This window comes from Sphingobium limneticum (assembly GCF_008710165.1).
GTDB classification, from domain to species: domain Bacteria; phylum Pseudomonadota; class Alphaproteobacteria; order Sphingomonadales; family Sphingomonadaceae; genus Sphingobium; species Sphingobium limneticum.
The window spans coordinates 115,344-226,841 of sequence record NZ_VYQA01000004.1; the positions used below are offsets into that span (position 1 = coordinate 115,344).

A 111,498-nucleotide genomic window follows, 5' to 3' on the forward strand; every position below is an offset into this window, starting at 1 on the left:
TGGGCGCATCACGCGCTGATCCATGGCGACCGCGACGGCCTGAAAAAGGGTCTGTGGTGCACGATCCTGCTCGGCCTGCTCTTCTCGTCGATCCAGGCCTATGAATATGCCCATGCGCCGTTCCCGTTCGGCGGATCGCCCTACAGCTCGGGCTTCTACATGGCGACCGGCTTCCACGGCTTCCACGTCATCGTCGGCACCATCTTCCTGATCGTGAACCTGGTCCGCGTGTACAAGGGCCACTTCACCCCGCGCCAGCATTTCGGCTTCGAAGCGGCTGCCTGGTACTGGCATTTCGTCGACGTGGTGTGGCTGTTCCTGTTCGTCGCCATCTATGTCTGGGGCGGCTGGGGCGCACCGGTCCACGGCGGCTGAGGCAACGAACCGCGCCTATCAGATCAAGCGGCCGGGGCATCTGCTCCGGCCGTTTTCTTTTGTGTTGATCGGCGATATCCAAAATAGATCCGTTCGCTTCGAGCGAAGTCGAGAAGCGTGCAGCGCCATATCTGCGTTTGGCTTCGCTGAACTCGGCGTTGCCTCGTTTCTCGACTAGGCTCGAAACGAACGGAGAAAATATGCACGTTCTGCGCCATTCCGCGATAAAGATGAAAGTATGACCGATCAGCCCACGCTCGCCCCAGCGCCCGCCCGCATCCCGCTGATCCCGACGATCCTCGTCGCGCTGGCGGTGCTGGTGATGATCGGCCTGGGCGTCTGGCAGGTCCAGCGTCGCGGCGAAAAGGCGGCCGCCCTTGCGCTGGCTGCCGCCAACCCCGGCCGACCGGCAGTTGCCTTCCCGAAACTGCCGCCGGTCGATGCCGACATCCTCTTCCGCCCCTCCTCGCTCCATTGCCTGCGCGTCGTCGGCTGGCGGGTGGAGGCGGGGCGCGCCGCCGACGGATCGACCGGCTATCGCCATATCGCCGAATGTTCGACCGGGGCGGAAGGGCCGGGCGCGCTCGTCGCGATCGGCGTGGGGCAAAAGCCCGACGACAAGCCTGCCTGGACCGGCGGCCAGGTCAGCGGCTGGATTTCGCAGGAGCCCGACCATCGCGCCCTGATAGAACGCATCGGGGGCAAGGCGCCGCCGCTGCGCCCGATGCTGATCGCGCGCACCGCGCCTGCCGGCCTCAAGCCCGCCGCCCCGCCCAGCGCGGCCGATGTGCCCAACAACCATCTCGCCTACGCGGTGCAATGGTTCATCTTCGCCGCCGTCGCGGTGATCATCTACATCCTCGCCCTGCGCCGCCGGAACAAAAGCGCCTAATCGCTTGCTCCCGCGCGCGCGGGTCGCTACCGCGCATTCCCATTATGCAATATCAGAGCACCAGGGGGAGCGCGCCCGCGCTCGGTTTTGAGGATGTGACGCTGGCGGGGCTGGCGTCCGATGGCGGCCTGTATCTGCCGACCAGCTGGCCGGCCTTTACCGCCGACCAGATCAGCGCCCTTGCCGGCCTCTCTTATGTCGAAACCGCCGTCCGGGTGATGAGCCCCTTCGTCGCGGGATCGCTGACCGAAGACGAGTTGCGGGAGCTTTGCACCGCCGCCTATGGCCGCTTCAGCCATCAGGCCGTGACCCCGCTGGTCCAGCTCGATCATCAGCACTGGCTGCTCGAACTGTTCCACGGCCCGACCCTGGCGTTCAAGGATGTCGCGCTCCAGCTGCTCGGCCAATTGTTCGAGCGTTTTCTTTCGCGCCGCGACGATCATCTGACCATCGTCGGTGCGACCTCGGGCGACACCGGTTCGGCCGCGATCGACGCGGTCGCGGGGCGTGAGAAGATCGACATCTTCATGCTCCATCCCGAAGGCCGGGTGTCGGACGTGCAGCGTCGCCAGATGACCACGGTGCTGGCCCCCAACGTCTATAATATCGCGATCGACGGCAGCTTCGACGATGCGCAGGCGCTGGTGAAGGCGATGTTCAACGACGCCGACTTCAAGAGCCGCTTCAACCTGTCCGCTGTGAACAGCATCAACTGGGCGCGGCTGATGGCGCAGGTCGTCTATTATTTCTACGCCGCCGTGCGTCTGGGCGCGCCGGGCCGCGAAGTGGCCTTCTCCGTCCCCACCGGCAATTTCGGCGACGTGTTCGCCGGCTATGTCGCGGCGCAGATGGGCCTGCCGGTCGCCAAGCTGATCGTCGCCACCAACGTCAACGACATCCTGCACCGCGCTCTGTCCGAAGGCGACTATAGCCAGGGCCAGGTGGTCGCCACCGCCACGCCCAGCATGGACATTCAGGTCAGCTCGAACTTCGAACGCCTTCTGTTCGACGCGGGCGGCCGTGACGGGATTGCGCTCGCCGACCAGATGCGCGGCTTCGAAACCAGCAAGGCGATGCGCCTCACCAACGCCCAGCGCGAAGGCGCAGCGCATCTCTTCTCCTCCGCGCGCGTGGATGCCGATGGCATGACCATGGCGATGCGCTGGGCCTATGACGGCGCCGGCCAGATCGTCGATCCGCACAGCGCCATCGGCCTAGCTGCCGCGCGCGAAGCGGGCATCGACGCCTCCATTCCGGTGGTGACGCTGGCGACCGCGCATCCGGCCAAGTTCCGCGACGCCGTCGAGCGCGCGACCGGCACCCGCCCGCCGCTCCCGGCGCGTGTAGGCGACCTGTTCGCGCGTGAGGAAAGCTATGCCAAGCTGCCCGGCACGTTCGAGGCGGTCACTGCCTACGTCGCCGAACGCGCGACCCCGCGGACATAACCAGCCTCCGTTCGGTTCGAGCTTGTCGAGAACCGGATGCGTGATGGTTCTCGACAGGCTCGAACCGAACGGGACATTGCTATGGAACTCAAGACCCTCATCGGCGAACCCTGGTCGGATTACGGCCTGCTCGACTCGGGCGATGGCCGGAAGCTGGAGCGCTATGGCCGTTTCCGCTTCATCCGCCCCGAGCCGCAGGCGATGTGGAAGCCGGCAACGACCGACTGGCGCGCCGACGGCGAATTCATCCCCGGTTCGGACGAGGATGGCGGCGGCCGCTGGTATTATGAAAAGCCGGTCCCGGCCGAAGGCTGGCCGCTGCACTGGCGCGAAGTCACCTTCCAGTCCAGCTGCACCCCCTTCCGGCACCTCGGCTTCTTTCCCGACATGGCGCCGATCTGGGATGATCTGCGCGCCACCTATGCCGACAAGCCCGATGCGGAGGTGATGAACCTGTTCGGCTATACCGGTGTCGGCACGCTGGCCCTGTCGGCCGGCGGTGCGCGCATGGTCCATGTCGACGCGTCCAAGAAATCGGTGGCGCAGGCCCGCGCCAACGCCGCTTTGTCGGGCATGGACGACAAGCCCGTCCGCTGGATCGTGGAGGACGCCGCCAAGTTCGTCGCCCGCGAAGTGCGCCGCAATCGCCGCTATGACGGCATCCTGCTCGACCCGCCCAAATATGGCCGTGGCCCCGATGGCGAAGTCTGGCGGCTGGAGGAGGATCTTCCCGGCCTGATCGCCAATTGCCGGGCGTTGCTCGACGCCGACAGCCGTTTCCTGTTCCTGACCGTCTATGCCGTGCGCATGTCCGCGCTGGCGATCGGCGAGTTGCTGCGCCAGGCCTTTGCCGACCTGCCCGGCACGGTGGAAGCGGGCGAGCTGGCCGTAAGGGAAGAAGCGCGCGGCATCGCTCTGCCGACCGCCATCTGGGCACGCTGGAAACGCTGACCGTTAAAATTTGTTAACGGCTCCCTGCTAGAGTCGCGGCCCAATAATAAGGTCGCGCATGTTCAATTCTCTCTCCGCCCGGATCGCTGCCTTTGGTGCGCTGGTCTTCGTCGCGCTGCTGGCGCTCATCTGGATGCTGGTCGATGCGTCGATCCAGACCCGCGACAGCTTTCGTTGGGTCACCCATTCGGCCGAAGTGATCGAGACGATGGACGATGCCCTGTCCGCCCTGCGAGAGGCGGAATCGGGCCAGCGCGGCTTCGTATTGACTCGCAACGCCAGCTTTGCCGATCCGGCCGATGCACGGCTTGCCGTTTCGCGACAGACGATGGGGCATCTGGTCGAGCTGACCGCCGACAATCCGATGCAGAATATGCGCGCGCGCGAATTGCGCAGCCTGATGGAGCGGCGCATCGAGATGTTGCGCAGCACGTTGGTGGACGCGCGCAGCGGCAATTTCGACAAGGCGCGTACCATCATCGCCAGCGGCACGGGCCGCGATCTGATGGCCATGGTATCGCTACGCGTCGACAGCTTTTTGGCCGAAGAGCGCGCGCTGCGCCTCACCCGCATCGACGCGGCCGATCGCCGGCTCAGCTGGGTGCGGCAACTGGCGCTGGTCGGCGGCCCGATCATCGCGATCGCCATCCTGTCCGTCTCTCTGCTGCTGATCTGGGGCATTCGTCGTCCCGCCGGCGTCATCCGCCGGGCGATGACGGCGCTGGGCGATGGCGACCGTGCCATGCGCGTCACCACCGCCATGGGATCGCATGAATTCGCGCAGTTGGCGTCGGGCTATAATGAAATGGCCGGCCAGTTGCAGGCGGCGATCGTCGATCAGGGCCGCAGCGAGCAGGAATTGAAGATCGCCCATGGCGAATTGATGCGCAACAGCAGCATATTGCGCGAACGGGGTGAGGTGATCGAACTGCTGGGCGGCATGGCGCACCGCATGCAGGCCGCCCGCACGGACGAGGAACTGGCGCAGGTCATCCGCGTCTTCGTGCCGCGCGTGCTGCCGGGTATCGCCGGCGCGCTCTACGCCCATAATAATAGCCGCAACCTGCTGGTGCCCATTACCGGCTGGGGCGGTTTCGTACCCAGTCAGGATGGCTTCGCGCCCGACCAGTGCTGGGCGCTGCGGCGCGGCCAGAGCCATTTCGTGGCCGAGCCCGGCGGCGACATCGTCTGCGGCCATGTCGCTGCGGACGCCATCTATCATTGCGAGCCGCTGTTGGCCGGCGGCGAGGTGATCGGCACCCTCTATCTGGAGGGCGTGATCGGCGAGGAAAGCGGCTTCCGCCTGACCGTGATGGCGGAAAATATCAGCTCTGCGCTGGTCAATCATCGCCTCCAGCGCGGCCTACGCGAACAGACGATCCGCGATCCGCTGACCGGGCTGTTCAACCGCCGCTATATGGAAGAGGCGCTGACGATCGAGATCGCCCGCGCCCGCCGCTCCGGCGTGCCTTTGAGCGCCGTCATGTGCGACGTCGACCATTTCAAGCGGTTCAACGACGAATTCGGCCATGATGCCGGCGACGTCGTTTTGCAGGCGGTCGCCAATGAAATGCGCGGCCGCTTCCGCGATGGCGACATCGTCTGCCGCTATGGCGGGGAGGAATTCGCCGTCATTGCGCCGGGCACGACCGCGCAGGCGCTCGCCGGCCGGGTGGAGGATGTGCGCAAGGGCATCACCGAAATCGTCCTGCGCCATGGTGGCCGGGCGCTGGGGTCCACCAGCATGTCCTTCGGCATCGCGACCTGGGACGACAGCATGGCGGGCGACGGGGCCGCGCTGCTGCAACTGGCCGACGCAGCCCTCTACCGGGCCAAGCGCGAAGGCCGCAACCGTACCGTCATCGACATGCAGCAGGCGGCCTGATGGCATCGAATAATAGGCGATGAATGAAATTTCCCCGGCGTAGGCCGGGGTCCAGTTCAGACCGTGGATATGGGCCCCGGCCAGCGCCGGGGAACATCGGTGTCGGCTTCGTTCTTGGTGCTGGTATCAGGCCAGAGTCAGGTAGATTTCCGCCTCGATCAGCCAGTCGCCGCCGACGTTGCGCCATTTGGCACTATATTGGCCCGACGCGACGGTCGTGCCGCCGACCATGCCGGTCCAATGGCCATGTTCCATCGCGATCGGTTCGACCGGTGACGATATGATGCTGTCCGGCGTGCGGGTGTAGACCATCCGCTCCTTCGCCGCGAACTCGCGCTTCCACGCCAGCAACTGGGCCTTGCGCCCGGCGATGATGCCGCTGTCGGTCCCGGTCATCATCACGACATTCATGGTCAGGAGCGGACCGATGGCGCTCAGGTCGCCCTCCGCCAGCGCACGATTGAAGGCGGCGCGCGCCATGCGGATGGCGAGGTCAGCGGTGGCGGTCATGGCGAGAAAAATCCAAAAGCCCGTTCGTTTCGAGCGAAGTCGAGAAACGAGGCAAAGCCGAGTTCAGCGAAGCTAAACGGAGAGGGGGCGCTATCCGCTTCTCGACATGCTCGAAGCGAACGGAGGTAGAAGATTACCCACAACGCGCCGACGTGATCACCATCGCCGCATCATAGCTGACGGTCAGCCGATCGGGCCGGAAATCCATCGTCATCGCCATGCCGGGGCCGCCCCAGCGCAGCGTCTTCGCGCCCGATGCCTTGAGCAGTGCCGCACCGACTTCAGCGCTGGCCTTCTGCCCGGTGAAGCCATCCATCCCGTCATTCCTGCACGGCCCCTCGGCAGTAGCCGGCGGGGTCGCCGGCCCTTCGCCCCCCGCGCCGGCACATGCGGACAGGCCCAGCATCATCAGACCCACAATCGCCATCCGCATCACCGCTCTCCTTATTCCGTGCGCGTCATCTTCAGCCGGCCGTTGCGGACGGCAAAGGCCATGCGGCCTTCCACCAGGTCAACCGCGTCACGGCCGAATTGTTCATAGCGCCAGCCTTCCAGGATCGAGAGGCCTTCGCGCACGCCCGCCGCCAGCGCGTCGATATCGTCGGTCCGCGCGATCAGCCGCGCCGCGACATTGATGTCGCGCGACCGGATCTTGAGCAGCAGCTTGAGCAGATCGGCGACCAGCGCGCCATCCTTGCCCAGCCCCGGCCGGCGCGGTTCGCGATCGGGCATTTCGTCGCGCCCCAGCGGCTGATGCTTGGCCAGCGCGTTCATCAGCCGCGCCCCGATATCATTGGTGCGCCAGGTGGCGGACAGGCCGCGTACCTTGCCCAATTCTTCCTGATTGCGCGGCGGATGGCTGGCGATGTCGGCCAGCGTCTCATCCTTGACGATGCGGCCGCGCGGCAGATTCTTGTCCTGCGCCTCGATCTCGCGCCATGCCGCCAGCGCCTTCAAGCGGCCCAGCACGTCCGGCTTCTTGCTGGCGATGCGCACGCGCTGCCAGGCCTGCTGCGGGTCGTTTTCATAATGGGACGGATCGCTGATCCGCTCCATTTCCTGGTCCAGCCAGTCGCCACGCCCGGTCTTGCGCAGTTCTTCCAGCATCTTGGGGAAAATCTGGATCAGGTAGGTGACGTCGCCGATCGCATAGTCGATCTGGCGCTTGTCCAGCGGCCGCCGCGCCCAGTCGGTGAAGCGCGCGCCCTTGTCCAGCACCACGCCCATCCACGCATCGACCAGATTGCCGTAACCAATCTGTTCGCCAAGGCCGAGCGCCATGGCGGCAATCTGCGTGTCGAACATCGGGTGCGGCGTCTTGCCGGTCAGATTGTGGACGATCTCGATATCCTGCCCGCCGGCATGGAAGACCTTGAGCACATCCTCATTATTGACCATCAGGTCGAGCAGCGGCGTCATGTCCAGCCCCGGCGCCTTGGGGTCGATCGCGGCCGCCTCATGCGGATCGGCGACCTGCACCAGGCACAGTTCGGGCCAATAGCTGTTTTCCCGCATGAATTCGGTATCGACGGCGATGTACGGGGATTTTGCGATGCGGGCGCAGAAATCGGAAAGAGTCTTGCTGTCGGTAATCAGCGGATGAATTTGCATATGGTCTTCGATCTTATTATGGGCTGGCCCGCGTCCGCGGGCTGGTCAATGTTTGACAATGTCGGCCATAGCTGGACTGCAACAGTTTGTCATTTCCGTAAAACGAATCTGAAAGATGTAAACGCCATGCACGCCTATCGCACTCATACCTGCGGCGCCCTGACCACGGCAGAAGTCGGCAATGACGTGCGCGTGTCCGGCTGGGTGCATCGCAAGCGCGACCATGGCGGCGTGCTGTTCGTCGACCTGCGCGACCATTATGGCATCACCCAGATCGTGGCGAAGGCCGACAGCGATCCGCTCCGCACGCTGGAATCGCTCCGCCTCGAATCCGTCGTGACGATCGAGGGGAAGGTCGTCGCCCGCGCCGCTGAAGCCATCAACCCCAAAATGGCGACCGGCGAGATCGAGGTCGTGGCCGATGTCGTGACCGTCCTGTCCGCCGCTGCCGAACTGCCGCTGCCGGTCGCAGGCGAGCAGGATTATCCCGAAGATATCCGCCTGCGCTATCGCTTCCTCGACCTGCGCCGCGAAACGCTGCATGCCAACATCGTCAAGCGCACCAAGGTTATTTCCGACATGCGCCGCCGCATGGAAGGCGTGGGTTTCACCGAATATTCGACCCCGATCCTCACGGCCTCTTCGCCGGAAGGCGCCCGCGACTTCCTGGTGCCGTCGCGCATCCATCCCGGCAAATTCTACGCCCTGCCGCAGGCGCCCCAGCAATATAAGCAGCTGCTGATGGTCGCGGGTTTCGACCGCTATTTCCAGATCGCACCCTGCTTCCGCGACGAAGACCCGCGCGCCGACCGTCTGCCGGGCGAATTCTACCAGCTCGACCTCGAAATGAGCTTCGTCACGCAGGAAGACGTCTGGAACACGATGGAGCCGGTCATCGCCCAGGTGTTCGAGGAATTTGCCGAGGGCAAGCCTGTTACCCCGGCAGGCAGCTTCCCGCGCATCCCGCATGCCGAAGCGCTGCTCAAGTACGGCAGCGACAAGCCCGACCTGCGCAACCCCATCATCATCCAGGACGTGACCGACCATTTCGTCGGCTCGGGCTTCGGCATCTTCGCCAGCCTGGTCGATGGTGGCGCGCGCATCCGCGCCATCCCGGCACCGGGCGCTGGCGCTGGCAGCCGCAAATTCTTCGACGACATGAATGTCTGGGCGCGGGGCGAAGGCTATTCGGGTCTTGGCTATATCAACATCAAGGATGGCGTGCCGGGTGGTCCCATCGCCAAGAATCATGGCGAGGAAGCCACCGCCAAGCTGATCGCGGCGCTCGGCCTTGGCCCGAACGACGGCGTGTTCTTTGCCGCCGGCAAGGAAACGCAGGCCGCCAAGCTCGCCGGCCTCGCCCGTATCCGTGTCGGCGAACAGCTCGACCTGATCGACAAGGACCGGTTCGACCTGTGCTGGATCGTGGACTTCCCCTTCTACGAATATGATGAGGATACCAAGTCGGTCGACTTCGCCCACAACCCCTTCTCCATGCCGCAGGGCGGGCTCGACGCGCTGAACAATCAGGATCCGCTGACCATCAACGCCTATCAATATGACATGGTCTGCAACGGCTTCGAAATCGCCTCGGGTTCTATTCGTAACCAGTCGCCGGAGCTGATGGTCAAGGCGTTCGAACTGGTCGGCCTGTCCCAACAGGATGTGGAGGAGCGCTTCGGCGGCCTCTACCGCGCCTTCCAGTACGGCGCTCCGCCGCATGGTGGCATGGCCGCTGGCGTTGATCGCATCGTGATGCTGCTGTGCGGCGCGCAGAATCTGCGCGAAATCACGCTGTTCCCGATGAACCAGCGCGCCGAAGACCTGTTGATGGGCGCGCCCAGCGCCGCCGAATTCAAACAGCTGCGCGAACTCCACGTCCGCGTCGTGGAGCCGCAGACGAAGGCGTAACGCTTCACCCAGTGGCGGAAGACTTTTTCGCGCAGTGACGCAGAGATCGCAGAGCAAAACTCGGCGTCCTCTGCGTCACTGCGCGATTATTTTTCCGGTTCACGCGGAGGCGCGGAGCCGCAGAGACATTGCACAACGCCTCCGCGTCTCCGCGCGAATCATTCCTGTCTCCCGCCCGGCGCCCGATTTGACTTTTCCGTTTCTCCAGCGTTGCCTGCTATTCCAACAGCACAGGAGACGCGCTCATGACCATCGACCTTGCCGATTACGAACAGGGCGCGAAATATAAGGGCGACTATGAAGCCGATCTCGCTGCGCTCCAGCAACGGTTGGCGAAGATTCAGGTCGCCCACATCCTGCACGGCAAGCGCAGCGTCATCCTGCTGGAAGGGTGGGACGCAGCGGGCAAGGGTGGCATCATCAAGCGGATGAGCGCCGACTGGGATCCGCGCTATTATCAGGTCCATCCGATATCCGCGCCGACCCAGATCGAGCAGGACCATCATTTCCTCTGGCGTTTCTGGACGCGCCTGCCCGCCAGCCACAATATCGGCATCTTCGACCGCAGCTGGTACGGCCGGGTGCTGGTGGAGCGGGTGGAGGGCTTTTGCAGCAAGGCCGACTGGAAGCGCGGCTATGACGAAATCAACGCCTTCGAAAAGCAGCTGGCGCAGGCCGGTACCAATTTCGTGAAGCTGTTCGTCCACATCACGCAGGAAACGCAGGACGAACAGCTGGCCCAGCGGCTCGACACGCCATGGAAGCGGTGGAAGACCGGTGCCGACGATTATCGCAACCGGGGCAAGCGGGCGGATTATCTCGACGCGATGCAGGCGATGTTCAAGAAAACCGACACCAAGCATGCGCCCTGGCAGGTGATCGACAACAACAACCGCAAGGCTGGGCGGATCGCCGCGCTGACCTATGTCGCCGATCGGCTGGAGGCACTGGTGCCGATGGACTTTCCGGACGCCGATCCGGCGATCGTGAAACTGGCACGCGATGCCTTTGGATATAAGGTAAAAGCATAATAAAAACAGCACTTTGTCACAAATCTGTCATCAAAATCTAACGCCGCATTTACCATTTTGGGTCTAATCGGGCGATCATGTTGGTCGCCCCCATAATATCGGACGCTATGCCGTCCTTGCCAGATCCGCCCCGATCCGGTCTGCCGGCCTCTGGCCTGCCCTTGGCCGAGCGCAGCCCGGTCATTCGACTGGGCCGACCGCTCAGCGAAGCGGTGGACTGGTTCCAGCGCGATTCGGGGTTGCGCCTGCTGCCGGTGCTGGACATGGCCGATCGCCCGGTCGGCGCCATCTATGAGCGCGACATGCGCCGCATCCTGTTCAACCCGTTCGGCCATGCGCTGCTGCGCAATCCCAGTTTCGGCGGCCGCCTGGACGATCATGTCCGCCCTTGCGCCTGTGTCGATCGGGCCGAGAGTGTCGAGGGCCTGGTGGATCTGTTCGCGGCGCAGGGCACCGGCTGCGAAGGGCTGATCGTCACCGACGGCGGCCGTTATGCCGGTGTGCTGGGTGGCCAGCTATTGCTGCGGCTTGCGGCCGAGCGCGATGCGCGCGTGGCGCTGGAGCGGGCCGTGCGGGTCGAACAGATCACCCATGAAAGCGCGTCCTTCCGGCATGATATCGCGACGATGATCGCCGACATGGCGGCCATGGCGGAGCGCTTGTCGGCGCTGGCGGGGCAAGCCGCCGAGCGGGCGGCCGGCGATGGCGCGGATTCGGCCGCGATGGCGGTCGCGGCGGCGCAGACGGCCGAGCGGCTGGGGGAACTGGCGGCCGGCGGCATCGAACTGGGTCAGCTGTTCCGGGCGATGGAGGCCGAAGCGGAGGCCGCCGGCGCCGCCATTGCGGAGGCCGCGGCGCGCAGCCGATCCGGCGTCGAGCGCAGCGCCGCGCTGCGGACGGAGGCCGACGGCATCGGCGAAGTCATCGCCCTGATCGACAGCATCGCCAAAGCCACGACCATGCTGGCGCTCAATGCCGGGATAGAGGCGGCCCGCGCCGGGGAAGCGGGGCAGGGCTTTGCCGTGGTCGCGCGCGAAGTGAAGTCGCTCGCCCAACAGACGCGCGACGCTGCGGCGGGCATATCCGGGCGTATCGACCATATTCGCGCCGCGATCGGCGAAGTGGCGGCCAGCCACGCGCATATGGATGCCACCATGGCCCGTGCCGACCGGCTGTCGGCGGCAGTGTTCGAAGCGGTCGCGCGTCAGAGCGCCTTCAGCCGCACCATGGGTCAAAGCGTGGCGGAAGCCGGCGCCTCCAGCGCCCATATCCGCACCGGCGCACGCCAGATCAGCGACAATGCGCAGGCCACGGCGCAGGCGGCGCGGGGCATGCGCGACGTGGCGGACACATTGGCGCGTGAGGCGCATCGGCTGGAGCAGCGCGCCGGCGGCTTCATCGCGGCGATTCGCGCGGCCTGAGCCCCCTTGGCTAATATCGCGCTGGCATCGCCGTGATAAAGCGTTAGGCTGTCCTTCCATAAAAAGGAGAGGACGCCATGCTCGTGATGTTCGTCGGTACCGATCGCACCCAGACCGCGATCAACCCCGCGCAGGTCACCTTCGTCACCCAGGTCAGCGACGGCACCCGCATCCGCTTCGGCGAGGGGCGCAGCGTGACCGTCACCGAACCGATCGACGCCGTGCTCGACAGCCTCAATCAGGCGCTCCGCCCGCACGAATGAAGGACGGCCGTGTTCCTGTAGTCGCAGGAACACGCGCTTTCCCCGATTGTCATGGCTGGTCGATGGGGTGTGTTTCACGCCGGATAGGCGATCGCCATCACCTCATATTCCTTTTCCCCCGCCGGCAATCGCACCCGGCGCAGGTCGCCCACGGCCGCGCCGCGCAAGGCCCGTGCGATCGGCGATCCCCATCCGATCCGCCCGGCATCCACATCCGTCTCGTCATTGCCCACGATCGTCACGGTGCGGTGATTATCATCCTCGTCGGCGATGGTGATGGTCGCGCCGAAATAGACCCGGTCCTTGTCCGGCTGCTGGCGCGCATCGACGACCTTGGCGTCCTTCATCTTCTTCGACAGGCGCTTCAACTGAAAATCGATCTCCCGCATCCGCTTGCGGCCGTAGAGATAATCGCCATTCTCGCTGCGATCGCCGTTGCCCGCCGCCCAACTCACCACCTCGACGATCGCCGGCCGCTCGACGCCTAGCAGATGGTCATATTCGGCCCGCAGCTTCGCGAAACCTTCGGGGGAGATATAATTGGGATAGGGGGTGGTCATTTCGCTGCCTTAATGGCCATTCCCATCTGCGTCATCCCGGGCCTGACCCGGGATCCCGCTTTCTTTCTTCATTACGAGCAAGAGAAGCGGGATCCCGGATCAAGTCCGGGATGACGATGTACGTATGAATCAGCCCGGCGTCTGCTTGCCCAGATAGCGGCTCAGCACGGCGCTCGTCCCCCGGAACTTCGCCCGCTCCGGGTTCATCGCTTCATAGACCACCGCATTTTCCAGCACGCGCTGCACATAGTTGCGCGTTTCGAAAATCGGGATCTGCTCGATCCAGCGCAGCATGTCGGCGCCGGGCATGCGCGGGTCGCCATTGGCGCGGACCCATTTGTTCACATTGCCCGGCCCGGCATTATAGGCCGCCACCGCCAGCGGGTAGCTGCCGCCATAATAGTCCAGCATCCGCTGAAAATAGCCCGATCCCAGCATGATGTTATAGCTGGGTTCGTTGAGCGATCCGGGATTGTAGCTCATGCCGAGCTTTCCCGCCTGTTCGCGCGCGGTGCCGGGCATCAGCTGCATCAGGCCGCGGGCGCCGGCATGGGACACGATCTGCCGGTCGAACTGGCTTTCCTGCCGGGCGATGGCATGGACCATGGTCCAATTATATTGCGCCTCCGACGGGACAGGCACGCGCGGAAAAGCCGCCTCGCCATAGCCGGTCAGGCCGCTCGACACGGCGCGGCGGCCCACCATCACGCCCATGTCGGGGCGGCCGATCTTCTGCGCCAGCTCGGCGGCCAGATAATGGTCGACGTCGCTGTCGGCATTATTGGCGATCGCGCGGGCGAATTTGCTCTGGTCTTCCCAATAGCCCATCTGGCCCAGCGCCCGGACCGCGCGCACGACCGTGCGATTGTCGAAGGCGGCGCGTTCGGCCGCCGATATCGGCACCGGCCGCTCGACCGTGGCGGGGGCGGGGATCGGTCGGCCCAGCCGCTCCAGCGCCAGCTGCCCGTAAAACTGGTCGGGATAGACGCCGGCCTGACTGAAATAGCTGTTGGCGCTGGCCTGATCGCCGGCCTGCAACGCGGCGCGACCGGCCCAATAATAGCCCTTCGACCGGGTCTGGGGCGATTTGGCGGCGTCGGCATAGCGGCGGAACATGATGACCGCATCGGTCGGCCGGTTGAGATTGTAGAAGGCGGTGCTGCCCGCCAGCCAGGCCAGACTGGTATAATCGTCGCGCACACCGATCGGCTGGATGCTGACATCGGTGCCGGGCGGGATCGCATCGTCGATCTTGCTGGCGATGCCATAGGCAAAGCTCCACTGGCTGTCATTGGCGGCGGCGCGCGCCTGCCCCAGCAGAAGCTCGTAGAATTTCTCGGCATTGGACGGGCGGTAGGTCACGCTGCCCCGGTTCGCCAGATATTGCCGCGCCGCGACCCAGTTACCGGTATCGCGCAGCCATGCCGCCTTGTCGGCGATATAGCCCGCATCGCTGGCGCCGATCCCCTCGGCCGCCTGCATCAGCGACGCGGCATCGGGCGACTGGCGGCGGAAGGCGATCCGCGCCTGGAACGCGGCCCGTCGCGCCGGGCTGACATAGGCGATCATCCGCGCCGCGCCATTGCTGTCATTGGCCCATAGCAGCGCATCGGCGCGCTGGTCATGATCGGCCGGTGTCAGGCTGGACCCGAACAGCGACAATAGCCGCGCCTCGTCCGTCACGCTCAGTGATCCGCCGATCCAGGCATTCCGCGCGGCGACCCGCGCCTCGTCCATACGCCCCAGCTGCATCAGCGCCACTGCGTTGCGGGCATGGCCGGTCGCGGTGCGCGCCGGGAAGCGCGCGAAGAAGCCCGCCACCTGATTGGGATCGAAACTGTCGGGATTGATGCCCGTTTCCGCCAGCCGCCGCATCCGGTCCTCGCCCGGCCAGCCGGGATTGGCGACGATGAAGCTGGCATAGGTGGAAAAGCCCAGGCCATCGCTCTGCTGAAGCGCACGCCATGTGTTGATCGTGCCGGTGACGCTGCTGTCCTGCGCCACGCCGATTCGGCTCTGCGCCTGCTGCCAGGGGCTGGGCTGGCTGTCTTGGGCGGGCAACTGCTGCACCACGGGGCCGCTGGTCGCGGGATATTCCGGCGGAATGCGCTGAACCGTTTCGGTTTGCGCGCCGGCACCGGCGGTCATCAGCAATAAGGCGATAATAGGCATGCGGATCAGGTAACTTTCGACAATCGGGGGCGTGCGCATGCTGGACATAATCGCAATTGCATCCTTATCAGGCCCTGAATGACGCGCTATAGCGCGCGGCTCGACCGATCATGCCCCGGCTGCCCGGAGATTTGAAGGAGTTTAATCATGTTTTCGGGCTCGATTCCGGCTCTGGTGACCCCGTTTCGCGACGGACGGGTGGATGAGGCGGCGTTTCGCGCGCTGGTCGACTGGCAGATAGAGGAAGGATCGAGCGCGCTCGTCCCCTGCGGCACGACCGGCGAAAGCGCCACCATGACGGTGGAGGAGCATAACCGGGTCATCGCCATCTGCGTCGATCAGGCCGCCGGCCGCGTCCCCGTGATCGCCGGCTGCGGCTCCAACGACACGCGGATCGCGCTCGAACATATGTATGCGGCGCAGGGTGCCGGCGCGAACGCCGCGCTGGTCGTCGCGCCCTATTATAACAAGCCCAATCAGGACGGCGTGTACCAGCATTTCGCGTACCTCGCCGAACGCTGCGACCTGCCCATCGTCCTCTATAATGTGCCCGGCCGCACCATCACCGACATCGGCGTGCCGGTCATGTATCGCCTGGCGGAGGAATATCAGTCGATCGTCGGGATCAAGGATGCGACCGGCAATCTGGGCCGCGTCACGGCTCAGCGTCTGGCCTGTGGTCCCGACTTCTGCCAGCTGTCTGGCAATGACGAAACCGCGCTGGGCTTCAACGCCATGGGTGGACGCGGCTGCATCAGCGTCACCGCCAATGTCGCGCCGCGCCTGTGCGCCGAATTCCAGGCAGCCTGCGCCGCGCATGATTGGGATGGCGCATTGGCGTTGCAGGATCGTCTCTATCCCCTGCACGATGCGCTGTTCAGCGATTCGTCGCCCGGCCCGGTCAAATATGCGCTGACCCGCGTTCGCGCCGACATGCCCAGCGACGTGCGCCTGCCGATCACCTGGCCGTCCGAATCGAGCCGTTCGGCGGTCGATCGCGCACTGGAAATCGCCGGCCTCGTGTAAAGTCGGGGCCGATGGCCCATATGATGTGGCCCCATAGAGTGAAATGAGTAGTTAGACAGTCATGGCCCGCCCCCGTCCCGCAACCTTCGACAAGAAGAAGATCGTCGCCGAAAACCGGCGCGCGCGTTTCGATTATTTCATCGAAGACGTGTTCGAAGCGGGCATCGCCCTGCAAGGTACGGAGGTGAAGGCCCTGCGCGGTGGTGAGGGCAATATCGCCGAAAGCTATGCCGAGGTGAAGGGCAATCAGGTGTTTCTGGTGAACAGCAACATCCCCGAATATAGCCACGGCAACCGCGAAAATCACGAACCCAAGCGCCCCCGCAAGCTGTTGCTGCATGAGCGGGAGATCGAGAAGATGCACAGCGCCGTCTCGCGCAAGGGCATGACGCTGGTGCCGCTGATGATCTATTTCAACAGCACCGGCCGGGCCAAGATCGAGCTGGCGCTGGCCAAGGGCAAGCAGACCCACGACAAGCGCGAGACGATCAAGGATCGCGATTGGAAACGGGATCAGCAACGCATCATGCGGGACAAGGGCTGATCCATGGATAATCGGCTCACCCGCTGGTGGCATGCCAATGCCCCGACCCGCGAATCGCTGGAAAAGAGCCGTATCCTTGCCCCCGTCGCCCATCGCGTCCTCGAACCCTCGCTCTGGCGCTTCACCCGCCGTTCGGTGCCGCGCGGCGTGGCGCTGGGCCTGTTCGTCGGCATCTTCCTGCTGATCCCCGGCATCCAGATCGCCGGTGCCGCGCTGCTCGCGCTGCCCGTCCGCGCCAATATCCCGGTCGCCGCCGCGATGACCTTCCTTTCCAACCCGGCGACCACCCCGCTCATCCTGATGGCGTCGGTGTGGCTGGGCAACTGGATGCTCGGCCGCAGCGCCGATGCGTCGGGCTTCATGGCGCTGGTCGATGGCCATGCCTCGGTCAGCCAATGGACCACATGGCTGCTCTCCGAAGCCGCACCGGCCATGCTGATCGGCCTCTTCCTCATCTCGCTCGCCAGCGCCGCGATCGGCTATGTCATCGCCGACTGGTTCTGGCGCCGCCGCATGGGCCGGAAATGGCAGGCGCGCAAATTGAGGATTGGCAAGGTCCATAAAAGCGGCGCATTGGAGAAAGTGACGGGCGCCTGACGCCTGCATATTCCGGTACCAAAGCAGGACATTGGGTTTGAAAAGAGGTGAAGAGGCCTGGCTGAACCAGCCGCGCTCGCGCTTGGCGTTGCCGCTGTTGATCTTGGCCGCCCTGGCGTCTGCCGCCCTCATCCTCTACGCCGTGGGCAGCTGGCCGCTGGCCGCCGGTTTCGGCGCGACCATCCTGACCGCCGCTGCGCTGCTGACCTGGTATCAGCATCTCTATCCGCCCCAGATATCCGACCGCGAAGCCACGCCCGACTGGACCGTAGCCCGCGCCGCTGCCGATGCGTCCAGCATGGCGATCGCCGTCACCGACCGGGCCGGCCGGCTGGTCTGCGCCAGCGACCTGTTCGGCGAATGGTTTCCCGGCTATCCGACCCCGCCGGCCATCACCACGGACGAAGCACTGGCCGACACGCTGGCGAAAGCCGCCCGCGCCGCCTGGCGCGATGGGGAGGCCAGGCATGAGGGCATGGCGCAGGGTGCGCTGCGCCTAGACATCGACATCGCCCGCACCGGCCGGTCGGAAGATTATCTGCTCTGGCGCTTCACCCCAGTGCGTCAGCCCAGCGCGCTGGACGACGTCAATCGCTTCCTGACCGGGGAGGCTGGCCGTCAGCTGGGCGAAGCGGGCATCATGGCGGTGATGATCGGCGGGGAAGGGCGCATCCGCGCCGCCAATGGCGCCTTCCTGCTGCGCGCCGCTGGTCGCATCGACGCCAATATCAGTGGCCGGGATTTCGCCGCCCATATGCGGGTGGATGACAAGGGCCGCCTGTTTTTGGCGCGCGAAGAACAGGGCGGCCTGCCGCTGCGCCTGCTCCAGGTGCCGCTGAAGCGCGCCGCCCAGCCCAATGGCGCGCAGGCCTCGATGCAGGACGGCCCGATGCTCCTGTTGCTGATCGACGAGCCTTCGGGCGGCGGCGGCACATCGGCGCTTTCCTATATAGAAACCCTGCTGTCGCTGTTGCCCTTCGGCCTCGCCATGGCGGATCGCGACGGCCGCGTCCTCTTCCTCAACAACGCCTTTGCCCGCGTCGCCGGCCTGCGCGATGGCGAGAAGCCGAGCTATCCCGGCGACCTCGTCGTGCGGGAGGATCAGGCGGCGGTGGCCGACGCGGTGCGTCGCTTTGCCGTCGGCCCGCAAATGTCGGGCGACATCGCGGTGCGTATGCGCGACAATCCCGACGATCCGATCGCGCTCAGCCTGGCCGGCGTGCGCGGCCTCGGCGAAGCGGCGGTCCTGCTCAGCCTCAAGGACAATAGCGAGGAGAGCAATCTCAAGCGGCAGGTGGCGCAGGCGACCAAGATGCAGGCGATCGGCCAGCTGGCCGGCGGCGTCGCGCATGACTTCAACAATATCCTGACCGCGATCATCGGCCATTGCGACCTGATGCTGATGCGCCACACGCCCGGCGACAGCGATTATGACGATATTCAGCAGGTCAAATCGAACAGCAATCGCGCCGCCGGCCTCACCCGCCAGCTGCTCGCCTTCTCGCGGCAGCAGACGTTGCGCCCGCAAATCCTGCAACTGCCCGACATCGTCGCTGACGTCTCCACGCTCCTGAAGCGCCTGCTGGGCGAAAATGTGAAGCTGGACGTCACCCATGGCCGCAATCTGGGCGCGATCCGCGCCGATCCGGGCCAGTTGGAACAGGTGGTCGTCAATCTGGCGGTCAACGCCCGCGACGCCATGCCCGAAGGCGGCACCGTCAATATCCAGACCTATGCCGTCCCCGCCATCAAGGTGCGGGAAATGCGCCAGCAGATCCTGCCGGCCGCCGATTATACCGCGCTGCGCGTGTCCGACACCGGCCTCGGCATTCCGCCGGACATATTGGCGAAGATCTTCGAACCTTTCTTCACCACCAAGGAATTGGGCAAGGGCACCGGCCTTGGCCTCTCCACCGTCTATGGCATCGTGAAACAGTCGGGTGGCTATATCTTCGCCGAATCCGAACTGGGTCGCGGCGCCAGCTTCGTCATCTATCTGCCGGTCCATAGCGGCGCCGACCTAGAACAGGCCGTCGTGCCCAAGCCATCCGCGCCCCGCGCCGAAACCTGGGGCACCGGCACCGTGCTGCTGGTGGAGGATGAGGATATGGTCCGCGCCGTCGCCGAACGCGCGCTGACCCGACAAGGCTATAAGGTGCTGACCGCCAATGACGGCGAGCAGGGGCTGGAGGTTTTGAACGGCGCGGAGAAGATCGACCTACTGATCTCTGACGTCGTCATGCCCAATATGGATGGCCCCGCCATGGTGGCCCAGGCCCGCCGCGCCTATCCCGACCTGCCGGTGCTGTTCATGTCCGGCTATGCGGAGGAACAGCTGCGCAAGTCGATCGACATCGCCAATGTCGCCTTCCTGCCCAAGCCCTTCTCCGTCAACCAACTGGCCGAAGCCGCCCGCGACGCATTGGCGACCCGGCCGGCCGAATAGCTCTGCGCTGGATCAAGGTGAATATGCTGGGCAATGCCGCCGCGATGCGGTAGCGATTCCGCTGCATCAATGTGGGATAAGCAGCATGTCGGACGCCAAGAGCATATTGATCGTCGAGGATGAGGCGATGATCGGCATGATGCTGGAGGATTATCTCGACGCGCTGGGCTATCGCCTGCATGGCCTTGCCGCCTCTGTCGACGAAGCCTGTGCGCTGGCGCGCGAAGGCGGCTTCGACGCGGCGCTGGTCGACTGTAATTTGCAGGGCGAAAAAAGCTGGCCCGTGGCCGATATATTGGCGCAAGCGAACATCCCCTTCATCTTCGCCACTGGTGGCATGGCCGACGATCTGCCGTCCACCCATGCCGACCGGCCGACACTGGCCAAACCCTTCACCATAGGCGCCGTCGAACGCGCGCTGGGCAAGGTTCTGGGCGGCTAGAAACAGGATCACGGGAACAGGATAGGAAATTTCCGTTCCCCTCTTGTTCTTGTAGAACAAACAGGATACATCATCGTCCAGGCACACGGAACCTCTGCGTTCCGCTTGACAGAGGACTGGCCGATGACTGCACTGCTCTCACTCATCGATTCCAAGAAGACGGGAAACATGGACAGACAGAAAGCATTGGACGCGGCGCTCGCGCAGATCGACCGCGCCTTCGGCAAAGGCTCGGCGATGAAGCTTGGCAGCCGGGAGAAGCTGGAGATTGAAGCCATCTCCACCGGCTCCCTCGGCCTCGACATCGCGCTCGGCATCGGTGGCCTGCCCAAGGGGCGGATCATCGAAATCTACGGCCCGGAAAGCTCCGGCAAGACGACGCTGGCGCTGCATGCCATCGCCGAAGCGCAAAAGGGCGGCGGCACCGCTGCCTTTGTCGACGCGGAACATGCGCTTGACCCCGGCTATGCCAAGAAGCTGGGCGTGGACATCGACGAATTGATCGTGTCGCAGCCGGATACCGGCGAACAGGCGCTGGAAATCGTCGATACGCTGGTTCGCTCCAACGCCATCGACATCCTCGTGATCGATTCGGTCGCGGCGCTGGTGCCGCGCGCGGAAATCGAAGGCGAAATGGGCGACAGCCATGTCGGTCTTCAGGCCCGTCTGATGTCTCAGGCGCTGCGCAAGCTGACCGGCTCGATCTCGCGCTCCAAGTGCATGGTGATCTTCATCAACCAGGTGCGCATGAAGATCGGCGTGATGTACGGTAATCCCGAAACCACGACCGGCGGCAACGCGCTCAAATTCTATGCTTCCGTCCGCCTCGACATCCGTCGCACCGGCCAGATCAAGGATCGCGACGATATCGTCGGCAACGCGACCCGCGTGAAGGTGGTGAAGAACAAGGTCGCTCCGCCCTTCAAGCAAGTCGAATTCGACATCATGTATGGCGAAGGCATTTCCAAGATCGGCGAAATGCTCGACCTTGGCGTCAAGGCCGGGATCGTTGAAAAGTCGGGCGCCTGGTTCTCCTATGACTCGGTCCGCATCGGACAGGGTCGGGAAAATGCGAAAACGTATCTCAAGGAACATCCCGAACTGGCGGACAAGCTGGAACAGGCGATCCGCGGCAAGACCGAGGAAGTCGCCGAAGGCATGATGACCGGACCCGATGCGGAGGATGATGGCGAATAAGCCCTGAGGGTGCGCCCGGCCGGATCAGCCGGATCGCCCCACATGGCCCCCGCCCGCCTTGCGCATCACGCACCGAAAAGGCCCGCCGCGTCTCCCACGCAGCGGGCCTTTTACCGTCGGGGAAATCGCCATGACGCTGCGCCTTCGTGAAGCGTTCCCCGGCGCAGGCCGGGGTCCAGTGTTGGACATTTGTTGGTAATCCTGTGGCTTCTGCCGGATGCGCCAGGCAGGCTGGATCCATAGCTTGGCTCGCATCGGATGATCGACTTTCCGATAGGATCGATACGACGCAACAAAATGTCCCGATATGCGGGACATGTGCGAAGTTAAGCCGCATCTATCCTATTCCCGGCCACTCCAGCGGAACTGTTCGGCACCCCCGTTGTAATCTGTTCTGGCAATCCTTTTGCAGCCCCCCGATGCTGCCACTGGCGCGCTGATTCGGCCTGCCCCTCTCACATTGGAATCATCCCATGCGCGTCGCGATCGAAGCGATACTCGACTATCAATTTGCCGAACCTACCGACGTGCTTCTGGCCGTTGAGGCGGCGGCGGTGCCGGACCAACGTGTCATCACCCAATCGCACATCATCGACAATGCCGGCCCGCTGACCAACAAGGTCGGCGGCAGCGGCATCGGTCGTCGCACCTGGACCCGCACCGGCACGGGCCGCATGCTCAGCACCTACCGCGCCACGGTGGATATCGACCGTCCGCCGGTCGTCATCGCCAATCTTCCCAAAAGTTCGCTGCACAGCTTGCCGGAGGATGTCCTCCCCTTCATCTGGCCCAGCCGCTATTGCGAGGCCGACCGGTTCGGCAGCTTCGTCAGCGGCCATTTCGCCGATCTGGAGGGCGGTGCGCTGGTGCAGGCACTGGTCGACTGGGTCCATGACAATCTCGTCTATGTGCCGGGCAGCTCCAACATCACCACCACGGCCGCAGACACGTTCGTCGCGCAGCAGGGCGTGTGCCGCGATTATGCCCATCTGACCGCCGCGCTCATCCGGTCGCGCGACATCCCCGCCCGGCTGGTGTCGGTCTATGCGCTCGATCTCGATCCGCCGGACTTCCACGCCGTGGTCGAAGTCTGGCTCGACGGTGCCTGGCATCTGGTCGACGCCACTGGCCTCGCCCCGGTCGAAACCATGGTCCGCATCGCCGTCGGCCGCGACGCTACCGACATCGCCTTCATGACCATCTTCGGCGGCGCAACCATGAACGCCCAGTCGATCAGCGTCACGCGCGTCGCCGATAGCTGATCGACCGTCGGCGCAGGCATGCTTCTATCGTTCCCCGGCGCAGGCCGGGGTCCAGTTCAGAGGACAGGACTGGACCCGGGCCTGCGCCGGGGCAGGCTTCATATGAAGCAGGCGCATAGCGTTCAGCTACCGATCCTCTCCCGCCTCAATAATCCTTCGAATAGCGCAGGTTCGCCGACGACCCGGCGTTGGTGCCGGTCTTCGACAACAGGCTCAGCGTCTTGGACAGGGCGATCTCCAGCTGTGTGGCGGTAAAGCCCTTCGAGTCCGTAATCACCTCCACATAGATATTGTTGGAGATATGCTGCCCGACCGCCAGCGACGTGCCCCGCCCGGTCGTGTCATCGCCACCGACGATGCCGATCCGATCCAGGCCCGACGCGCCCTGCAACTTGCCCATCGGGTTCAAACCGCCGCTGCCACCGCGCAGGCCATTCAGCGCCGCCGCCAGCTGCACCGCCTGCATCGGCGAGAGGTTCGCGACATTGTCGCCGAACAGGATGCGCGACAGGATTTCGTCCTGCGGCAAAGTAGGCGTGGAGATGAAGGCGATATCGGGCTGCTGCGCCGATCCTGTCACCTGAATGCCCGCCGTCACAGTGTCGATCCGCGTCTGCGCCTTGATCTGCAGGATCGGGTTCAGCATCGGCCCGTTGAAGGTAATGACACCCTGCTCCAGGTCGAATTGATGGCCCGAGAAGCTGTAGCGGCCGCGCAGCGATTCGATCTTGCCGACCACGCGCGGATTGGCGGTGGTGCCGGTGACGCGCATGTTGGTCTTCCATTCGCTATCCAGGCCCATGCCGGTCACATAAATCTCGTTGTCGGCCCTAACCCTGATATCCAGCTTCCAGTCGGCGGGCTTCGCCGCGGCCTTGCGTGCCGCCAGCCGCGCGTCGAGCGCATCGCCGCCTTCGCCCTTGCGCCGCACGCCGGTCAACTGGCGGATCTCGGTACCACCCTGCCAGGCGACGCGATAGCGCGTCTCGGGCAGGTTCAGGTCGCCCTTGATCAACCCGCCATTGGCCGGATTGTTGCTGATGTTCAGCGTCCCGCTGACCACGCTGGTGATCGCCTCGCTGCGGGCCAGCCGCGCGCGATTGAGCTTCACCGCGATATCCATCGGGAAGCCGGCGTCCGCCGCCAGCCCGACATTGCCCGACGCCTGCACCGTGCCGTCGCCAGCCCGGCCGGAAAAGTCGCGTATCTCCAGATGATCGTTGGTGAAGCGTCCATCCAGCTTCATCTGGGTGACGCGCGTGCCGAACGTCTCATTCTCATAGGTCAGCGCATTGGCCCGCACCACACCGTTCAGCCGTGGATCGCTCAACCGTCCACTGAAATCGGCAGCAACCGCCAGCCCACCGGTCAATTGCTGGTCGGCCATGCCCGCAAAGGAGAAGAGCACATCAGCCGGTCCGGCATAGCGGATGCCACCGCCCAGCGGCGCATTCTGCAACTGCTCGGCCCAGCTTGCGCCCGCCCCCGGCGGTGCCAACGTCGCGGTGAAGCGGCCCAGCGTGCTGCTGCCCTCCCGGATCAGCCCGCGCAGGTCGCCACCGGCCGGGGACAGCTTGCCCTCGATGCTCATCGACACCGGATCGGACACGGCCGTCAGGCTGGACCGGCGGAAATCGTTGATCGCCAGCCGCGTCGTCGCGGTGGGGAAGGCGCTGCCCTTCTGGGCATAATCCAGCGTCCCGGTCATGCGGCCACCAATGCCCATGCCCGGCGCCATCATGTTGACGATCGCCAGATCGAAATCCTTGAACCGCGCCTGCGCGCTCGTCATGTCGCCAAAGCGGCCGGCCAGATCGACCTTGCCCTGCGGCAGCACCAGCGTCACCGGCTCCAGTCGATACCCGCCCGGTTCGGTGCGGATGATCGCCGGCTGCGCTAGTTTGAAATCGACATTGGCCGCCTTGCCCTGCAACACCACGGCGTAGAGGTCGGGGCGCAGCGCGGCATTGACCGCGAGCGAGAAGGGCACGCCGCTCGATCCATCCGCGACCAGCTGCGCGCGTCCACGTCCGCCCTGATAATCCACCCGCGCCCGCGCCTTGCGCACGACATAGGCGCCATAAGCGGCGTTGGCGAACTGGGCGTCCGCCTTGATCTGCGGCTGGTCGGTCAGCAGGATGGAAGCGGTGACGATCGCCCGACCGATCACGACATCGGCCTCGCCCGGCAATTTGGCGTTGCTGGCGGTGGCGTTGACGTCCACGCCCTGCACCTTGCCCACCGCCGCCAGCTTGACCGCGCCATTGATGCCGGAGCCATTGAGCGCCAGCTGCCCGGTGAAGGGCCCGGCGGCGCTCTGCTGGATGCGGCCGTTCATATCCACCCCGGCAAAGCGCGCCTTGGTCACATCGATGGTCAGCGGCCCTTGCGCCGTGCGAATGAGGACATTGGCGAAGAAGGGGCCATAAGGTGACCCGCCGGTCGCTTCCAGCCGATAGCCGGCCGCCTCGCCATTCAGCTTGGCAACCACATCGGTCAATTGCACGCCCACATTGGGCCGCGCCGCGCGCAACACCGCCTGCGGCCGTTCCATCGTCCCGCGCACCGTCAGGGCCAGCGGGCCATATTGTTTGGACGAGGCCGTGGCGTCGAACGCGACCTGCCCGTCCGTGTCATAGCTGCCGGACCCCGAATGGATGGTGAAATTGGGCGCGGCACCCTTCAGGCCGGCCAGCGTGAACTTGCCCTCCGGCGTCATGCCGATCCGGCCGGACATGACCGCATTGCCGCCCAGGAAATCGCGTACGGAGGCATTCTCCCAGCGCGCGGTCCGCACGCCGAACCGCCCGCCCAGCCCGAAGCCACCCTTGGGGCCGGGGATCAACTCGACATCGGTGTTCAGGTTGACGATGCCGACGCCGTCGATCTTATAATCATTGACCCGACCTTTGAGCGCCCCGCGATAGATGGCGTTGTCGAGGTCGGCCAGCACGATCGCGGTGGCGTCCACCTTGTCGCTGTCGATCTTCAGATTGTCGCTGATCAGCTTGCCCGCCGCATAAGCGAAGTCGCCCTTCACCCGAAGGTTCTGGAGCAGTCCGCCGGCGGCGGCGTTCAGGCCCGTCACACGGGTCGCAGTGGCATTGACCGGAATGCGGATGCGGTCCGCGTCGATCACCGCCCGGCCGCTCGCCTTCAGATTTTCGATACCGGTCGCATCGAAGGCCAGGCTCTTGGCCGTAATGTCATAGTCGATGAAGGGCGTCGCCATCGGCCCGTCGAGGATGATGGACGCGCGGACGTCTCGCCCCTTCACCTTGTCCATGATCGCGCCGGGCGTCAGCAGCGCGGCATTGATCTTCAATGCACTGAACTGGCTCTTGCCCAGGTCGATCAGGCCCTGCGCGTCGGCGCTCATCGCCGGGGACCGCAGCGTGCCCTTGATATTCACCCGCCGCTCGTTCAGCCCGGCGAACAGGTCGACGTCCAGCTGCGGCGCGGTCAGTCGATCGACGGTGCCCGCCAGGACCAGCCCCGGGCGCACCGGGCCTTTTGCCGTGAAATTGCCGTCGCGGGCCGCCAGCATGATATTCGCCAACTCACCCTTGGGCGATGTCGCAACGATCCTGCCGTCCCATGCCTGCCAGGTGCCCTTGCCATCCAGCGTCGCGGTCATGCCATCGGTGAGGCCCGACATGGCGGCGATCACGCCACCCTTGGGCGCGGTCAGCGTGCCGCTCATGGACAGGCGATTCTGCTCCGGCACAGCGTCCAGCTTCGCCTGCAATCGGTCGCCACTGTCGACGATGGCATCGGCGGACAGGATGGCGCGACCGTCCGAAATATGGGTGACGCCGTCGATCGCAATTTCGCGCTTCTGGCCGATGACCGGCTTGGCCAGCACGAACTTGCCGATCTTCATCCGATCGACGTCGATATCCAGATCCGGCAGGATCGGCGCGTTGGGATCGCTCGCCACGACATTGAACTGCGGGCTGCGCGCCAGAACGACCAGCGGCGTTTCCAGCAGGCTGACCGAAATATGCTTGTTGATGTAGCGGAACGGACGCCAGATCACATGCACCTTGGGGCTGACCGCGAACACGCCCTTGGGATCTCGCAGCACCAGATCATGGATCGTCATGTCGCTATAGATAGACCCGTCGATCCGGCCGACCTCGATCTTCATGCCCGATTCCATCTGGAGCGCGGCAATCTGCTGGATCAGGAATTTCTTGCCCGGTTGGGTATTGAGGCCGAGCAGCAGGCCCGCGACCAGAACCACCAGCGCCACGATCAGACCGACCGCACCGATCGCGATCTTCTGCCATAGCGGCCGCTTGGTCCGCACGATGACGGTTTCGGTCGCTTGCGCCGCCGGGGTGGGGGTGTCGTCCTGCGCCATCAGAAGGCTTGTCCGATGCCGATATAGAGGGCGAATTTGGATTCGCCGGGCTGCCGGTTGATCGGCATGGCGATGTCCGCGCGGAACGGACCGAAATTGGTGTAGAAGCGGCCGCCTATGCCGACGCCATAACGCATGTCGTTGAATTTGGGCATGGAGCTTTCATAGACCTGACCGGCATCGACAAAGGCGACGACGCCGTAATTGCCGAAGCGATAGCGGCCCTCGACCGCAAATTCATTGACGGATCGGCCGCCGACCGGATCGTTGTTCGCGTCCTTCGGCCCCAATTCCTGATAGCCGAAACCACGCACCGATCCGCCGCCGCCGGCATAGATGCGCCGCGACGGCGCGACATCGTCGCGGCTGACCCCGCTGATCGTGCCGACCTTCGCCCGGCCTGCGATGACCAGGCTGTCCGACACCGGATAATAGCCGGTCAGGTCGAAACTGGCGCGCAGATAGGGGGAGAAATTGCCCTGCAACGACCCTTCCGGTTCGGCGCGCACATTGGCGCGGAAGCCTTTGGTCGGGTTGAGCAGGTCGTTCGACCGGTCATAGCCGACCTGCACCGGCAGGCCGCCGATGAAATAGGTGCGCCGCGTCTTGTCCGCCGTCAGCAGGTTGGTCACCACCTGTTCGTTGGTCAGCAGGACTTCCGCCCCATAGCTATATGTCCAGCGCTTCTGGAAGATCGGCGTCGATTGCCGCGACCAGCCGACATTCAGGCCGGCGGTAAACGCCTCATAGGCATCGTAATTCTGGTGGTTCAATGTGATGCCGGTCTGGAACGTCTTGTCCCGCTTGCCGGCATTGGACCGGCGGAAGGTCGCCGACGCGCCCTGTTCCTGCGTCCCCGCGATCGCGCCCAGGATCAGCGCGCCTTCGGGCCGGAACATGTTGCGATGGGTCCATGTCCCCTCCGCACGGAATCCCTGGCCGGTGCCATAGCCCGCTTCGCCCGCCAGCGTGCGGGGCGGCCCGGCCTCCTGCTCGACCATCAGGTCGACATATTCGGTCCCGTCCGGTCCGGCCTCGCCGGTCTGCACCGGCTCCACCGACACGCTGGAGAAAAGCGCCGTCGCCACCAGTGCCTTGCGCAGGTCGTCGACCTTGCGGCTGTCATAGATCTGGCCTGGCTTGTAGCGCTTGATGACCTCCATATGGTCGGCGCCGAACGCCTGCTTCTCGCCGGAGGTCACGATCTTGCGGAAGGTGCCGCGCGGGCCGACTGCGACGGGCAGCGTATAGTCGCCCGTCACCGTCGCGGGGTCGAGCAAGATGTCGCGTTCGCCCACCTTGGCGAAGGGATAGCCATTTTCCGGCAGCTTCAGCGCCACATTGGCTTCCGCGCTCTCCACCAGAGTCGCGACGATGAAATCGCCGCTCTTCAATGGCAGGCTGTCGCGGACCAGCCCCGGCGGCACGGTCTGGTCGGCGGTGATGACGATCGTGCCGATCTTGTACCGCTTGCCCGGCGTCACCGAAATGACGGCTTTCAGCGTCCCGTCACCCGCCTGATCCAGGCTGGCGAGCGCGGTCGCATCATAATAGCCCTCGGAATAGAGCAGGCGCGTCGCCAGCTTCTCATCCTCCTGCGCGCGGGCCTGCACCATGGCGGCGGTGTCCGCCTTGCCCTTGCCGTCGATCAGGGCGGATGCGCCGCGAAACTCGTCTTCCAATCCCGTCTTGCCGAACCCCTCTATGCTGGTGGCGTAGCGCACGTCGGGCAGCTTGGCATTGGGGTCTTGCTCGGCCGCGACATTGGCCGGCACGGTCACGCTGTCCAGCGACGGCAGCGGCTGGGCCAGTTCCTGCTCCTCGGCCGGATCGATCGCCGCCGGCAATTCGGCGGGCGTGGTCGATGACTGCGGCATCTGCTGGTCGATCCAGCTGTCGATGGAGGGTAGGGGCGCGTTGGTATCGGTCGCCTTGGGATCAGCGGGCACCTTGGCCGGTACTTTGGGCAGTCGCGCCTCGAACTGATCGTCGGGCAGGATCGGCTCTTCGGCGTCGCTCTGCGCGGCACCGGCCGGGGCGGGGGGCGGGGGCGTCGCGCTCTGTGCCATCAACGGCAGCGGCGATGCCGTCATCAGCGCCACGGCCAATATACGCCGGACATGATAGGCCTGCCGTCTTGTCATGAAATCGCGATGCCCCTTTCGCGCCGGGCATTCCACATGCCCCGCAAAGAGGCAATACGCCCAAAGGGTTGCGACGGTTCCGTTCGCGACATGATTTGCCGTGCTTCCCTCATGACGTTGCGGGGTCTAGAGCCGATGCATGACATTTGCCCTCAATATTTCACGCTCCCTGTCCGGTCAGCCCTGGCGCTGGCGGGGCGGCAATGCCGATGCGCGCGACCCATCCTATCTGCCCGACGATCTGGTGACGCAATTGCTGCTGGCGCGCGGCTGTCCGCGCGACGCGCTGGACGCGCACCGCAACCCCACCATTCGCGCCTTCATGCCCGACCCCAGCTTGTTTCGCGACATGGATGCGGCGGCCGAGCGGATCGCCGACGCGGTCCAGGCGCAGGAGGATGTGCGCATCTTCGGCGATTATGACGTCGATGGCGCGACCAGCGCGGCGCTGCTCATCCGCCTGCTGCGCGACCTTGGCTTGCATGCCAAACCCTATATCCCCGACCGGCTGATGGAGGGCTATGGCCCCTCGGGCGAGGCGCTGGTGCGGCTGGCGGGCGAGGGCGCGAGCCTGATCGTCACCGTCGATTGCGGCGCACAGGCGTTCGAGGCGCTGTCGATGGCCAAGGCGACCGGCGTGGACGTCGTCGTGGTCGATCATCATAAATGCGCGACGCAGCTTCCCGAAGCCTTTGCGCTGGTGAACCCCAATCGTCTGGACGAGCATCCCGATGCCGCCGTCCACGGCCATCTGGCGGCGGTCGGTGTCGCCTTCCTGCTGGGCGCGCGGCTTTTGAAAGCGCTCGACGCGCGCGGCTGGTTCGCCAGCCGGGCCAAGCCCAACATATTGGACCTGCTGGACATCGTCGCCTTGGGCACGGTAGCGGACGTGGCGCAGCTGCGCGGCCTCAACCGCGCCTTCGTGGCGCAGGGGCTGAAAGTCATGGCGAAGCGGCACAATGTCGGCCTGGCCGCGCTGATCGACGCCAGCCGCCTGACCCGCGCGCCGCTCTGCCACGACCTGGGCTTCGCGCTCGGCCCGCGCATCAATGCCGGGGGGCGTGTGGGGCAGGCGGATCTGGGCGTAAGGCTGCTGACGACACAAGATCCGGACGAGGCTGCACGCATCGCTGCACAGCTCGATCATTATAACGAAGAACGCCGCGCCATCGAATCGACGGTGCAGGAACAGGCGGAGGAACTGCTCGCCGCGCAGGGCAATCGCGCCGTCGCCGTCATATCGGGGCAGGGCTGGCATCCCGGCGTCATCGGCATCGTTGCAGGGCGCATCAAGGAAAAGGCCGGCCGCCCCGCCATCGTCATCGCCGTGGACGACGACGGCGTGGGGAAGGGCTCCGGCCGATCCATATCCGGCGTGGATCTGGGCGCGGCGGTATTGGCGGCCAAGGATAGCGGCCTGCTGGTCGCGGGCGGCGGCCATGCCATGGCGGCGGGCCTGACTGTCATGGCCGACCGGATCGACGCGCTCGCCGACTATCTGGACGAGCGCCTGTCCGCCGCCGTCAGCAGGGCGCGGGACGATCGTGCGCTGCTGATCGACGCGGTGCTGGCGCCCGCTGGCGTCAACCCCGACTTCGTCGCCGCGATCGAGCAGGGCGGCCCCTATGGCGCCGGCTGGCCCGCACCGCTGATCGCCGCCGGCCCCATGCGGGTGGTGAAGGCCGACGTCGTGGGCAACGGCCATTTGCGCGCCGTCATGGCGGGGATGGATGGCCGGTCGATCAAGACCATCGCCTTTCGCAAGGCGGAAAGCGACATGGGGCAGGCGATCCTGGCCGCGCCCTACGACCGCAAATTATGGGTCGCGGGCAAGGCGAAGATCGACGATTGGGGCAGCCGTCCCGCCGCCGAACTGCATCTGGAGGATGCCGCCTGGGCCGATTGAAAAATATTGCATTTTTCTTGCGCAAAGGGGGTTGACCGTTTCGTCGTCCCCGCCTAATTGCGCCTTCGCTTCGCAGCACTGGCCACTCAGTTCTGCATGTGGTCCCATCGTCTAACGGTTAGGACACTGCCCTTTCACGGCAGCGATACGGGTTCGAATCCCGTTGGGATCACCACCCTTGCTTCGGCAAGGGGCTAGCGCCTTCACCGCCGATATTTGGTCATGCGCCTCGGTTGCGCAGCGGTTGCTCGCTCTGTAGGGCTGCGCCGATGTCGTTTCTTTTGCGTCTGCTCTGCCTGCTGGTCGGCCTTGCGCCTGCCATGGCCTTCGCCCTTCCCGCCAACCGGCCCACGCCCGGTTTCGCCCGTGTCGCGATCGAAACCTCCGTCGGCACGATCGTCGTCGCGGTGGACCAGAAGCGCGCGCCGCGCACCTCGGCCAATTTCCTCACCTATGTCGATGACGGCCGTTTCGACGGCGTCACTTTCTATCGCGCGGCGCGGCGCAAGAGCGATCCCGAATATGGCCTGATCCAGGGCGGCATCGACACCGACGCCCGCCGCTCGCTCCCGCCCATCCCGCATGAGCCGACGACGCAGACCGGCATTCTCCATCTCGACGCCACCCTGTCCATGGCGCGGCCCAATCGGCCCAATTCGGCCATGGGCAATTTCTTCATCACCATCGGCGCGACGCCCAATATGGACGCGCGCGGCGCCTATATCGGCTATGCCGCCTTCGGCCATGTGGTCGGCGGCATGGATGTGGTGCGCAAGATCCTGGCCGTGCCGACCTGTTGCGGGTCCGGGCCTATGCGCGGGCAAATGATCGTCAAGCCCATCACCATCTTGCACGCAAAGCGGCTGGACGGCACGCCCAAACCCTCGCGCGGGGTCAAGCCCTGGCTGATCGGCCTCAAGCGCCAGCCCGCAAAATAGCCTGCTACCCGCGATCGGCGTCGTGATCGATCAGCGCGCGCAGCACGGTCGCTGCGACCAGCGGGGCATCATGGCTGAGCGAATGCGCGCCCGGCAGGGCCGCCACATGAACGTTCGGCGCGTGCCACAAGGGGCAGAGGCTGTGCTTCTCCTGCACGCCATAGACGCACAGGACGGGCGCCCAGTTCAGGCCGCGGGCGAACGGCATGGCCGGCCCGTCATTACGGCCGAACGCCAGAATGCTGTCCGGGCTGGCTCGGTACAACATGGTGTCGGCGGGCACGATCATCGCGATTCCGCTCAATTGCGCGCGCAGACCCGCAGGCAAATCGCGCAGCCCGGACAGCGCCATGTTGCCGCCGAAAGAATGGCCGATCAGCATGACGCGCTTTGCGCCGCGCAATGCCAGGGCCCGTCGGATGGCGGCGACCATGAAGGCCTGCGCATCGCCTTGCGTCTGTCGCCGTGAAAAGGCGCTCAGGGAATTGACGGCCAGCACGGATATGCCCTGCGCGGCCAGTTGTCGGGCGATCCTTGGCCCCATGCCGATGTTGAAGCCCATGTCGCCCGACAGCAGCAGGGCGACCGTACCGCGCGCACGCGCGTCGGGCACGACCGTCGCCGGGACGATCGTGAAAGTCTGGCCACAGGGATAGCCCAGGCGCAGGCAATAGGCTGCGCCCGCCATCAGGCTCGCGATCAGGACGAGCGCCATATATTTTCGCCATGCGGTCGGTCGAATCAGGATCATGGGTCCGGTCACGCAGCAAAATTCCGCAGGATGCAGGAATTGCAGAGCGCGATGATTGGCCGACCCGCCCTTCCGCCAAGCTGGCCTGCGAATAACCATTTTGTAACCCGGCCCGCGCCGCGCCATAGAGGGGGAGGCTGGCGCTGTAGGGAGAGCATAAATGGCAGGACGGATCAGGGTGGGCATTGGCGGCTGGGTCTATGAGCCATGGCGCGGCATCTTCTATCCGGCGGGGCTGCGACAGAAGGATGAGCTGGCCTATGTCGGCGAACATCTGACCGCGACGGAAATCAACGCGACCTATTATAGCAGTCAGAAGCCCGCGACCTTCGCCGGCTGGGCCAGGGCGGTGCCGGATGGCTTCCAGTTCGCGGTGAAGGCGTCGCGCTACTGCACCAATCGCAAGATCCTGGCCGAAGCCGGCGATTCGATCGCGAAATTCACGCAGCAAGGTATCGCCGAACTGGGTGACCGGCTCGGCCCGATCCTGTGGCAATTCATGCCCACAAAGAGGTTCGATGCCGACGATTTCGGCGCCTTCCTGCAATTGTTGCCGGCCAGCGTCGATGGCGTGCCGCTCCGCCATGCGCTGGAGGTCCGGCATGAAAGCTTCGACGATCCCGCCTTCCTCGTCATGGCGCGCGATGCGGGCGCGGCGGTGGTTTTTGCCGATCATGACGATTATCCCGCCATCACCGGCCATGACGTCGGCTTTTCCTATATTCGGCTGATGCGTGCCCGGTCCGACGAAGCAACCGGCTATGCCCCCGCCGACATCGCCCGCTGGGCCGATCGCGCGCAACGGCTGGCGGCGCAGGGCGACATGTTCGGCTTCTTCATCGGTGGCGCGAAGGAGCGCAACCCGGCCGCGGCGCAGGCCATGATCGTGGCTTTGGGGTAACACCCCTGTTGCTCTGTTGCGTTTGATGCAATCGGCATGTCGCGCTTTGCGATTGTTACAAGAATATGACGGGCGTAGTGGCCCGCATCCCCGAAGACCGGGGATCGATTCTTACAACTATGGAGCAAAATATGCGTCAGATGTTTCAGGGCACTGTGCTGGCCGTTGCGGTCGGCGTTCAGATGCTGACCTTCTATTCGGTGCTTTATGCCTGATCGCGTATCTGTCGCGATCTTCATCCCGTGTGATCGGGATGCCAAAAGGCCGCTCCTGCGATAAGCAGGGCGGCCTTTTTACTTGATATCGACTTTTGTGGTCCCGATCGAACGGCTCGGCAGGTTCAGCCCTCCGCCAGCCAACCAGCGAGCAGATAGGCCACGACGCCGATCGGTCCCAGCGCGCAGAGCGTCAGCAGCACCAGCGCGACGCGCAGGATCGTGACGTCCAGGCCGGTGCGGTTGGCGATCCCGGCGCACACGCCCATGATCTTGCCGTTGCGACGGTCCAGGGTGAAACTGTTGTTCATGTCTCTGACTTTCCGTTGATAGGATGGACGGGGCGATCAGGCGATCGGCGCGACGGGAACGGCGGCGCTCACGAACAGGCCGGCGACGATGAAAGCGCTGGCAAGGGCGAAGGCGGCGTTCTGGATCTTGGCGATGGACATGGTGGATACTCCCTGTTGTGCGTTGGCCGACCATCCGGCCTTGATGCCAACAGACATTGCAGAGGCCGTGCCAAATCTGCATTTTCGGCAGAAATCCGCGCATTTTCCATGGTTGCAGGACAAGGAGCGACGATGAAATATCCCGTTATTGGGAAATTTCACCGCAATGTGGTGAAATGGACGCGCGATGCGCGATAGCCTGTTGTTCGTCTATGGTACGTTGCGCTTTGCCTTCGACGGGCCGATGGCGCGGCGCCTGCGGGCGGAGGCGCAGCTTGTGGGGTCGGCACGGGCGCAGGGCATGCTGTACCGCCTGGCAGGCTATCCGGGCTTCGTACCGGGCGCAGAGGGTGTGGTGACAGGCGAGCTGTTCGCGTTGACAGACGCGGAGGCCACATTGGCCTGGCTCGACGATTATGAGGAATGTGCGGGGGATAGCCCGCAGCCGCACGAATATCGGCGGCTACGGCTGATGGTCGAGGGGGAACAAGGCCGTGTCGCGGCATGGACCTATGTTTATGCGCGCGACCCATCGGGATGGCCGATCATCGCCAGTGGCGACTTTCTGGCGTCTGTTTAGCGCCCTTTGAAGTCAGCATGATCCGATTCGATCGCATCGGATCATGCTTTAGGAGGCCATGGACCGCGGCGGATTGCGCAAGGTGCTGACATCCACGGCGCCGGCGAATTCCACGCCCATCCGGTCGTCTCTCGACCATTTGCTGGTCGCGTTGACGAACTGGTTTTCGGCCATCTCGATCGCGAACAGCGTGCCCACCGGCACGTTCCACAATCCTTCGATCAATGCCCCAGTGGCGGAGATGTTGCGCACGCGGCCGGTATAGACATGGCCGTCATGATGGACCGCGATGGTACGCAGCATCGTCTTGCGTTCGGGGCGGCTGGACTGGAAGCCGTTGGCGCTGGCCGCTGTGCCGGCGCGGTTTTGGCTGGCCATCACATCGGCCATCGGCATCGGCCGGCCGTAAATATAGCCCTGGATATGGCTGCAACCCAGCTGGCGGATCAGCGCCAGCTCATCCTGCGTTTCCGCGCCCTCGGCCGTAGTGTCCATGCCCAGCGCCTCGGCCAGGCTGACGATCGCCTTGATGATCGCGCTGTTGCGATTGCCCTTGATCGCGGCGCCGCGCACGAAGCTCTGGTCGATCTTGATCTTGTCGAACGGCGCCTTCTTCAGATAGCCGAGCGAGGAATAGCCGGTGCCGAAATCGTCCAGCGCCAGGCGGACGCCGATCGCCTTCAACCGATTGAACATCGCGTCCGTGCCATCGTCGTCGTTCAGGAAGACGCTCTCGGTGATCTCCAGTTCCAACCGTTCGGGCGCCAGTTGTGCGGCGGCCAGCGCATTCATGACGGTGGAGGGGAAGCCGGGATTGGCGAACTGGGTCGGCGACACGTTCACCGCGACGCGGATCCCTTCCTGCCATTCCGCCGCATCGCGGCAGGCGGTGCGCATCACCCATTCGCCGATCTGGGCGATCAGGCCGCTATCTTCCGCAATGGGTATGAACAGCGCCGGTGAGATCGGCCCACGCACCGGATGGTTCCAGCGCAGCAGTGCTTCGTATCCGGTAATCTGCTCCGTCTTGGACGACACGACCGGCTGGTAGACTAGGTGCAGGCCGTCGTCGGTCAGCGCGCGACGCAGATCCTCCTCCAGCTGCCGGCGATTTTCCGCGTCGGCATGCATGTCCGACGAATAGAAGCGATGGACGCCGCGCCCGTCGCCCTTGGCGGCGTAGAGCGCCAGGTCGGCGTTGCGGATCAGCGCGTCGGCGGTCACGCCGTCCTGCGGGCAGACCGACAGGCCGATCGACACGCCGATGACCACGGCATTGCCTTCGACCGTATAGGGTTGCGACACCGCGCTGATGACCGCCTGCGCCAGATGGGCGAGTACGGTCTGGTCGTGGCGGCCGGGCAACAATATCTTGAATTCGTCGCCGCCTTGCCGTCCGACCAGCCCCTTTTCGCCGACCACGCGCTGCAACCGCTGGCTGACCTGCCGCAGCAGGGCGTCGCCGGCGGGGTGGCCCAGCGTGTCGTTGACGATCTTGAACCGGTCAAGGTCCAGCATCATCAGCGTGCATTCGCCCGGCTTGCCATGGCGATCGGCCACGGCCTGCTCCAGCGACCGCAGCATCTGGATGCGGTTGGCCAGGCCCGTGAGGGAATCGAACTGGGCCAGGCGCGTGACCTCCGCCTGGTTGCGGCGTGTTTCGGTCAGGTCGGTGCCCGCCCCGCGAAAGCCATGGAACTGGCCATATTCGTTGAACACTGGCTGGCCCGAAATCGACCACCAGCGCTCCTCTTCCTTCGCCATGGCGGCGCAGACGGGAATATCGGCAAAGCCGGTGCGTGCGGACAAATGAAAGCCCAGCGTGCGTTCGCCATCGCCCTGCTTCTTGTCACCGGGACGCACGATCTCGGTGATCGGCTTGCCGATCAGCGTCCCGACGGACACGGACAATGACTGGGCCAACGTGTCGCTGATATAGGTCAGGCACCCCTGACGGTCGGTTTCCCAGAACCAGCCGCGCCCGGTGCGCTCATGCTCCTGCAACAGCCGGTCGGAACGCTGGGCGCGCAGATCCTGCTGGTGCCGGGCGATCGCCTGGTCGCGGTCCGCCGTCGCCTGGCGCAATGTGGCGACCAGCATGACGATGACGCAGCTGAGCAACAGGCCGATCTGGGCCATGCCCGCCTTTTCCACCACCGACACCAGCAGCGCGCCGAGGAAATAGCTGATGCCGAGCAGGCGCCGGTCGCCGAAGATGCAGACGGCGAGCAGCGCCACCGACAGCTCGGGCACCGCCGCCAGGAACAGCGCATCGGTCGCGGCCTTGGTTTCATAACCCAGCCACAGGCTGAAGGTCAGGCCCGACAGGAACACCATGGGCAGCATCATCCAATTCTGGATATGCGGCATGCGGTGACGGAACCAGTTGCGGCGCGGGAGCAGCATCAGCGTACCGTCGATGATCAGCATGGCGACCATCAACGCGATCTGGAGCGGTTCGCCGGCATAGAAGGGCAGGTTGAGCAGGGCGACCACGCTGAACTTGGTCAGCAGGATCAAAGGCCACAGCCGCGCGATATGGAAAAAATTGCCCGAAATCCAGGACGCCGATACTTCGGTCCCGCTCTCCGAAAGGCCGAGCGCGACCATCAATGTCATGGAACGGGACGGATTATCGTCGAGGGATGCGCGCAGTAAAGACATGCTCCACCGGTAGCGCAAACTCCTTGCCAGAGGATTACCTCCGGCCCGCTTTGGTGCAGGCTGAAACCTGCACCAAAGGGCATGTGCAGGCGAGAACCTGCGCTGCAATAACCGTCAGACGCGCATCGGCATCAGCACGTACAGCGCCGGGCTGTCGTCGCTTTCGCGGATCAGCGTCGGCGCGGCCGCATCGGCCAGATGCAGCTCGACCAAATCGCTGTCGATCTGGCCCAATATGTCGAGCAGATAGCGGGCGTTGAAGCCGATGTCGAAGCCTTCGCCCTGGAAAGCGCCGGGCACTTCTTCGGCCGCGGTGCCATTTTCGGGGCTGGTGACGGACAGGGTGATCTTGTCCTTGTCCAGGCTCATCTTGACCGCGCGGGTCTTTTCCGTGGCGATGGTGGCGACGCGGTCGACGCCATCCTCGAAGCTGCGCGGATCGATCTTGAGCAGCTTGTCGTTCGCGGTCGGGATGACGCGGCTATAATCGGGGAAGGTACCGTCGATCAGCTTGCTGGTCAGGATCGCGCTGCCCAGGCCAAAGCGGATCTTGCTGGCCGACAGGGCGATGCCCACCGACCCTTCGACCTCGTCCAGCAGCTTGCGCAGCTCGCCGATGCATTTGCGCGGGATGATGATGCCGGGCATGCCTTCCGCGCCGTCCGGGCGGGTCACGGTGACGCGCGCCAGACGGTGGCCGTCGGTCGCGGCGGCCTTCAGCACCGGCTGATCGTCGTCCGTGACGTGGAAATAGATGCCGTTCAGATAATAGCGCGTCTCTTCGGTCGAAATGGCGAAGCGCGTCTTGTCGATGATCTGCTTCAACGTTTCGGCCGGCAGTTCGAACGTCGTGGGCAGGTCGCCCTCGGCGATCACCGGGAAATCGTCGCGCGGCAGGGTCGACAGGTTGAAGCGGGCGCGACCGGCCTGGATCAGCATCTTGCCCTCGGCCGCATGCAGCGACACCTGGCTGCCCTCGGGCAGCTTGCGGGCGATGTCGAACAATGTGTGGGCGGAAATGGTCGTGGCGCCGGCCTGTTCCACCTGCGCCGACACGCTTTCGACGATCTGAAGGTCAAGGTCGGTCGCCATCAGCTTGATCGCGCCGTCGGCCGATGCCTCGATCAGGACGTTGGACAGGATGGGAATGGTATTTCTGCGCTCGACCACCGATTGGACGTGGCTCAGGCTCTTGAGGAGCGTTGCGCGTTCGATGGTGGCCTTCATGTCCCTGTTCTGTCCGTTCTTTTTAAGCCAATAGCCGGGGGTTCGGTCGAATCCCGGCGACAATGATGGATGCTCCTTCATAGCCGCTCGAACGCCTCCTGCAAGCGTCGCATGCACGCTTTCGACCGGTCGGGGTTGCAAAAGGGGACGGCTTGGGCTTTGCCAATGCCATGCGCCCCACAACCCCTAGCGCCTTGGCGTTGCTGCCCCTCCTGCTGCTTGTGGCATCGCCGGCCATGGCCCGCGATTCATTGGGCATTTTCGAAAACTGGGGCGCCTTTCGCGATTCCGGCGCCAGTCAAAGCGGGCCGCGCTGCTACGCCATCGCCCAGCCGGTCGCGCGCCGTGGCCAGCCGCCCAGGGGCTTCGCCTCGGTCGGCAGCTGGCCACGCAACCATGTGCGCGGGCAACTGCATATCCGGCTCGGCCGGGCGCGGGCGAGCGCGGCGCCGGTCGTCCTCACCGTAGGGGAGCGCCGCTTCACGCTGGTCGGCGGACAGATGGACGCCTGGGCCGCCGATGCGCGCGGTGACGCGCAGATCGTCGCCGCCATGCGCTCAGCCAGCAGCATGAGCGTGGCCAGCGTCGGCGCGGACGGGCGCGGCTTTGCCGACAGCTACGCCCTGCGCGGCGCGGCGACGGCGATCGACGCGGCGGCGCTGGGCTGCGCCAAATTGCGTTAAGCTTGAAAATGCGCGGCAGAGCGCATTTTTACCGCACCGGCCCGCACCCCCACCCGGCCACCCAATCAGGGTACGCTGTGGGAGGCCGGGTGGGGGTGCGGGCCGGTGCAGTTCATCAACATGCAACACATCTTTAAAAATCCGCGAAAATCGACTATGTGCGCGACCATGCAATCAGCCGCCAGCCCGCTCATGCCGATTCCCGGCCCCCTTGACCCTGTGCCCGTGCCGCGCGCGGTGACCCCGCGAGAGGATGGCCGCATCGACCTCATGGGCCTGTCCCGCCCTCAGATAAAGAGTGCGCTGGAGGAGGTCGGCCTCGACGTGAAGGCCGCCAAGCTGCGCTCCAAGCAGCTGTTCCACTGGCTCTATCATCGCGGCGAAACCGATTTCGAGGCGATGACCGACCTTGCCAAGCCGATGCGCGGCTGGATGGCCGAACGCTTCGTGGTCGGCCGCCCGGAAGTGGTCGAGGCACAGGTATCGACCGACGGCACCCGCAAATGGCTGCTTCGCTCGGACGACGGGCAGGATTATGAAATGGTCTTCATCCCCGATGCGGACCGCGGCACGCTCTGCGTCTCCAGCCAGGTGGGCTGCACCTTGAACTGCAGCTTCTGCCACACCGGCACGATGCGTCTGGTACGCAACCTGACGCCGGGCGAAATCGTGGGGCAGGTCATGCTGGCGCGCGATGCGCTGGGCGAATGGCCCAAGGGCAATATGGGTGCGGCCAATGATGCGGACGAGGATGAGGACGCCTCGCAATATTCGCCCGACGGGCGGATGCTGACCAACATCGTCATGATGGGCATGGGCGAACCGCTCTATAATTTCGAGCATGTGCGCGACGCGCTCAAGGTCGTGATGGACGGCGATGGCCTGGCCCTGTCGCGCCGCCGCATCACCCTGTCCACCTCCGGCGTCATTCCGATGATGGCCCGCGCGAGCGAGGAAATCGGCGTCAACCTGGCCGTGTCGCTCCATGCCGTGACCAAGGAGGTGCGCGACGAGCTGGTCCCGCTCAACCGCAAATATGGCATCGAGGAATTGCTTCAGGCCTGCGCCGACTATCCCAAAGCCAGCAATGCGCGCCGCATCACCTTCGAATATGTGATGATCCGCGACAAGAATGACAGCGATGAGGATGCGCGCGAACTGGTCCGCCTGATCCGCAAATACAAGCTGCCGGCCAAGGTGAATCTGATCCCGTTCAACCCCTGGCCCGGCACCGACTATGAATGTTCGACGCCAGAACGCGTCCGCGCGTTCAGCAGCATCGTGTTCGAAGGTGGCATCAGCGCGCCGGTCCGCACGCCCCGTGGCCGCGATATCATGGCCGCCTGCGGCCAGTTGAAGTCCGCGAGCGAAAAGAAGAGCAAGGCCGAAATCAAGCGCCTGGCCGAAGAGAAGCAAGCCGCACTCGGATAATCCGGGGACTCAGTCTTTTCCACAAGGCACGACATAAAGCCCCGCCCGCAACGGCGGGGCTTTTCTTTTCGCGCTGCCCCGCCCCATCCTGCACAATGACATCAAGCGATGATGTGGATTTATGGCGTTTCGTTCCCCGGCGCAGGCTGGGGGGCGGCTCAGACCGTGAAACTGGAGCCCGGCCTGCGCCGGGGAACGATTCCTACGACCAGGCCCATAAGAAAAGGGCGGCCCCTTGCGGGACCGCCCTTCCTTGAAATCTGATCGTCTTGAGAGGGATCAGAAACGGAAGCCGACGCCAACCAGGCCAACGTCGCGACCGCCGATATTGGATTCATATTCGCTGCGCTGATATTCAGCCGAGATGTAGGTGGTCGGGGTCACCGAATATTCCAGACCGCCGCCGTAACGCACGCCTTCGAACGACGCGCCGCCATTGCCCAGGTCGATGCGGGTGTTGGCATAGCCGACCTTGCCGAACGCCAGAACCTGCGGGGTCAGCGTGTAGCCGAGGCGCACCGAAGCGGCCAGATCGCGGCTGACTTCCGCACCGGCGCCGGCGCTGGTGGTGGTGTCGCTGAACGACACTTCAGGACCGAAGGTCACGCCCGGGGTGACGGCCAGGTCGTAGCCTGCGGTCACGCCATAGGTGAAGCCGTCACGGCCATCGAACTTGTCGTAGCCCGCGGTGATGCCCGCGCGCGGCCCGGTGAAGGGCGCAGCGTCCTGAGCAAAGGCAGGGGCCGAAACAGCGGTGGCAGCAGCAATGGCTGCGAAAATCACAGTCTTCATAAAGTCCTCGATATTTATCTTGTCGCCGCGACTTAGACATTCATCCGGCGTTCAGGTTCGATGCAAAGATATTACGAACTTATTCTCATAATAACTCCTGCGACTCTTCTCTCCATTATCGGGAGATCAAGAGCGCGATCTGCATCACGACCGCGCAACTGCCATCTAGGATCGCAAGTTTGAGTTGCAAAGGGGTTCAACCTTTATTTCAATCAATTTCAGGGCTTGTGTTGCAAAACTGTTACATCGGCCGATCCGGCCTGTGCGCACCCCGCGCGACCCATCCCGCCAGGCCCCGTCGGCCGCGCGTCGCCAAATGATCGGATCATAAACAAGCCAGATATCTCATGGGGATAGAGGCGGTGGACAGGCCGCGTCCAATCGGCGAGGGTAGGGGTGATTTTGGGAAGACCATGCCGATCGCGACTGATATGCCGGCATTTGACGCCCGCGTAACGACATGACAGGGTAGCGACATGAAACTGTTTGAACTGGTTCTCAAGCGGCTCGTCACGCGCGGCCGCGTGACCGTCCATTACGCCAACGGCAAGACGATCACGGTCGGTCAGGCCGATCCCGAATTTCCCGATCTGGCGCTGCGGTTCAAGGATGGCCGGGTGCCCTTCGACATCGTGAAAGACCCGCGTCTGGGCATGGCCGAAGCGTGGATCGACGGCCGTGTCGGCATAGAGGGCGGCGGCATCATGGAATTCATCTCCATGATTCGCGCCAACAATCCCTGGGAGCAGGGCAAGTCGATCGAATCGAAGAGCCTGCTAAAGCGCGGCATCGGCGAAGTGCGTCAGAAACTATGGCGCGCCAACCACCGCGCCCGGTCGAAGGCGAATGTCGCCCATCATTACGACCTGTCCGGCGCGCTCTACGCCCTCTTCCTGGACCGCGACCGCCAATATAGCTGCGCTTATTATCCCGATGTGGATAATGAGGCCGGCATCGGTCTGGAGCAGGCGCAGGAGGACAAGAAGGCGCATATCGCCGCCAAGCTGCACCTGAAGCCGGGCATGAAGGTGCTGGACATCGGCTGCGGCTGGGGCGGGATGGCGTTGTACCTGCACCGCACCTGCGGCGTGGACGTGACCGGCATCACCCTGTCGGAGGAACAGTTGAAGGTCGCACGGCAACGCGCGATCGACGCCGGGGTCGCCGACCATGTCCGCTTCGAACTGATCGACTATCGCGACATGACCGGGCCGTTCGACCGGATCGTGTCGGTCGGCATGTTCGAACATGTCGGCACACCCGATTATCGCACCTTCTTCGACAAATGCCGCCAGTTGCTGACGCCCGACGGCGTGATGCTGGTCCACACGATCGGGCGCATGGGTGGGCCGGGCACCACCGACGCCTTCACCACCAAATATATCTTCCCGGGCGGCTACATCCCGGCCCTGTCGGAAATGGTAGCGGGCAGTGAGGGCACGCGGCTCATGGTGACGGACGTGGAGGTGTTGCGCGTCCATTACGGCCTGACGCTGCGGGAATGGTATAAGCGCACCATGGCGCACAAGGCCGATATCGTGGCGCTTTATGACGAGCGTTTCTTCCGCCTCTGGACCTTCTATCTGGCGGGCGCGGCGACCGTGTTCGAACATGGCGGCATGGTCAATTTCCAGGTCCAATATGCCCGCGACCGCCGCGCTTTGCCCATCACCCGCGACTATATGCAGGAAGCGGAAGCCGCATTGCGCGGCCGCTGAAAACGGCTGGGCGTAACGGAATATCATTCCGTCGTTCCAGGCTGAACCGTCGCTGACAGAGCCATTCGCTGACGGTTCAGTCGGACGAGTCCATTCTCGCCCTCATGCTCCCACCCCCTCACGGGCGGGAACTATGAGGAGATGAGAGATGAAACTGTTTTGGAAGGGCGTGGCGGTGCTGGGCCTTGCCATGGCTGGGGTGGGCGCCACGGCCGTCCCGGCGCAGGCACAACATTATGGCGGGAATGGCTGGCGCGGCGATCGCGACCGCCATTGGGACCGTGGCGACCGCCGGCGCTGGGACAATGGACGCCGCTGGGACGACCGTCGCAACTGGCGCGGCCATCGCGGCGACTGGAGAGGCAATCGCGGTTACCGCACCCGCTGCTGGAACGAATGGCGCTACGACCGGTATCGCGACCGCCGGGTGCGCGTGCGCATCTGTCGCTGATATCAACAAGTCATGATGTGAATCCATCACTCTGCGTTCCCCGGCGCAGGCCGGGGTCCAGTTCAACGGTTCCAACTGGACTCCGGCCTGCGCCGGTGGAACGCTCGATATGAACACGCCTCATGGCGTCCCGTTATCGCGCCTTTATTTCCAATCGCAGCCCGCCCCGATTGAACCTTGGGGTGGGTTGCGGCATTTCTGACGGCATGACCGATCCCATGCCCGTTATCCAAAGCCTCTTATCGGGCCTCCCCATCCTCCTGCTGCATCTGGGCAGCGCCACGCTCGTCTGGCTGGCGGCGCTTGCCCTCTATCTGTGGATCACCCCGCATGACGAATTTGCGCTGATCCGTGGCGGCAATGAAGCTGCCGCCATCTCGCTCGGCGGCGCGGCAATCGGCCTGGCCGTACCGCTCGGCTTCTGCCTCGCCGGATCGGTCAATGTCTGGGACATCGTGATCTGGGGCAGCGTCACTTTGGTGCTGCAACTCGTCGCCTTCCGCTTGGTCGATTTCCTGCTCGGCACGCTGTCGGCCCGGATCGAGGCGAATGAGCGGTCGGCCGCGATCTTCCTGGCCATGATGAAGGCGGCGATCGCCTGCCTCACCGCTGCGGCGGTGGCGGGCTGATCCGATGGCGGGTGGCAAGGGTTGCGGTTGCCTGCCCTTCGCGCTGGGCGCGTTGCTGCTGGTCGCCTGGTTCGGGCAGGACGTCCGCGTGCCCCCGCTGGAGGTGGAGCAATATGACCCCCGCTCCCCGCGTCGGCCCATGCCCGGCTGGGGCGACGAGCAGTTCGTGATCGAGGACAGCCCCGATGGCCCGGCCGATTCGATGGGCACCGCCTTCGCCGTCGATCGCGACGGCGCCTGGCTGACGGCGCAGCATGTCACCCATGACTGTACGCGCGTGGGGCTGGAGGATGGCCGCTTCGCCCGGCCGGTGTCGCGCGTGCTGGAAAGCCGGGAGGCGGACGCGGCGCTGGTCCGCGACGGCCTGCCCAGTAGCAGCGCGCTGCCGCTATCGAACCGCGCGCCGCAACCGGGCACGCCGGGCTATCATATGGGCTTTCCCGCCGGCAAACCGACGCTGGTTCTGTCCGAACTGATCGGGGAGGCGAGCGCCCGGCGCGGTCGCAGCGACCTCACCCAACCGGTGCTGGCCTGGGCCGAAAAGGGGCGCATCCCCACCGGCGACGGCACCCTGTCGGGCATCAGCGGCGGCCCGGTCTTTGCCGAAGATGGCCGCGTCGTGGGTGTCAACAGCGCGTCCGCCGACCGGCGCGGCCGCATCCTGACCACCGCGCCCGACGCCGTCGCCCGGCTGACGCGGGCCAGCGGCGCGGTGGACGACCGGCCGGTCGCCTATCCCTTCGCCGGCAGCGCCGACGCGGAAAGCCGCTTTGCCGCCTGGCTGGACGAAGGGGTGATCCGGCGCATCTATTGCGATGTGGACGAAAAGCGCGGCGGTTGACGCAATAGTGGCTCAGACGCTAGGCGCAGCACAGCTTTTCAAGGAATCTCATCATGAGCGACACGCCTCCCGACCATCTCTCCACCAATCCCAAAAGCCCCCATTTCGACATGGAAGTGCTTCAGCGCGGCATCGGCATCCGCTTCAAGGGCCGTGAGCGCAAGGATGTGGAGGAATATAATATTTCCGAAGGCTGGATCCGCGTCGCCGCCGGCAAGAGCCGCGACCGTTACGGCAATCCGCTGACGATCAAGCTGACCGGTGAGGTCGAAGCCTGGTTCGAAAACCCGGCCGAGGGCAGCGAAGACAAGCCCGCCGACGCGGAGTGACAGGAAAAAGGGCGCCGGCGACGGCGCCCTTTTCGTTTGTCAGTTCATCGCCGTTTCGCGCCGCACATCGGCGATGATGGCGCTCAGCGTACGCTGCGACGGCGCGGCATCGGCATATTCGACGATGAAGGGATCGGCCTCCAGATGCGGCGCGCGCTCCCGCGACGCCTTTGCCGGCTTGGCCGCCTTGACGGGCATGGGCGCCGCTGCCGCCATCCGCGTGGGGCTGGTCAGTACGGCTCTGGCCGGCGTCGGCGCCGCCTGCGGCTGGCGCATCACAGCCGGCAATGCCCGCTCGTCCCACATATCCGAATCGACCTTGGCAAAGCGCACGCTGCTGCCCAACGTCGCGTCCGGCGTGAAGTCATGCAGCCTGGCCTTGGCCGGGTAAATGAAGCCATAGGTCGGGTTGGTCCGCGCGCCCATCTGGCCCGTCGGGCTGTGCCACACGCGCACCTGACTCCAATCGCCGTCGGCCGACACGTCGATCGCCAGCACATCTTCCTCGATGGCGCCGGGCACCGACCAATTGGCATGGCGGATCAGCACGCGGCGATCATCCAATATCCTGCTGACGACCGCGACATGGCCCAGCGTCATCGGCCCATTGGGTCGGAACGCCAGCACTGCACCCTTTTTGGGCTTGCTGCCGCGCTTATATTGTCCATCCGCCTGATCCCACCAGGTCAGCGCATCGCCCCTGATCGCTACGCCCGACACGATCCGGGCATAGGGTACACATTGCAGCACCGCAGAACCCCATGAGGGCGCAGTTGCCAGTCCGGACAGCAGCAGGGCTGCGGTCCAGCGCATCGCTCGAAACATCTATGCGATCCCGAAACTTTAGAATCGCCCCACCGGGATCGACCCTAGAACCGGCTTCCTTTGGAAAGGGTTAAGCGTAGAGCATTCTGAAGTCGGCTGGCACAGCCGACGTCTCGCAGAATGCGGAAAACGAAAAAGTCAGGGATGAGGGTCGAACAGCGTCCGACCCGAAAATAATCTGGGGAGGAGTGTCAGAAAGCCGAGCGGACGGCGGCGCCGCCGGTCGTGTCGGCCGAAGCGATCTGCACCGGCTGGTCGATGCCCTTGGGCGCGCTGGCGTAGATGAAGCCGCGGGCGGCGTTGGAGCGCAGGCCCAGATTGCCGATCGGGCCGTACCATACGCGCACGTCGGACCAGTCATTGTTGGCCGATACGTCGATGGCGCGGACATTGCGCTCAATGCCACCACGATAGGACCAGTTGGCGTGGGTCAGAAGCACTTCGCGGTCGTTGACGACCTTGCTGACCATGGCGACATGGCCGACCGGCATGGAGCGGCTGGCCGAGAACGCCAGGACGGCACCGACGCGGGGTTCATGGCCACGGTCGTAACGACCTTCGGCCTGACCCCACCAGGTGTTGGCATTGCCGTGGATGTCGATACCGGAAACCTGCCGGGCAAAGGGTGCGCATTGCAGCGTGCCGGCGGTGGCGGGAACAGTGAAGAGAGTCGAAAGCGCAAGAACAGATGCCGCGAAAACCGCGCGAAAACCAGCGAACATGCGATTGCGACCCCGACTTGTTTTTAAGGCTTGAACCCCGATGCCGGTCTTAGGCCAGACGCCTGACGAACCGACAAGCGACGGGCGACGAGTCGTTTCGTCGATGCGTTATGCTGCGGAACGAAAAACATGGCCGGCCGTTACAGTCAGCCGGGTTGCATCAGGTAATTCACTGAAAAGACTGGATTCGGTGCCCGTCATCCACACCTGACCCCCACTTTCCTGCAAACGTTGGAAGAGTGCGGCGCGGCGCAGCGGGTCGAGATGCGCGGCCACTTCGTCGAGCAGCAGGACGGGCGGCTGGCCCCGGTCGGCCGCCACCAGCGCGGCATGGGCCAGCAGGATCGACAGAAGCAACGCCTTCTGCTCGCCGGTGGAACAGAGTGCGGCGGCCTGACCTTTGGCGATATGGGTGACGGACAGGTCGTGGCGATGCGGCCCGCTCAACGTCCGCCCCGCCGCCGCATCGCGCCGCCGCTCGCGCGCCAGCCGCTGCGCCAAGGGTTCGTCGCTCGCTTCCTCCCCCTCGATCGCGATCAGCGGCCGGGCAAAGGGTTCGTCGGGCTGGTCGGCCAGCGCGTCGTTCAACCGCGCCACCAGATCCGCCCGCGCCGCCGCCAGCGCCGTGCCATGCTCGCCCATCTGGGCCTCCAGCGCGCTGAGCCAGGCGGGATCGGCCCGGCGGATGTCCGCCAGCAGCCGGTTGCGCGCGCGCATCGCCGCGTCATAGCGGGCGCTATGCGCGGCATGGCCGGGGTGCAGCGCCAGCGTCAGCCGATCCAGAAACCGCCGCCGCCCGCCCGGACTGTCCAGAAACAATCGGTCCATCGCCGGCGTCAGCCACACGATCGACAGATGATCGGCCAGCGCGTTGGCAGACGACGCCACGCCGCCGATCCGCACCTGCCGCCGGTCGGGACTGGCGGCGGTGACGCCGGTGCCCAGCATCGCCCCATCGACTTCTGCCGCGATGCCGAAACCGCCGCCGCCATCCTGCCGCGCCATGGCCGACAGCGCCGCACCGCGCAGCCCGCGCCCCGGCGCCAGCATCGACACCGCTTCCAGGATATTGGTCTTCCCCGCGCCATTATCGCCGGTCAGCAGGATGAAGGCATGATCGGGCAGGATCAGCGCATCCGCATGATTGCGGAAATCGCTCAAGGTCAAACGGCCGATCATCGCGCGGCTGTAGCCGGGCCGGGCGAGGGAGGGAAGGGTGGCGTTGGGGAAGGGGGCGGGGGCTGGCGTGATGGCTGCCGATACGCTGGCGGGAATGGGCGGGGAGCGGACGGTCCGGTTTCTTAGCCCTCTCCCGTTTTTCACGGGAGAGGGTTGGGTGAGGGTCTTTCTTCTTTCTGGCAGGAAGCCTTTCTTCAGGAAGAAGCAAGGCCCTCACCGACATCGACTAGGCAGCAAGCCGCCAAGTCTCCGTAGCCTCTCCCGTGAAAACGGGAGAGGGCAAGTGAAGCGTCCATTTCGGTCGCTACCAGCCACCTCTTACTACGCTTCCAATGTTGGATTTTCTCTGATCTATCCTCAGGAATGAAGCCCCAGCCCTCCAGCTGCCCACCCGTCACGCGCAGGCCCGAAGCACTGCCGCGTCGATGGCGCGCGCATGTGACCCTGGCGGTCGGCACCCCTGTAGGACGTGACGCGTCGCGAAAGCCTTGGGCGCGCATGGCGAAAGCCTTGGGAGCGCATCGCGAAAGCCTCGCGAGCGCTTGCCGCGCAAAAGCCGTGCAACGGTGTGAACTTCGCCCTCACCTCGAACGGTTCACCTCAACAGCGCTTGCGCGTCACCGCCGTCCCGTCATTCACCACCGTCAGCGCCTTGCCATCCTTCGACAAGGTCAGCGCCAGCGTACGGGTCCAGCTCTGGCCCTCACCGGTGAAGGCGGCCTCCACCGCCGCGCGGCCATCCGCGTCCTGGGTTACCTGCTTCACCGTGCCGACGCTTTCATGGAACAGCAGCTGGTCGGGCATAACCGTCAGTTCCAGCGCCGCCGTCTTGTCGCCGCAGCGTTCCGCCGCCCCGGCCCAGCGCCCCTGCATCGCGGTGGGAATCAGCCCGTCGGGCGCAGCGGCGGGCGGCGGCGCCTTTACGGCCGGCGTCGCCTCGACCGGCGTGATGCCGTTGGCGGGCGCGGCCTCCATATTGGGCAGCGTCTGGTCCAATATGTTGGTGACGACGCCGGGCTGGTCGTTCTGCTTGTCCGGCGCGGGGTTGCAGGCGGTGACGAGCAGCAGCGGCAGCATCAGCAAGGCAGAGGAAAATTTTCGCATAACGGAAAAACCGGCCAGTCCTCCACCAGTTCCCGGCGCCGCTTTCCGAAGCCCTTTCCGTGCCACGCCACCATGCTAGGCTCAGCCCCGACCATCAGGGGAGTCGATGCCATGCCGGTGCTGGGAATGGGCGGCCTGTTCTTTCGTGCGCGCGATCCCGATGCGCTGGCGGCCTGGTATCGCACGCATTTGAATGTCGGCGGCGGCTGCGTGGTCGATCCCGCCGACCCGCCCAATGAATGGATCTGGCAGCCGCAGGGCGGACCCATGGTCTTCGCCCCGTTCAAGGCGGACAGCGACTATTTCGCCGCCGACAAGGCCTTCATGCTGAATTTCCGCGTGTCCGATCTCGATTCCCTCTTGGCCCACTTGCGCTGCGCAGGCGTTGAGATCATCACCAAGCCCGAATGGGACGATCCCGTCCTCGGCCGCTTTGCCCGCATCCACGATCCGGAGGGCAATGCGATCGAATTATGGGAACAGCCCGACCATCGCCATCCGACCCAAGGAACCCCGTCATGAAGCGCCTGTCTCTTCTCCTCGCCGCTGCCGCCACGCTGATGTCCAGCAACGCCATGGCCGCCCTCGCCATCGGGACCAAGGCGCCCGATTTCACCACGCGCGGCGCGCAGGCGGGCAAGACCTTCACGCTGACCCTGTCGCATCAGCTCAAGCGCGGCCCTGTGGTCCTCTATTTCTTCCCCAAGGCGTTCACGCCGGGCTGCTCGGCCGAAGCGCGCGAATTTGCGGAGAATATCGACAAGTTCAAGGCGGCCGGCGCCACCGTCATCGGCATGTCGGCCGACCCGGTCGACGATCTCGTCGCTTTCTCGACCAAGGAATGTGCCGGCAAGTTCGCCGTCGCCTCGGCCGGGCCGGCGATCGTGACGGGCTATGACGTCGCCCTGAAGATGCGGCCGGGCATGACCGACCGCACCTCCTATGTCATCGCCCCCTCGGGCCGCGTCGCCTTCGTCCATAGCGAAATGAACTATGCCGAGCATGTGAAGAGCACGCTGGCCGCCGTTCAGGCGATGAAGGGGAAGTAAGCTACTTCTTCACATAGGTGCCGAACCAGCCAAGCGTCGCATCCCATGCGGCCTTGGCGGCGGCCTCGTTATAGCTGGGGCGATAATCGGCCATGAAGCCATGTTCGGCACCGGCATGGACGGTGATCGCGTCGGGCGGCGACTTGCCAGCCTTGGTCAGCGCCGCCCGCATCGCGTCCACGTCCGCGACCGGAATGCCCTTGTCCAGTGCGCCATATTGCCCCAGCACCGGCGCCTTGAGCTTGCCCACTTCCTCGATCGCGCTCAATGGCTGCAACGCCGTCTTGTCGCTCACCAGCCGGCCATAATAAGCCACCCCGGCATTCAGCTTGGCACTATGGGCGGCATAGAGCCACACGATCCGACCGCCCCAGCAAAAGCCGGTGATACCGCGCTTCTTGCCATTGCCGCCATGGCTGCCGGCCCAGCCATAGACGGTGTCGATGTCGGCCAATACCTGGGCATCGGGTGCCTTGGACACGATGGTGCCCACCAACTGCTTGAAGTCCGCAATCTTGGTCGCGTCGCCATGGCGCGCGAACAGGTCCGGCGCGATGGCATAATAGCCAGCCTTGGCGAACCGGCGGCAGATATCGCGAATCCACTCATGGACGCCGAAAATCTCATGCACGACGACGATGACCGGCGCCGCTTTCCCACCAGCAGGCCGCGCAACGAAGGCGGGCAGGGCGAAACCGTCATCGGCGGTTATGGCGACCGTCTCTTCCGTCAGCCCGTCGCCCGGCGTCTGCACCGCGCTGCTGGCGACCGGGCGGCATGCGGCGGCAAAACCGGCCGCGAAAGCGCCACCGGCCAGCACATGGCGGCGTTGCAGGCCCGTGCTGCGTACCCAATTGCTGTCCTCGGACAGACGTTCATTGTCGTCGCTGGTCATCCGCTTGCTCCTCTTGCCTGGCTGATGGGCAGGCAGCTTAGGCAAGCGCGTGGCAAAGGAACAACAAAAAGGGGGAAGACGCAGATGCCCGCCTTCCCCCTTTTCGAAACAGGCCAAGCTTGGATCAGGCGGCGATCGCCACCGGTTCCGGCTCCGCCACGACCAGGCCACGACCCAGATCGCGGATCAGGCCGATGAAGCGGGTCGCTTCCCGCACGATCATCGCCTTGTTGAAACAGGCCGCCGCGCCCCGGTCCATCGCCTCGGCGACGATCGGCGCGCCGTCCCGCATCAGGCTGGAAAGCATGATCACCGGGCACGGCTCCATGTCCATGATCTCGTCCAGTATCATGAGGCCATCCTTGCCCGGCATGGCGATATCCAGCGTCACGACATCGGGCTTCTCCAGCCGGATCATGTCGATCGCTTCCTCGCCATTGCGAGCGATGCCGACCACTTCGATGCGGCGGTCGCGTTCCAGCAACGTCTCGATCATCGCACGGATGGTCAGCGAATCATCGACCACCACTATTCTGACAGGCTTCATCATCTCGGTTCCCCAACCATTATGGACATCATAACGGCCGGGGAACGAGAAGCTTTAGCCGTGCCTAACGGACATTTAACTACGTGGGCGATTGGCCGCGAAATTGGGAAAGAACAGTTTGCGGAAGCTGATCGACACGGTGCGGCCCAGCGGGTCCAGATAGCCCGGCTGATATCGCAATGGGGTCGCTCCGGTCGCATCGGTGACTTCGCGCCGCTGGTTGAAGATATTGTCGATGTTGAACGATATGCGCGCGCCCCGCATGAAGGGGATCTTGCGCTCCAGCCCCTGTACCTGACCCAGATTGGCAAAGATGCGCAAGTTCGCGGTGGCCAGACTGCCGAAGTTCAGCCGCGACGACCCGCCCGCCGTACCCGTCAACGCGCCGTCCACATGGGTGCCGCTTCCCCAGTCGATGCCCAGCCGCGCGCCGATGCCGTTGTTCATGTAACCGATCCGCGCCTCCAGCTCATGCCGGGGCTGGCCGCCCGAAGAACCGGTGGCGTCGCCGTCCAGCAGGTTGAGTTGCGGTACGCCCGGCGCGATCTGGATGCTCTCGGTCAGATGCCAGGTATGATAGAGGCTGAAGGTCATCCGCCCGCCGCCCTGGCCATTGCCGCCGGGACCACGGAAGCCACCGGGGCCGCCAAAGCTGCCGCCACGCGGACCGTTGCCGCCGCCTGCACCTGCATTGCCGCCCTCGCCACGCGGCCGATCGCCACCGCCTTCGCCCGGCGGCGGACCGCCTTCTGCGCGGGGCTGGCGGTTGCCGAACAGCGCCTGCAATTCGGGCGGACGGTCTTCCGGCTTGCCACCGGACGCGCGCCAGGCTTCCACCAGCTTCTGGATATGCGATTTGATCGGGACCGACAGGTCCACGCCCCAGCGCAGCTGTTCGCTCTGCGACGACAGGAAATTGATCGGCCGCGCATCGACCTGCAACAAATTGCCATCGGCATCGCGCAGGAAGCGTTGCGGATAGGCCGCCTCCAGCGCCGGCGTTGGCGTCGGAAAAGCGGCGATCGGGTTGCGCGTGCGGCTGTTGAGGTAAGTGGCCGTCATCGTCAGGTTCGGCTTTTCGAACGGCTTGATCCGCGCGCTCAGGCGAAACTGGTCGCGCACGCTTTCCTTCAGCGCCGCATTGCCGCCCGACAATTGGGTGACGAACACCGTCTGGCCGGTCGCATAGTCGAAGACGGACACGTTGGGCGTGGAAATCAGCGGATCGGTGATGTTCGCCCCCGTCGGCGCAGCACGATCCTGATTGGCGGACGCCAATATCTGTACCGCATCCACCGGCTTCCAGCGCACGCCATAGCCCAGCGTCGAAAGTGTGCCGAAATCCGAATAATGTTGCGCGGCGGCGTTCAGGTTGACCGCTATATCGCCCACCGCGCCCAGCACGCCGCGCGACCGGCTGGTGATCGGCAGGTCCAGGCTGATCTGCCCGCTCCCGATTTCCCGGCTGTAATCATTGCCGCTTTCCACGCCGGACCGGACCGATCGGCTGGTAAAGCCATTGGCCGACGCACCGATGCTGATCGACGTGGTCACGCCGCCGGCGGGCAGATCGAACAAGGTGCCGCTGATCAACAGGTCGCCCTGCACCGCCTGGCTCTTGGCGCGGGCGCGGTCGGTCAGGCGCGTGGCGATCAGGTCCGGCGCGAAGCTGCCATAGGGATTGACGCTGGCGTCGCCGGCATCCAGCGCGGCCTGAATCGCGCCGGTGGACAGGCCGCGATCGGTGCGCGTCCGCGTGATCGACAGGTCGCCATTGCCGGTGAAGGACCATTGCCAGCCGCCGCCCAGCTGTCCGTTCAGGGTCAGCCCGATATGGCCGGTCGTGCCCTTGATCTGCTGTTGCAAGGCGCCGCCCTGCGCCAGATAACGATAGAGCGTCACATCGTTGGAGAAGGGCGAAAAGGCATTGCCGGCCGGCAGGTCGAACGCGGCGGACGACAGGCCCTGCAGCGTATCATTGTCCGACAGTTCCAGCCGCCCGTTCAAGGTCGCCGATATACCACCCAGCGCGCGGGCAAGCGTGGCGTTGGCCGAGAAACTCTCCGTCTCCGGGCTGAGCGTGCGGTATCGGGTCAGGTCGCTGACGCTGGTGACGTTGGCGCCCGCGACGAAATCGCTGAGCGAGGGCGCGCCCGACGCCGCGCTGCCCGGTACGCTGGCCACCGTGACGGTCTGGCCGGCCAGTGCCGACAGCGCCGAGTCGATTTCGCCGTTGGTGCCGGTGCCCACGATATTGCCGTTCAGCGCATAGGGGCGGCCCGGCGCGGTCGCGGTGATGCCGCGCTCGCTCTCCAGCAATTGCGCGGCGCGGCTATATTGCAGGTTCAGCGTGAAGCGATTGTCGCCCTGGATGCGCAGCAGGCCCGCTTCCACCTTGCCATTTTCGCGCCCGCCCTGAGTCGTCGTGCCGACGCGCCCCTCGGCCGTCTCCGCGCGGAAACGCTGGCGCAGGACGATGTTCACCACCTTCTGCGTCGGCGCATAGCCGTAGGACAGCGCGACCTGTTCGGGCAATATGTCCACCCGCGCCACCGCTTCGGACGGGATATCCTGAATTTCGGAAAAGCTGGAAATGCGCTTGCCATTCAGCAGGATGACCGGTGTGCCATTGGTCTGCGGCGCCAATTCGGTGATGAGTTCGGAAATGGAGGTGACGCCCAGCGCCCGCACGTCCGCGCCGGATAATTGCTGTTCGGGCTGGACATTGCCGATCACCGATCCGCGCTGCGGCTGGCCGGTGACCACGATCTCTTCGCCATCGTCCACCGGCGCGGTTTGCGCCGCTTGAACTGCCTTGGCTTCCTCCTGCGCCATCAGCGCGGACGGCGCGACCCCGGACATGAGCGCAACACTGATGATGGACGCGGAAAGACGCACGAAAACCCCCACAACATTCTTTGATCTGACCGCTGGACTAGCAGGCGCTTGTCGCAAAATTCTGGCAACAACCAGCGATATTTGTCGCAAGATGTAATCATGCCGGCTGAACGGGGGCTGGCCGGGCGTCAGGGCGCGTCGTGGAAAATGATGCCCAATGCGTGGCGCACGCCTGACAGAAGGCGGCTGACGCCATGGCGCATCTGCACGCGATACACGCCGCGCGCGCCCATGACCGGCCGGTCGCGCACCGGAAAGACGACGGCATCGCCCTGCATCAGCGGCACAACTTCTGCGCGCGACTGCATGCGCGGCCGCTGCTCGGTCAGGACGAAGGCGCCGCCGGAAAAGTCCTGCTCCGGCCGGGACAGCAGGATCGCGACCTGCAACGGGAAGATATGCGGGCCGTAGACATCCTGATGCAACGCATTCCAGTCGCCTGCCTCGTAACGCAGCATCAGCGGCGTCGCCTTGTCCTGCCCCGCCAATGCGCAGTGCGTCAGATAATCGGCGTGGCGCGCCGGATAGATGTCGCCCGTACCCAGCCTCTCCGCCCAGTCATTGGCGTGGCGTGCCAGTGCGGGATAGAGCCGCGCCCGCAGCATCGCGACCGGATCGGGCAGGGGGTAAGCGAAATAGCGATAGCGCCCGCTGCCAAAGCCGTGCCGCGCCATCACCACCTCCTTGCGGAAGACGGCGGGGTCTTCCCATAGCGCGATAAGGGCAGCGCATTGGTCGGGCGACAGCAAGGCGGGCAGGCGCACGGCGCCATGGCGGTCGAGATCGGTCAGGTCCATGGGGCCAGCATGGCGGCAACGCGCGTCAGGGGCATCCCGTGCCTTGCGTTCAAAGGCTTTCCTTCGCCGCCGCCGCTTTCTAAGGTAGCATCATGCGCACGCTTTATCCCCCGATCGAACCCCATGCCTCCGGTCATCTCGATGTCGGGGACGGCCATCATATCTATTGGGAACGGGCTGGCACGCCCGGCGCCAAGCCCGCCGTGTTTCTACATGGCGGGCCGGGCGGTGGCATTTCGCCCGACCATCGCCGCCTGTTCGATCCCGCGCGCTACGATGTGCTGCTGTTCGACCAGCGTGGTTGCGGCCGATCGACCCCGCACGCCCATCTTGAAGCGAACACCACCTGGGATCTGGTCGCCGATATCGAGCGGCTGCGCGCGATGATGGGTGTGGAGCAATGGTTGGTTTTCGGCGGCAGCTGGGGCTCGACGCTGGCGCTCGCCTATGCGCAGACGCATGTGGATCGGGTGACGGAACTGGTGTTGCGCGGCATCTTCACGATTCGGCAAAGCGAGATTGACTGGTATTATCAGGAAGGCGCCAGCCGCATCTATCCCGACAAATGGGAACGGTTCGTCGCCCCGATCCCGCAGAGCGAACGGGGCGATCTGGTCAATGCCTATCGCCGCCGCCTGACCGGTGACGATCGCGCCGCGCAAATCGCCGCCGCCCGCGCCTGGAGCGTGTGGGAAGGCGAGACGATCCGCCTGCTGCCCGACCCGGCGCTATCGGCGACCCATGATGCGGATGATTTCGCGCTCGCCTTCGCGCGGATCGAAAATCATTATTTCGTCCATGGCGGCTGGCTGGAGGACGGTCAGTTGATCCGCGACGCGGGCAAGCTGGCGGCCATTCCCGGCGTCATCGTGCAGGGTCGCTACGACATGGCCTGCCCGGCCGAAACCGCCTGGGCGCTGCACCGCGCCTGGCCGCAGGCGCGCTTCGACATGATCGAGGGCGCGGGCCACGCCTATAATGAGCCGGGCATCATGGACGCCCTGATCCGCGCGACGGACGGGTTTGCGGGTTAGCGGCTACCCGGCCCCAATGCCGGGTCCAGGTCGCGTGGGCGGGTGAAGCTGGCGAGGGTCGCGATATTTTCCCGCGCATTTGCCCACCGGTCGATGGGAAGGTCCAGCACCGCGATACTGGCGGTCGGGAATTTGATTTCCACATCCTCGCGCAACGGATTGACGCCGTCGTCGGGGACCAGGTCCAGGATCAACTCCTCCAGCCCCGGATTATGGCCCGCCAGCAGCGCACCGTCGGCACTGTCGGGCAGGTCGCGGATCACGTCGAACAAGGTAGGCGCGGAGGCGAGGTAGATGCGCCGGTCCCACCGCGCGTCCAGCGTCTCGCCATAGCCGGCGAAGAAGGTTTCCAACGTCTGCACCACCCGCACCGCCGGCGAAGCGACCAGCATGTCGAAGCGCATGGCGCGCTGCGCGGCAAACTGGCCCATCAGCATGGCGGCCTTCTCGCCCCGCCGGTTCAAGGGCCGGTCGAAGTCGCGCGCGACCGGATCGTCCCAATCCGATTTGGCGTGGCGCAACAGGGTCAGCCTCTTCATTGTGTCTCCTGTTGGGGTAGGCCGGATTCGCGCCCCTGATGCCCTAACAGGACCGTTTCGCCAAGGCTTTGCTCTCTGGCCTGCACGCTGACGGCGATGATCGCTTCGTCCAGCGTCAGCCGGCGGATCGGCGTACCGGGCGGAAAGGCGCTCAGCAATCGGCTCGGCATCGCGGCGGACAGGATGACGAAACTGCCCTTGTCCTCGGCCCGGCGAATGAGGCGCCCGAACGCCTGCGCCAACCGCGCCCGGATCAACCGGTCGTCATAGGCGCTGCCCCCGCCGGCCAGCCGCCGCGCGGCATGCAGCACCGTGGGCTTTGACCATGGCACGCCCTCCATCACCACCAGCCGCAGCGAATGGCCCGGCACGTCCACCCCATCGCGCAACGCATCGGTGCCCAGCAGCGATGCGCGCGGATCGTCGCGGAAGATATCGACCAGCGTGCCCGTATCCATGGGGTCCACATGCTGGGCGTAAAGCGGCAAGCCCGCCCGCGCCAGTCGGTCGGCGATACGCGCATGCACGGCCCGCAGCCGCCGGATCGCGGTGAACAGCCCCAGCGTGCCGCCGCCCGCCGCCTCGATCAACCGGCCATAGGCACCCGACAGCGCCGCAATATCGCCGCGCTTGATGTCGGTGACGATCAGCACTTCGGCCCGCCCCGGATAATCGAACGGGCTGCTCGCCTCGAACCGCTCCGCGCCATGGGGCAGGTGGACTGCGCCGCTGCGCGCCTCCGCATTGGACCAGTCGCCCCCGCCCTTCAGCGTCGCGGACGTCAGCAGCACGCCCTGCGCCGGCTTTAGCACCGTTTCGGCCAGCGGCCGCGTCGGGTCCAGCCAGTGGCGGTGGATGCCGATATCGAACTCGCGCCCCTCGATCCGGTCGACCGTCATCCAGTCGACATAGTCCGGGTCGGCCGGCCCGCCGATCCGCGCCAGCAAGGCCAGCCAGGCCGCGATCAGATCGCGCCGCCAGCCAAGCGAAGCGATCGCCCCCTCGACCCGCGCGCGGGCCGCGCCGTCAAGCCAGTCGGGCGCATCCTCGATCACCGCCTCCAGCCGCCGCGCCAGCCGTACCAGCGGCTTGATCAGCGCATCCAGCGCCAATGCAGCTTCCTGCGCCGCTTCGACCAGCGCGCCATCGGGTTCGGCCAGTTCTGTCTCCAGCCCATAGCCGGCATCCGCCTCACCCGCAGCCTCCGCGCGGGTATAGACCGTACCCCGTACAGCGGCGAGCAGCGCTTCCAGCGGCCCGAACGGCTCGCCCGCGACGACGCGCTTCAGCCACTCGTCGGCCAGCAGCGCCTGCGCCGCGTCGATCGCCGCGCGGATCGCCTGACCGCCTTCCTCGTCATAGCTGGCCAGGTCGGACAGTCGCGCCGCCAACCCCCGGCGCCGCCCGCGCGATCCGCCTTCCGGCCCCATGATCCACCGGCGCAGTTCGATCGCCTCCTGCCCCGACAAAGCGACGGAGAAGGTCGAATCCGCCGCATCGAACAGATGATGGCCTTCGTCGAAGACGATGCGCTGCGGCCGCTGCCCGGTTTCCCGCCCGCGCGCGGCGTTGATCATCACCAGCGCATGGTTGGCGATGACGATGTCGGCATCGGCCGACGCGCGGGCCGATCGCTCGATGAAGCACTTTCGATAATGGGGGCAGCCGGCATAGATGCACTCGCCGCGCCGGTCGGTCAGTGCGGTGGAGCCGTTACGGCGGAATAAAGTCGGCAACCATCCGGGAAGGTCGCCGCCCACCATGTCGCCATCCTTGCTGAACGCGGCCCAACGCGCGACCAGTTGGGCCAATATCGCGGCGCGCCCGGTAAAGCCGCCCTGCAAGGCATCTTCCAGATTGAGCAGGCAGAGGTAATTTTCCCGCCCCTTGCGCACCACCACCCGCTTTGCCGCCACCGCCGCATCGGGGAACAGGCGCAGCGATTCGCGGTCCAGTTGGCGTTGCAGCGCCTTTGTATAGGTCGAAACCCAAACCGTCCCCTGTGCTTCCCCGGCCCAGAGCGAGGCGGGCGCCAGATAGCCCAAAGTCTTGCCGATGCCCGTGCCGGCTTCCGCCAGCAGCATATTGGGCTGGTCGCGATGCTTGCGCGGGGTGAAGGCCAGGCTGGCGGCTGCTGCATAGGCACGCTGGCCGGGGCGCGGTTCGGCGCCCTTGCCGGTCAGCGCATCCAGCCGGGCCAGCACCTGATCTTCCTTCAGGCTGATGGTGCGCGGGGCAGGGCGGGGCTGCGCCTCCTCCCATTCCGGCAATTTGGTGAACAGCCAGCGCTCCGCCTCGCGCGGGCGGGCGATGCGCGGCGCGACCAGCGGCGACCAGGGCCAGCGCAGCCGATGCAACGATTGCGCCGCAGTCCATCCGCCCTCCCGCTCTTTCCAGTCGGGTGCGTCCATCCGAGCGAGCAGCATCGCCGCGCCCTGTTGCAGCAGCGCGGGAATATCGCCCTCGCTCGTCGGCGGGGGCAGGCCCAGCGCTTCTGCCAGCCCCTTGGGCGTCGGCACCAGGAAGCGGGCCGGGTGCAGGAAGGCCCACAGTTCGAGCAGGTCGAGGCCGTTGAGTTCAGGATAGCCCAGCCGCTGGCCGGTCAGCGGTGCGTTGAGCAGCAGCACCGGCGTTTCGGCGCTGCGCGCGATCGCCTGCCCCTTGGCCAATGCCTGGGTGCGGTCGCCTTCGCGCAGCCAGATGCCGCCATGGCTGGCGTGGAGCGCGGGCAGGGTGGCGGGATCGATCACCCGCCCGATCTAGGCGAGCAGGAACAAAAGGAAAACCTGAAATATGGGTTTCGCGCCGGGAAGGGCGTCAGCCCGTTCGCCGGCCAAAGCCGCCGCCACCGACATAGGCGCTGCCAAAGCCCGTCTGTTGCTGACCAGCTGCGTGCAGGCGCGGCTGGAACGCGACCGGTGCGCGCTTGGCGGCGCGGGCCATTTCGAGCCGCTCGTAGAGCGGGCCTTCGTTCAATTCATAGGGGAAGCGAATGCCCATGCGATCCTCTTCGGACCAGCGGACCGTGCCGAAGACGATGAAGCCGTCCAGATCGATCTGGCATTGCGACCGCGCGGGCAGGGTGCAGCCCACCACCTGTGCGCCGCCTTCGCTCAGATCGACGATCACGCCTTCCAGGCTGTCCAGCACCGTCGTGACGACGATGGGAATGTCCACCGCAATACGCTCGCGGCTGCGCTGTATCTGCATAACGCCTCCTGTCGGTCCATTATCGATACGCAAGGTTAACGAAAACTAAAGTTGCGAACGATTGTCAAAGCGCTTTTGTCGCCGAATAGCATTTTCTTTCGCTTTAGCAGGGTTTAGGGGGCGTGCATCATGACAATGTCCGATATCCTGCGCACCGCCGCGACCGCATCCAAGGCCTGGCCCTATGAAGAAGCGCGCAAGCTTCTGAAACGTTACGCGAATGGCGCGCCGGACAAGGGACATATCCTGTTCGAAACCGGCTATGGCCCGTCGGGCCTGCCGCATATCGGCACGTTCAACGAAGTGCTGCGCACCACCATGGTCCGCAACGCCTTCCACACACTGTCGGATATCCCGACCCGGCTGGTGGCGTTCAGCGACGATCTGGACGGTTTCCGCAAGGTGCCCGACAATGTCCCCAATCAGGCGATGCTCAGCGAATATCTGGGCAAGCCGCTGACGCAGGTGCCCGACCCGTTCGAAAAGTTCGAAAGCTTCGCCCATCACAATAATGCGATGCTGCGCGAGTTCCTCGACAGTTTCGGCTTCGACTATGAATTCGTGTCGGCAACCGAGCAATATCAGGCCGGGGCCTTCGACGAAGCGCTGCGTCAGGTGTTGCGCCGCTATCAGGCGATCATGGACATCATGCTGCCGACCCTGCGCAAGGAACGGCAGGCGACCTATTCGCCCGTCCTGCCGATCAGCGCGAAGAGCGGCATCGTACTTCAGGTGCCGGTCGAGGTGGTCGATGCAGAAGCGGGCATCGTCCGCTTCGTCGATGAAGGCGAAACCATCGAACAGTCGATCCTGGGCGGCGCGGCCAAGCTGCAATGGAAGGTCGACTGGGCGATGCGCTGGTATGCGCTGGGCGTCGATTATGAAATGGCGGGCAAGGATCTGATCGATTCGGTCACGCAATCGTCGAAGATCTGCCGTGCGCTCGGCGGCCGTCCGCCCGAGGGCTTTAATTACGAGATGTTCCTGGACGAAAAGGGCGAGAAGATCTCCAAGTCCAAGGGCAACGGCCTCAGCCTGGAGCAGTGGCTGACCTATGGCCCGCAGGAAAGCCTGGCTTTCTACGCCTATCGTGAACCGAAAAAGGCCAAGCAGTTGCACATGGGCGTCATCCCGCGCGCGGTGGATGAATATTGGCAGTTCCGCGGCAATTATGCCAAGCAGGCGATCGAGCAGCAGCTGGGCAACCCGGTCCATCATATCCATGATGGCAAGCTGCCCGACGGCGAACTGCCGGTGACCTTCGGCCTGCTGCTCAACCTGGTCGGCGTGATGGGCGATGCCAGCCCCGAACAGGTGTGGGGCTATCTGCAAAATTATGTGCCGGGTGCCAGCGCGGAAACCTATCCCGAACTGGATGCGCTGATCGGCCATGCGCTGACCTATCATCGCGATTTCGTGGCGCCCACGCTTCAGCGCCGCGCGCCCGAGGCCCATGAAGCCGCCGCGTTGCGCAAGCTGGACGAGGAACTGGCCGCATTGCCGGCCGATGTGACCGCGGAAGACGTCCAGAATATCGTCTACGCCATCGGCAAGGATGAGGCGTTCGGCTTTGGCGAACTGCGCGACTGGTTCAAGGCGCTCTACCAGACTCTGCTGGGTGCCGATCAGGGGCCGCGCATGGGCAGCTTCATTGCGCTCTACGGCGTGGAAAACAGCCGCAAGCTGATCGCGCAGGCGCTGGCGGCCTGATCTGGATCAATACCGGGCCGGAACATTTTGCCGGGTCGGGCGTTTGCCGCATCGGTCCACCCCCCTTTCGGACTGGTGACGCGCCTTGCGCACGTCATCGGCCGCGTGCGCCCGGAAACGGGCGGCGCGGCCAAGTGGGGGTAAGGGAAACCGCCCCGGTCTTGCGATCGGGGCGGTTTTTGTCATCTGGGCTTACCAGAAGAAGGCGCGGTGGGCGGTGATGACGCGGCCGGTGCGGACATTGACCAGCAGCACATCATTATAGTGGCGGACCCAGCGCTGGTTCACACCCGGACGGGGCAGGCGATAGCGGTTGGTGTCGCTGATATAATAGCGCGAGTTATAATAGGCCGGGCGAAGCTGCGCACCAGCATTCCACTGGCTGTAGCGGAAGGGCGCACGCCAGTTGCCGCCACGATAGACGTCCCGGTGGGTACGGCGATAATCGCGCCAGTCTTCGCGCACTTCCTGACGGGCATCGCGCACGTCGCGGCGCGCGTCGCGCACATCGCGGCGGTCGCCATAACGCTGCGCCTGGCGCAGGTCGCGCTGCTCTTCGCGCAGGTTGCGTTCGCTGCGACGCGCTTCGCCATAGGATTGGGCCGATGCGACGCTGGGGACGACGGTGGCGGCCAGCAGGCCCAGAATGATGAACTTACGCATGATCTTGTCTCCCATATTCCGTGGCGGCTGAACCTGTCCGGAAGGATCTGGTTCCGTCGCCTACAAGAGGAGATATGGGCCCTGCCAACTGAACGGTCGGGGAATGAAGCAGTCAGATTCCAGTCATTTATGTCGCAAAGTGTAACCGCACATGTAACCGCGTCAGCCCCACGGCCGTTCGCGAAACCATTTGGTCACGACATATTTGGTGCCGTTTTCCACCGGCCGCGCGGCGTGCAGGCTCTTGCGGTTGGGAGCCCCGTCGCGACCCATATTGTTCCAGATCAGGATCATGCCCTCTACCGGCGGCACCATGAATTCGCATTGGGGGAAGTGCGTTTCGCCCCCGGCCTCTACAGGGGAAAGATAGATCATCGCCGTCCATGTCCGCTGCCCGCCGCTGGTCCGCATCTGCGGCCAATAGCTGGCGGTGACGGGGAAATAGTCGCAATGGACCTTATATTCCTGCCCCGGCGCATAGCGCTGCCCCTGCAACGTCTCGCCATGGCGGGCGGGCAGGCCGGTCATCGCGCAAATCCGGTCGCTAATCCCCATGACCAGCTCCTCCCAGGGGTTGAGGTTGCAACTGTGGCTGGTGCGATAATCGGCATTGGCGCTGCCGGAAAACAGCGTCGAAGGCTTGGCATCGGCGTCGATCAGCGCGCGCAGCCCGGCACATTCCTCTTCGCTCAGGAAATGCTGGCGGCCATATATCTCCAGATCGGGCGCGGCGATCCGATGCACCATCGGATTGCGGTCCAGCCGCTTGCGCACATCCTCGCCGATCCCAGCGCGCAGCGGCGACGCCGTGCCGCCATCATCTTGTCCTTCGTTCATGGCGGCGTCCTGCCACAGAGAGGACCGGCATGAAAAGACCCCGGCATGTTTCCATGCCGGGGCCAGTATTTCCTGAAGGCCAGTCCAGGAAGAAGAAATCGTTGGGTGCGCTCACACGCACGGTGCTGCACCGGCCCACACCCCCACCCGACCACCCAACGATAGTAGCCTGTGGGCGGTCGGGCGGGGGTGTGGGCCGGTACCGCCAATCACCAGAAAAAATTATTGATCACGTCGACCACATAGCCGTCGCGCACATCGACCAGCAGCGCGTCGTCATAATAGCGGACCCAGCGCAGCGAGCCGTAGGCCGGCGGCAGGCGGTAGCTATAGGGATCGTTCAACCAGTAGCTGTTCGAATAGAGCAGGCTGTTCAGGAAGATCCCGACCGAAAAGCGGCGATAGCCATAGTCCCAACCGCGCGGCGCATCATAACGACCCATGCGATAGCGATCGCCATAGCGGTTGCGATAGCTGTTCCAGTCATAGCGACGGTCCTGGCGCCAGCCATTGTCCCAGCGACGCTGGTTCGCCCAGCGGCTCCGATCGTCGAAACGGCGGCCGTTGTTCCAGGCGCCATTGTTCCAGGCGCCATTGTTTCGATCATTCCCGGTCCAGCCGCGATTGTCGTTCCACCGCTGATTCAGTCGATCATTCTGGCGATCATCCCGCCGATCGTTCCGCCAGTCCTGGCGATCGTCGCGCCGGTCGTTGCGCCAATCCTGCCGGTCGTCGCGCCCGTCGCGCCGATCATCCGGACGGTTATTGCGCCAATCCTGCCGATTGTCCTGACGCTGCTGCTGGTCGCGCCAGTTCTGCGTCTGCTGCTGCCGGTCGCGTGCGACATTCTCCAACCCGCGATCGGGCTGATTGCGGTCGCCGCGCCATTGGTCGGGGCGCTGCTGCGGCCGATCGTCCGGGCGGACGTCCGGGCGCGGCGCTACATTCGGCGCGGCGGCGCGCTCGCCCATACGCTGCTGCCAGCGCTGTGCCGCGTCATTGCCGCGCGGCTGGTTGCCGCGATCGCCGCGTCCTTCCCGCTCGCCACCGCGATTGCCGCGCTGCTCCTGGTTGCTCTGCGCATGGGCCGGGGCGATACCGCTCAGCAGCGTCGCACCCATCAGCCCCGCCAGCATCATCTTCCTCAACATCGTCGTGACTTTCCTGGATCGGGGGCACTACGCCCCCTCATGATCTGGCTTCTAGGGCAGGTCCGATGTCGTGATGCTGAACTCGTCATGCAGCGATTTGAAAGAATCGGCGCGGGACGATAGACAGGAGCCATGCGAACAGCCACTGTCCGTTGGTGCGTGTTGCACGCGGGATAAACGCCCGGAATCGGTCGAAAAGCTGATCCAGATCAGTGCGTCACCGTGAAACTGACTATAGGACTGACGAGTGACGAAATCTTCCGATGCTGGCTTTGACACGCCCTCCGTCCGCCAGGTTCTGCGCGAAGCGACGATGGACAGCCATCGCCGGGTAGACGCCATCTATGCCGATTTCGCGCTCGATTCGCCCAGCGACTATCGCGCCTTCCTGACTGCTCATGCCCGCGCGCTCGGCGGACTCGAAGCCGCCGCACAACCGCAGGCCCCGCGCCTGCCGCTGCTGGCGCAGGATCTCGCTGCCCTTGACCTTCCCCTGCCTGAACCTCTGACGCTGGACGATAATGTGGCCGACGGCTTCCACTGGGGCCTGCGTTACACGCTGGAAGGATCGCGACTGGGCGGCGCCATGCTGTCGCGACAGGTCGCCCCTGGCCTGCCCAAGGCCTATCTCTCGGCCGCCCATGGCAAGGGCGAATGGATAGCCTTCCAACGCGCGCTCGACGGCGCTGCGGCGGAAGGCGGCGAAGGCTGGCTGGACGACGCCGTGCAGGGCGCGCAGGCCGCCTTCGCCCTGTTTGCGCAGGCAGGACAGCAGGCGGGCCAGGCATCGACCCATGGCTGATCGCGACGCTGACCAGCCCAATTTTTCCGTCGACCTCAGCAATTGCGATCGTGAGCCCATTCATGTGCTGGGCACGGTTCAGCCCTTCGGCTTCCTCATCGCGCTGACCGCCGACTGGCTGGTGTCGCGCGTGTCGGCCAACAGCGCGCAATTTATCGGCCTGACCCCCGACGATATGCTGGGCAAGCCGATCGCGGCCCTGCTGGACGGCGAAGCCATCCATGCCCTGCGCAACCGCATCACCCTGCTGCGTGGTCCCGATTCGGTCGAGCGGCTCTTTTCCATTCCCTTGATCGCCGGCGGCCCGCCCTTCGACGTGGCCGTCCATTTCTCCGGTCAGCTGGTCGTGGTGGAGGCGGAACCCGCCAGCCATGACGAGATGGAGGCGAGCAGCACCGTCCGCTCCATGGTCGCCCGTCTGGCCCAGGCAGAGGGCATGACCGCCTTCCTGCGTGATGGCGCGCGGCAGGTACGGGCACTGACCGGCTTCGACCGTGTCATGGTCTACCGCTTCGCCGATGGCGGCGATGGCGAAGTCGTCGCCGAAGCTTTGAAGCCCGGCATCGACAGCTTCTTCGGCCTCCATTATCCCGCCTCCGACATTCCGGCTCAGGCCCGCGCCCTCTATTTGCGCAACATCTTCCGCATCATCGCCGATGTGAAGGCGCCGCCGGTGCCCGTCGTCCCTGCGCTGGACCCGACCGGCGCGGCGCTCGACATGTCGCTCTGCCTCACCCGCGCGGTATCGCCGATCCATATCGAATATCTCGGCAATATGGGCGTGGGCGCCTCCCTCTCCATCTCGATCATCGTCGAGGGGAAGCTGTGGGGCCTGTTCGCCTGCCACCATTATGCTCCGCGCCTGCCGACCTTCGCGCAGCGCAGCGCGGCCGAACTGTTCGGCCAGATCTTCTCGATGATGCTGGAAAGCCGCGAGCGCGCGGAAACGGCCACCTATGAAGGCAAGGCGCGACAGGTGGCCGACCGGTTGCTGTCGGCGGTGGCGCAGGATCATGACCTGCTGACCAATGCCCGCTGGCTGGGCGACATCATTTTCGACACGATTCCCGCCGATGGCGTGGGCGTCTATATCGACGGGCAGATGACCTTTTCCGGTCTGGCGCCCGACGCGTCCGCCTTCGTCGCGATCGTGTCGATGCTAAACCGTGTTGCGGCGAGCCAAGTCTATACCACCGACAGCCTCTCCTCGGTTCTGCCCGAAGCGGCGGCCTATGCCGATCGCGTGTCGGGTGTACTCGCGATCCCCCTGTCTCGCCGGCCGCGCGATTATGTCGTGCTGTTCCGCGCCGAACAGCTGCGATCCGTGCGCTGGGCAGGCAATCCGGAAAAGGAAATCGAATATGGGCCGAATGGCCCGCGCCTGACCCCGCGCAAGAGTTTCGAATCCTGGTCGCAGTTGGTGAAGGGCGTGGCGCTGCCCTTCCTGCCCGCCGAACTGCGGGTGGCCGAAGCGCTGCGCACCGCGCTGCTCGAAGTCATATTGCGCATGTCCGATTCCGCCGATGCGGAGCGGCAGCGCGCGCATGAGAAGCAGGAATTGCTGATCGCGGAACTTAATCATCGCGTCCGCAACATCCTCTCGCTGATCCGGGGCCTGTTGTCGCAGACGCGCGACAGCGCCCGTTCGGTGGACGAATTTATCGGCACGCTGGAAAGCCGCGTCCATGCGCTGGCCCGCGCCCATGATCAGATTACCGCTGACCGCTGGAGCCCGGCGCGCCTCTACGACCTGATCGAAGTCGAATCGGGCGCTTATCTGGGCGAACGTAGCGATCGGGTGCAATTATCCGGTCCCAATGTGCTGCTGACGCCCGGTTGCTTCACCGTGCTGGCGTTGGTGATCCACGAAATGCTGACCAACGCCGCCAAATATGGCGCCCTGTCGGACAGCGGCACCGTGAAGATCGACTGGCGCGTGGATGAAGATGGCAGCCTGCTGATCGACTGGACCGAAAGCGGCGGCCCGCCGGTGGTCGCGCCGACCCGGCGAGGCTTTGGCTCCACCGTCATCGAACGGTCCATTCCCTATGATCTGGGCGGCCATGCCGAAATCAGCTATCGACTGGCGGGAATAGAGGCGCATTTCTGCATCCCGTCCATCCATGTCGTTTCCGTCCTGCCCGATGTGACCGCCACCGATCGCGCCAAGCCGGCCGCGCCGGTCGTGCCCGGCCTGCTGAAAGGGCGCAATGTTCTGCTGGTCGAAGATAATATGATCATCGCCATGGATGGAGAGGATGCGCTGCGCGATCTGGGCGCGGACGTCGTTACCGCCGCCAGCGTCGGTCGCGCGCATGAAGCGATTGCGATCCAGTCGGTCGATCTGGCCGTGCTGGACTTCAACCTCGGCCATGAAACCAGCTTGCCGATCGCGGATATGCTCGCCGAACGCGGCATCCCCTTCCTCTTCGCCACCGGCTATGGCGACGGGCTGGAACTGCCTGCCCGGTTCGAGGCGGTGACGCTGTTGAAGAAACCCTATAGCGGTGCGACCCTCGCACAAGCGCTCGCCCCGGTGATCGAGGCGGGCAACTAAAGCGTGCTATTTCTCCGTCCCTTTCAGGGAGGGGTCGGGGGAGAGTCCGCAAAGCGGCGCATTAGGCTCGCCTCGCACGCCAACCTTTCGAAACGCTCTGCGCGGACAGCGAAACGGACAGTTTCCACCTCGCCGATTGCGGAACGGCCACCCTGCGCCGATCTATCTCGCATGCCGACTATCCTGTCCTACATTGCGTGTTGGCGCTGTGATGACGACAGGATGGCTGGCAGACAGGTGACTTTCCGATAGGATCGTCGCCAAGCAACAAAATGTCGAACCATGCGGGAAATGTGCGAAGTTAAGCCCGCGAAATCCTATTTCCGGACCCCATGATGACCCAGCCAACCCTCTTCATTCCCCATGGCGGCGGACCCTGCTTCTTCATGGACCCGACCGATCCCGACCGTCCGCACAGCGACCCGATGTGGCAGCCGATGCAGGATTATCTGGCAGGCCTGATTGCCGATCTGCCGGAACGGCCCCGCGCCATATTGCTGGTGTCGGGCCATTGGGAGGAAGCGGCCTTCACCGTCCATAGCGGCGATCGGCCGCCGCTCTTCTTCGACTATTATGGTTTCCCGCCGCACACCTACGACCTGCGCTGGGATGCACCGGGCGCGCCCGACCTCGCCCACCGCGCCGCCGCGCTGCTGCGCGATGCCGGCTTCGCCACGGGTGAGGAAACGGCGCGCGGCTGGGACCATGGCGTCTTCATTCCCATGAAGGTGGCGCTGCCCGATGCCGACATTCCGCTCGCGCAATTGTCGCTGCGTCATGACCTCGATCCCGCCGCCCATATCGCCGCCGGCCGGGCGCTCGCCCCCTTGCGCGACGAAGGCGTGCTGATCGTCGGCTCGGGCATGAGCTTCCACAATTTGCGGGTTCGCGGGCCGCAGGCGATCGCGCCCTCGACACTCTGGGACGATGCCCTGACCGCCGCCGTGACCGATCCCGATTCGCAGGCGCGCGCCACTCGTGTCGCCGCCTGGGATCAACTGCCCCACGCCCATTTCGCCCATCCGCGCGAAGAACATCTGTTGCCGCTGATGGTGGCACTGGGCGCCGGCGGAGACGATGGCGCGATCTGCACCCATCGCAGCTCGGTCCTGGGCTGGACGGTGTCGGGCTATCGCTTCGGCTGAGGCGCGGGACGTCCCAGGGCCGGCACGGTCCGCGCCGCATCTTCCGGGGTGATGCCCGGCGGCGGCGCCGCGCTGCCGCCCAGCTCTTCGCCCCGCATGATCCGCCCGGCCCGCTTGATCGCCCCCCGCAGCCGGGGATAGATGCCGCAGCGGCAGATATTGGTGATCGCCCCGTCAATCTCTTCGTCCGACGGATCGTTGGTCCGGCGCAGCAACACGGACGCCGCCATGATGACGCCAGGAATGCAATAGCCGCATTGGGAGACATTGTCGGCGGCGAAGGCCTGTTGCAGCGGGTGGCCGCGATCGGGCGACAGCGCTTCGATCGTGGTGACGAAACGGCCTTCGGTATTGCCGATCGTCACCTGGCAGGATCGCACCGCCTCGCCATCGATATCCACCGTGCAGGCGCCGCAATCGCCGGTGCCGCACCCATATTTGGTGCCGGTCAGGTTGGACGCGTCGCGCAATGCCCATAGCAAAGGCGTGTGCGGGTCCATGCGATATTGGATCGGCCGGTCGTTGACGGTGAAGCGGGTCATGCCGCCTCCTCTTCTTCCGCCTTATGGAACAGCACTTCGTTGCGGATATGGATGATCCGCGACGCCAGCCGGATTTCCTGGATGAAGGTGGCAAAGGCCGCCGCCTGCAACAGCATCGCCAGACTGAACAGGATCGCGATCGGCGTGCCCAGATGCGCGTTGAACAAATTGCCGGCGAACAGCAGGATCACGACCAGACACACGGCGCAGGCGGAGGCGACCGACAGGAAGATCGCGATGTTGACCACGCTCATCCGGCGATCGAGCACGCGTATTTCGCTGACCATCCGGTCATGCTCCTTGCCACGGGTGGACAGCACCAGCTTTTCCACGTCGCGCGCCCGGTCGATGATCCGCGACAGTCGACTGACGCAGACGTTCAGGAACGCCCCGATGCCCGCCAGCAGGAAGACCGGGGCCAGCGCCAGCTGAATGGTCTGTGCGACCTGGCTGACCTGGGGCAGGGGGATCATCAAAGGGCACCTCTCATCCCGCGAATCTATCCTTCATCGCGGGACGCGGGGCAAGGGGCGGCATCCGGTATAAATGCGTCGCAAAACGCCACTTTTCCGGGGGTCAAGACGCTCCGGCACGAACCGGAGCGCCGCACCCGTCAGGCTGCGCCCTTGGCCGGCGTATTGACGCCCATGGATTTCAGATATTGTTTGATGTTGCGGGCGGCCTGCCGCAGCCGCTGCTCATTCTCGACCATGGCGATGCGCACGAAGCCTTCGCCATCCTCGCCATAACCAACGCCCGGCGCGACCGCGACCTTCGCATGGGTCAGCAACTGCTTGGAAAACTCCAGCGATCCCATGTCCTTGAGCGCATGCGGCAGCGGCGCCCAGCAGAACATGGAGGCGCGGGCGGGCGGAATGTCCCATCCGGCGCGTCCGAAACTCTCCACCAGAACGTCGCGGCGCTTGTGATAGAGTTCGCGGTTCTTCTCGACGATATCCTGCGGCCCGTTGAGCGCCGCGCAGGCTGCCGCCTGAATCGGCGTGAAAGCGCCATAGTCCAGATAGGATTTCACCCGCGTCATCGCGGCGATCAGCTTCTGATTGCCAACGGCAAAGCCCATGCGCCAGCCAGCCATGCTGTATGTCTTGGACAGCGACGTGAATTCGATCGCGACATCCTTGGCGCCCGGCACCTGAAGGATGGAAGGCGTCGGATTGCCGTCATAATAAAGCTCGGAATAGGCCAGATCGCTTAGGATCCAGACCTTGTTCTCCTTCGCCCAGGCGACCAGCCGCTCGTAAAAGGCCAGGTCCACCGTCTCGGCCGTCGGATTGGACGGATAGTTGACCACCAGGATCGACGGGCGCGGCACGGTGAAGGCCATGGCGCGGTCGAGCGACCGGAAATAATTTTCGTCCGGCGTCGTGGGCACAGAGCGAATGGTCGCGCCGGCAATGATGAAGCCGAACGTATGGATCGGATAGCTGGGATTGGGGGCCAGCACGACGTCGCCCGGTTCGGTGATCGCGGTGGCCAGGCTGGCAAGCCCTTCCTTCGACCCCATGGTGACGACGACCTCCTTGTCGGGGTCTACTTCCACGCCGAAACGGCGCGCATAATAATTGGCCTGCGCCTTGCGAAGGCCCGGAATGCCGCGCGACTGCGAATAGCCATGGGCGCTCGGCTTCTGCGCCACTTCGATCAGTTTGGCGATGACATGGTCGGGCGGCGGCAGGTCGGGATTGCCCATGCCCAGGTCGATAATGTCCTCTCCCGCGGCTCGCGCGGCGGCCCGCATGCCGTTCACTTCGGCGATGACATAGGGCGGCAGACGCTTCATGCGGTAAAATTCTTCGGACATTATAGGGGCTTTCCTGAAAGCTCTCTGTAGGGAATAGTGCGCGGCACGCCGTTGACGTGTCACAATCTGGCTATAACCCGGCCGATAGCGACACGCCAGTGAAAGCGGCGCAGGATGATGATGCCAGGAGGAGCAAGGTGGCCATGGATAGAACCGATGTCATGGAACCCCATCTGCCGACCCTGGAACAGATGCAGCAATGGACGCAGGTCATCGGCCGCGCCCAGCAATTGATGCTGGAACAGGCAGCGGGCGCGACAGGCCGCGTGTTGCCCTTCGATCCCGAAACCGTGTCGCGCATCCAGACCAGCTTCGCCGACGAAGGACTGGCTTTGTGGCAGCGTTTCCTGGATTCGGGCGGCCTGCTGCGCGATCAGCCCGATCCCGCCCCGGCTGGCAGCCCTGCGGCGGCGCGTGACCGTCGCTTCGCCGATCCCGCCTGGACGGAACATCCCTTTTACGACCTCATCCGCCAAAGCTATCTGCTCGTGTCGGATTATCTGACGCGCCTGACCGATGCGGTCGATGGCGTCGATCCCAAGGTGAAGCAGAAACTGCGCTTCACGACCACCGGCATGCTGGACGCGCTGTCCCCGTCGAATTTCCCGCTCACCAACCCGATCGTCATGAAAAAGACGATCGAAAGCGGCGGCGAAAATCTGGTCAAGGGCTTGAAGCATATGCTCGCCGACCTGGAGAAAGGGCAGCTGACCCATACCGATGGCACGCAGTTTGAGCTGGGCCGCAATATCGCCGCGACGCCGGGCAAGGTCATTCACGAAACCCCCCTCTATCAGCTGATTCATTATGCGCCATCGACGGAAACGGTGCTGGAAACGCCGCTCATCATCTTCCCGCCCTGGATCAACCGTTTCTATATTCTCGACCTGTCGCCGGAAAAGAGCTTCGTCAAATGGGCGGTGGATCAGGGGATCAGCGTGTTTCTGGTGTCGTGGAAATCCGCCGACGCCTCGATGAAGGATCTGGTCTGGGACGATTATATCCTGCGCGGTCAGATCGACGCGATCGACACGGTGCGCGACCTGCTGAAGGTGGAGAGCGTCCATACGATCGGTTATTGCGTGGCCGGCACCACGCTGGCCGCGACGCTGGCGCTGCTGGCGGCGCGGGGGCAGGGGGATAAGGTCGCCAGCGCCACCTTCTTCACCGCACAGGTGGATTTCGCCCAGGCCGGCGACCTGACCCTGTTCGTCGATGACGATCAGATGAAGATGGTCGAACAGCTTTCGTCCAAGGGGTTTCTCGACGGGCGCTACATGGCTGCGACCTTCAACCTGCTGCGCGGGCGCGACCTGATCTGGAATTATGTCGTCAATAATTATCTGCTCGGCATGGATTATCCGCCCTTCGACCTGCTCTACTGGAATGGCGACACGACCAACCTGCCGGCCCGCTGGCACAGGGATTATCTGACCCAGCTCTATCGTGACAATCTGCTGGTCGTACCCGGCGCGATCAGCGTGGACGGCACGCCGATCGACCTGACCAAGGTGATGACCCCCGCCTACGTACAGGCCGGGCGGGAAGACCATATCGCGCCGCTGGAAAGCGTGTGGAAACTGACGGAAAATCTGTCCGGGCCGATGCGCTTCCTGCTGGCGGGGTCGGGCCATATCGCCGGGGTGGTCAATCCGCCGGCGGCGAATAAATATCAATATTGGGCTTCCACAGAACCGCAGGCGACGCTGGACGATTTTCTTGCGGCGGCGACCGAGACGAAGGGTAGCTGGTGGCCGGATTGGCGCGCCTGGATCGGCGACCGTGATTCGCGTCAGGTGCCGACGAAGGGCGCGCGGCAGCCGGGGAAGGGGCGTTTGAAGGCGATCGAGGATGCGCCGGGCCGCTACGTAAAGGCTCGGTAAAAGGACGCGGAAGCCCGCGTTTCCGGGCCTTTCGGCCGGCCGTGTAGAAAAGCGGTCGTATCGTCGATGTCAATTTTGTTGCACTGCACAATAATGGTTGCGGACGCAGTGCAAAAGGCTTATTGTGCAGTGCAACAAACGGAGGATGGTCATGGCTGTTTCACCAAAGGCTCCAAAGGTCAGTCCGCGTGGCAAGACCGGCTCGACGACGCTGTCGGCGACCGAAGCGCTCAAGGCGGCTGAATCAGCTATCGGCAGCGCGCCGGTCAAGAAACCTGCGCCCGCGCCCAGAAAGCCGGCTGCGATCTCAGCCGCGGTGAAACCGATCGACACCAATCCGCAGAAGGAGCCGACGCCGACGCCGACGCCGACGCCGACGCCCACCCCTACGCCGGCGCCCACGCCGACCCCTTCGTCGATACTAGAAACTACAGAGAGCCTGATCGAAAAGGCCGAACCCATCGCGACCCAGCCGCTGCCCGCAGAAGGAACAAAAAGCATGACCGACGTCATTGAAACCGGAAAGAAGTTCGCCGAAGACACCAAAGCCAAGTTCGAAACCGCCTATGCCGACTTCAACGAAAAGGCGAAGGGCCATGTCGAAAAGTCGACCAAGGCCATCGAAGAGCTGAGCGACATCGCCAAGGGCAATGTCGAAGCGCTGGTCGAATCGGGCAAGATCGCGGCCAAGGGCATCGAAACGCTCGGCCAGGAAGCCGTCGACTACAGCAAGAAGAACTTCGAAAAGGCGACCGCCTCGTTCAAGAGCTTCTCGACCGTCAAGACGCCGACCGAATTCTTCCAGCTCCAGAGCCAGCTCCTGTCGAGCAGCTTCGACGAGTTCACCAAGGAAGCCGCCAAGAACAGCGAAGCGATGATGAAGCTGGCCGGCGAAGTCGCCCAGCCGCTGACCGCCCGCGTGACGCTGGTGACGGACAAGGTGAAGGCGCTGGCCGCCTGATCGGCCACGCTTTTCCAAGCATAGCCTGAAAGGGGCGTCGCTTTCCGGATGGAGGGCGGCGCCCCTTTCGCGTTAACGTTGAATTATTGCCGCCAGCCGTCGGATCGAACATCCCGCCCCTTGCCATGGAGCGGGAAATCGCCATATCCTTGGGCATCATGAACAGCTTTACCCCATCCCATGCAGGCCCCGTCACCATGGCCGGCCAGGATTCGGACGATCAGGGCGAAGGCCCCGGCGGCCCCAACGTCGGTATCGCCACCCGCACGCGAACCCGCACCAAAAAGCCTTCGCTCTACAAGGTGCTGATGCTCAACGACGACTATACTCCGATGGAGTTCGTCGTCCATGTGCTGCAAAGCTTCTTCCGCATGGACATGGAGGAAGCGACGCGGGTGATGCTGCACGTCCATCAGCGTGGCGTCGGCATATGCGGCGTATTCAGCTATGAAGTGGCTGAAACGAAGGTCAATCAGGTGATGGATTTCGCCAGGCAGAATCAGCATCCGCTGCAATGCACGCTGGAAAAGGCCTGACGCACCCAGGTCGTTAACCGCCGGTTGAAGACCGTAGCGCTTATATTTCAATAAATTACGTCATTGAAATACAAGATTTTTTTAGATCTCTTCGGCATGATGGCCCTCACTGAAATGAAGTGGGGACTTCAACCATGACCAGTATCAATAGCTATACCATGAACATGCCGCCATCGCCCCGCGCGATGATGGACCGCAAGATCGGTGCCGCCGTAGAGGCGGGGTCGCTGTCGCAAGTCGATGGCGACGCGCTGGAAACCGCGCTGGATTCGATCGGCAGCGCCCTCTCTTCCTCCGCCAGCGATAGCAGCGCACGGCTCGACCCGTCCGGGATGAAGGACCGGATCGATTCGATGATCGACGATCAGGTGTCGGCAGGGACGTTGACCGAGGATCAGGCATCCGCGTTGCAAAGCTTCTTCGCGCAGGGACCAGGCGGATCGACCGTTACGGCCGACGCCGGTGGGGAAGATCAGGGTTTCAGCATCGACGGCATGGGCGGGGTCGGTGGCCCCGGCGCCATGCGTGGCCCGCCGCCTGGGCCGCCACCGTCTGGATCGAGCGATGATGGCGATGACAGCAGCACGACCAGCAGCACCGACGCGACCAGTGCGACGGATCAGCTGGATTCGATCATCGCCTTCCTCGAAAATCTGCGCAGCAGCCTGTCTCAGTCGTTGTACGGCAGCGTGGCGAGCAGCACCGACAGCAGCAATAGCGGGCTGGTGATCGACAGCCTGGCCTGATCCTCTTCGTCCGGGGACTGACGAAGGCCCGGCGGTGGTGTGCCAAGGCGCGCCGCCGCCGGGTTTTGCATTTGCCGGTTCCCTCATCCGGCATCGCCGCCTACATCATGGGGCGTGAGCGAGACGCCAGCAGCCGATATCTACGACCTTGCCGTCATCGGCGGTGGGGTAAATGGCTGTGGCATTGCCCGCGATGCCGCCGGGCGCGGCGCGCGCGTGCTGCTGCTGGAGCAGGGCGACCTTGCCAGCGGCACATCCTCCGCCTCGACCAAGCTGATCCATGGCGGCCTGCGCTATCTGGAACATCATGCCTTCGCTCTGGTGCGCGAATCGCTGATCGAGCGGGAGCGGCTCTGGGCGATCGCCCCGCACATCATCCATCCGATGCGTTTCGTCCTGCCTTGGACCAAAGGCTTGCGCCCACGCTGGATGCTGCGGCTGGGCCTCTTCCTTTACGACCATATCGGCGGTCGTCGCGCTTTGCCCGCGACCGAGGCGATCGACCTGCGCCGCCATGGCGCGGGTAAGGCGCTGAAGCCGGGTTTCGGTCCGGCCTATTGCTATTCCGACGGCTGGGTCGATGACGCGCGGCTGGTCCTGCTCAATGCGCGCGATGCCGCCGACCGGGGCGCGGATGTCCGTACCCGCACCGCCGTCGTCCGACTGGAGCGGGACGAGGGCCTTTGGCACATCCAGACCAGAACGACGCAAGGTGCCGAGCAGCCGTACCGTGCACGGGCCGTCGTCAACGCCACCGGCCCTGCCGTGCTCGACCTGCTGGACCGCGCGCATCGGCCGACCGATCGCCATATTCGGTTGGTGCGCGGATCGCACATCGTCGTGCCGCGCCTGTTCGATCACGATCATGCCTATTTCTTCCAGCTGCCCGACGGCCGGATCTTCTTCGCCATTCCCTATGAGCGCGACTTCACCCTGATCGGCACGACCGACCGGGATCATCAGGGTGGGCTGGACCATGTCGTCCCAAGTGATGAGGAGATCGCTTATCTGTGCGCGGCGGCCAATCGCTACTTCGCGCGCCCGATCGCGCCGGCGGATGTCCTCTGGTCCTATGCCGGGGTGCGTCCGCTGGTCGATGACGGTTCGGGCCGGCCGGAGGCGGCGACGCGGGGCTATCGACTGGACATTGATGGCGCACCGGGCGAAGCGCCACTGCTCAGCGTCTTCGGCGGGAAGATCACCACCTATCGTCATCTGGCGGCCGAGGCGGTGGAGCAGCTGAAACCCTATCTGCCCGCTCTTCAAGGGAGTGATTGGACTGCTGACTCGCCCCTGCCCGGTGGCGATTTTCCGATGACCGGCCTTGCCGAACTCACTGCCGGACTGGCCCGCGACTATGCCTTTCTGACGCCGGCCACGCTCGACCGGATCGCTCGCGCTTATGGTACGCAGGCACGGGTCTGGCTGGGCGATGCCACCGATCCGAGCGGGTTGGGTCTGGATTTCGGCCATGGACTGAGCGAAGCGGAGGTCCGCCACATGATGACCCGCGAATGGGCGCAGACCAGCGAAGACATACTCTGGCGGCGCAGCAAGATCGGCCTGCGGCTGAACCGTGAGCAGGTGGAGCGACTGGAAAGTTGGCTGGAGGAGAGGGCATGAGCGAGCGTCACCTGCTGGTGCTGGATGCGGGAACGACATCGACCAGAGCGATGCTGTTCGCGCCTGATGGTACGCGCGTGGCGACGGCGCAGGCGGACCTCACTCAATTTTATCCACAGCCCGGATGGGTGGAACATGATGCGACGGAAATCTGGACGCACACGCTGGATTGCGCCCGCCAGATGGTGGCGCGGGCGGGCGGCACCGACCGGATCGCCGCGATCGGCATCACCAACCAGCGGGAGACGGTCGTCGCCTGGGACCGGCAAAGCGGCGATCCGCTGGGCCGGGCGATCGTGTGGCAGGATCGGCGCACCGCCGATCAGTGCGCGATCCTGCGGCAGGGCGGCCATGAAGCGCTGGTCCAGCGGCGGACCGGCCTGATCCTGGATCCCTATTTCTCCGCGACCAAGATGCGCTGGATGCTCGACCACTGGCCGCAGGCGGCGGCGGCGGGCGACCGGCTCGCCTTTGGTACGGTTGAAAGCTGGCTGGTCTGGAAACTGACCGGTGGCCTGCACATCAGCGACGCCAGCAATGCCAGTCGCACCCAGTTGATGGCGTTGGATGGGGCGGGCTGGGACGCGGAACTGTGCGACCTGTTTGGCGTACCGGGAAGCGCTCTGCCGGCCATCGTCGACAATGCCGGCGATTTCGGCGCGACCCTGCCCGATCTGCTGGGCGAACCGATCCGAATCTGCGGTCTGGCCGGCGATCAGCAGGCGGCAACCATCGGGCAGGGCTGCCTGGCAACGGGCGCGGTCAAGGCGACGCTGGGCACCGGTGCCTTCGTGCTGGCGTCGCTGGGCGATCGGCTCCCCATCTCCGCCCATCGTCTGCTCGGCACGGTCCTTTGCCAGATTGACGGCCGCCGCCATTATGCGCTGGAAGGGTCCATCTTCGTTGCCGGCAGCCTGATCCAATGGCTGCGCGACAGTCTCGGCCTGATCGCAGCAGCGGCGGATACCGACGCGATCGCCCGGTCAGTGCCCGACAATGGCGGCGTGGTTCTGCTCCCCGCTTTGGCTGGCCTTGGCGCCCCTTATTGGCGGCCGGAAGCGACCGGGATCATCAGCGGCCTCACCCATGGCACCGGTCGCGCGCACATCATCCGCGCCGCGCTCGAATCGATGGCGCATCAGGTGCATGATCTGGCCGCGGCTTTCGCAGCCGACGGCGCGCCTTGGCGCATGCTGCGTATCGACGGCGGGATGAGCGCCAACGACTGGATTGCGCAGGATATGGCGGACATGCTGGACCTGCCCGTCGAACGGCCGGCCGATGTCGAAACGACGGCACGGGGTGCGGCGATGCTGGCGGGACTGGGTTGTGGCCTGTTCCCGTCGCTGGAGGCAGCGACCCATATGGCTTCGGCATCGACGCGATTCGTGCCGGCCGTGGAGGCGGGTGTCCGGGTTGCGCGGCTGGCGGGTTGGCATAGCGTGCTGGCGAAGCCGTAACGCTATCGTCACGACGTGTCGGCGCCTGAGAACAAATATTAAGAATGAAGGGGTAGCACCGCCCGCAACATGCCGCGTACCGCCCTCCGCCACCCCCGATCCTGGATTGCGCCGATCTCGACCGGCTGCGTCTATTTTGCGGTGGCCTCGCTGGCCCTGTCCATGTCCCGCTTCGAAGGAGGACTGGCCTTCATCTGGGCAGCCAATGCCTTCCTGATGGCGGAATTGCTGACATCGCGGACAGCGCATTGGACGCGCACCATCATCGCCTGCGGCATCGCCAGTGCGGCGGCGACAGCATGGGTCGGCATGGGGGCGATCGCGGCGTTGCCGATGGCGGCGATCAACATCCTCGAATCGCTGATCGTGGTCGTCATCTGTCGCTGGTTCGTGGCCGACAGGCTGGTCACAGGAGCGATTCGTCCGCTGGTCGTCTTCGTCATCGCGCTATGTGGCGCCGCCAATATCCTTGCCGGGCTTGGGGCCGCCTGGGTCGCGTCGACCCTGACGCCGGTGTCCTTCGCCCATGCCTTTGTCCAATGGTACACAGGCCATGTGCTGGGCGGACTGATCTGTGCACCGATCCTCATCATGGCCTTTCAGGGCGAGTTTCGCCGCTGGCTGGATGAGGCATCGATGCAGGCGCGCGTGGAGGCGGTGCTGTTGCTCGCCCTGTTTGCGTTGACGACTTTCCATGTCTTTCACTGGGCGCGCTATCCGCTGCTCTTCGCGCCGCTACTGCCGCTGGTGCTGATTGCCTTTCGCGTCGGTCATATGGGGTCGGCTCTCGCGATCATCCTGCTGGCCGCGATCGGCGGGCAGGCTACGATGGCGGGCATCGGCCCGCTGGCCTGGGTTGCCGATGGGACCGGCGAGCGCATCCAGTTCTTCCAATTCTATCTCGCGCTCAGCTTTCTGCTGTGCATGCCCGTCGCGGTCGAACTGGCGGCCCGCAAACGCCTGTTCCAGATGTTGCAGCAAAGCGAGGCGCGCTATCGGGCGATGGCCGAATATAGCGGCGACGTCGTGCTCAACATCGGCGTGGACGGCGTGATCCAATATGCATCGCCGTCGGCGACCGAGCAGATCGGTTGTGCGCCGGACCTGCTGGTCGGGCAGGAGGCCGCCAATCTGGTCGATCCACAGGATCGCGATGTCGTGATCGCCGCTTATCGGCGGGCGCTGGCGCAGCCCGGCTCGGTCCATAAGGTCGAGTTCCGGCCGCTGGTCATGGCCGACGGGCTGGAATGGTGCGAAATGGTAAGCCGCGCGATGATCGACGAGCGCGGACTGCCCAGCGGCGTCGTTAGCATGATTCGCGACATGTCGCGGCACAAGGCGCGCCAACACGCCCTTCAACAGGTGGCAGCACGCGATTCGCTGACGGGTGCGGACAGTCGCCGCGCCTTCCTTGAAAAGCTGGACCGTGAGATCGCGCGCGCCGCCATGGGCGCCCGCTCCTCACTGTTTCTGATCGACATCGACCATTTCAAGTCGGTCAACGATCGCTTCGGCCATGGCGCAGGTGACCGGGTGCTCAGCGCCTTTGTCGAACGCCTGCGCTTGGGGTTGCGCACGGGCGATAGTATCGGTCGGCTGGGGGGCGAGGAATTCGCCATTCTGCTGGCGAATAGCGACATCGATCGATCAAGCATGATGTGCGAGCGGCTGCGTGCCCTGCTGGTCGATCCGATTCTGGTCGAAGCATCTGTCGCTATCACGATCACGTTCAGTGCCGGCTTGGTCGAACTGGACGGGGCGTCCGATCGGTCCGCCATGTTGGAAGCGGCGGACAAGGCGCTTTATCGCGCGAAGCATAGCGGCCGTAACTGCCTGCGCCTCGCCGCCTGATCTTTCGGCTAGATCTGCCGCGTCTGACGGCGGAAAAATCACGATGTTATGTTGTAACTTATTATAGGTTGGCCTATGTAGCGGCGACCATGAAGTTGATTTTGCGCCATGCCCTGATGAGCGGTCGCGTCGATCGTATCGCGATCGCGTTGTCGGGTCTGTGTGTCGCCCATTGTTTCGCCACAGCGGTAATCCTGGGTCTGCTCGCATCGGCGGGCGGTATCTTCGAAAGCCCGCTCTTCCACGAAGCTGGCCTGGTACTGGCGATCCTGCTGGGCGCGGTCGCGCTCGGCCATGGCGCGCTGGTCCATGGTTATATGATGCCGGCCGCGATCGGATCGCTGGGCCTTGGCGTCATGGCAGGTGCGCTGACCATGGACCATGGGATGCAGGAAAGCGTCTATACGCTGATCGGCGTCGGCATATTGGCGTTGGGCCACGACCTCAATCATCGCGCCGGCCGTTAGCACGCGTTTGAGGGAGTCGGGCGGCTCCCTTCATCTTTTTCAGCTCTGATTCTTGTGGTCGAAGCGATGCTCGCCTTTCACCCAGCGCACCGTACCCGTGCTGGCGCGCATGACCACGCTTTCGGTGGTCAACTTGCCACCCGGCAGGCGCTTCACCCCATCGAGTAAAGATCCGTCGGTCACGCCGGTCGCCGCAAAGATGCAGTCGCCCTTCGCCAGCTCATGGAGGTCATATATCTTGTCGATATCGGTAATGCCCCATTTGCGGGCGCGCGCTTTCTCATCCTCATTACGGAACAGCAGCTTGCCCTTGAACTGACCGCCGACGCAGCGCAGCGCGGCGCAGGCCAGCACACCCTCCGGCGCGCCGCCCGACCCCATATAGATGTCGATCGTGGTTTCCGGGTCGGTCGTCGCGATCACTCCGGCGACGTCGCCGTCCGGAATCAACATGATCCCGCAGCCGATCGCCCGCAATTCGCTGATCAGCCTCTCATGTCTGGGGCGGTCGAGCACGCAGACGATGATTTCGTGCGCATCGACGCCCTTGGCCTTTGCGACGGACTCTACATTTTCGCGCACCGATTTCTTCAGGTCGATCGTGCCGTCCGGATAGCCGGGGCCGATCGCCAGCTTTTCCATATAGACGTCAGGTGCGTTGAGCAGGCCGCCTTCTTCGGAAATGGCCAGTACGGCCAACGCGTTCGGTCCGGCCTTGGCCGTGATCGTCGTGCCTTCCAGCGGATCGAGCGCGATGTCGATCTTCGGCCCGGTGCCGATCGCGCTGCCGACCTTTTCGCCGATATAGAGCATCGGCGCCTCGTCGCGTTCGCCTTCTCCGATGACGACCGTCCCGTCCATGTAGAGATCGTTGAAGGCGAGGCGCATCGCCTCCACCGCTGCGGCGTCGGCGGCTTTTTCGTCGCCCCGGCCGATCAGCCTGGACGCGGCGATGGCGGCCGCTTCGGTCACACGGACCATTTCGAGCACCAGGACACGATCTAGTGTCGAGCTTCCCTGCACCATAAACTTCCTCTGCCTTGTCTTGTGGATCGAGGCGATAGGAGTTCGCCCCCCGCTTGTCGAGCGAGGAAGGGACGAGGCCCATGATCCTCCGGGCAATGGGCAGGCAGCCATGATGCCGCCATGATTGGTTGCTTTTCTGCGCGTGATGAAGCGCTTTCTCCTTCTCTTCGCCCTGGCGGCGGCGTCGCCGTTGGCAGCCCAAGAGGCGGATGAGGACGCGTTGATGGCGACCTATCGGGCCAAGACCCAGGTGATCCGCCCGTGCGACCGCAGCGGCGGCGCGATTGTCGTGTGCGGCAATCGGGCGGAACGTAATGCGAAGGAGCGCCTGCCATTGCCGCGTGAAGCCGACAGTAGCGGGATTTTACGCGGAGACGCGCCGCGCGCATCCGCCACCCCGGCAAAACAGGGTTCCTGCGGTGTCGTTGGCGGACAGGCGGCCGGATGCGTCGGCGGCTGGAATGCCGCAAAGACGCTGGATGGAGCGATTAAGGCTGTAACGGCGATCGTCGATCCCGACGCCGATCTTGCGCTGCCGCCGCCGCTGCCCGATCGCTTCAAGGGCGCCGGGCAGCATTAGGCGCGCGTTCAGTCGAGAATGTGCATCACCATCGGGGTGTCGAGCAAGCTGTCCGATCCGGCCAGCCGCTCCAGCGTTTCGCGTACGCAGCGTTCTTCGCCGGCATGAGTGACGATCGCGACGAGCACGCCGTCGGCCTGATTTGCGCCGCGCTGGATCATGCTTTCGATCGACACGCCGGCGTCGCGGGTGGCGGCGGCGATTTCCGCCAGCACACCGGGGCGATCCTGCACCTTGAAGCGCAGATAGGCGCGGCCGATCCGCTTGCCGGCATCGGCGGTATTCTGCGGCGTCAGCGCCGCGACCGGCATGGCGAAGGCGTCGCCATATTCGTCACGCGCTACGTCGATCAGGTCGGCGACAACGGCCGATGCGGTCGGGCCGTCCCCGGCGCCGCGCCCCTGGAAGAAGAGGCGCCCGACGAAATTACCCTCCGCCACCACGGCGTTCAGCGACCCGTCGACATGGGCGAGGGGGTGGTCGAGCGGCACCAGCATCGGATGGACCCGCTGGAACAGGCCGTCGGCGCTGTTTTGTGCCATGCCGACCAGTCGGATACGGAAACCGAGCGCTGCGGCTTCGGCGATATCGGCGGCGATGACGTGGCGGATACCGGTGGTGGCGACCGCATCGAAATCCAGTTCGGTGCCAAAGGCCAGGCTGGCGAGGATGGTCAGCTTATGCGCGGCATCGACACCATCAATGTCGAAGCTGGGGTCGGCTTCGGCATAGCCCAGTTCCTGCGCTTCCTTCAGAACCTCGTCGAACCCCCGGCCTTCCTTTTCCATCGTGGTCAGGATGTAATTGCAGGTGCCGTTCAGGATGCCGTAGACGCGGCTGATCTCGTTGGCGGCGGCGCCTTCGCGCATGCCCTTGATGACCGGGATGCCGCCTGCGACCGCAGCTTCATATTTCAGTGCGATGCCGCCCTGCTCGGCGAGCCGTGCAAGGTCCAGGCCATGATGGGCCAGCATCGCCTTGTTGGCGGTGACGAAAGGCTTGCCCAATGTCAGGCATTGGCGTGCCAGGGTCAAAGCCGGGCCGTCCGCGCCGCCGATCAGTTCGACCACGACATCGACATCGTCGCGCGTGGCGAGCGTCGTCATATCGTCCACCCATTCATAGGGCGACAGGTCGACGCCGCGATCCTTGTTCCGGTCGCGCGCCGAAATGGCGACGATCTGGATAGGACAGCCGGCGCGCCGGGCGATCAGGTCGCCATTGGTTTCGAGCAGCCGAATCACCCCGCCGCCCACCGTGCCGAGGCCGACAAGCGCGACGCGCAGCGGGGCATGGCGGTGCAGATTGGTCATGGCGGTGTGTCTTCCTTCCGGCTGATGAACGCCGCGCTGATAGCCGCCCCAGCGTATCTGTCCAAGGAAAAGCGGGCACGCGCGGCGCCCGCGCCCGAATCAGCCCGGCACGCGCGTGCGCCCGCACGACCCAAGCGCGGCGATCACGACGCCATAGTCGGCACGAGCGGCCTCGGCGTCCTGCGCGGACAGGGTGCGAACCGAACGGGCGGGCAGGGTCGCGGGCAGGCTGCATGCCATTCGATACCAGAGCAGGCTGCCCGGCTCGGGCGGGCGGGCGGCCTCGTCCATGATTTCGCCCAGAGCGACCGCCCAGTGGGGGGCTTGTCCGGGGCGACGGAGAACAGAGAGTGAAACGGGATCGCCATTTTCGGTGCGCAGGAATATCTGCGTCTCGCCTTCGCCAGCGATCGTGCCAGCAACATGGAAGGCATCGCCCAGTCCGACGATGCGTGGCGGCGCGTTGGGCGCGACCAGGGCGGACAGGATGCCCTTCACCCGCTCCACGGCGGCCGGGGTGGCCGCGATTTGTGCGTCCGGGGCGGTCAATTGAATCTCCCCGGGGCGACTGCCGGGCCGGGCAAACAGGATCACCTGCGCCTTTTTGAGCTTGGGGATCTTCCCTCGGGCGTCGGTCTTTGCATCGTAAAGATAGGTTACAAGGGGACTGATTCCCGCTTCACCGCGAATCAGCCCCGTTACATCCGCCTCTACAAACAGCCTTTTATGCCCTGCCGGGACATTTCCGGCCTGATCGGGCTTTATGGCGATGATGTTGCGAATCCGCACATTGGCCACCAGCGGCGCCTTGTCAGCCAGGTCCACGATGTCGGCATAGGACAGGCCGGCCTGTCCTCCCGATGGTTGCGTTACCATCTGTGGATTTTGCGCAAAGGCCGGGAAAACCGCGGAAGATGCGGCGGAAATGAGGCAGGCCAACCCAAATCGGGCCGAGCGGGTAGCGGATTTCTTTGTCATCTTCGTCCTGTGTTTTTAGCCCGTGGCAAGGATGTCACAGGCAAGTCATTCCGATATGAAATGGTAACCGCAAATGAACAAAACGATAAAGCGTTTGCGTGCCACGATGCGCCGCGATAGGAGTTTGCGCGGTAGCAAATGAACGGACAGGGGCCAAAGGCGATTGGGATAGCCCGGTCGGCTTGGGTCGTTTTTGGCTGATTTTGTATAAACCACTGGTAAGATGAGTTAAGGAGTGTCGTTGCCGAATGGCCTATGCTGACCACTCGCAAGGATCGAGTCGGACTGTCTCGATCGTCATCGTCGCCCTGATTCACGCTGTTCTTGGCTATGCCTTCGTCACCGGTCTTGGCATGAAATATGTCAAAAAGGCGGCAGAACAGCTGAACGTGATCGACGTGAAGGAGGAACCGCCACCACCGGACGAGGAGCCGCCACCGCCGCCGCCAGACCAGCCGGTCGAGCCGCCGCCGGTCGTCGCGCCTCCGCCGATTGTGCAGACCCCGGCGCCTGCGCCACCGATTCAGACCGTTCGGACGCCCCCTCCGGTGTTCAATCCGGTCCCGGTTGCCGCACCGCCGCCACCCCCGGCCGCACCGCCGCCACCGCCTCAGGCTGCTTCGCGCGCTTCGCCGCGTAGCTCGCCGGGCAGCTGGCTCAGCGATGCCGACTATCCGAGCCGCGCGCAGCGCGAAGAACGTTCGGGTACGGCCGGTTTCCGTCTGGAAATCGGCGCAGATGGTCGCGTGACCAACTGCACCATCACGCAGTCGACCGGCCATGCCGACCTCGACGAAGCAACCTGCCGTCTGCTGCCGAAGCGTGCGCGCTTCAAGCCGGCCAAGGGTTCTGATGGTGCGGACATGCCCGACACCTACAACGGGCGTATCACCTGGCGTCTGCCGGAATAATCCTGATCGGGAAGGCGTGCGCGTGGCGCCGCCTTGCCCTAGCTTGATCTCATTGAGAGGGAAGTCTTGAACATGTTGATGTATCTCGCAGCTGCGGCTCCCAAGCCGGAAAACCCCTATGGCCTGATGGAAGCCCTGGAACAGGGCGGTACCATCGCCTGGACCGTGTTCCTCATCCTGTGCGCCATGTCGGTCGGTACTTTCTACATTCTGTTCACCAAGCTGATCGAACAGCAGAAGGTGATCAGCCAGGGCAAGAAGATCCGTGCGACCTTCTGGCGCGCCGCTTCGCTGAAGGAAGCGTCGGCCAAGCTCGAAAAGAACTCGGCCTACAAGCAGATCGTCGATGACGGCATCAAGGCCCAGGACGAGCATGGCAAGCTGAAGGATCCGGTCGAAGCCCATGACTGGCTGCACGGTTCGCTGGCTCGCTCGGAAGCCGCGATCAACTCGTCGCTGAACGGTGGCCTGGCCTTCCTCGCAACCGTCGGTTCGACCTCGCCGTTCATCGGTCTGTTCGGTACCGTTATCGGTATCTACCGCGCCCTGATCAAGATCGGCGCTGCCGGTCAGGCTTCGATCGACGCCGTTGCCGGCCCGGTCGGTGAAGCTCTGATCATGACCGCTCTGGGTCTGGCCGTGGCCGTTCCCGCAGTGCTCGCCTACAACTTCCTGCAGCGTCGTAACAAGTCGATCGCCGAACAGCTGAACGGTTTCACCGTCGACCTGCTCGCCTATCTGGTTTCGGACGGCGCCGTGAAGCCTTCGGTTGCTGCCGCTCCGGCCGCTGCTGCCAAGCCGGCTGCTGCACCGACCAAGGCCTGATTGCCTTAATACTCCGGTTCGGGAACCGGGTGGCGGCTGCGACCGCCCGGTTTCCCGCCGGACGTGGGCCTCGGTTGACGGGGCACCATCGACATAAAGGTTAGGATAGTATCAATGGCAATGAGTGCTGGCTCCGGCGGTGACGACAAGCCTTTGTCCGACATCAACACGACGCCGCTCGTCGACGTCATGCTGGTGTTGCTCATCATCTTTCTCATCGCTGTCCCGGTCGTCGTTCAGACGGTCGATCTCCAGCTTCCCAAGGTGGCTTTCGAGCCCACCACGACGAAGCCGGAAAATGTGTCGCTTTCGGTCACACAGGCCTCTGATGGCAAGTGTGCGGTGTTCTGGGGCCTGGCGCCCGTCAGCTCCAGCGAATTGCTGGATCGTGCTGTCGCCAAGCTGGAAGCAGACATCAAGAAGGCAGGCGGCGTTGAAAATATGACGCCTGAGGATCTGCCAGAAGTGCATATCCGCGGCGACATCAATACCCCCTATCGTTGCATCGGCGGCACCATCTATACGATGCAGCGCGCTGGCTTCCCGAAGGTGGGCTTCATCTCCGAGCCGGAACCCGGCACGTCGACGACCCGCCTCTGACCGGCTGATTAAGGAGATTTCGCTATGGCTATGAGCATGGGCTCCGATGATGGTGAGCCGATGATGGAAATGAACACGACGCCGTTGATCGACGTCATGCTCGTTCTCCTCATCATGTTCATCATCACCATTCCGATCCAGACCCACGCGGTGAAGATCGACCTGCCGCAGAACGCGCCGCCTACGGACAGCGTGATCGACCCGGTCAAGAACAAGGTCGCGATCGATCCGGCTGGTATCATCACCTGGAACGGTTCGCCGATCGACCTGCTGACCCTGCGTCAGTATCTGCAGCAGTCGCTGCGCCTGCCGGTCGAGCCGGAACTGCAGTTCCAGCCGAACGCCGCCACCCGTTATGTGACGGTTGACGAAGTGCTGGCGGAGATCAAGCGTGCGGGCGTGACGAAGCTGGGCTTCGTCGGCAACGAACAATATGGCAGCTTCTGATCGCTGACGTCCGGTAGCGCTCTTCCCGCGCAAGACTTCCCGGTTTTCGGGATGGCGGGCCGGGCATAAGCGATAGAAGATTGCAGATATTCAGGGGTCGCCTTCGGGCGGCCCCTTTTTTGCGTCATATGATCCAAAAGCGGTGAGTTGCGGCTGGACCGCCCCCAATTTAACCCTTTGATTACCTAGATCGCCGAAAATGGCGTGAGGACAGAGCGGTATCGATATGGGCCTGGAACGACAGACAGAATATGATCGGAAGGGCCGGGCGGCGGAGCGTCGTCATGTCCAGATCGGCGTCAAGATCCGGCGGCCGGGTGAAACCTGGTTCACCAGCCGGATCACCGATGTGTCCGTAACCGGTTTCCGCTTGCAAAGCTTCATGAAGTTGACCGTCGGCAGCGATGTGTGGATCATGCTGCCAGGCTTCGAAGGCCGGCGCGCCCGCGTGTTGTGGACCCGTGGTCCGGAATCAGGCTGTGCCTTCGAGCGGCCGCTGCATCCCGCCATCCTCGATCATATCGTTGGCCTGAACCTGACCGCCGCTGCGCGCTAGGGCATCCTGGGGTCCGCCAGAATAGTCGAGGGCTCGCCGACCATCAGCGCAAGCGAATGATCGGAGCATCGTCCGACTGAGGCCGATCAGCTGATGCTCCTAAGGCTTAGCGCGCCGGTATCAGGTTGATGCCATGTCCTGAAATTGCAGGCTGGCGAGACGGGCATAAAGACCGTCCTTGGCCACCAGCGCTGCATGGTCGCCCTGCTCGACGATGCGGCCTTCATCCATCACCAAAATGCGATCGGCGGCGCGGACCGTCGCCAGCCTGTGGGCGATGACGATGGTCGTGCGCCCCTGCATCAATCGTCCGAGTGCATCCTGCACCAGCTTTTCCGATTCGGCGTCGAGCGCGGATGTGGCTTCATCCAGCAACAGGATCGGGGCGTCACGCAGCAATGCGCGGGCGATCGAGAGACGCTGGCGCTGGCCGCCCGACAAGCGTGCGCCGCCTTCCCCCATCTGGCTGTCCAGCCCCTGGGGTAAAGCGCGCAGGAACGCCTCGGCATTGGCGGCGCGCGCGGCATCCCAAATCTGCTCGTCCGTGGCGTCCCAACGGCCATAGCGCAGATTGTCGCGGGCCGAGGCCGCGAAAATCACGCTATCCTGCGGCACCATCGCCATCATCGCGCGCAATGCAGCGGGATCGGCGTCGGGCAGGGCGACCCCATTCAGCCGCACGGTGCCGGAGGAGGGATCATAGAAGCGCAGCGCCAGCTGGATCAGCGTCGATTTGCCCGCACCTGACGGACCGACCACCGCCACCGTCTCACCTGGTGCGACGGCGAAGGAGACGCCATGGAGCGCGGCTTGATCGGGCCGGGTGGGATAATGGAAATGCACATCCTCGAAACTCAGTCGCGCGCCGTGATCGGCGGCGGGCAGGATGGCGGGATAAGCGGGCGGCAGGATGTCCGGCTCGGCCGTCATCAATTCATGCAGACGACTGGCCGCGCCGGCCCCGCGCAACAAATCGCCCCAGCTTTCCGAAAGCGATCCGAACGCGCCGGCAACCAGGCCGCCGGTCAAGACGAAGGCTGCAATGCTCCCGCCCGACAGGCGCCCAGCGGCGACGTCGAGCGCGCCCTGCCACATCACGGCGGTGATCGAGCCGAACACCAGCCCGATCACCACGGCCGTCATCAACGCCCGCAACGCGATGCGCTTGCGCGCTGTGCCAAAGCCGCTCTCCACCGTGGCGTCGAAGCGGTCGGCTTCGCGCTTTTCCTGCCCGAATGCCTGGACGATCTTCATCGCGCCCAGCACTTCGCTGGTGACGCTGCCGATGTCGGCCAGCCGATCCTGACTGGCGCGGGACAGGCCACGCACCCGGCGGCCAAGGCCGATCAGTACCAGCAGGATGACCGGGATGCCGAGGAGCAGCAATGCAGCCAGCTTGGGCGCCAGGGCGAAGAGATAGACCAGTCCGCCTATGCCGGTGACAAGGTTGCGCAGCGCGACGGAGACGGTGGAGCCGACAACCTGTTCGACGATGGCGGTATCGGCGGTCATGCGTGACGCGATTTCCGAGGGGCGATTTTCCTCGAAGAAGCGCGGCGCCTGTCGCAGCAGATTGGCCTGGGTGGCGCTGCGGATATCGGCGATGACCCGTTCGCCCAGCCAGGACACGAAATAGAAGCGCAGCGCCGTCGCCACTGCCAGCACCACCACGATCATCAGCAGATATTCGAACCAGCGGCTGATGTCGCCGCCGCCCATGAACCCGCGATCGATGACGAGGCGAAAGCCGCTGGGGATGCCCAGCGTCGCGGCGGAGGAGACGATCAACGCCAGCAGCGCACCGGCGATACGGCCGGGATAGCGGCGGGCGAACTGCCACAGCATCGTCAGGCTACCAAGGGCAGGTCGCGCGTCGGCGCGGGCGATGGTTTGCGGGGCATCCTCCATGGATGCGGCGCTTAAAGGGATTTCGCGGGATAGGAAATATCCGACCGGCGCGAAATCGCTTCAAGCATGGAAAATAGCACGGCCGGCTGCATCCGAATACCGCCTCCTGCCAGCCGGTTCAGCTATCCCGCGCAATTTCCCCTGCCAATTGCATCACGCGGCGGGCATCGGCCTGACCCGTCAACGCATAGGCCATGCTGCCCGCTTCCCAATAGGCGACGGTATCGCCCTGCCGCTGGGCCATCAAGGGCGTCGCTTCCGCCGGGGTTTCGGCGCGGTCGGCGAAGAAGGAGAGTTCCTCCCCCTGCGGCGTCACCATCGACATGGCGATGGCCGGGCTGTCGGCCGTGGGGAAGAGCTGGACATCGGTGACACGCCATCCGGCCGGCAGGGGGGGCAGGACGATGCCGGTCGACCGTTCGATCTCTTGGGCGTTGAGGTGGGCACTTTCGATCTGCGAGGCCATGCCCTGCCGCAACAGCCCGGCCCGGCGAGAGGCGGCGGCTTCGTCCAGGAAGCTGCTTGCCTGCGCGCTCTGCGGAAATTCGCCCAGTTCGCCGCGCGCGATCCAGCCGGTGGCGATAAGGGCGGCGATGGCGGCGGCGCGGCCCATATGGCGCCAGGTGCGACCGGCCTCATTATCGTTGGCGACCGGCAGGCTGGTGTCGCGGCGACGGCCGACCAACGTGCCCTTGGTCCCATCCTTCATCAGGCGGAAGTCGATATGCGGCCAGCGCTTGCGCCAGCGCCGCGCGACCAGCCGTTCGCCGGGGCGTGCGGCATCGTCCAGCAGCACCACCCCATTGGGGGAGAGGCGGGCGAACAGGCTGTCGGCCGCCCCGCGCACCAGCGGATGCACGCTCCAGGGCGGACCGTCGATGATGATGAGGTCGATCCGTTCGGGCAATTGGTCCAGCGCATACCAGCGGCCGGGCCAGTCGGCGCTTTCATGGGTCAGCGGCGCATGACGGATATCGACGTCCAGCGCATGGTCGGCCAGCCATTGGCGCGTCGCGTCGACGAAGCCGCCATGCTGGTCGAAACTGTGGAGCCGACCGCCGCCATGAATTTGCAGCGCGCGCGCGGCGATCAGGGAGGATGCGCCGGCGCCCAGTTCCACCACATGGGTCGGCCGAAGCCGGGCGATTTCCCACACGATATGGCGCAGGAATCCGACATCCGCCTTCCAGCTGCCCAGATGAGGCAGGGCATCATGGGCCAGGCCCAGTTCGTCCAGCAAGGCCCGCTTGTCCGCCGGCCGGCCGCCCGACAGGCTGGCGAGCAGCCAGGGCCAGCCGATCGCGCCGAAAGCAAGGCGCCAGGCCATGTCGGACAGGCGGCGCGGCAGGGCGCTGCTGTCGGGCAGCGTCTCGCTCAGGGGCAGGAGGCCGGTCAGGTCACGGGATGTCACGGGAAAAGCTCTTTCTTCTGCAAAGGCATGGCTATGGCGCCTCTTGTGTTTCACGCATATGACGCTGCTTCACATGGTCAATGACTGACGCAGGGAACGCCGATGACCCGTATAATTTCCGCGACCGTCGAACGTTGGCCGGTAGCGGGTGCCTTCGTCATCAGTCGCGGGGCCAAGACCCATGTCGATGTGATCGTCTGTACCGTGGGCGACGGCGTACATGAAGGGCGCGGCGAAGGCACGGCCATCTATTATGAGGGCGAGAGTGCGGAGGGATGCGTCGCGGCGCTCCAAGGCTATGCCGGGCCGCTGGAGCGCGACGCGCTGCTGACGCATATGCCGCGCGGCGCGGCGCGCAATGCGTTGGATTGCGCGCTGTGGGATCTGGAAGCGAAGCGGGCGGGCGTGCCGGTATGGCAGCTGGCCGGGCTGGCTGCGCCGGCGGCGCTGCCCACCGCCTTCACCATCAGCCTGGGCGATCCGGGGAAGATGGAGAGTGATGCACGGGCAGCGGCGGCGCGGGGCTTTGCGCTTCTGAAATGCAAGCTGACCGGCGAGGGCGACCGGGCACGGATCGCCGCCGTGCGCGCGGGCGCGCCCGATGCCAGGTTGATCGTCGATGCCAATGAAAGCTGGCATGCCATGGACATCGCGGCGGAGGCGGCGGCATTGGCCGCGCTGGGCGTGGAGATGGTCGAGCAGCCGGTGATCCATGGGCAGGAAGACAGGCTGGCAGGGGTGCGGGCGTCCTTGCCGCTATGCGCCGATGAAAGTTGCCATACCCGCGCGGACCTCGACCGGCTGGGCGATTTCGACGCGGTCAATATCAAGCTGGACAAGGCCGGGGGGCTGACCGAGGCGCTGGCGCTGGCGAGCGAGGCGCGCGCGCGCGGGTTTCGCATCATGGTCGGCTGCATGCTGAGCACATCGCTGGGCATCGCGCCGGCCGCGCTGGTGGCGCAGGGGGCGCACTGGATCGACCTGGACGGCGCGCTGCTGCTGGCGGAGGACCGGGCCGGCGGCCTGCCCTTGCGGGACGGGATGTTGCAGCCCGGCACCTTGTGGGGCGCGGGTCAGTAACCCAGGGTCAGGCCGACCGCATAATATTTGGGGCCGACATTGGCCTTGGCCCGCAGCTTGGGGATGATCGGCATGGCCAGCGTCGCATAGGGGCGGGTATTATCGCCGCTGAAGCGGACGCCGGCGCCGATCGTCATCGACAGCGGGATGGTGTAGGCGGCTTCGACCCGGCCATAGAGTTTCGTGTCGCCATCGCGAATATAGACGCCCGCGCCCGGCGTCAGGCTGAAGCCTGCAATGCCCATGGCATAGCCCGCACCTAGTTCCGTACCCCAATGGCCGTCCGCGCGGGCATAATTGGCCTCCGCGCCCAGTCCTTCGGCATGGGCGGTGGCGGGCAGAGCGGCGGCGAGCGCGGCGACGGTCAGGGTGAGGGCGACATGCTTCATGGGACAAGCGGCTAGGGCGGCAGGGCGGCGCCGGCAAGGTGGGGCGGGACGAGTCGGTCTTGCGGCGGGATGGTAAGGCCGCGCCATCTACGCGACACATAAGCGACGAGCGAAGTTCACACTGTTGCAGGGGGCGATGGGGGCCGAAGCGCTCGCAAGGCGCCTGCGACGCGCCACCGGCGCGCCATCCATGCGACACCCGTGCGCCATCGGGGCGACGATCGCGCGCCACGGGCGCGACAGGGATGCGACCGGAGGGCGACAAGGGAGCAGGGGGCAGAAGGAAAGATGGTCCATCGGGCAGGATGAAGCAGACATTATCCTACATTGGAAGGATGGTAGGACAGGTGGCGAAGGCTGGCTATCGGCTGATTTAAGCCCTCTCCCGCTTTTCGCGAGAAAGGGTTGGGTGAGGGCCTTCTTGGAAAAGCATCAACTGATGCAGGACGATGGCGCATGCGCGAACCGCAGCGCCCTATATTGAGTCACGCTGCTATGGCCGAACACCAAGAAAGACCCTCACCCAACCCTCTCCCGTGAAGACGGGAGAGGGCTATAAGGCTCATTCATTTTTCCCCCACAAGCCTTGCCGGCTTCACGTCCGGATAGGGCATGATCGCCTTGCCATCCGGGCCGGCGGTGAAGCTGGTTTGCGTCGGGTAGGCGAACTCGATCCCTTCGGCGTTGAACCTCTTCCAGATGGCGAGGCCGATGCGGTGGCGCATCTGGAAATAATCATGATGGTCGGGGTCGGGCACGTCGAAATTCAGCTGATAGTCCAGGCTGCTGGCGCCGAAGGCGACGATGCCGGCATTGACGAAGATCAGCCCCTCCGCCTCGACGATCTTCTGGAGCATGGCGGGAATAGCCTCCGCCTTCGCCTCGTCCGTCTGGTAGATGACGCCGATGGCGTAGGTCACGCGGCGCTGGATCAGCGTCTGGAGGCTGGTAATTTCCTTTTGCAACAGCTGCGAGTTGCCGATCACCTTCTTCTCGCCGCTCATCGCGCGCAGGCGCGTGCTTTTCAGGCCGATCTTTTCCACCCGCGCGGTGGTCTGGTCATAGGTGATGATCTCACCCCGGCGGAACGGCTTGTCGAAGATGATGGACAGCGCGGCGAACAGGTCGGAGAAGATGCCCTGCGCCGCCAGACCGATGGCGATGCCGCCGATGCCCAGACCCGCGACCAGGCCGGTGACGTTGACGCCCAGATTGTCCAGCACCACGATCGCGGCGATGGCGAACAGCGCGAAGCTGACCAGAATGCGGATCAGGCCCATCGCATTGGCCAGCGTTTCGCCGCCGCCATCCTCCGCCAGCGTCTTGCGCTCGATCAGGCCCAGGATGATTTCCCGCGCCCAGAGCGCGGCCTGCAACACGGCCGCGATGGTGAAGAGGAAGGTGACCGTCTTCGCCAGCGAAGGCGGCGCGTCGGCATAGCCCACCACCAGCTTGGCGGCGACCAGGATCATGAAATAATGGGTGGTGCGCGCCGCCGCCCGGCCCAGCACATTGGCATAGCCCAGCGGGTCGCCGACGCCACCCTTGTGCCGCTTGCCCAGTTCGCGCAGCGCCGCGAGCGCGAGATAGATGATGATCGCCGCACCCACCGCGATCGCGATCTGCACATAATGGAGCTGGAACCAGGCGATGGTGCTCTGTCCCATTTCCCGTAAATTGGGCGCATGAACAGTGAGGTCGGGAAGGGAGGTGTCGGTCTTCTTGTCGGCCATGCCAATCCTGTCTGGTCGAAAATTTGGTGTCAGGCCGCCGCTGCAAGCGGGGCGCAATCGGCAATGCCGTCGAGGAAAGCGATCAGGCCGCGTTCCCCGCGGGAGAGATAGCGGGTTCGACGCGGCAAGCGAAGCCCCGCGCGCCAATCATCCTGCCCATCGCGGCAAAGCGCGATCAGGGCGGGGTGGATGTAGCTTTTGCGGCTGATCGCCGGCGTATTGCCCAGCGCCTGCGCCACCGGCTCCAGCATCTGCTTCAGGGAGACATGGCCGGCCGCCAGCGTTTCGAACGCGATGGTGGAGGCGCCCCAGGTGCGGAAATGCTTGGCGGTGAACGGCGCGCCCATCGCATCGGCAATATAGGCGTTGACGTCGCTGGAGGTGATCGGCCGCGCCTCTCCATCTTCGTCCACATATTGGAAGAGATGCTGGCCCGGCAGATCCTGCACCTGCCGCACGAAGCGCAGCAGGCGGGTGTCGGTGACGGTCAGCTGCTGCTGCTTGCCCGATTTGGCGCGGTAGCGCAGCGTCAGCGTCTTGCCGGTCAGGTCGACATGGCGGCGGCGCAGCGTGGTGGCGCCGAAACTCTTGTTGGTGGTGGCATAATGTTCGTTGCCCACGCGCAGCTTGGCGAGGTCCAGCAGGCGGACGACGGCAGCCAAAGTGCGGTCCTTGCGCAGGCCGCGTTTCGACAGGTCGGCCTCCAGCCGCTCGCGCAATTTGGGTAGAGCGCGACCGAAATCGGGGCAGCCGGCATATTTCTCCGCCTCTCGCGCGGCGCGGAAGTCGGGATGGTAGCGATATTGTTTCCGGCCCCGGTCGTCATAGCCGATCGCCTGAATATGGCCGTAGGGAGACGCGCAGAACCAGCAGTCGCGATAGGCGGGCGGCAAGGCGATGCGGTTCAGCCGGTCGATTTCCTCGCGGTCGGTGATGCGGGCGCCATCGGCGCGATAATAGGCCCAGCCATGCTTCAGCGCGCGGCGGGTAATGCCGGGGCAGCTGTCGTCGCTATGTGTAAGATCTGGCATTTGTACCGGAAAACCCGCCGTTCGTCGCTTCGTTCCGCAACCTGTAGCGAGGCGAGCGGTTGAAGGGCTTTCCCGCATCATCAAGGAGAGACATATGCCCGCCATCGAGGAAAGCCGCATCCTGATCGTCGCGACCGACGGCTTCGAGCAGTCCGAACTGTTCGACCCGCGTCAGGCCTTGATCGACGCCGGGGCGGAGGTCGTGCTGGCCGCGCCCGACACGCAGCCGATCCAGGGTATGAAACATGATGAGAAGGGCGACACCATCACGCCGGAAATCACGCTGGAGGCGGTGAAAGTCGCCGAATATGACGGGCTGATCCTGCCCGGCGGCGTCGCCAATCCCGATACGCTGCGCACCAACGACAAGGCGGTGGCGATCGTGCGGGCCTTCGTCGACGCGGGCAAGCCGGTGGCGGCGATCTGCCATGGGCCGTGGCTGCTGGTGGAGGCGGATGTCGTGCGCGGCAAGACCGTCACCGGCTGGCCATCGGTGCGCACCGACCTGACCAACGCCGGCGCGCAGGTCGTCGATCAGGCGGTGGCGATAGACGGCAATATCATCACCAGCCGCAAGCCGGACGATATCCCCGCCTTTGTCGAAGCCTTCAAGGCAGCGGTTGACGCAGGCCAGCCGGTCGCAGCCTGACGGCCAGGTTGGCCGGCACGGCGCTGAGCCGCCATGGCATGACCGGGCGGCGCAGCATCGACAGATGGGCCAGCGTCCAGGCGGCGCAGACGGCGAAAGTCGGCGCGGCGAAGGCGAGGGCGCCGGGGAAGAGCAGCGGCGCGGCGATCGCGGCCACGCCGCCGCCCAGCGCCAGCGCCAGCGCGCGCGGCTCGCCATCGGGGCCGCGCAGCCAGACCATGCAGGCGGTCACGCCGGTGAGGAAGCACAGGATCAGGTGCAGGGCAGGCTGGCCCATGGCGCCGGTCGCCGCGATCAGCAGCGGAAGCGCGCCGGCCGCGTGGATCAGGCTGCGCCGGCCGATCAGCAGGGTGGCGAGCGGATAGGCCAGCAACTCGCAAGCGAGGGCAGCGGTCAGGATCGCGCCCGCCAACCTGAGGTCGCCGGCGATCAGCGCCACGACCGCCGCCGCGCCCCAGCGGAGCAGCCGCGATGGCGCCATGATGATATGGCTGACCCACTCCCTCGTGCCGGAGCGCAGGGTGAAGCGGCGATCGGCCAGCCGCAGCTGGAAACCGCCGATCAGCATCAGCGCGTCCATGCCCCAGGGCAGGAGGTCCGGCGCCACAAGCGGACAGGCCAGCGCCAGCCCCAGCAACAGGCCATGGGCGACGCCCAGCGCGCGCAGTTCGCCGTTCATGCCGGGACTCCGTGCCGGGCGGCGAGGGCGGCGTCCAAGTCGCGCTTGGCCGCATCCTTGCGCAGTCGGGTCAGATAGGTGTCCAGCCCGATCTGAAGCGCGAGCATCATGAAGATGAAGGGTTGGTAGGCGATACCCACGAAGAGCGATCCGATCATGTAGACGACATGGCCCTGTTGCAGGGCTGAGGCGAAGGGGGAGATCCAGGCCTCGTCCGGTCCATTTCGCTTGCGATAGAGGCGACGGATCGCCTCCGTCCGGATGAAGCAGATGCCGTGGATCAGCGCCCAGATGAAGAAACCGAAATAGCCCTGTTCGCCCAGCATCTCGAAATAGGCGCTGTGATAGGCGCGGCCGCGGTCGGTGACGGTGCGGCGCTCGATCCGCGCGCCGCCGCTGTCGACGACGGTACTCTGGGCGAAATAGGTGAAGCTGTTCTGGAGATAATTGTCGAAGCCGCCGCCGCCCGGATGCGTCTTCACATAGTCGAGCGTCCACATCCACACCGCGACGCGGGTGGAGGCGCTTTCGTCGCCCTGGTGATTCTCGATCGTCTCCATCCGCTGGGTGAAGCTGGCGGGGAGGAAGGGGATGGCGGCCAGCCCGGCGACGGCGAGCAGCGGGCCGTAGATGAACTTCTTCTTCGACCGCATCAGCATCATGCCGAAGAGAAGGACGAGGCAGACGAGGCCGGTGCGGGCCTCCGTGCCGATCGGCATCAGCATGCAGGCCAGGCACAACGCATAGCAGAAGGCCTTCACCCGCCAGTCGGGCGGGAAGATGGTGCCATGGTTGGACAGCCAGAGGATGAGCGGCATCAGCGATATGGCGACGCAGCTGATGATGCTGCCTTCGTACAGGCCGCTGTTATTTTCGACCATCAAGTTCAGCACGCCATAGCCGCCGCCCGACAGCGCGGTCTTCATGCCGCCATTGATGATGATGGTGCTGGCGCAGAGAATCATGAAGACGGTCAGCGCCTCGATCCGCAGGCGCGTGCGCAGGACCAGCGGCAGGAAGATGCCGGCGATGATCGCCTTCCAAACCCAATTCCATTTGGTCAGCGCCTCCACCGGGAAATCGGCGGTCAGGGTGGTGTAGCCGCACCAGGCGACCAATAGGAGCATCAGCCCCTGCCGCGCGGAGAATCGGCAATCCTTCTTGTCGTCCATCACCAGCCAGGCGCCGACCATCGCGGCAAAGGCCATGGCGGAAATGGGAATGGTGTTGAGCAGGAAATAGGACAGGCGCTGGGGCGAGACGATGTCGATATAGGCGTAGACCGCCACCAGCAGGAACGGCCGCTTCAAACCCATCAGGCCAAAGAGGCCGAGGAAGGCGATGAAGAAGAGGTCACGCATCGGCATGTGGCTCCGATGCCGGAGGAGGCTGCGGTAGCGGATCGCGGTCCAGATCGGCACGCGGCAGCAGGCGCCAGGCGGCGAGCAGGATCACGCCATGGCTGATCAGCAGGGATAGGGCGTCGATCATCGCTTCTGAGTGATTCCGTTCGGCACGGTTCCTCCACTAACCAGACAGAGTTGACGGGCCGTTAAACCTTTTTCGCCAAACAGATCGGGCTATGACTCGTATTCTCCATGTCCTGGACCACAGTCTGCCGCTGCACAGCGGCTATACCTTTCGCACCCGTGCGATCCTGCGGGCGCAGATGGCGCGTGGGTGGGAAGTGCGCGGCATTACCGGGCATCGTCATGTGGCGGATGGCCCGGCGGAAGAAGTAGTGGACGGGCTGACCTTCCACCGTACCCCCGGCGTGGCGGCCAGCGGCAATCCGCTGATTCGCGAATGGCGCGATATCGCCGCCCATGCCGATGCGATCGACGCGCTGGTGCGCCAGTGGCGGCCGGACGTCATTCATGCCCATTCGCCGGTGCTGAACGCGATCGCGGCGCAGCGCGTGGCCAAGCGTCATGGCCTGCCGATGATCTACGAAATCCGGGCTTTCTGGGAAGATGCGGCGGTCGGCAACGGCACCGGGGTCGAGGGCAGCCCGCGTTATTGGCTGACCCGCCAGCTGGAAAGCCGGGCGGTGCGCGCGGCTGATGCGGTGGCGGTGATCTGCGAAGGGCTGCGCGGCGACCTGATCGCGCGCGGCGTGGATGCGGGCAAGATCGTCGTGTCGCCCAATGGCGTCGACATGGACCAGTTCGGTGCGCCGGTGGATCGCGATCCTGTACTGACCGCGAAGCTGGGGCTGGAGGGAGCGGACGTCGTCGGCTTCATCGGCAGCTTCTATGATTATGAGGGATTGGACGACCTGATCGCCGCGATGCCGCGACTCGTGCGCGCCCGGCCGAAGGCGAAGCTGTTGCTGGTGGGTGGCGGGCCGATGGAACAGGCGCTGCGCGATCAGGCGATGGCGTCGCCCTTTGCCGATCATATCGTCTTCGTCGGCCGCGTGCCGCACGATCAGGTCGAACATTATTATGCGCAGGTCGATGTGCTGGCCTATCCGCGCAAGGCGATGCGGCTGACCGATCTGGTCACGCCCTTAAAGCCGCTGGAAGCGATGGCGCAGGGGCGGCTGGTCGCGGCGTCGAGCGTGGGCGGGCATCGCGAACTGATCGAGGATGGGGTGACAGGCACCTTGTTCGCGCCGGACGATCCGGCCGCGATCGCCACGGCATTGGCGGACCTGTTCGCCGACCGGGCGATCTGGGACGAGCGCCGCGCCGTCGCCCGCGCCTTTGTAGAGGCAGAACGTAACTGGTCGTCAAACATTTTGCGTTATGAACCCGTTTACCAGCGGTTGCTGGCGCGCCCGACGGGCGCGCGCGCAGCGGCATGAGTCGGGCCTGATGAGGGGTTGAACAAAAAAGTGTCGACAGGCGTAGACAGGAGGCGGGGGATGGCGCTGGCGGCTTTTGCCGGTCTGGCAGTCGCCCTGCTGTTCCTGTGGATGCCCGTCGGCCTGGTCGAGATGCTGGTGGCGTCGAGTGGCCTGAGCGAAGCAGTGCCTGCTGCGGCGCCGCCGCTGGGTTTGAAGGCGCGACTGTTGATGGCGGGTTTTGCCGGATTGATGGCGGTGGGCGTAGTTGGCCTGACGCGCCGGGATTCGGGGATACCGGCCCTTGAAGATGAAACAGGACGTGCCAAACGCGTCCAGGGAGCAAGAAAAATGGGTTTCGCATTCTCCAAGCTGACTGCACTGGCCCGGGGCCGCGCCGCGTCCGAACCGGATATCCCGGTCCTGCGCCGCGCCGATGCTCATCCCGATGCGCCGTCGCGCCCGCCCATTTTCGCCAGCCGCGATTTCGACGGGCTGGATATCTTTCCCAAGACCGAATCGGGCCGCCGGTCGCTGGTGGCCAATCGGGAGCCGGAACGCGATACGGTCGTGCCGCTCGGCAATCTGGCCATGCCCAGCGCGCCGACGCCGATCGCAGAACAGGATCTGCCCCAGCCCGCCTTCCTGCGCCCCGCCGGCCCGTTCACCGCGCCCACTTTGGTGCAGGAGGATGCGGTGGACGCGCATGAGGAGGACATGCATGTCGAGGACATGGTCACCGAAGCCCCCGAAGCGTTCTGGATGCCGCAGGACATGGTCGCACCGGTGATGTCTCCCGCGCCCGCGCCACTCTTCGCGCCTGAACCGGCCGTTGAACCGATTCGCCCGGCGCCGCTGCCGACCCATGGCCTGTCGATCAGCGAACTGACCGACAGGTTGGAACGGGGCCTGGCCCAACGGTCGCGCAAGATGAGTGCCCCCGCCGGCACGATCGCCGACATGCCGGTCGCCCCGGCCGTTACGGTGCGCGCCAGCGTGGAGCAGGACCAGGATGAAGCGCTGCGCGCCGCATTGGGTGCGCTGCGCTCCATGACCGGCAGGCGCTAACGCCTATCGATCCTCTATGGTAAGGGCGGACAGGTCCAGCCAGACGCCCTTATTATCCACATCGCCGTTATCCACGGTGATGTCGGCGACGAAATGCCCGGATATCTGCCATTCGGCATCGGTCAGAACGGCCATGAGCATCAAGCTGCGCATCCGGTAATCCTCACCGTGCACATGCAGGCGGATGAGGTGACGGCGCCCTTCGAACAAGGCGCTGGCCCAGGGACGGCTCACGGCCCGTTCGACCGTCGTGGGTTCGCCGGCCAGAGCGAGCAATTGCGCCAGCAATGACGGCAACGGATCGTCTCGCTTTTTTCCTATCGCTTGATTTCGGATGAGTCTCGCACCTGCGAAACGACGATCCATGCTTGTCATCGGCTGATGCTCCTGCGATATGTGTTCATGAAATGTTCTACACGTCTCCGCACCCGATCGCCGGGTTCCCGGCCCAGGCGCAGGTCGAAGACCAAGCGCGGATCGCGCGCGCAATCGCGGCCGAACCGGGTCGGCGTCATGTCTTCGTCGCGCAGGAAACGCTCGATCATTTGCAGCAACATGGGCTTTCTTCTCCCCCGTCAGTGCGACTCGCCCGCTGCGAGTCGATAGGCGTATTCCTATCTCAATTGCATTTTCCTACTTGTCTAGGAAAATTCCTATCATTATGGACCGGATATGGATGAATCTCAGCACGCCCGGATCGCGCTGGAACGGCTGATCGCCGACCGGGGCGAAAATTATGCCGATCTGTCGCGGCTGATCGGGCGCAACCCCGCCTATATTCAGCAGTTCATCAAGCGCGGTACGCCCCGCAAGCTGGACGAAGCGGACCGGCGCGTGCTGGCGCGCTATTTCGGCGTACCCGAAGCGATGCTGGGCGGGGTCGAAGCGCCGACGCCCGTTATCGGCGCCGCGCCGGTTCGGATACGCGGCATGCCGGCCGTCGTGGCGGTGCCGCGCCTGGCATTGGGCGCGTCGGCCGGGCCGGGATCATTGGACGAGGATGAGCAGGCGGCCGGCGTGATGGCGTTCGACGCCCGCTGGCTGCGCCATCTGGGCGTGCGGCCGCAGCGCGTGTCGATCATCCGGGTCGATGGCGAATCGATGGCGCCGACATTGAATGATGGTGACGACATCATGGTCGATCATGACGATGATGCCGGCCGCCTGCGTGACGGGGTCTATGTGTTGCGGCTGGATGGGGTGCTGATGGTCAAGCGCATCGCCATGGGGCCGCGCCGCGGCTGGTTCAGCGTGGTCAGCGACAATCCCCATTATCCCGACTGGGCCGACATCGACCCGGCGCTGGTGGATATTGTCGGGCGGGTCGTATGGAGTGGCAGGCGCCTACACTAAGCTGGCACCAGGCGTGGCTCTATCCACGTCCCATCTGGGAAACGGATGGGCGGTGCGGCGTTGATGTGCAGGCCAGTCACGGGGAATTTCAGTTGAACGATAATAGTGCGGTGATCCGCAAGGCGATCGAATGGCGCGACGCGCCGATGGCGCTGGCGACGGTGGTATCGACATGGGGATCGGCACCGCGTCCGCGCGGCAGCCATATGATCGTCCATGCCGATGGCCGGTTCGAAGGCAGCATTTCGGGCGGCTGTGTGGAAAGTGCCGTCCTGCAACGCGCGGCCGAGGTGATCGACGGACGGGCGGCGCATGTGGAACGCTATGGCGTGGCCGATGGCGATGCGTGGGAGGTCGGCCTGCCCTGCGGCGGGGAGATTGCGGTATTGGTCCAGCCGGTGGGCGAAGGCGGTTTTACGCCCGATCTGTTCGGGCAGATCGCCACCGCGAGCGAGGCCGGGCGCGCGCTGACGCTGGCGACCGATCTGGCCAGTGGCGTGACCGGCGTAGAGGTGAAAGAGGGCGATTTCCTCAATCGCTACGATCCGCCGCGTCGGCTGCTGATCGTGGGGGCGGTGCAGATTGCGCAAAGCCTGGTGCCATTGGCGCAGGCGATCGGGGTTACGCCGGTGGTGATCGACCCGCGCGGGCGCTTCCTGACGCCCGAGCGCTTCCCCGGCGTCGAACTGGACGATCGCTGGCCCGATGAAGCGGTGGCAGCGCGACGGCCCGGCGAGTCGACGGCGGTGGTGGTGCTGAGCCATGACATCAAGATCGACGATCCGGCGCTGGTCGCGGCGCTGCGGGCGCCGACCGGCTATGTCGCGGCATTGGGATCACGCCGCAGCCATGCGGCACGGCTGGAGCGCTTGGCGGAAATGGGCTTTGCCGCTGAGGATCTCGCCCGGATCGACGGTCCGGCGGGAATCGATATCGGCGCCATCGGCCCGGCGGAAATCGCGCTGTCGATCAGCGCGGGCATGGTCGCGGGCTTCAACGCGCGCGGATGACGGCATGCATATGTTCTAAGTGTGCCCCCCGCCGCAAGGGATGGGCAGGGGGCACATCCTCTACGCTGTCGGGCACAAAGGATGGCGCGCCCTAGCAAAGCGACGGAAGCGATCAATACCCCATCGGGTGTATTTTTGAAATTTCTTGTCGCCTATTTTGATTTTACAGTCGTAATATTACGAAGATTGCCATTCATGTCATGATGTCGCCGCGCTAAATAGCTGTTTTCCGGCAATGTTTCAGCAACATCGCCCGCCATTCTTGCCGCCATAGCGAGCTTCCTGCCGGTCCCGAAAAAATTGCGTGCGGTTCATTGCCGGACGGTCGGGATGGTGCGCAGCCATGTGGCGCAGATAGGCATCATAGTCCGGCAGGCCGACCATGAGTCGCGCCGTGCGACGCGCGATATCGAGCCAGCCGATCATTCCGCCGGCACCAGTTGCGAAGGGATTTCGCGCGCGGTGGGCGCGGCGATCCGCCGGGCGGCGAGGCAGGTCTTCACGGTGAAGAAGAGCAGCGCCAGCACCACGGCCAGGAACAGCGCTACCAAGGCCGCATCGATCCGGTCGTTGAAGATGATCCGCTGCATCTCCGCCATCGACTTGGCCGGGCTGAGTATCTCGCCCGCGTCCGCCGCCGCGCTGAACTTGGCCGCATGGGCCAGGAAACCGACCTTGGCATCGGCCGAGAAGAGCTTCAGCCAGCCCGCCGACAAGGTGCAGATCAGCAGCCAGGCGGTGGGGACTAGCGTGACCCAGGCGAAGCGGTCGCGCTTCATGCGGAAGAGGACGGTGGTTCCCAGCATCAGGGCGATCGCGGCGAGCATCTGGTTGGAAATGCCGAATACCGGCCAGAGCGTGTTCACCCCGCCCAGCGGATCGGTGACGCCCTGATAGAGGAAGAAGCCCCAGGCCGCGACGGTCAGGCCGGTGGCGACGATGCCGGGAACATGGCTCTTGCTTTCCTTGAAGCTGGGCACGGCCAGCGCGATCAGATCCTGCAACATGAAACGCCCGGCGCGGGTGCCGGCATCCACGGCGGTCAGGATGAAGAGCGCTTCGAACAGGATGGCGAAATGATACCAGAAGGCCTTCATCGCGGGGCCTCCCACGACATGGCTGAAGATTTCCGCCATCGCCACGGCTAGCGTCGGGGCGCCGCCCGCGCGGCTGATGATGCTATGTTCGCCGACATCCTTCGCCGTCTGGGTGATGAGGTCGGGCGAGATGGGGAAGCCCATGGCGGTGACGGCGGCCGATGCGCTGGCCGCGTCGGTGCCGATCAGAGCGGCGGGGCTGTTCATCGTGAAATAGATGCCGGGGTCCAGGATCGATGCGCCGACCAGCGCCATGATCGCCACGAACGCCTCCATCAGCATCGCGCCATAGCCGATCATCGGCGCATGGGCTTCGCTGGCGATCAGCTTGGGTGTCGTGCCGCTGGCGATGAGGGCGTGGAAGCCGGATACCGCGCCGCAGGCGATGGTGATGAATAGGAAGGGGAAGAGGCCGCCCGACCAGACCGGGCCGTTGCCCCCGATAAATTGGGTGACGGCGTGCATCTTGAGCGGCGGGGCCATGATGACGATGCCGATGGCGAGCGCAGCGATCGCCCCGATCTTGAGGAAGGTCGACAGATAATCACGCGGCGCCAGCAACAGCCAGACCGGCAGGACGGAGGCGACCGCGCCATAGCCGATCAAAATCCAGCACAGTTGCACCGGCGTGAAGGTGAAGGCCGGACCCCAGACGGGCGAGAGCGATACCGCCTGCCCATAGACGATGGCGGCAAGCAGGCCGATCAGGCCCAGGATCGACACTTCGCCGATGCGGCCGGGCCGGATCCAGCGTGTATAGGCGCCCATCGCCATGGCCAGCGGCACGGTAGCCGCGACGGTGAACATGCCCCACGGGCTTTCGGCCAATGCCTTCACCACGATCAGCGCCAGCACCGCCAGGATGATGACCATGATCATGAAGGCGCCGAACAAAGCGATGGTGCCGGCGACCTGCCCCATTTCCATGCGGATGAGTTCGCCCAGCGATTTGCCGTCGCGGCGCATGGAGATGAACAGGACCATGAAATCCTGCACCGCGCCTGCCAGCACCACGCCGAATATGATCCAGAGCGTGCCGGGGAGGTAGCCCATCTGCGCGGCCAGAACAGGCCCCACCAGCGGCCCGGCGCCCGCGATCGCCGCGAAATGATGGCCGAACAGGACCGTCTTGTCGGTCGCGACATAATCGAGGCCGTCGGCGCGGCGGATCGCCGGGGTCGGCCGGGCGGGATCGAGCCGCATCACATGGCGGGCGATGTAGAGCGCATAATAGCGATAGGCGACCAGGAAGCAGCTGACCGCCGCGACCACGATCCACAGCGCATTGACATTCTCGCCGCGCGACACCGCCACGACGGTCAGCGCGACCGCGCCGATAATCGCGGTCAAAATCCAGGGAATGTGCCGGGTCATGCCGCCTCGCCATTGATAGTTTGTTTGTTACGGGATGGACGCGCACCCTAAGCCGCTGGCCCCGAAAGACAACCGCCTACCTTTGGGGGAGGGCCGCAGGTGGAACGGAAGCGCGTCGCCGCCCGTTCCTCTTGCTCCCATGGAGAAGGTTGCCCCGATGACGATTGATCCCGCCACCTTCGATCCGCCGCCGCAAGCGAAGCAATTCTACGCCGACAGCCTGGCCGAACTGGTCGCGTCGGAGATCCCCTTCATGTTGTCGGGCACTTATGCGCTGGGTTGCCTGACCGGCATCGTGCGGCCGACCAAGGATCTGGACGTATTCTGCAAGGCGGGCGACGCGCCCCGTATCCTCGCCCATTTCAAGCAGCTGGGGCATGAAGTGGAGTTCGAGGATGAACGCTGGATCGGCAAGGTATGGAAAGACGGACATTTTTTCGACGTCATCTACAATATCTCGTCGGCCAGTCTGCCGGTGACGGAGGAATGGTTTCGCGATAGCGCCCATGCCGACGTCTATGGCACCCGCGTCCGCATCACCCCGCCGACCGAGTTCATCCTGTCGAAACTCTTCATCCAGGATCGTTATCGCTATGACGGCGCGGACGTCGCGCACATGATCCTGAAACAATATGAAGCGATTGACTGGCAGCGGCTGCTCGATGCGATGGAATTGCATTGGGAATTGCTGCTGATCGCGCTGCTCAATTTCCGCTTCATCTATCCGACCGAACGCCATTGCATTCCGCTGTGGCTGTTCGAGGAATTATTGGGCCGGCTGCAAACCCGCGCCGAACTGCCCGTGCCCAAGATTCGCGTCTGCCGGGGACGGCTGCTGTCGCCCCGCGACTATCTGGTCGACATCACCGAATGGGGTTTTGCCGATGTCGTGGGCAAGGGACTGGAGGAAAGTCATGACCGCAACAAATGAAGGCAGCCTGACGATCGCCGCGATCGGCGATCTGCATGTGACCGATCAGTCGGAGCATAAATATCGCGATATGTTCGCGGAGATTTCGCAGAAGGCCGATGTGCTGGCGCTATGCGGCGACCTCACCAATTTCGGCAAGACGCGCGAGGCCGAGATATTGGCCGAGGATCTGCACGCCTGCACCATTCCGATCGTCGCGGTGCTGGGCAATCATGATCATGAATGTGGCCAGCCCGAAGAGGTCGCCCGCATCCTGCACGGCGCGGGCGTCACCGTGCTGGACGAACAGGCGGTGGAGATACAGGGCGTCGGCTTTGCGGGCGTGAAGGGCTTTGTCGGTGGGTTCGGCCGGGGTGAGCTGGGCGCGTTCGGCGAAAGCGCGATCAAGGGCTTCGTCGAGGAATCGATCAATGAGGCGCGCAAGCTGGAAAACGCCCTGCGATCGCTGCGCACCGATCGGGTCGTCGCCGTGCTGCATTATGCGCCGATTCAGGAGACGGTGGTGGGCGAGCCGCCGGAGATTTTCCCGTTCCTCGGCTCGTCCCGGCTGGCCGACGCGATCGACCGGTTCGACAATGTGCGCTTTGCCGTCCATGGCCATGCCCATCGCGGCGCGTTCGAGGGCAAGACGCCGCGCGGCGTCCCCGTCTATAATTGCGCGCAGTTCGTGGTGTCGCAGAAGTTCGACCGCCCCTATGCGCTGATTCAGGTCTAACGCCGACGCCGGAACGGCCAGTCGGTGACGCCGCTGGCCCATAGCGCCCACCAGATGATGACCGGCTGCAACGCGAGCCGCGGACCATGATACCACCAGCTCAGATGCGTACCGCCCAGCGGGATATCGTTCAGGGCGTGGTTGATGTTCGCCGGCCACACGCACAGCGCATAGAGCGCCAGCCCGATGCCGGCCGCCCCCCGCAGGCGCGGGATTATCAGCCCGATCGCGCCGGCCAGTTCCGCAACACCCGTCAGCGCAACGACCAATTCGGGCGCCGGCACCCAGTGCGGCGTGATCGCCAGGAAGCCGGCCGGCCGCGTCAGATGCGCGATGCCCGCCACCAGATAGGCGGCGGCCAGCACCAGGCGAGCGATGGTCCGGCCGCGCGTCACCATCAGTGCATCACGTCGATTTCCAGTTCGCCCTCATCCTGCCCATCCCAATAATGGGCGCGCTCGGCATGGACATGGATCATCACCAGGCCGGGCGTATCGACGCCATCAGCGAACCACAGTTCCAGATCGGGGTTCCAATGGTCGGCAAATTGATTGCGATCACGAACCAGATCCGCGCGCCCCTCCAGCGCGATGAACAGCGGGCGTTGACCGAACAGGCCGCTCTTGCCGTGGAAGGACAGGCTGACGCGGGGGTCGCGCTCGATATCCCGCACCATCAGCGTATCTTCGGTGGTGAAGTAGAAACTGTCGCCGCCATGGGCGACATCCTGATTGTTGCTCATCGGCCGGGCGCCGATATGGCCGTCCTCCGTATGGGTCGACAGCATCGCGAAATCGATATGCTGCATTTTCTCGGCCAGACTGGCGATGGTGTGCTGCATGGGCCTCACTCCTTTCCTCGATGGAGTCCCAACGCAGGATGAGGCGATTCGGGTTCCTGAGCGGATCGACACGGGCGAGATAAGAACATATAAAGAACAAAATTGCCTTGATTCGGGAGATGTCTTCATGGGACGCCGCCTTGCCCCCGCCTATCGCTTGTTCTTCGCAGTAAAGCCGCCGCCGGTGGTCGCGCGCCAGATCGACCATTATGCCGAGATATTGGCGGGCGGGCAGGCGCGCATATTGCCCGAACATCAGCATGTGACGCTGGGCATATCCGCCGACGTCGCGACTTATCCACAGGGTTTGATCGACACGCTGGGCACCGTAGCGCCAAGGATTATGGCCGATTCGTTCGACCTGTTATTCGATCAGCTAAGCTATGGAGGACGATCGGCGGCGCTGCGGCCATCGCGCAGCAATGCGGCGCTGGCGCGGTTGCAGCGGCAGGTGGCCGATGCCCTGAAACGATCGGCGGCGCCCGCGCGCGAAGACTGGAAATTCAGCCCGCACCAGACGCTTTTTTATCGCGACGGACCGCCGGCGCGGCGGCGCATCGACGGTTTCGGCTGGCGGGTGGAGGAACTGGTGCTGGTGTGCAGCCATATCGGTCGTACCCGGCACGAGACGGTCGGCACATGGAAGCTGCAAGGCGACGCGCAATATAGGTTGTTTTGAGGGGCTGGGATTGGGAGCGGGCGGTCCGATTGGTCGTCACCCCGGGCTTGACCCGGGGCCCCGCTGCCTTCTTCAAGCCTGACTTGGGAGAAAAGCGGGATCCCGGGTCAAGTCCGGGATGACGATATCATGATGTCCGCTTTTGTCCGACCCCAATCCCCACTCACCGCTTGCGCACGAACTCCGCGCGCAGGACGAGGCCCTTGATCCCGTCATACCGGCAGTCGATTTCCTGCGCGTCGCCGGTCAGGCGGATCGATTTGATGAGCGTCCCGCGCTTCAATGTCTGGCCAGCCCCCTTGACGGTTAGATCCTTGATCAACGTCACCTGATCGCCATCGGCCAGCAGGTTGCCGACCGAATCGCGCACCTCCACGGCCGCTGATGCATCCGGCTGCGCAGCGGCATCAGCGGCGCTGATCCATTCGCCGCTGGCTTCGTCATAGACATAATCGTCGTCGGCCATGGCGATTTATCCCTGACTGACGGCTTCCAGAACCGCGGCGCGCAGTTCGGGAATGCCCATGCCCTTTTCGCTCGACGTGGCGATGATGTCGGGATGGGCGGCCGGGCGCTTGCGGATCGCGTCAGCGGTCTGCTGAGTCACGGTGGCCAGTTCGCTGGCCTTGATCTTGTCGCTCTTGGTCAGGATGATGCGATAGCTGACCGCCGCGCCGTCCAGCATGTCCAGCATGTCGGTATCGACATCCTTGATGCCATGGCGGCTGTCGATCAGCACCAGTGCGCGCTTCAGTGCCGCGCGCCCGCGCAGATAGTCGTTCACCAGGAACTTCCATTTGCGCACGATATCCTTGGGCGCCTTGGCATAGCCGTAGCCCGGCATGTCGACCAGGCGGAAGCGCAGCGGTTCGCCCACGTCGAAGAAGTTCAATTCCTGCGTGCGGCCCGGCGTGTTGGACGTGCGCGCCAGGCCATTGCGGTTGGTCAGCGCGTTCAGCAGCGATGATTTGCCCACATTGGACCGGCCGGCAAAGGCGACTTCATTCACCGCCATGTCCGGCAGGAAATCCAGCGTCGGCGCGGATTTGAGGAAGGCGATGGGGCCGGAAAAGACCTTGCGGGCTTCCTCGATCAGGGCGGTGTTGTCTTCTTCTGTCACATTCATTCTCCGTTCGCCCTGAGTAGCCGCTGAGCGAAGTCGAGGCGGCGTATCGAAGGGCCGAAGGCCGCGCGATGCTTCGATACGGGCCTTCGGCTTCGCTCAGTCCCTACTCAGCACGAACGGGGACTTGATGGGCTTGGTTACTTCGCCGTCGCTGGGGCAGGGACCGGGTGCTTGCGATAAAGCCACCATTGCTGCGCCATCGACAGGCAGTTGTTGGTAATCCAGTAGACCAGCAGGCCGGCCGCGAACGGCGCCATGATGAACATCATCATCCACGGCATGATCGAGAAGATCTGCTGCTGCATCGGGTCCATCTGGGCCGGGTTCAGCTTGAACTGGAAGTACATGCTGATCCCCAGCAGCAGCGCCAGCACACCGATCGCCAGGAAGGAGGGCGGGGTGAAGGGCAGCAGGCCGAAGAGGTTGAGGATATGCAGCGGATCGGGTGCGGACAGATCCTTGATCCACAGGACGAAGGGCTGGTGACGCATTTCGATCGTCAGCTGCAACACCTTGTAAAGCGCGAAGAAGATCGGGATCTGGATGAAGATGGGCAGGCAGCCGGCAAGCGGATTGACCTTCTCCTGCTTGTACAGCTCCATCATCTTGACCTGAAGCTGCTGCTTGTCGTCCTTATATTTCTCCTGCAGCAGCTTCATCTTGGGCTGCACCGCGCGCATCGCTGCCATGCTGGCGAACTGGCGCTGGGCGACCGGGAACATGAGCGCGCGGACGCAGAAGGTCAGGCAGATGATCGCGACACCGAAATTGCCGAGCGTTTCGAACAGCCAGTGCAGCAGCGCGAAGATCGGCTGTTCGAACCAGTAGAACCAGCCCCAGTCGATCGCACGGTCGAACAGCGGGACGCCGGCACGCTCATAGGCTTGCAGCGTCTTCACTTCCTTGGCGCCCACAAACAGGCGGATGGACTGGGTCGCGGCCTTGCCGGGGGCCAGCATGGTCGAGCCAAGCGCGGCGTCGGCCTGATATTGGGTGCCGGCGCCCTTGCGGAACTGGCCGGCAAAATCGGCATCGGTGGCCGGGACCAGCGCGGACAGCCAATATTTGTCGGTGAAGCCGATCCAGCCGCCCTTGGACTGGAAGCTCTGGGTCGACGGGCCCTTGTCCAGATCCTTGTAATTCACGTCATAATTGGCGGCGCCGTTGAACACGCCCATCGGGCCGACATGGATGGTCCATGTGTCGGGATCCTTGGGAATGCCGGTGCGGCTGATATAGCTGTAGGGCTTCACGCCCACCGCGCCGGCGCCGGTGTTCGACACCTT

The 111,498-nt window shown here is 64.6% G+C and carries 107 protein-coding genes and 1 tRNA gene (2 of these 108 running past the window's edge); 59 read left to right on the top strand and 49 right to left on the bottom strand.

Annotation, left to right across the window (positions count from 1 at the left end):
* From F4U95_RS07045 to F4U95_RS07065, 5 genes are all read left to right on the top strand, one after another.
* A protein-coding gene (locus tag F4U95_RS07045) for a cytochrome c oxidase subunit 3 (RefSeq protein WP_120251552.1) crosses the window boundary here: on the top strand, nt 1-375 show its end. The gene continues 456 nt to the left of window position 1, outside the view; 375 of the gene's 831 nt are visible here — the last part of the coding sequence; the start codon falls outside the window, past its left edge; the stop codon is at nt 373-375.
* Nucleotides 376-613: 238 nt separating this feature from the next.
* Nucleotides 614-1,267, top strand: a complete 654-nt coding sequence (locus F4U95_RS07050) for an SURF1 family cytochrome oxidase biogenesis protein (protein ID WP_120251553.1) — start codon at nt 614-616, stop codon at nt 1,265-1,267.
* Nucleotides 1,268-1,311: 44 nt separating this feature from the next.
* Entirely contained in the window at nt 1,312-2,712 is a 1,401-nt protein-coding gene (gene thrC, locus F4U95_RS07055) for a threonine synthase (protein ID WP_150425131.1), read from the top strand.
* An 81-nt stretch (nt 2,713-2,793) separates the two neighbouring features.
* On the top strand, nt 2,794-3,663 hold the full coding sequence (locus F4U95_RS07060) for an RsmD family RNA methyltransferase (protein WP_150425132.1): 870 nt from the start codon (nt 2,794-2,796) through the stop codon (nt 3,661-3,663).
* A gap of 58 nt (nt 3,664-3,721) precedes the next feature.
* Entirely contained in the window at nt 3,722-5,548 is a 1,827-nt protein-coding gene (locus F4U95_RS07065; RefSeq protein WP_211363954.1) for a diguanylate cyclase, read from the top strand.
* 126 nt (nt 5,549-5,674) lie between these two features.
* Here the strand turns inward: F4U95_RS07065 and F4U95_RS07070 are convergent, their stop codons facing one another.
* From F4U95_RS07070 to rnd, 3 genes are all read right to left on the bottom strand, one after another.
* Complete coding sequence (locus tag F4U95_RS07070; RefSeq protein ID WP_150425133.1) at nt 5,675-6,058, bottom strand: nuclear transport factor 2 family protein; 384 nt, start codon at nt 6,056-6,058, stop codon at nt 5,675-5,677.
* A gap of 133 nt (nt 6,059-6,191) precedes the next feature.
* Nucleotides 6,192-6,491 carry an I78 family peptidase inhibitor gene (locus F4U95_RS07075; RefSeq protein WP_150425134.1) on the bottom strand — a complete coding sequence of 100 codons (300 nt, stop codon included), beginning with the start codon at nt 6,489-6,491 and terminating at the stop codon, nt 6,192-6,194.
* An 11-nt stretch (nt 6,492-6,502) separates the two neighbouring features.
* The gene (gene rnd, locus F4U95_RS07080; RefSeq protein ID WP_120251558.1) at nt 6,503-7,669 is read right to left on the bottom strand and encodes a ribonuclease D; all 1,167 of its coding nucleotides are present in this window, start codon (nt 7,667-7,669) and stop codon (nt 6,503-6,505) included.
* Nucleotides 7,670-7,795: 126 nt separating this feature from the next.
* Between rnd and aspS the strand changes: the two genes are divergently transcribed.
* From aspS to F4U95_RS07100, 4 genes are all read left to right on the top strand, one after another.
* Nucleotides 7,796-9,580 (top strand): aspartate--tRNA ligase, encoded by a 1,785-nt coding sequence (aspS, locus tag F4U95_RS07085; RefSeq protein WP_150425135.1) that lies wholly within the window; start codon nt 7,796-7,798, stop codon nt 9,578-9,580.
* A 245-nt stretch (nt 9,581-9,825) separates the two neighbouring features.
* Nucleotides 9,826-10,611 carry a polyphosphate kinase 2 family protein gene (locus F4U95_RS07090; protein WP_150425136.1) on the top strand — a complete coding sequence of 262 codons (786 nt, stop codon included), beginning with the start codon at nt 9,826-9,828 and terminating at the stop codon, nt 10,609-10,611.
* A gap of 77 nt (nt 10,612-10,688) precedes the next feature.
* Nucleotides 10,689-12,032, top strand: a complete 1,344-nt coding sequence (locus F4U95_RS07095) for a methyl-accepting chemotaxis protein (protein ID WP_425505042.1) — start codon at nt 10,689-10,691, stop codon at nt 12,030-12,032.
* A 77-nt stretch (nt 12,033-12,109) separates the two neighbouring features.
* Complete coding sequence (locus tag F4U95_RS07100) at nt 12,110-12,295, top strand: hypothetical protein (RefSeq protein ID WP_120251562.1); 186 nt, start codon at nt 12,110-12,112, stop codon at nt 12,293-12,295.
* A 74-nt stretch (nt 12,296-12,369) separates the two neighbouring features.
* On the opposite strand, the gene greB is transcribed toward F4U95_RS07100, so the two are convergent.
* Entirely contained in the window at nt 12,370-12,855 is a 486-nt protein-coding gene (gene greB / locus F4U95_RS07105; RefSeq protein ID WP_150425138.1) for a transcription elongation factor GreB, read from the bottom strand.
* 129 nt (nt 12,856-12,984) lie between these two features.
* Entirely contained in the window at nt 12,985-15,075 is a 2,091-nt protein-coding gene (locus tag F4U95_RS07110) for a lytic transglycosylase domain-containing protein (RefSeq protein WP_150425139.1), read from the bottom strand.
* Between the two features lie 99 nt (nt 15,076-15,174).
* On the opposite strand from F4U95_RS07110, the gene dapA reads away from it, so the two are divergent.
* The 7 genes from dapA to F4U95_RS07145 all read left to right on the top strand — a co-directional run bounded on the left by dapA (nt 15,175) and on the right by F4U95_RS07145 (nt 22,541).
* Complete coding sequence (gene dapA / locus F4U95_RS07115; RefSeq protein ID WP_120251565.1) at nt 15,175-16,053, top strand: 4-hydroxy-tetrahydrodipicolinate synthase; 879 nt, start codon at nt 15,175-15,177, stop codon at nt 16,051-16,053.
* Between the two features lie 61 nt (nt 16,054-16,114).
* Complete coding sequence (gene smpB / locus F4U95_RS07120) at nt 16,115-16,597, top strand: SsrA-binding protein SmpB (RefSeq protein WP_056686679.1); 483 nt, start codon at nt 16,115-16,117, stop codon at nt 16,595-16,597.
* Between the two features lie 3 nt (nt 16,598-16,600).
* On the top strand, nt 16,601-17,194 hold the full coding sequence (locus F4U95_RS07125) for a DUF2062 domain-containing protein (RefSeq protein WP_120251566.1): 594 nt from the start codon (nt 16,601-16,603) through the stop codon (nt 17,192-17,194).
* A gap of 37 nt (nt 17,195-17,231) precedes the next feature.
* Entirely contained in the window at nt 17,232-19,640 is a 2,409-nt protein-coding gene (locus tag F4U95_RS07130) for a hybrid sensor histidine kinase/response regulator (RefSeq protein WP_425505043.1), read from the top strand.
* Between the two features lie 85 nt (nt 19,641-19,725).
* On the top strand, nt 19,726-20,082 hold the full coding sequence (locus F4U95_RS07135; RefSeq protein ID WP_120251567.1) for a response regulator: 357 nt from the start codon (nt 19,726-19,728) through the stop codon (nt 20,080-20,082).
* Between the two features lie 123 nt (nt 20,083-20,205).
* Nucleotides 20,206-21,279: a recombinase RecA gene (recA, locus tag F4U95_RS07140; RefSeq protein ID WP_120251568.1), complete on the top strand. Its 1,074-nt coding sequence runs from the start codon at nt 20,206-20,208 to the stop codon at nt 21,277-21,279.
* 473 nt (nt 21,280-21,752) lie between these two features.
* Nucleotides 21,753-22,541 (top strand): transglutaminase-like domain-containing protein, encoded by a 789-nt coding sequence (locus tag F4U95_RS07145; protein ID WP_120251569.1) that lies wholly within the window; start codon nt 21,753-21,755, stop codon nt 22,539-22,541.
* A 145-nt stretch (nt 22,542-22,686) separates the two neighbouring features.
* On the opposite strand, the gene F4U95_RS07150 is transcribed toward F4U95_RS07145, so the two are convergent.
* Nucleotides 22,687-26,907, bottom strand: coding sequence for a translocation/assembly module TamB domain-containing protein (locus tag F4U95_RS07150; RefSeq protein ID WP_150425140.1), 4,221 nt, complete (start codon nt 26,905-26,907; stop codon nt 22,687-22,689).
* Complete coding sequence (locus F4U95_RS07155) at nt 26,907-29,051, bottom strand: autotransporter assembly complex protein TamA (protein ID WP_150425141.1); 2,145 nt, start codon at nt 29,049-29,051, stop codon at nt 26,907-26,909. The genes F4U95_RS07150 and F4U95_RS07155 overlap by 1 nt, the downstream gene beginning before the upstream one ends.
* 139 nt (nt 29,052-29,190) lie before the next feature.
* On the opposite strand from F4U95_RS07155, the gene recJ reads away from it, so the two are divergent.
* From recJ to F4U95_RS07170, 3 genes are all read left to right on the top strand, one after another.
* On the top strand, nt 29,191-30,957 hold the full coding sequence (gene recJ, locus F4U95_RS07160; protein ID WP_150425142.1) for a single-stranded-DNA-specific exonuclease RecJ: 1,767 nt from the start codon (nt 29,191-29,193) through the stop codon (nt 30,955-30,957).
* Nucleotides 30,958-31,057: 100 nt separating this feature from the next.
* Nucleotides 31,058-31,132 (top strand) — tRNA-Glu (locus F4U95_RS07165).
* Between the two features lie 94 nt (nt 31,133-31,226).
* A complete protein-coding gene (locus tag F4U95_RS07170) occupies nt 31,227-31,895 on the top strand; it encodes a peptidylprolyl isomerase (protein WP_150425143.1) in 669 nt (222 codons plus the stop codon).
* Between the two features lie 4 nt (nt 31,896-31,899).
* Here F4U95_RS07170 and F4U95_RS07175 read toward each other — a convergent pair whose 3' ends face one another.
* Nucleotides 31,900-32,646, bottom strand: coding sequence for an AcvB/VirJ family lysyl-phosphatidylglycerol hydrolase (locus F4U95_RS07175; protein WP_246171519.1), 747 nt, complete (start codon nt 32,644-32,646; stop codon nt 31,900-31,902).
* A 160-nt stretch (nt 32,647-32,806) separates the two neighbouring features.
* Between F4U95_RS07175 and F4U95_RS07180 the strand changes: the two genes are divergently transcribed.
* Nucleotides 32,807-33,547, top strand: coding sequence for a DUF72 domain-containing protein (locus tag F4U95_RS07180; RefSeq protein ID WP_150425145.1), 741 nt, complete (start codon nt 32,807-32,809; stop codon nt 33,545-33,547).
* Between the two features lie 65 nt (nt 33,548-33,612).
* Entirely contained in the window at nt 33,613-33,762 is a 150-nt protein-coding gene (locus F4U95_RS24575; RefSeq protein WP_161600380.1) for a hypothetical protein, read from the top strand.
* Nucleotides 33,763-33,887: 125 nt separating this feature from the next.
* On the opposite strand, the gene F4U95_RS07185 is transcribed toward F4U95_RS24575, so the two are convergent.
* Nucleotides 33,888-34,073, bottom strand: a complete 186-nt coding sequence (locus F4U95_RS07185; RefSeq protein WP_120251574.1) for a PspC domain-containing protein — start codon at nt 34,071-34,073, stop codon at nt 33,888-33,890.
* Nucleotides 34,074-34,401: 328 nt separating this feature from the next.
* On the opposite strand from F4U95_RS07185, the gene F4U95_RS07190 reads away from it, so the two are divergent.
* Complete coding sequence (locus tag F4U95_RS07190; RefSeq protein ID WP_150425146.1) at nt 34,402-34,794, top strand: gamma-glutamylcyclotransferase family protein; 393 nt, start codon at nt 34,402-34,404, stop codon at nt 34,792-34,794.
* 48 nt (nt 34,795-34,842) lie between these two features.
* Here F4U95_RS07190 and F4U95_RS07195 read toward each other — a convergent pair whose 3' ends face one another.
* Entirely contained in the window at nt 34,843-37,458 is a 2,616-nt protein-coding gene (locus tag F4U95_RS07195; RefSeq protein WP_170267478.1) for an EAL domain-containing protein, read from the bottom strand.
* A 114-nt stretch (nt 37,459-37,572) separates the two neighbouring features.
* On the bottom strand, nt 37,573-38,685 hold the full coding sequence (gene dnaN / locus F4U95_RS07200; protein ID WP_120251577.1) for a DNA polymerase III subunit beta: 1,113 nt from the start codon (nt 38,683-38,685) through the stop codon (nt 37,573-37,575).
* Between the two features lie 170 nt (nt 38,686-38,855).
* Between dnaN and F4U95_RS07205 the strand changes: the two genes are divergently transcribed.
* Both F4U95_RS07205 and rlmN read left to right on the top strand, forming a co-directional pair.
* Complete coding sequence (locus F4U95_RS07205) at nt 38,856-39,368, top strand: hypothetical protein (RefSeq protein WP_150425148.1); 513 nt, start codon at nt 38,856-38,858, stop codon at nt 39,366-39,368.
* A gap of 168 nt (nt 39,369-39,536) precedes the next feature.
* A complete protein-coding gene (gene rlmN / locus F4U95_RS07210; protein ID WP_120252277.1) occupies nt 39,537-40,799 on the top strand; it encodes a dual-specificity RNA methyltransferase RlmN in 1,263 nt (420 codons plus the stop codon).
* Nucleotides 40,800-41,078: 279 nt separating this feature from the next.
* Here the strand turns inward: rlmN and F4U95_RS07215 are convergent, their stop codons facing one another.
* A complete protein-coding gene (locus F4U95_RS07215) occupies nt 41,079-41,591 on the bottom strand; it encodes a porin family protein (RefSeq protein WP_120251578.1) in 513 nt (170 codons plus the stop codon).
* A gap of 476 nt (nt 41,592-42,067) precedes the next feature.
* Between F4U95_RS07215 and F4U95_RS07220 the strand changes: the two genes are divergently transcribed.
* The 5 genes from F4U95_RS07220 (at nt 42,068) to F4U95_RS07240 (ending at nt 45,559) form a co-directional block, all read left to right on the top strand.
* Nucleotides 42,068-43,309, top strand: coding sequence for an SAM-dependent methyltransferase (locus F4U95_RS07220; RefSeq protein ID WP_150425149.1), 1,242 nt, complete (start codon nt 42,068-42,070; stop codon nt 43,307-43,309).
* Between the two features lie 148 nt (nt 43,310-43,457).
* Entirely contained in the window at nt 43,458-43,760 is a 303-nt protein-coding gene (locus tag F4U95_RS07225) for a hypothetical protein (RefSeq protein WP_150425150.1), read from the top strand.
* Between the two features lie 206 nt (nt 43,761-43,966).
* Entirely contained in the window at nt 43,967-44,389 is a 423-nt protein-coding gene (locus F4U95_RS07230) for a DUF350 domain-containing protein (RefSeq protein WP_120251581.1), read from the top strand.
* Nucleotides 44,390-44,393: 4 nt separating this feature from the next.
* Nucleotides 44,394-45,230, top strand: a complete 837-nt coding sequence (locus tag F4U95_RS07235; RefSeq protein ID WP_150425151.1) for a S1 family peptidase — start codon at nt 44,394-44,396, stop codon at nt 45,228-45,230.
* Nucleotides 45,231-45,283: 53 nt separating this feature from the next.
* Nucleotides 45,284-45,559, top strand: coding sequence for a DUF3297 family protein (locus tag F4U95_RS07240; RefSeq protein ID WP_120251583.1), 276 nt, complete (start codon nt 45,284-45,286; stop codon nt 45,557-45,559).
* Between the two features lie 39 nt (nt 45,560-45,598).
* Here F4U95_RS07240 and F4U95_RS07245 read toward each other — a convergent pair whose 3' ends face one another.
* From F4U95_RS07245 to F4U95_RS07260, 4 genes are all read right to left on the bottom strand, one after another.
* Nucleotides 45,599-46,384 carry a CHAP domain-containing protein gene (locus F4U95_RS07245; protein WP_150425152.1) on the bottom strand — a complete coding sequence of 262 codons (786 nt, stop codon included), beginning with the start codon at nt 46,382-46,384 and terminating at the stop codon, nt 45,599-45,601.
* A gap of 191 nt (nt 46,385-46,575) precedes the next feature.
* Complete coding sequence (locus F4U95_RS07250; RefSeq protein WP_150425153.1) at nt 46,576-47,106, bottom strand: CHAP domain-containing protein; 531 nt, start codon at nt 47,104-47,106, stop codon at nt 46,576-46,578.
* Nucleotides 47,107-47,214: 108 nt separating this feature from the next.
* Nucleotides 47,215-48,285: a DNA replication/repair protein RecF gene (recF, locus tag F4U95_RS07255; protein ID WP_120251586.1), complete on the bottom strand. Its 1,071-nt coding sequence runs from the start codon at nt 48,283-48,285 to the stop codon at nt 47,215-47,217.
* Between the two features lie 600 nt (nt 48,286-48,885).
* Nucleotides 48,886-49,389 carry a hypothetical protein gene (locus tag F4U95_RS07260; protein ID WP_150425154.1) on the bottom strand — a complete coding sequence of 168 codons (504 nt, stop codon included), beginning with the start codon at nt 49,387-49,389 and terminating at the stop codon, nt 48,886-48,888.
* Nucleotides 49,390-49,500: 111 nt separating this feature from the next.
* Between F4U95_RS07260 and F4U95_RS07265 the strand changes: the two genes are divergently transcribed.
* Together F4U95_RS07265 and F4U95_RS07270 are read left to right on the top strand one after the other, a co-directional pair.
* A complete protein-coding gene (locus F4U95_RS07265; protein ID WP_150425155.1) occupies nt 49,501-49,911 on the top strand; it encodes a VOC family protein in 411 nt (136 codons plus the stop codon).
* Complete coding sequence (locus tag F4U95_RS07270) at nt 49,908-50,438, top strand: peroxiredoxin (protein WP_120251589.1); 531 nt, start codon at nt 49,908-49,910, stop codon at nt 50,436-50,438. The genes F4U95_RS07265 and F4U95_RS07270 overlap by 4 nt, the downstream gene beginning before the upstream one ends.
* Before the next feature lies 1 nt (nt 50,439).
* On the opposite strand, the gene F4U95_RS07275 is transcribed toward F4U95_RS07270, so the two are convergent.
* The 4 genes from F4U95_RS07275 to F4U95_RS07290 form a co-directional block, all read right to left on the bottom strand.
* Entirely contained in the window at nt 50,440-51,333 is an 894-nt protein-coding gene (locus F4U95_RS07275) for a dienelactone hydrolase family protein (RefSeq protein WP_150425156.1), read from the bottom strand.
* A gap of 124 nt (nt 51,334-51,457) precedes the next feature.
* On the bottom strand, nt 51,458-51,883 hold the full coding sequence (locus F4U95_RS07280; protein ID WP_232015773.1) for a response regulator: 426 nt from the start codon (nt 51,881-51,883) through the stop codon (nt 51,458-51,460).
* Between the two features lie 72 nt (nt 51,884-51,955).
* Nucleotides 51,956-54,742 carry a TonB-dependent receptor gene (locus tag F4U95_RS07285; RefSeq protein ID WP_249042148.1) on the bottom strand — a complete coding sequence of 929 codons (2,787 nt, stop codon included), beginning with the start codon at nt 54,740-54,742 and terminating at the stop codon, nt 51,956-51,958.
* 164 nt (nt 54,743-54,906) lie between these two features.
* Nucleotides 54,907-55,575, bottom strand: coding sequence for a 2OG-Fe(II) oxygenase (locus tag F4U95_RS07290; protein WP_150425158.1), 669 nt, complete (start codon nt 55,573-55,575; stop codon nt 54,907-54,909).
* 92 nt (nt 55,576-55,667) lie between these two features.
* Between F4U95_RS07290 and pip the strand changes: the two genes are divergently transcribed.
* Entirely contained in the window at nt 55,668-56,609 is a 942-nt protein-coding gene (pip, locus tag F4U95_RS07295) for a prolyl aminopeptidase (protein ID WP_120251592.1), read from the top strand.
* Here pip and F4U95_RS07300 read toward each other — a convergent pair.
* The 3 genes from F4U95_RS07300 to F4U95_RS07310 all read right to left on the bottom strand — a co-directional run bounded on the left by F4U95_RS07300 (nt 56,606) and on the right by F4U95_RS07310 (nt 60,358).
* Complete coding sequence (locus tag F4U95_RS07300) at nt 56,606-57,148, bottom strand: SixA phosphatase family protein (protein ID WP_120251593.1); 543 nt, start codon at nt 57,146-57,148, stop codon at nt 56,606-56,608. The genes pip and F4U95_RS07300 overlap by 4 nt on opposite strands.
* Nucleotides 57,145-59,898: an ATP-dependent DNA helicase gene (locus F4U95_RS07305; protein WP_150425159.1), complete on the bottom strand. Its 2,754-nt coding sequence runs from the start codon at nt 59,896-59,898 to the stop codon at nt 57,145-57,147. Before F4U95_RS07305 ends, F4U95_RS07300 begins: the two co-directional genes overlap by 4 nt.
* A 67-nt stretch (nt 59,899-59,965) precedes the next feature.
* Complete coding sequence (locus F4U95_RS07310; protein ID WP_120251595.1) at nt 59,966-60,358, bottom strand: PilZ domain-containing protein; 393 nt, start codon at nt 60,356-60,358, stop codon at nt 59,966-59,968.
* Nucleotides 60,359-60,487: 129 nt separating this feature from the next.
* Here F4U95_RS07310 and F4U95_RS07315 point away from each other — a divergent pair, with 129 nt between their 5' ends.
* Nucleotides 60,488-62,068, top strand: a complete 1,581-nt coding sequence (locus F4U95_RS07315) for a lysine--tRNA ligase (protein WP_150425160.1) — start codon at nt 60,488-60,490, stop codon at nt 62,066-62,068.
* Between the two features lie 192 nt (nt 62,069-62,260).
* Here the strand turns inward: F4U95_RS07315 and F4U95_RS07320 are convergent, their stop codons facing one another.
* From F4U95_RS07320 to F4U95_RS07330, 3 genes are all read right to left on the bottom strand, one after another.
* Nucleotides 62,261-62,731 (bottom strand): RcnB family protein, encoded by a 471-nt coding sequence (locus tag F4U95_RS07320; protein WP_120252280.1) that lies wholly within the window; start codon nt 62,729-62,731, stop codon nt 62,261-62,263.
* A 162-nt stretch (nt 62,732-62,893) separates the two neighbouring features.
* Entirely contained in the window at nt 62,894-63,568 is a 675-nt protein-coding gene (locus tag F4U95_RS07325) for a prolyl hydroxylase family protein (RefSeq protein ID WP_150425161.1), read from the bottom strand.
* A gap of 209 nt (nt 63,569-63,777) precedes the next feature.
* A complete protein-coding gene (locus F4U95_RS07330; RefSeq protein WP_246171520.1) occupies nt 63,778-64,719 on the bottom strand; it encodes an RcnB family protein in 942 nt (313 codons plus the stop codon).
* A 313-nt stretch (nt 64,720-65,032) separates the two neighbouring features.
* Between F4U95_RS07330 and F4U95_RS07335 the strand changes: the two genes are divergently transcribed.
* The 3 genes from F4U95_RS07335 to F4U95_RS07345 all read left to right on the top strand — a co-directional run bounded on the left by F4U95_RS07335 (nt 65,033) and on the right by F4U95_RS07345 (nt 69,223).
* Nucleotides 65,033-65,521, top strand: coding sequence for a biliverdin-producing heme oxygenase (locus F4U95_RS07335; protein WP_150425261.1), 489 nt, complete (start codon nt 65,033-65,035; stop codon nt 65,519-65,521).
* A complete protein-coding gene (locus F4U95_RS07340) occupies nt 65,514-68,078 on the top strand; it encodes an HWE histidine kinase domain-containing protein (RefSeq protein WP_150425162.1) in 2,565 nt (854 codons plus the stop codon). Before F4U95_RS07335 ends, F4U95_RS07340 begins: the two co-directional genes overlap by 8 nt.
* 335 nt (nt 68,079-68,413) lie before the next feature.
* Nucleotides 68,414-69,223, top strand: coding sequence for a DODA-type extradiol aromatic ring-opening family dioxygenase (locus F4U95_RS07345; protein ID WP_150425163.1), 810 nt, complete (start codon nt 68,414-68,416; stop codon nt 69,221-69,223).
* Here F4U95_RS07345 and F4U95_RS07350 read toward each other — a convergent pair.
* The 3 genes from F4U95_RS07350 to F4U95_RS07360 form a co-directional block, all read right to left on the bottom strand.
* Nucleotides 69,208-69,765 carry a (2Fe-2S)-binding protein gene (locus F4U95_RS07350; protein ID WP_150425164.1) on the bottom strand — a complete coding sequence of 186 codons (558 nt, stop codon included), beginning with the start codon at nt 69,763-69,765 and terminating at the stop codon, nt 69,208-69,210. The genes F4U95_RS07345 and F4U95_RS07350 overlap by 16 nt on opposite strands.
* On the bottom strand, nt 69,762-70,238 hold the full coding sequence (locus tag F4U95_RS07355) for a DUF2721 domain-containing protein (RefSeq protein ID WP_120251602.1): 477 nt from the start codon (nt 70,236-70,238) through the stop codon (nt 69,762-69,764). Before F4U95_RS07355 ends, F4U95_RS07350 begins: the two co-directional genes overlap by 4 nt.
* 140 nt (nt 70,239-70,378) lie before the next feature.
* The gene (locus tag F4U95_RS07360; protein ID WP_150425165.1) at nt 70,379-71,587 is read right to left on the bottom strand and encodes an LL-diaminopimelate aminotransferase; all 1,209 of its coding nucleotides are present in this window, start codon (nt 71,585-71,587) and stop codon (nt 70,379-70,381) included.
* Nucleotides 71,588-71,730: 143 nt separating this feature from the next.
* On the opposite strand from F4U95_RS07360, the gene F4U95_RS07365 reads away from it, so the two are divergent.
* From F4U95_RS07365 to F4U95_RS07400, 8 genes are all read left to right on the top strand, one after another.
* Complete coding sequence (locus F4U95_RS07365; protein ID WP_150425166.1) at nt 71,731-73,470, top strand: PHA/PHB synthase family protein; 1,740 nt, start codon at nt 71,731-71,733, stop codon at nt 73,468-73,470.
* Nucleotides 73,471-73,621: 151 nt separating this feature from the next.
* Entirely contained in the window at nt 73,622-74,431 is an 810-nt protein-coding gene (locus tag F4U95_RS07370) for a phasin family protein (RefSeq protein ID WP_150425167.1), read from the top strand.
* Between the two features lie 158 nt (nt 74,432-74,589).
* Nucleotides 74,590-74,967, top strand: coding sequence for an ATP-dependent Clp protease adapter ClpS (gene clpS / locus F4U95_RS07375; protein WP_425505044.1), 378 nt, complete (start codon nt 74,590-74,592; stop codon nt 74,965-74,967).
* A 134-nt stretch (nt 74,968-75,101) separates the two neighbouring features.
* Nucleotides 75,102-75,713: a hypothetical protein gene (locus F4U95_RS07380; protein ID WP_150425168.1), complete on the top strand. Its 612-nt coding sequence runs from the start codon at nt 75,102-75,104 to the stop codon at nt 75,711-75,713.
* Nucleotides 75,714-75,827: 114 nt separating this feature from the next.
* Nucleotides 75,828-77,336: a glycerol-3-phosphate dehydrogenase gene (locus tag F4U95_RS07385; RefSeq protein ID WP_150425169.1), complete on the top strand. Its 1,509-nt coding sequence runs from the start codon at nt 75,828-75,830 to the stop codon at nt 77,334-77,336.
* Nucleotides 77,333-78,796 carry a glycerol kinase gene (locus tag F4U95_RS07390; RefSeq protein WP_150425170.1) on the top strand — a complete coding sequence of 488 codons (1,464 nt, stop codon included), beginning with the start codon at nt 77,333-77,335 and terminating at the stop codon, nt 78,794-78,796. Before F4U95_RS07385 ends, F4U95_RS07390 begins: the two co-directional genes overlap by 4 nt.
* Nucleotides 78,797-78,865: 69 nt before the next feature.
* The gene (locus F4U95_RS07395) at nt 78,866-80,647 is read left to right on the top strand and encodes a sensor domain-containing diguanylate cyclase (protein ID WP_150425171.1); all 1,782 of its coding nucleotides are present in this window, start codon (nt 78,866-78,868) and stop codon (nt 80,645-80,647) included.
* 89 nt (nt 80,648-80,736) lie between these two features.
* Nucleotides 80,737-81,114: a MerC domain-containing protein gene (locus F4U95_RS07400; RefSeq protein WP_120252284.1), complete on the top strand. Its 378-nt coding sequence runs from the start codon at nt 80,737-80,739 to the stop codon at nt 81,112-81,114.
* A 39-nt stretch (nt 81,115-81,153) separates the two neighbouring features.
* Here F4U95_RS07400 and glpX read toward each other — a convergent pair whose 3' ends face one another.
* A complete protein-coding gene (gene glpX / locus F4U95_RS07405; protein ID WP_150425172.1) occupies nt 81,154-82,140 on the bottom strand; it encodes a class II fructose-bisphosphatase in 987 nt (328 codons plus the stop codon).
* Between the two features lie 145 nt (nt 82,141-82,285).
* On the opposite strand from glpX, the gene F4U95_RS07410 reads away from it, so the two are divergent.
* On the top strand, nt 82,286-82,720 hold the full coding sequence (locus tag F4U95_RS07410) for a hypothetical protein (protein WP_150425263.1): 435 nt from the start codon (nt 82,286-82,288) through the stop codon (nt 82,718-82,720).
* An 8-nt stretch (nt 82,721-82,728) separates the two neighbouring features.
* Here F4U95_RS07410 and F4U95_RS07415 read toward each other — a convergent pair whose 3' ends face one another.
* Nucleotides 82,729-84,033 carry a homoserine dehydrogenase gene (locus tag F4U95_RS07415; protein ID WP_120251611.1) on the bottom strand — a complete coding sequence of 435 codons (1,305 nt, stop codon included), beginning with the start codon at nt 84,031-84,033 and terminating at the stop codon, nt 82,729-82,731.
* A 99-nt stretch (nt 84,034-84,132) separates the two neighbouring features.
* Complete coding sequence (locus F4U95_RS07420; RefSeq protein WP_170267479.1) at nt 84,133-85,011, bottom strand: hypothetical protein; 879 nt, start codon at nt 85,009-85,011, stop codon at nt 84,133-84,135.
* A gap of 248 nt (nt 85,012-85,259) precedes the next feature.
* Between F4U95_RS07420 and F4U95_RS07425 the strand changes: the two genes are divergently transcribed.
* The 5 genes from F4U95_RS07425 to F4U95_RS07445 all read left to right on the top strand — a co-directional run bounded on the left by F4U95_RS07425 (nt 85,260) and on the right by F4U95_RS07445 (nt 88,350).
* On the top strand, nt 85,260-85,922 hold the full coding sequence (locus tag F4U95_RS07425; protein ID WP_120251613.1) for an energy transducer TonB: 663 nt from the start codon (nt 85,260-85,262) through the stop codon (nt 85,920-85,922).
* A gap of 72 nt (nt 85,923-85,994) precedes the next feature.
* A complete protein-coding gene (locus F4U95_RS07430) occupies nt 85,995-86,747 on the top strand; it encodes a MotA/TolQ/ExbB proton channel family protein (protein WP_172598807.1) in 753 nt (250 codons plus the stop codon).
* 114 nt (nt 86,748-86,861) lie between these two features.
* Nucleotides 86,862-87,347, top strand: coding sequence for an ExbD/TolR family protein (locus tag F4U95_RS07435; protein ID WP_120251615.1), 486 nt, complete (start codon nt 86,862-86,864; stop codon nt 87,345-87,347).
* Between the two features lie 24 nt (nt 87,348-87,371).
* Nucleotides 87,372-87,794, top strand: coding sequence for an ExbD/TolR family protein (locus tag F4U95_RS07440; protein ID WP_120251616.1), 423 nt, complete (start codon nt 87,372-87,374; stop codon nt 87,792-87,794).
* 226 nt (nt 87,795-88,020) lie between these two features.
* Entirely contained in the window at nt 88,021-88,350 is a 330-nt protein-coding gene (locus F4U95_RS07445) for a PilZ domain-containing protein (RefSeq protein WP_150425173.1), read from the top strand.
* A 120-nt stretch (nt 88,351-88,470) separates the two neighbouring features.
* Here the strand turns inward: F4U95_RS07445 and F4U95_RS07450 are convergent, their stop codons facing one another.
* Together F4U95_RS07450 and F4U95_RS07455 are read right to left on the bottom strand one after the other, a co-directional pair.
* A complete protein-coding gene (locus tag F4U95_RS07450) occupies nt 88,471-90,258 on the bottom strand; it encodes an ABC transporter transmembrane domain-containing protein (RefSeq protein WP_120251618.1) in 1,788 nt (595 codons plus the stop codon).
* 118 nt (nt 90,259-90,376) lie between these two features.
* The gene (locus tag F4U95_RS07455; RefSeq protein WP_150425174.1) at nt 90,377-91,669 is read right to left on the bottom strand and encodes a class I SAM-dependent methyltransferase; all 1,293 of its coding nucleotides are present in this window, start codon (nt 91,667-91,669) and stop codon (nt 90,377-90,379) included.
* Nucleotides 91,670-91,771: 102 nt separating this feature from the next.
* Between F4U95_RS07455 and dgcA the strand changes: the two genes are divergently transcribed.
* A complete protein-coding gene (dgcA, locus tag F4U95_RS07460) occupies nt 91,772-92,749 on the top strand; it encodes an N-acetyl-D-Glu racemase DgcA (RefSeq protein ID WP_150425175.1) in 978 nt (325 codons plus the stop codon).
* Here the strand turns inward: dgcA and F4U95_RS07465 are convergent.
* The 3 genes from F4U95_RS07465 to F4U95_RS07475 form a co-directional block, all read right to left on the bottom strand.
* On the bottom strand, nt 92,743-93,138 hold the full coding sequence (locus F4U95_RS07465) for a hypothetical protein (RefSeq protein WP_150425176.1): 396 nt from the start codon (nt 93,136-93,138) through the stop codon (nt 92,743-92,745). The two genes, dgcA and F4U95_RS07465, sit on opposite strands and share 7 nt — an antisense overlap.
* Nucleotides 93,139-93,704: 566 nt before the next feature.
* Nucleotides 93,705-94,871, bottom strand: coding sequence for a mechanosensitive ion channel family protein (locus F4U95_RS07470; protein ID WP_150425177.1), 1,167 nt, complete (start codon nt 94,869-94,871; stop codon nt 93,705-93,707).
* A 29-nt stretch (nt 94,872-94,900) separates the two neighbouring features.
* Nucleotides 94,901-95,902, bottom strand: a complete 1,002-nt coding sequence (locus F4U95_RS07475) for a DNA topoisomerase IB (protein ID WP_120251624.1) — start codon at nt 95,900-95,902, stop codon at nt 94,901-94,903.
* 94 nt (nt 95,903-95,996) lie between these two features.
* Here F4U95_RS07475 and F4U95_RS07480 point away from each other — a divergent pair, with 94 nt between their 5' ends.
* Entirely contained in the window at nt 95,997-96,551 is a 555-nt protein-coding gene (locus F4U95_RS07480; protein WP_150425178.1) for a type 1 glutamine amidotransferase domain-containing protein, read from the top strand.
* Here F4U95_RS07480 and F4U95_RS07485 read toward each other — a convergent pair.
* Genes F4U95_RS07485 through F4U95_RS24765 form a run of 3 tightly spaced genes read right to left on the bottom strand, consistent with a single transcriptional unit; the run spans nt 96,511 to nt 98,721 of the window.
* Complete coding sequence (locus F4U95_RS07485) at nt 96,511-97,230, bottom strand: hypothetical protein (RefSeq protein ID WP_150425179.1); 720 nt, start codon at nt 97,228-97,230, stop codon at nt 96,511-96,513. The genes F4U95_RS07480 and F4U95_RS07485 overlap by 41 nt on opposite strands.
* The gene (locus tag F4U95_RS07490) at nt 97,227-98,591 is read right to left on the bottom strand and encodes a DUF5935 domain-containing protein (protein ID WP_150425180.1); all 1,365 of its coding nucleotides are present in this window, start codon (nt 98,589-98,591) and stop codon (nt 97,227-97,229) included. Before F4U95_RS07490 ends, F4U95_RS07485 begins: the two co-directional genes overlap by 4 nt.
* Entirely contained in the window at nt 98,584-98,721 is a 138-nt protein-coding gene (locus tag F4U95_RS24765; RefSeq protein ID WP_170267480.1) for a hypothetical protein, read from the bottom strand. The genes F4U95_RS07490 and F4U95_RS24765 overlap by 8 nt, the downstream gene beginning before the upstream one ends.
* 91 nt (nt 98,722-98,812) lie before the next feature.
* Here F4U95_RS24765 and F4U95_RS07495 point away from each other — a divergent pair, with 91 nt between their 5' ends.
* Both F4U95_RS07495 and F4U95_RS07500 read left to right on the top strand, forming a co-directional pair.
* A complete protein-coding gene (locus tag F4U95_RS07495) occupies nt 98,813-100,039 on the top strand; it encodes a TIGR04063 family PEP-CTERM/XrtA system glycosyltransferase (RefSeq protein WP_150425181.1) in 1,227 nt (408 codons plus the stop codon).
* Nucleotides 100,040-100,099: 60 nt separating this feature from the next.
* Nucleotides 100,100-101,086 (top strand): hypothetical protein, encoded by a 987-nt coding sequence (locus tag F4U95_RS07500; RefSeq protein WP_150425182.1) that lies wholly within the window; start codon nt 100,100-100,102, stop codon nt 101,084-101,086.
* A gap of 3 nt (nt 101,087-101,089) precedes the next feature.
* Here the strand turns inward: F4U95_RS07500 and F4U95_RS07505 are convergent, their stop codons facing one another.
* Nucleotides 101,090-101,383, bottom strand: coding sequence for a hypothetical protein (locus tag F4U95_RS07505; RefSeq protein ID WP_331852612.1), 294 nt, complete (start codon nt 101,381-101,383; stop codon nt 101,090-101,092).
* A gap of 74 nt (nt 101,384-101,457) precedes the next feature.
* Nucleotides 101,458-101,643, bottom strand: coding sequence for a hypothetical protein (locus tag F4U95_RS07510; protein ID WP_120251629.1), 186 nt, complete (start codon nt 101,641-101,643; stop codon nt 101,458-101,460).
* Nucleotides 101,644-101,758: 115 nt separating this feature from the next.
* On the opposite strand from F4U95_RS07510, the gene F4U95_RS07515 reads away from it, so the two are divergent.
* Nucleotides 101,759-102,439 carry a S24 family peptidase gene (locus F4U95_RS07515; RefSeq protein WP_150425184.1) on the top strand — a complete coding sequence of 227 codons (681 nt, stop codon included), beginning with the start codon at nt 101,759-101,761 and terminating at the stop codon, nt 102,437-102,439.
* Nucleotides 102,440-102,531: 92 nt separating this feature from the next.
* Complete coding sequence (locus tag F4U95_RS07520; RefSeq protein ID WP_150425185.1) at nt 102,532-103,449, top strand: XdhC family protein; 918 nt, start codon at nt 102,532-102,534, stop codon at nt 103,447-103,449.
* Between the two features lie 240 nt (nt 103,450-103,689).
* Here the strand turns inward: F4U95_RS07520 and F4U95_RS07525 are convergent, their stop codons facing one another.
* Both F4U95_RS07525 and F4U95_RS07530 read right to left on the bottom strand, forming a co-directional pair.
* A complete protein-coding gene (locus tag F4U95_RS07525) occupies nt 103,690-103,875 on the bottom strand; it encodes a YbdD/YjiX family protein (protein ID WP_120251632.1) in 186 nt (61 codons plus the stop codon).
* Nucleotides 103,872-105,920 (bottom strand): carbon starvation CstA family protein, encoded by a 2,049-nt coding sequence (locus F4U95_RS07530; protein WP_150425186.1) that lies wholly within the window; start codon nt 105,918-105,920, stop codon nt 103,872-103,874. Before F4U95_RS07530 ends, F4U95_RS07525 begins: the two co-directional genes overlap by 4 nt.
* A gap of 157 nt (nt 105,921-106,077) precedes the next feature.
* Here F4U95_RS07530 and F4U95_RS07535 point away from each other — a divergent pair, with 157 nt between their 5' ends.
* Nucleotides 106,078-106,851, top strand: a complete 774-nt coding sequence (locus tag F4U95_RS07535) for a nucleotidyltransferase family protein (protein ID WP_150425187.1) — start codon at nt 106,078-106,080, stop codon at nt 106,849-106,851.
* Nucleotides 106,835-107,566 carry a metallophosphoesterase family protein gene (locus tag F4U95_RS07540; protein ID WP_150425188.1) on the top strand — a complete coding sequence of 244 codons (732 nt, stop codon included), beginning with the start codon at nt 106,835-106,837 and terminating at the stop codon, nt 107,564-107,566. Before F4U95_RS07535 ends, F4U95_RS07540 begins: the two co-directional genes overlap by 17 nt.
* Here F4U95_RS07540 and F4U95_RS07545 read toward each other — a convergent pair.
* Both F4U95_RS07545 and F4U95_RS07550 read right to left on the bottom strand, forming a co-directional pair.
* Entirely contained in the window at nt 107,563-107,964 is a 402-nt protein-coding gene (locus F4U95_RS07545) for a DoxX family protein (RefSeq protein ID WP_150425189.1), read from the bottom strand. The two genes, F4U95_RS07540 and F4U95_RS07545, sit on opposite strands and share 4 nt — an antisense overlap.
* Nucleotides 107,964-108,407, bottom strand: coding sequence for a pyridoxamine 5'-phosphate oxidase family protein (locus tag F4U95_RS07550; RefSeq protein ID WP_120251637.1), 444 nt, complete (start codon nt 108,405-108,407; stop codon nt 107,964-107,966). The genes F4U95_RS07545 and F4U95_RS07550 overlap by 1 nt, the downstream gene beginning before the upstream one ends.
* Nucleotides 108,408-108,534: 127 nt before the next feature.
* On the opposite strand from F4U95_RS07550, the gene F4U95_RS07555 reads away from it, so the two are divergent.
* The gene (locus F4U95_RS07555) at nt 108,535-109,086 is read left to right on the top strand and encodes a 2'-5' RNA ligase family protein (protein WP_150425190.1); all 552 of its coding nucleotides are present in this window, start codon (nt 108,535-108,537) and stop codon (nt 109,084-109,086) included.
* 163 nt (nt 109,087-109,249) lie between these two features.
* On the opposite strand, the gene F4U95_RS07560 is transcribed toward F4U95_RS07555, so the two are convergent.
* The 3 genes from F4U95_RS07560 to yidC form a co-directional block, all read right to left on the bottom strand.
* On the bottom strand, nt 109,250-109,552 hold the full coding sequence (locus F4U95_RS07560) for an alkylphosphonate utilization protein (protein ID WP_120251639.1): 303 nt from the start codon (nt 109,550-109,552) through the stop codon (nt 109,250-109,252).
* Nucleotides 109,553-109,558: 6 nt separating this feature from the next.
* The gene (yihA, locus tag F4U95_RS07565) at nt 109,559-110,212 is read right to left on the bottom strand and encodes a ribosome biogenesis GTP-binding protein YihA/YsxC (protein WP_425505045.1); all 654 of its coding nucleotides are present in this window, start codon (nt 110,210-110,212) and stop codon (nt 109,559-109,561) included.
* Nucleotides 110,213-110,349: 137 nt separating this feature from the next.
* On the bottom strand, nt 110,350-111,498 hold the 3' portion of the coding sequence (gene yidC / locus F4U95_RS07570) for a membrane protein insertase YidC (protein WP_150425192.1). The gene runs 552 nt beyond the window's last position; only the last 1,149 of its 1,701 coding nucleotides appear in the window; its start codon lies beyond the right edge, outside the window — the gene reads right to left on this strand; the stop codon is at nt 110,350-110,352.

What these genes read in the sequence shown, in the direction of transcription:
- F4U95_RS07050 (WP_120251553.1), top strand. Translation starts at nt 614, where the DNA reads ATGACCGATCAGCCCACGCTCGCCCCAGCGCCCGCCCGCATCCCGCTG.
- thrC (WP_150425131.1), top strand. Translation starts at nt 1,312, where the DNA reads ATGCAATATCAGAGCACCAGGGGGAGCGCGCCCGCGCTCGGTTTTGAG.
- F4U95_RS07060 (WP_150425132.1), top strand. Translation starts at nt 2,794, where the DNA reads ATGGAACTCAAGACCCTCATCGGCGAACCCTGGTCGGATTACGGCCTG.
- F4U95_RS07065 (WP_211363954.1), top strand. Translation starts at nt 3,722, where the DNA reads ATGTTCAATTCTCTCTCCGCCCGGATCGCTGCCTTTGGTGCGCTGGTC.
- F4U95_RS07070 (WP_150425133.1), bottom strand. Translation starts at nt 6,058, where the DNA reads ATGACCGCCACCGCTGACCTCGCCATCCGCATGGCGCGCGCCGCCTTC.
- F4U95_RS07075 (WP_150425134.1), bottom strand. Translation starts at nt 6,491, where the DNA reads ATGCGGATGGCGATTGTGGGTCTGATGATGCTGGGCCTGTCCGCATGT.
- rnd (WP_120251558.1), bottom strand. Translation starts at nt 7,669, where the DNA reads ATGCAAATTCATCCGCTGATTACCGACAGCAAGACTCTTTCCGATTTC.
- aspS (WP_150425135.1), top strand. Translation starts at nt 7,796, where the DNA reads ATGCACGCCTATCGCACTCATACCTGCGGCGCCCTGACCACGGCAGAA.
- F4U95_RS07090 (WP_150425136.1), top strand. Translation starts at nt 9,826, where the DNA reads ATGACCATCGACCTTGCCGATTACGAACAGGGCGCGAAATATAAGGGC.
- F4U95_RS07095 (WP_425505042.1), top strand. Translation starts at nt 10,689, where the DNA reads ATGTTGGTCGCCCCCATAATATCGGACGCTATGCCGTCCTTGCCAGAT.
- F4U95_RS07100 (WP_120251562.1), top strand. Translation starts at nt 12,110, where the DNA reads ATGCTCGTGATGTTCGTCGGTACCGATCGCACCCAGACCGCGATCAAC.
- greB (WP_150425138.1), bottom strand. Translation starts at nt 12,855, where the DNA reads ATGACCACCCCCTATCCCAATTATATCTCCCCCGAAGGTTTCGCGAAG.
- F4U95_RS07110 (WP_150425139.1), bottom strand. Translation starts at nt 15,075, where the DNA reads ATGTCCAGCATGCGCACGCCCCCGATTGTCGAAAGTTACCTGATCCGC.
- dapA (WP_120251565.1), top strand. Translation starts at nt 15,175, where the DNA reads ATGTTTTCGGGCTCGATTCCGGCTCTGGTGACCCCGTTTCGCGACGGA.
- smpB (WP_056686679.1), top strand. Translation starts at nt 16,115, where the DNA reads ATGGCCCGCCCCCGTCCCGCAACCTTCGACAAGAAGAAGATCGTCGCC.
- F4U95_RS07125 (WP_120251566.1), top strand. Translation starts at nt 16,601, where the DNA reads ATGGATAATCGGCTCACCCGCTGGTGGCATGCCAATGCCCCGACCCGC.
- F4U95_RS07135 (WP_120251567.1), top strand. Translation starts at nt 19,726, where the DNA reads ATGTCGGACGCCAAGAGCATATTGATCGTCGAGGATGAGGCGATGATC.
- recA (WP_120251568.1), top strand. Translation starts at nt 20,206, where the DNA reads ATGACTGCACTGCTCTCACTCATCGATTCCAAGAAGACGGGAAACATG.
- F4U95_RS07145 (WP_120251569.1), top strand. Translation starts at nt 21,753, where the DNA reads ATGCGCGTCGCGATCGAAGCGATACTCGACTATCAATTTGCCGAACCT.
- F4U95_RS07150 (WP_150425140.1), bottom strand. Translation starts at nt 26,907, where the DNA reads ATGGCGCAGGACGACACCCCCACCCCGGCGGCGCAAGCGACCGAAACC.
- F4U95_RS07155 (WP_150425141.1), bottom strand. Translation starts at nt 29,051, where the DNA reads ATGACAAGACGGCAGGCCTATCATGTCCGGCGTATATTGGCCGTGGCG.
- recJ (WP_150425142.1), top strand. Translation starts at nt 29,191, where the DNA reads ATGACATTTGCCCTCAATATTTCACGCTCCCTGTCCGGTCAGCCCTGG.
- F4U95_RS07170 (WP_150425143.1), top strand. Translation starts at nt 31,227, where the DNA reads ATGTCGTTTCTTTTGCGTCTGCTCTGCCTGCTGGTCGGCCTTGCGCCT.
- F4U95_RS07175 (WP_246171519.1), bottom strand. Translation starts at nt 32,646, where the DNA reads ATGATCCTGATTCGACCGACCGCATGGCGAAAATATATGGCGCTCGTC.
- F4U95_RS07180 (WP_150425145.1), top strand. Translation starts at nt 32,807, where the DNA reads ATGGCAGGACGGATCAGGGTGGGCATTGGCGGCTGGGTCTATGAGCCA.
- F4U95_RS24575 (WP_161600380.1), top strand. Translation starts at nt 33,613, where the DNA reads ATGACGGGCGTAGTGGCCCGCATCCCCGAAGACCGGGGATCGATTCTT.
- F4U95_RS07185 (WP_120251574.1), bottom strand. Translation starts at nt 34,073, where the DNA reads ATGAACAACAGTTTCACCCTGGACCGTCGCAACGGCAAGATCATGGGC.
- F4U95_RS07190 (WP_150425146.1), top strand. Translation starts at nt 34,402, where the DNA reads ATGCGCGATAGCCTGTTGTTCGTCTATGGTACGTTGCGCTTTGCCTTC.
- F4U95_RS07195 (WP_170267478.1), bottom strand. Translation starts at nt 37,458, where the DNA reads ATGTCTTTACTGCGCGCATCCCTCGACGATAATCCGTCCCGTTCCATG.
- dnaN (WP_120251577.1), bottom strand. Translation starts at nt 38,685, where the DNA reads ATGAAGGCCACCATCGAACGCGCAACGCTCCTCAAGAGCCTGAGCCAC.
- F4U95_RS07205 (WP_150425148.1), top strand. Translation starts at nt 38,856, where the DNA reads ATGCGCCCCACAACCCCTAGCGCCTTGGCGTTGCTGCCCCTCCTGCTG.
- rlmN (WP_120252277.1), top strand. Translation starts at nt 39,537, where the DNA reads ATGCAATCAGCCGCCAGCCCGCTCATGCCGATTCCCGGCCCCCTTGAC.
- F4U95_RS07215 (WP_120251578.1), bottom strand. Translation starts at nt 41,591, where the DNA reads ATGAAGACTGTGATTTTCGCAGCCATTGCTGCTGCCACCGCTGTTTCG.
- F4U95_RS07220 (WP_150425149.1), top strand. Translation starts at nt 42,068, where the DNA reads ATGAAACTGTTTGAACTGGTTCTCAAGCGGCTCGTCACGCGCGGCCGC.
- F4U95_RS07225 (WP_150425150.1), top strand. Translation starts at nt 43,458, where the DNA reads ATGAAACTGTTTTGGAAGGGCGTGGCGGTGCTGGGCCTTGCCATGGCT.
- F4U95_RS07230 (WP_120251581.1), top strand. Translation starts at nt 43,967, where the DNA reads ATGACCGATCCCATGCCCGTTATCCAAAGCCTCTTATCGGGCCTCCCC.
- F4U95_RS07235 (WP_150425151.1), top strand. Translation starts at nt 44,394, where the DNA reads ATGGCGGGTGGCAAGGGTTGCGGTTGCCTGCCCTTCGCGCTGGGCGCG.
- F4U95_RS07240 (WP_120251583.1), top strand. Translation starts at nt 45,284, where the DNA reads ATGAGCGACACGCCTCCCGACCATCTCTCCACCAATCCCAAAAGCCCC.
- F4U95_RS07245 (WP_150425152.1), bottom strand. Translation starts at nt 46,384, where the DNA reads ATGTTTCGAGCGATGCGCTGGACCGCAGCCCTGCTGCTGTCCGGACTG.
- F4U95_RS07250 (WP_150425153.1), bottom strand. Translation starts at nt 47,106, where the DNA reads ATGTTCGCTGGTTTTCGCGCGGTTTTCGCGGCATCTGTTCTTGCGCTT.
- recF (WP_120251586.1), bottom strand. Translation starts at nt 48,285, where the DNA reads ATGATCGGCCGTTTGACCTTGAGCGATTTCCGCAATCATGCGGATGCG.
- F4U95_RS07260 (WP_150425154.1), bottom strand. Translation starts at nt 49,389, where the DNA reads ATGCGAAAATTTTCCTCTGCCTTGCTGATGCTGCCGCTGCTGCTCGTC.
- F4U95_RS07265 (WP_150425155.1), top strand. Translation starts at nt 49,501, where the DNA reads ATGCCGGTGCTGGGAATGGGCGGCCTGTTCTTTCGTGCGCGCGATCCC.
- F4U95_RS07270 (WP_120251589.1), top strand. Translation starts at nt 49,908, where the DNA reads ATGAAGCGCCTGTCTCTTCTCCTCGCCGCTGCCGCCACGCTGATGTCC.
- F4U95_RS07275 (WP_150425156.1), bottom strand. Translation starts at nt 51,333, where the DNA reads ATGACCAGCGACGACAATGAACGTCTGTCCGAGGACAGCAATTGGGTA.
- F4U95_RS07280 (WP_232015773.1), bottom strand. Translation starts at nt 51,883, where the DNA reads ATGATGAAGCCTGTCAGAATAGTGGTGGTCGATGATTCGCTGACCATC.
- F4U95_RS07285 (WP_249042148.1), bottom strand. Translation starts at nt 54,742, where the DNA reads ATGTCCGGGGTCGCGCCGTCCGCGCTGATGGCGCAGGAGGAAGCCAAG.
- F4U95_RS07290 (WP_150425158.1), bottom strand. Translation starts at nt 55,575, where the DNA reads ATGGACCTGACCGATCTCGACCGCCATGGCGCCGTGCGCCTGCCCGCC.
- pip (WP_120251592.1), top strand. Translation starts at nt 55,668, where the DNA reads ATGCGCACGCTTTATCCCCCGATCGAACCCCATGCCTCCGGTCATCTC.
- F4U95_RS07300 (WP_120251593.1), bottom strand. Translation starts at nt 57,148, where the DNA reads ATGAAGAGGCTGACCCTGTTGCGCCACGCCAAATCGGATTGGGACGAT.
- F4U95_RS07310 (WP_120251595.1), bottom strand. Translation starts at nt 60,358, where the DNA reads ATGCAGATACAGCGCAGCCGCGAGCGTATTGCGGTGGACATTCCCATC.
- F4U95_RS07315 (WP_150425160.1), top strand. Translation starts at nt 60,488, where the DNA reads ATGACAATGTCCGATATCCTGCGCACCGCCGCGACCGCATCCAAGGCC.
- F4U95_RS07320 (WP_120252280.1), bottom strand. Translation starts at nt 62,731, where the DNA reads ATGCGTAAGTTCATCATTCTGGGCCTGCTGGCCGCCACCGTCGTCCCC.
- F4U95_RS07325 (WP_150425161.1), bottom strand. Translation starts at nt 63,568, where the DNA reads ATGAACGAAGGACAAGATGATGGCGGCACGGCGTCGCCGCTGCGCGCT.
- F4U95_RS07330 (WP_246171520.1), bottom strand. Translation starts at nt 64,719, where the DNA reads ATGTTGAGGAAGATGATGCTGGCGGGGCTGATGGGTGCGACGCTGCTG.
- F4U95_RS07335 (WP_150425261.1), top strand. Translation starts at nt 65,033, where the DNA reads ATGGACAGCCATCGCCGGGTAGACGCCATCTATGCCGATTTCGCGCTC.
- F4U95_RS07340 (WP_150425162.1), top strand. Translation starts at nt 65,514, where the DNA reads ATGGCTGATCGCGACGCTGACCAGCCCAATTTTTCCGTCGACCTCAGC.
- F4U95_RS07345 (WP_150425163.1), top strand. Translation starts at nt 68,414, where the DNA reads ATGACCCAGCCAACCCTCTTCATTCCCCATGGCGGCGGACCCTGCTTC.
- F4U95_RS07350 (WP_150425164.1), bottom strand. Translation starts at nt 69,765, where the DNA reads ATGACCCGCTTCACCGTCAACGACCGGCCGATCCAATATCGCATGGAC.
- F4U95_RS07355 (WP_120251602.1), bottom strand. Translation starts at nt 70,238, where the DNA reads ATGATCCCCCTGCCCCAGGTCAGCCAGGTCGCACAGACCATTCAGCTG.
- F4U95_RS07360 (WP_150425165.1), bottom strand. Translation starts at nt 71,587, where the DNA reads ATGTCCGAAGAATTTTACCGCATGAAGCGTCTGCCGCCCTATGTCATC.
- F4U95_RS07365 (WP_150425166.1), top strand. Translation starts at nt 71,731, where the DNA reads ATGGATAGAACCGATGTCATGGAACCCCATCTGCCGACCCTGGAACAG.
- F4U95_RS07370 (WP_150425167.1), top strand. Translation starts at nt 73,622, where the DNA reads ATGGCTGTTTCACCAAAGGCTCCAAAGGTCAGTCCGCGTGGCAAGACC.
- clpS (WP_425505044.1), top strand. Translation starts at nt 74,590, where the DNA reads ATGAACAGCTTTACCCCATCCCATGCAGGCCCCGTCACCATGGCCGGC.
- F4U95_RS07380 (WP_150425168.1), top strand. Translation starts at nt 75,102, where the DNA reads ATGACCAGTATCAATAGCTATACCATGAACATGCCGCCATCGCCCCGC.
- F4U95_RS07390 (WP_150425170.1), top strand. Translation starts at nt 77,333, where the DNA reads ATGAGCGAGCGTCACCTGCTGGTGCTGGATGCGGGAACGACATCGACC.
- F4U95_RS07395 (WP_150425171.1), top strand. Translation starts at nt 78,866, where the DNA reads ATGCCGCGTACCGCCCTCCGCCACCCCCGATCCTGGATTGCGCCGATC.
- F4U95_RS07400 (WP_120252284.1), top strand. Translation starts at nt 80,737, where the DNA reads ATGAAGTTGATTTTGCGCCATGCCCTGATGAGCGGTCGCGTCGATCGT.
- glpX (WP_150425172.1), bottom strand. Translation starts at nt 82,140, where the DNA reads ATGGTGCAGGGAAGCTCGACACTAGATCGTGTCCTGGTGCTCGAAATG.
- F4U95_RS07410 (WP_150425263.1), top strand. Translation starts at nt 82,286, where the DNA reads ATGAAGCGCTTTCTCCTTCTCTTCGCCCTGGCGGCGGCGTCGCCGTTG.
- F4U95_RS07415 (WP_120251611.1), bottom strand. Translation starts at nt 84,033, where the DNA reads ATGACCAATCTGCACCGCCATGCCCCGCTGCGCGTCGCGCTTGTCGGC.
- F4U95_RS07420 (WP_170267479.1), bottom strand. Translation starts at nt 85,011, where the DNA reads ATGACAAAGAAATCCGCTACCCGCTCGGCCCGATTTGGGTTGGCCTGC.
- F4U95_RS07425 (WP_120251613.1), top strand. Translation starts at nt 85,260, where the DNA reads ATGGCCTATGCTGACCACTCGCAAGGATCGAGTCGGACTGTCTCGATC.
- F4U95_RS07430 (WP_172598807.1), top strand. Translation starts at nt 85,995, where the DNA reads ATGTTGATGTATCTCGCAGCTGCGGCTCCCAAGCCGGAAAACCCCTAT.
- F4U95_RS07435 (WP_120251615.1), top strand. Translation starts at nt 86,862, where the DNA reads ATGGCAATGAGTGCTGGCTCCGGCGGTGACGACAAGCCTTTGTCCGAC.
- F4U95_RS07440 (WP_120251616.1), top strand. Translation starts at nt 87,372, where the DNA reads ATGGCTATGAGCATGGGCTCCGATGATGGTGAGCCGATGATGGAAATG.
- F4U95_RS07445 (WP_150425173.1), top strand. Translation starts at nt 88,021, where the DNA reads ATGGGCCTGGAACGACAGACAGAATATGATCGGAAGGGCCGGGCGGCG.
- F4U95_RS07450 (WP_120251618.1), bottom strand. Translation starts at nt 90,258, where the DNA reads ATGGAGGATGCCCCGCAAACCATCGCCCGCGCCGACGCGCGACCTGCC.
- dgcA (WP_150425175.1), top strand. Translation starts at nt 91,772, where the DNA reads ATGACCCGTATAATTTCCGCGACCGTCGAACGTTGGCCGGTAGCGGGT.
- F4U95_RS07465 (WP_150425176.1), bottom strand. Translation starts at nt 93,138, where the DNA reads ATGAAGCATGTCGCCCTCACCCTGACCGTCGCCGCGCTCGCCGCCGCT.
- F4U95_RS07470 (WP_150425177.1), bottom strand. Translation starts at nt 94,871, where the DNA reads ATGGCCGACAAGAAGACCGACACCTCCCTTCCCGACCTCACTGTTCAT.
- F4U95_RS07475 (WP_120251624.1), bottom strand. Translation starts at nt 95,902, where the DNA reads ATGCCAGATCTTACACATAGCGACGACAGCTGCCCCGGCATTACCCGC.
- F4U95_RS07480 (WP_150425178.1), top strand. Translation starts at nt 95,997, where the DNA reads ATGCCCGCCATCGAGGAAAGCCGCATCCTGATCGTCGCGACCGACGGC.
- F4U95_RS07485 (WP_150425179.1), bottom strand. Translation starts at nt 97,230, where the DNA reads ATGAACGGCGAACTGCGCGCGCTGGGCGTCGCCCATGGCCTGTTGCTG.
- F4U95_RS07490 (WP_150425180.1), bottom strand. Translation starts at nt 98,591, where the DNA reads ATGCGTGACCTCTTCTTCATCGCCTTCCTCGGCCTCTTTGGCCTGATG.
- F4U95_RS24765 (WP_170267480.1), bottom strand. Translation starts at nt 98,721, where the DNA reads ATGATCGACGCCCTATCCCTGCTGATCAGCCATGGCGTGATCCTGCTC.
- F4U95_RS07495 (WP_150425181.1), top strand. Translation starts at nt 98,813, where the DNA reads ATGACTCGTATTCTCCATGTCCTGGACCACAGTCTGCCGCTGCACAGC.
- F4U95_RS07500 (WP_150425182.1), top strand. Translation starts at nt 100,100, where the DNA reads ATGGCGCTGGCGGCTTTTGCCGGTCTGGCAGTCGCCCTGCTGTTCCTG.
- F4U95_RS07510 (WP_120251629.1), bottom strand. Translation starts at nt 101,643, where the DNA reads ATGTTGCTGCAAATGATCGAGCGTTTCCTGCGCGACGAAGACATGACG.
- F4U95_RS07515 (WP_150425184.1), top strand. Translation starts at nt 101,759, where the DNA reads ATGGATGAATCTCAGCACGCCCGGATCGCGCTGGAACGGCTGATCGCC.
- F4U95_RS07525 (WP_120251632.1), bottom strand. Translation starts at nt 103,875, where the DNA reads ATGATCGGCTGGCTCGATATCGCGCGTCGCACGGCGCGACTCATGGTC.
- F4U95_RS07530 (WP_150425186.1), bottom strand. Translation starts at nt 105,920, where the DNA reads ATGACCCGGCACATTCCCTGGATTTTGACCGCGATTATCGGCGCGGTC.
- F4U95_RS07535 (WP_150425187.1), top strand. Translation starts at nt 106,078, where the DNA reads ATGACGATTGATCCCGCCACCTTCGATCCGCCGCCGCAAGCGAAGCAA.
- F4U95_RS07540 (WP_150425188.1), top strand. Translation starts at nt 106,835, where the DNA reads ATGACCGCAACAAATGAAGGCAGCCTGACGATCGCCGCGATCGGCGAT.
- F4U95_RS07545 (WP_150425189.1), bottom strand. Translation starts at nt 107,964, where the DNA reads ATGGTGACGCGCGGCCGGACCATCGCTCGCCTGGTGCTGGCCGCCGCC.
- F4U95_RS07550 (WP_120251637.1), bottom strand. Translation starts at nt 108,407, where the DNA reads ATGCAGCACACCATCGCCAGTCTGGCCGAGAAAATGCAGCATATCGAT.
- F4U95_RS07555 (WP_150425190.1), top strand. Translation starts at nt 108,535, where the DNA reads ATGGGACGCCGCCTTGCCCCCGCCTATCGCTTGTTCTTCGCAGTAAAG.
- F4U95_RS07560 (WP_120251639.1), bottom strand. Translation starts at nt 109,552, where the DNA reads ATGGCCGACGACGATTATGTCTATGACGAAGCCAGCGGCGAATGGATC.
- yihA (WP_425505045.1), bottom strand. Translation starts at nt 110,212, where the DNA reads ATGAATGTGACAGAAGAAGACAACACCGCCCTGATCGAGGAAGCCCGC.